General features: G+C 70.8%; 107 protein-coding genes and 1 riboswitch. Of the genes, 57 read left to right on the top strand and 50 right to left on the bottom strand.

Features of this window, described 5'->3' with window-relative positions:
• Positions 1–61: 61 nt before the first annotated feature.
• The 3 genes from MZC64_RS37290 to MZC64_RS37280 form a co-directional block, all read right to left on the bottom strand.
• The gene (locus tag MZC64_RS37290; protein WP_247764379.1) at positions 62–1,165 is read right to left on the bottom strand and encodes a 3-dehydroquinate synthase II; all 1,104 of its coding nucleotides are present in this window, start codon (positions 1,163–1,165) and stop codon (positions 62–64) included.
• Between the two features lie 36 nt (positions 1,166–1,201).
• Positions 1,202–2,005, bottom strand: a complete 804-nt coding sequence (locus tag MZC64_RS37285) for a 2-amino-3,7-dideoxy-D-threo-hept-6-ulosonate synthase (RefSeq protein WP_308301112.1) — start codon at positions 2,003–2,005, stop codon at positions 1,202–1,204.
• 99 nt (positions 2,006–2,104) lie between these two features.
• Positions 2,105–3,349, bottom strand: coding sequence for an aspartate kinase (locus tag MZC64_RS37280; protein WP_282106497.1), 1,245 nt, complete (start codon positions 3,347–3,349; stop codon positions 2,105–2,107).
• 228 nt (positions 3,350–3,577) lie between these two features.
• Between MZC64_RS37280 and MZC64_RS37275 the strand changes: the two genes are divergently transcribed.
• The 3 genes from MZC64_RS37275 to MZC64_RS37265 are packed head-to-tail and all read left to right on the top strand — an operon-like array spanning position 3,578 to position 7,542.
• Positions 3,578–5,590, top strand: a complete 2,013-nt coding sequence (locus tag MZC64_RS37275; RefSeq protein WP_247764377.1) for an FAD/NAD(P)-binding domain-containing protein — start codon at positions 3,578–3,580, stop codon at positions 5,588–5,590.
• A complete protein-coding gene (locus MZC64_RS37270) occupies positions 5,587–6,954 on the top strand; it encodes an adenylosuccinate lyase family protein (RefSeq protein WP_247764376.1) in 1,368 nt (455 codons plus the stop codon). Before MZC64_RS37275 ends, MZC64_RS37270 begins: the two co-directional genes overlap by 4 nt.
• A gap of 15 nt (positions 6,955–6,969) precedes the next feature.
• A complete protein-coding gene (locus MZC64_RS37265; protein WP_247764375.1) occupies positions 6,970–7,542 on the top strand; it encodes a ferredoxin in 573 nt (190 codons plus the stop codon).
• Between the two features lie 48 nt (positions 7,543–7,590).
• Here the strand turns inward: MZC64_RS37265 and MZC64_RS37260 are convergent, their stop codons facing one another.
• Entirely contained in the window at positions 7,591–9,210 is a 1,620-nt protein-coding gene (locus tag MZC64_RS37260) for an FAD-binding oxidoreductase (RefSeq protein ID WP_247764374.1), read from the bottom strand.
• Positions 9,211–9,662: 452 nt separating this feature from the next.
• Here MZC64_RS37260 and MZC64_RS37255 point away from each other — a divergent pair, with 452 nt between their 5' ends.
• Positions 9,663–11,300: an alpha/beta hydrolase gene (locus MZC64_RS37255; protein WP_247764373.1), complete on the top strand. Its 1,638-nt coding sequence runs from the start codon at positions 9,663–9,665 to the stop codon at positions 11,298–11,300.
• A 4-nt stretch (positions 11,301–11,304) separates the two neighbouring features.
• On the opposite strand, the gene MZC64_RS37250 is transcribed toward MZC64_RS37255, so the two are convergent.
• Together MZC64_RS37250 and MZC64_RS37245 are read right to left on the bottom strand one after the other, a co-directional pair.
• Positions 11,305–11,694: a lipocalin-like domain-containing protein gene (locus MZC64_RS37250; protein WP_247764372.1), complete on the bottom strand. Its 390-nt coding sequence runs from the start codon at positions 11,692–11,694 to the stop codon at positions 11,305–11,307.
• A gap of 172 nt (positions 11,695–11,866) precedes the next feature.
• Positions 11,867–12,232, bottom strand: coding sequence for a helix-turn-helix transcriptional regulator (locus tag MZC64_RS37245; protein ID WP_247764371.1), 366 nt, complete (start codon positions 12,230–12,232; stop codon positions 11,867–11,869).
• A 264-nt stretch (positions 12,233–12,496) separates the two neighbouring features.
• On the opposite strand from MZC64_RS37245, the gene MZC64_RS37240 reads away from it, so the two are divergent.
• Positions 12,497–13,771 carry a sodium:proton exchanger gene (locus MZC64_RS37240; protein WP_247764370.1) on the top strand — a complete coding sequence of 425 codons (1,275 nt, stop codon included), beginning with the start codon at positions 12,497–12,499 and terminating at the stop codon, positions 13,769–13,771.
• On the opposite strand, the gene MZC64_RS37235 is transcribed toward MZC64_RS37240, so the two are convergent.
• From MZC64_RS37235 to MZC64_RS37215, 3 genes are all read right to left on the bottom strand, one after another.
• Entirely contained in the window at positions 13,711–14,031 is a 321-nt protein-coding gene (locus tag MZC64_RS37235; RefSeq protein ID WP_247764369.1) for a hypothetical protein, read from the bottom strand. The two genes, MZC64_RS37240 and MZC64_RS37235, sit on opposite strands and share 61 nt — an antisense overlap.
• A gap of 37 nt (positions 14,032–14,068) precedes the next feature.
• Complete coding sequence (locus tag MZC64_RS48305) at positions 14,069–16,891, bottom strand: LuxR family transcriptional regulator (RefSeq protein ID WP_282106496.1); 2,823 nt, start codon at positions 16,889–16,891, stop codon at positions 14,069–14,071.
• 72 nt (positions 16,892–16,963) lie between these two features.
• Positions 16,964–17,671 (bottom strand): carbonic anhydrase family protein, encoded by a 708-nt coding sequence (locus MZC64_RS37215; protein WP_247764368.1) that lies wholly within the window; start codon positions 17,669–17,671, stop codon positions 16,964–16,966.
• Between the two features lie 286 nt (positions 17,672–17,957).
• Between MZC64_RS37215 and MZC64_RS37210 the strand changes: the two genes are divergently transcribed.
• Entirely contained in the window at positions 17,958–18,800 is an 843-nt protein-coding gene (locus MZC64_RS37210) for a cyclopropane-fatty-acyl-phospholipid synthase family protein (protein WP_247764367.1), read from the top strand.
• Between the two features lie 16 nt (positions 18,801–18,816).
• On the top strand, positions 18,817–19,755 hold the full coding sequence (locus MZC64_RS48965; protein WP_247764366.1) for an OsmC family protein: 939 nt from the start codon (positions 18,817–18,819) through the stop codon (positions 19,753–19,755).
• 3 nt (positions 19,756–19,758) lie between these two features.
• Here the strand turns inward: MZC64_RS48965 and MZC64_RS37200 are convergent, their stop codons facing one another.
• The 3 genes from MZC64_RS37200 to MZC64_RS37190 form a co-directional block, all read right to left on the bottom strand.
• Positions 19,759–19,995, bottom strand: coding sequence for a DUF2630 family protein (locus MZC64_RS37200; protein ID WP_247764365.1), 237 nt, complete (start codon positions 19,993–19,995; stop codon positions 19,759–19,761).
• Positions 19,996–20,069: 74 nt separating this feature from the next.
• Entirely contained in the window at positions 20,070–20,672 is a 603-nt protein-coding gene (locus MZC64_RS37195) for a chorismate mutase (protein ID WP_247764364.1), read from the bottom strand.
• Positions 20,673–20,712: 40 nt separating this feature from the next.
• A complete protein-coding gene (locus tag MZC64_RS37190; RefSeq protein ID WP_247764363.1) occupies positions 20,713–21,465 on the bottom strand; it encodes an SDR family NAD(P)-dependent oxidoreductase in 753 nt (250 codons plus the stop codon).
• Between the two features lie 52 nt (positions 21,466–21,517).
• On the opposite strand from MZC64_RS37190, the gene MZC64_RS37185 reads away from it, so the two are divergent.
• Positions 21,518–21,865, top strand: a complete 348-nt coding sequence (locus tag MZC64_RS37185) for a helix-turn-helix transcriptional regulator (RefSeq protein WP_247764362.1) — start codon at positions 21,518–21,520, stop codon at positions 21,863–21,865.
• Between the two features lie 60 nt (positions 21,866–21,925).
• Positions 21,926–23,317 (top strand): sulfatase-like hydrolase/transferase, encoded by a 1,392-nt coding sequence (locus MZC64_RS37180; RefSeq protein WP_247764361.1) that lies wholly within the window; start codon positions 21,926–21,928, stop codon positions 23,315–23,317.
• Between the two features lie 135 nt (positions 23,318–23,452).
• Here the strand turns inward: MZC64_RS37180 and MZC64_RS37175 are convergent, their stop codons facing one another.
• Complete coding sequence (locus MZC64_RS37175) at positions 23,453–24,424, bottom strand: GlxA family transcriptional regulator (protein ID WP_247764360.1); 972 nt, start codon at positions 24,422–24,424, stop codon at positions 23,453–23,455.
• 159 nt (positions 24,425–24,583) lie between these two features.
• On the opposite strand from MZC64_RS37175, the gene MZC64_RS37170 reads away from it, so the two are divergent.
• From MZC64_RS37170 to MZC64_RS37160, 3 genes are all read left to right on the top strand, one after another.
• Positions 24,584–25,204, top strand: coding sequence for a DJ-1/PfpI family protein (locus tag MZC64_RS37170; RefSeq protein ID WP_247764503.1), 621 nt, complete (start codon positions 24,584–24,586; stop codon positions 25,202–25,204).
• 172 nt (positions 25,205–25,376) lie between these two features.
• The gene (locus MZC64_RS37165; RefSeq protein WP_247764359.1) at positions 25,377–25,862 is read left to right on the top strand and encodes a PAS domain-containing protein; all 486 of its coding nucleotides are present in this window, start codon (positions 25,377–25,379) and stop codon (positions 25,860–25,862) included.
• Positions 25,863–25,884: 22 nt separating this feature from the next.
• Positions 25,885–26,544, top strand: a complete 660-nt coding sequence (locus MZC64_RS37160; protein WP_247764358.1) for an RES family NAD+ phosphorylase — start codon at positions 25,885–25,887, stop codon at positions 26,542–26,544.
• A gap of 1 nt (position 26,545) precedes the next feature.
• Here the strand turns inward: MZC64_RS37160 and MZC64_RS37155 are convergent, their stop codons facing one another.
• From MZC64_RS37155 to MZC64_RS37145, 3 genes are read right to left on the bottom strand one after another with little or no spacing between them, the layout of a single operon-like run.
• The gene (locus tag MZC64_RS37155) at positions 26,546–26,749 is read right to left on the bottom strand and encodes a hypothetical protein (RefSeq protein WP_247764357.1); all 204 of its coding nucleotides are present in this window, start codon (positions 26,747–26,749) and stop codon (positions 26,546–26,548) included.
• Complete coding sequence (locus tag MZC64_RS37150; RefSeq protein WP_247764356.1) at positions 26,746–27,381, bottom strand: TetR family transcriptional regulator; 636 nt, start codon at positions 27,379–27,381, stop codon at positions 26,746–26,748. Before MZC64_RS37150 ends, MZC64_RS37155 begins: the two co-directional genes overlap by 4 nt.
• 41 nt (positions 27,382–27,422) lie before the next feature.
• Positions 27,423–28,061, bottom strand: a complete 639-nt coding sequence (locus tag MZC64_RS37145) for a TetR/AcrR family transcriptional regulator (protein ID WP_247764355.1) — start codon at positions 28,059–28,061, stop codon at positions 27,423–27,425.
• Between the two features lie 105 nt (positions 28,062–28,166).
• Here MZC64_RS37145 and MZC64_RS37140 point away from each other — a divergent pair, with 105 nt between their 5' ends.
• The 7 genes from MZC64_RS37140 to MZC64_RS37110 all read left to right on the top strand — a co-directional run bounded on the left by MZC64_RS37140 (position 28,167) and on the right by MZC64_RS37110 (position 36,949).
• A complete protein-coding gene (locus tag MZC64_RS37140; RefSeq protein WP_247764354.1) occupies positions 28,167–29,207 on the top strand; it encodes a medium chain dehydrogenase/reductase family protein in 1,041 nt (346 codons plus the stop codon).
• Between the two features lie 5 nt (positions 29,208–29,212).
• Entirely contained in the window at positions 29,213–29,878 is a 666-nt protein-coding gene (locus MZC64_RS37135) for a TetR/AcrR family transcriptional regulator (protein WP_247764353.1), read from the top strand.
• Positions 29,875–30,480 carry an ABC transporter permease gene (locus tag MZC64_RS37130; protein ID WP_247764352.1) on the top strand — a complete coding sequence of 202 codons (606 nt, stop codon included), beginning with the start codon at positions 29,875–29,877 and terminating at the stop codon, positions 30,478–30,480. Before MZC64_RS37135 ends, MZC64_RS37130 begins: the two co-directional genes overlap by 4 nt.
• A 35-nt stretch (positions 30,481–30,515) precedes the next feature.
• Positions 30,516–30,944, top strand: coding sequence for a Dabb family protein (locus MZC64_RS37125; RefSeq protein WP_247764351.1), 429 nt, complete (start codon positions 30,516–30,518; stop codon positions 30,942–30,944).
• 110 nt (positions 30,945–31,054) lie between these two features.
• On the top strand, positions 31,055–34,177 hold the full coding sequence (locus MZC64_RS37120) for a GH92 family glycosyl hydrolase (protein ID WP_247764350.1): 3,123 nt from the start codon (positions 31,055–31,057) through the stop codon (positions 34,175–34,177).
• A gap of 225 nt (positions 34,178–34,402) precedes the next feature.
• Positions 34,403–35,389, top strand: a complete 987-nt coding sequence (locus tag MZC64_RS37115; protein ID WP_247764349.1) for a helix-turn-helix transcriptional regulator — start codon at positions 34,403–34,405, stop codon at positions 35,387–35,389.
• Positions 35,390–35,440: 51 nt separating this feature from the next.
• Positions 35,441–36,949, top strand: coding sequence for a phospholipid carrier-dependent glycosyltransferase (locus MZC64_RS37110; protein ID WP_247764348.1), 1,509 nt, complete (start codon positions 35,441–35,443; stop codon positions 36,947–36,949).
• Between the two features lie 4 nt (positions 36,950–36,953).
• On the opposite strand, the gene MZC64_RS37105 is transcribed toward MZC64_RS37110, so the two are convergent.
• Positions 36,954–37,379, bottom strand: coding sequence for a GyrI-like domain-containing protein (locus MZC64_RS37105; protein ID WP_247764347.1), 426 nt, complete (start codon positions 37,377–37,379; stop codon positions 36,954–36,956).
• A 183-nt stretch (positions 37,380–37,562) separates the two neighbouring features.
• Between MZC64_RS37105 and MZC64_RS37100 the strand changes: the two genes are divergently transcribed.
• Positions 37,563–38,042, top strand: a complete 480-nt coding sequence (locus MZC64_RS37100; protein WP_247764346.1) for an isochorismatase family protein — start codon at positions 37,563–37,565, stop codon at positions 38,040–38,042.
• On the opposite strand, the gene MZC64_RS37095 is transcribed toward MZC64_RS37100, so the two are convergent.
• Positions 37,981–39,267 carry a cytosine permease gene (locus MZC64_RS37095; RefSeq protein ID WP_247764345.1) on the bottom strand — a complete coding sequence of 429 codons (1,287 nt, stop codon included), beginning with the start codon at positions 39,265–39,267 and terminating at the stop codon, positions 37,981–37,983. The two genes, MZC64_RS37100 and MZC64_RS37095, sit on opposite strands and share 62 nt — an antisense overlap.
• A gap of 75 nt (positions 39,268–39,342) precedes the next feature.
• The gene (locus tag MZC64_RS37090; protein ID WP_247764344.1) at positions 39,343–42,348 is read right to left on the bottom strand and encodes a tetratricopeptide repeat protein; all 3,006 of its coding nucleotides are present in this window, start codon (positions 42,346–42,348) and stop codon (positions 39,343–39,345) included.
• Positions 42,349–43,102: 754 nt separating this feature from the next.
• Here MZC64_RS37090 and MZC64_RS37085 point away from each other — a divergent pair.
• Positions 43,103–44,716: a recombinase family protein gene (locus MZC64_RS37085; protein ID WP_247764343.1), complete on the top strand. Its 1,614-nt coding sequence runs from the start codon at positions 43,103–43,105 to the stop codon at positions 44,714–44,716.
• A gap of 84 nt (positions 44,717–44,800) precedes the next feature.
• On the opposite strand, the gene MZC64_RS37080 is transcribed toward MZC64_RS37085, so the two are convergent.
• Together MZC64_RS37080 and MZC64_RS37075 are read right to left on the bottom strand one after the other, a co-directional pair.
• Positions 44,801–45,256 (bottom strand): helix-turn-helix transcriptional regulator, encoded by a 456-nt coding sequence (locus MZC64_RS37080; RefSeq protein WP_247764342.1) that lies wholly within the window; start codon positions 45,254–45,256, stop codon positions 44,801–44,803.
• A gap of 827 nt (positions 45,257–46,083) precedes the next feature.
• Positions 46,084–46,497: a hypothetical protein gene (locus MZC64_RS37075; RefSeq protein ID WP_247764341.1), complete on the bottom strand. Its 414-nt coding sequence runs from the start codon at positions 46,495–46,497 to the stop codon at positions 46,084–46,086.
• Between the two features lie 751 nt (positions 46,498–47,248).
• Between MZC64_RS37075 and MZC64_RS37070 the strand changes: the two genes are divergently transcribed.
• Positions 47,249–48,436, top strand: a complete 1,188-nt coding sequence (locus tag MZC64_RS37070) for a helix-turn-helix transcriptional regulator (RefSeq protein WP_247764340.1) — start codon at positions 47,249–47,251, stop codon at positions 48,434–48,436.
• Here MZC64_RS37070 and cutA read toward each other — a convergent pair.
• The 3 genes from cutA to MZC64_RS37055 form a co-directional block, all read right to left on the bottom strand.
• Positions 48,433–48,780 (bottom strand): divalent-cation tolerance protein CutA, encoded by a 348-nt coding sequence (cutA, locus tag MZC64_RS37065; RefSeq protein ID WP_247764339.1) that lies wholly within the window; start codon positions 48,778–48,780, stop codon positions 48,433–48,435. The two genes, MZC64_RS37070 and cutA, sit on opposite strands and share 4 nt — an antisense overlap.
• A 430-nt stretch (positions 48,781–49,210) precedes the next feature.
• Entirely contained in the window at positions 49,211–49,819 is a 609-nt protein-coding gene (locus tag MZC64_RS37060) for a hypothetical protein (RefSeq protein WP_247764338.1), read from the bottom strand.
• A gap of 81 nt (positions 49,820–49,900) precedes the next feature.
• Positions 49,901–50,530 (bottom strand): GTP cyclohydrolase II, encoded by a 630-nt coding sequence (locus MZC64_RS37055; protein WP_247764337.1) that lies wholly within the window; start codon positions 50,528–50,530, stop codon positions 49,901–49,903.
• An 88-nt stretch (positions 50,531–50,618) separates the two neighbouring features.
• On the opposite strand from MZC64_RS37055, the gene MZC64_RS37050 reads away from it, so the two are divergent.
• Genes MZC64_RS37050 through MZC64_RS37035 form a run of 4 tightly spaced genes read left to right on the top strand, consistent with a single transcriptional unit; the run spans position 50,619 to position 53,801 of the window.
• The gene (locus MZC64_RS37050; protein WP_247764502.1) at positions 50,619–51,017 is read left to right on the top strand and encodes a 6-carboxytetrahydropterin synthase; all 399 of its coding nucleotides are present in this window, start codon (positions 50,619–50,621) and stop codon (positions 51,015–51,017) included.
• Positions 51,014–52,063 carry a glycosyltransferase family 4 protein gene (locus MZC64_RS37045; protein ID WP_247764336.1) on the top strand — a complete coding sequence of 350 codons (1,050 nt, stop codon included), beginning with the start codon at positions 51,014–51,016 and terminating at the stop codon, positions 52,061–52,063. The genes MZC64_RS37050 and MZC64_RS37045 overlap by 4 nt, the downstream gene beginning before the upstream one ends.
• A complete protein-coding gene (locus tag MZC64_RS37040) occupies positions 52,060–52,848 on the top strand; it encodes a class I SAM-dependent methyltransferase (RefSeq protein ID WP_247764335.1) in 789 nt (262 codons plus the stop codon). Before MZC64_RS37045 ends, MZC64_RS37040 begins: the two co-directional genes overlap by 4 nt.
• On the top strand, positions 52,848–53,801 hold the full coding sequence (locus tag MZC64_RS37035) for a lysylphosphatidylglycerol synthase transmembrane domain-containing protein (protein ID WP_247764334.1): 954 nt from the start codon (positions 52,848–52,850) through the stop codon (positions 53,799–53,801). Before MZC64_RS37040 ends, MZC64_RS37035 begins: the two co-directional genes overlap by 1 nt.
• Here MZC64_RS37035 and MZC64_RS37030 read toward each other — a convergent pair.
• On the bottom strand, positions 53,724–54,413 hold the full coding sequence (locus MZC64_RS37030; protein WP_247764333.1) for a creatininase family protein: 690 nt from the start codon (positions 54,411–54,413) through the stop codon (positions 53,724–53,726). The genes MZC64_RS37035 and MZC64_RS37030 overlap by 78 nt on opposite strands.
• Entirely contained in the window at positions 54,400–55,374 is a 975-nt protein-coding gene (locus MZC64_RS37025) for a zinc-binding alcohol dehydrogenase (protein ID WP_374205835.1), read from the bottom strand. The genes MZC64_RS37030 and MZC64_RS37025 overlap by 14 nt, the downstream gene beginning before the upstream one ends.
• A gap of 40 nt (positions 55,375–55,414) precedes the next feature.
• Here MZC64_RS37025 and MZC64_RS37020 point away from each other — a divergent pair, with 40 nt between their 5' ends.
• Together MZC64_RS37020 and MZC64_RS37015 are read left to right on the top strand one after the other, a co-directional pair.
• Positions 55,415–56,134: a CDP-alcohol phosphatidyltransferase family protein gene (locus tag MZC64_RS37020; RefSeq protein ID WP_247764332.1), complete on the top strand. Its 720-nt coding sequence runs from the start codon at positions 55,415–55,417 to the stop codon at positions 56,132–56,134.
• A complete protein-coding gene (locus MZC64_RS37015) occupies positions 56,127–56,564 on the top strand; it encodes a DoxX family protein (protein ID WP_247764331.1) in 438 nt (145 codons plus the stop codon). The genes MZC64_RS37020 and MZC64_RS37015 overlap by 8 nt, the downstream gene beginning before the upstream one ends.
• Here MZC64_RS37015 and MZC64_RS37010 read toward each other — a convergent pair.
• Positions 56,503–57,186, bottom strand: coding sequence for a dihydrofolate reductase family protein (locus MZC64_RS37010; protein WP_247764330.1), 684 nt, complete (start codon positions 57,184–57,186; stop codon positions 56,503–56,505). The two genes, MZC64_RS37015 and MZC64_RS37010, sit on opposite strands and share 62 nt — an antisense overlap.
• Positions 57,187–57,265: 79 nt before the next feature.
• Between MZC64_RS37010 and MZC64_RS37005 the strand changes: the two genes are divergently transcribed.
• The 3 genes from MZC64_RS37005 (at position 57,266) to MZC64_RS36995 (ending at position 60,226) form a co-directional block, all read left to right on the top strand.
• A complete protein-coding gene (locus MZC64_RS37005) occupies positions 57,266–58,870 on the top strand; it encodes a sulfatase (RefSeq protein WP_247764329.1) in 1,605 nt (534 codons plus the stop codon).
• A gap of 70 nt (positions 58,871–58,940) precedes the next feature.
• Positions 58,941–59,321 (top strand): VOC family protein, encoded by a 381-nt coding sequence (locus MZC64_RS37000; RefSeq protein WP_247764328.1) that lies wholly within the window; start codon positions 58,941–58,943, stop codon positions 59,319–59,321.
• A gap of 41 nt (positions 59,322–59,362) precedes the next feature.
• Positions 59,363–60,226 carry an oxidoreductase gene (locus MZC64_RS36995; protein ID WP_247764327.1) on the top strand — a complete coding sequence of 288 codons (864 nt, stop codon included), beginning with the start codon at positions 59,363–59,365 and terminating at the stop codon, positions 60,224–60,226.
• 7 nt (positions 60,227–60,233) lie between these two features.
• On the opposite strand, the gene MZC64_RS36990 is transcribed toward MZC64_RS36995, so the two are convergent.
• Positions 60,234–61,115, bottom strand: a complete 882-nt coding sequence (locus tag MZC64_RS36990) for a LysR family transcriptional regulator (protein ID WP_247764326.1) — start codon at positions 61,113–61,115, stop codon at positions 60,234–60,236.
• Between the two features lie 115 nt (positions 61,116–61,230).
• On the opposite strand from MZC64_RS36990, the gene MZC64_RS36985 reads away from it, so the two are divergent.
• Positions 61,231–61,431, top strand: a complete 201-nt coding sequence (locus MZC64_RS36985) for a hypothetical protein (protein ID WP_247764325.1) — start codon at positions 61,231–61,233, stop codon at positions 61,429–61,431.
• Positions 61,432–61,550: 119 nt separating this feature from the next.
• Here MZC64_RS36985 and MZC64_RS36980 read toward each other — a convergent pair whose 3' ends face one another.
• A complete protein-coding gene (locus MZC64_RS36980; protein WP_247764324.1) occupies positions 61,551–62,399 on the bottom strand; it encodes an alpha/beta fold hydrolase in 849 nt (282 codons plus the stop codon).
• A gap of 173 nt (positions 62,400–62,572) precedes the next feature.
• On the opposite strand from MZC64_RS36980, the gene MZC64_RS36975 reads away from it, so the two are divergent.
• Both MZC64_RS36975 and MZC64_RS49200 read left to right on the top strand, forming a co-directional pair.
• Positions 62,573–63,280, top strand: a complete 708-nt coding sequence (locus MZC64_RS36975; protein ID WP_247764323.1) for a ParB/RepB/Spo0J family partition protein — start codon at positions 62,573–62,575, stop codon at positions 63,278–63,280.
• Between the two features lie 105 nt (positions 63,281–63,385).
• Positions 63,386–63,949, top strand: a complete 564-nt coding sequence (locus tag MZC64_RS49200) for a transposase (RefSeq protein WP_374205832.1) — start codon at positions 63,386–63,388, stop codon at positions 63,947–63,949.
• A gap of 62 nt (positions 63,950–64,011) precedes the next feature.
• On the opposite strand, the gene MZC64_RS36965 is transcribed toward MZC64_RS49200, so the two are convergent.
• Together MZC64_RS36965 and MZC64_RS36960 are read right to left on the bottom strand one after the other, a co-directional pair.
• Positions 64,012–64,860, bottom strand: a complete 849-nt coding sequence (locus MZC64_RS36965) for a helix-turn-helix domain-containing protein (protein ID WP_247764322.1) — start codon at positions 64,858–64,860, stop codon at positions 64,012–64,014.
• Positions 64,861–64,907: 47 nt separating this feature from the next.
• Positions 64,908–65,765, bottom strand: a complete 858-nt coding sequence (locus MZC64_RS36960; protein WP_247764321.1) for a helix-turn-helix transcriptional regulator — start codon at positions 65,763–65,765, stop codon at positions 64,908–64,910.
• A 103-nt stretch (positions 65,766–65,868) separates the two neighbouring features.
• On the opposite strand from MZC64_RS36960, the gene MZC64_RS36955 reads away from it, so the two are divergent.
• The 3 genes from MZC64_RS36955 (at position 65,869) to MZC64_RS36945 (ending at position 68,176) form a co-directional block, all read left to right on the top strand.
• Positions 65,869–66,699 carry an AraC family transcriptional regulator gene (locus tag MZC64_RS36955; RefSeq protein WP_247764320.1) on the top strand — a complete coding sequence of 277 codons (831 nt, stop codon included), beginning with the start codon at positions 65,869–65,871 and terminating at the stop codon, positions 66,697–66,699.
• Positions 66,700–66,842: 143 nt separating this feature from the next.
• Positions 66,843–67,799 (top strand): ParB N-terminal domain-containing protein, encoded by a 957-nt coding sequence (locus MZC64_RS36950; protein WP_247764319.1) that lies wholly within the window; start codon positions 66,843–66,845, stop codon positions 67,797–67,799.
• Positions 67,799–68,176: a DUF742 domain-containing protein gene (locus tag MZC64_RS36945; RefSeq protein ID WP_247764318.1), complete on the top strand. Its 378-nt coding sequence runs from the start codon at positions 67,799–67,801 to the stop codon at positions 68,174–68,176. The genes MZC64_RS36950 and MZC64_RS36945 overlap by 1 nt, the downstream gene beginning before the upstream one ends.
• Here MZC64_RS36945 and MZC64_RS36940 read toward each other — a convergent pair.
• The 3 genes from MZC64_RS36940 to MZC64_RS36930 are packed head-to-tail and all read right to left on the bottom strand — an operon-like array spanning position 68,171 to position 71,151.
• On the bottom strand, positions 68,171–68,530 hold the full coding sequence (locus MZC64_RS36940) for a hypothetical protein (RefSeq protein ID WP_247764317.1): 360 nt from the start codon (positions 68,528–68,530) through the stop codon (positions 68,171–68,173). The two genes, MZC64_RS36945 and MZC64_RS36940, sit on opposite strands and share 6 nt — an antisense overlap.
• A gap of 48 nt (positions 68,531–68,578) precedes the next feature.
• Complete coding sequence (locus MZC64_RS36935; RefSeq protein ID WP_247764316.1) at positions 68,579–69,373, bottom strand: FHA domain-containing protein; 795 nt, start codon at positions 69,371–69,373, stop codon at positions 68,579–68,581.
• Complete coding sequence (locus MZC64_RS36930; protein ID WP_247764315.1) at positions 69,370–71,151, bottom strand: serine/threonine-protein kinase; 1,782 nt, start codon at positions 71,149–71,151, stop codon at positions 69,370–69,372. Before MZC64_RS36930 ends, MZC64_RS36935 begins: the two co-directional genes overlap by 4 nt.
• A 94-nt stretch (positions 71,152–71,245) precedes the next feature.
• On the opposite strand from MZC64_RS36930, the gene MZC64_RS36925 reads away from it, so the two are divergent.
• The 4 genes from MZC64_RS36925 (at position 71,246) to MZC64_RS36910 (ending at position 74,966) form a co-directional block, all read left to right on the top strand.
• Positions 71,246–72,094: a YwqG family protein gene (locus MZC64_RS36925; protein WP_247764314.1), complete on the top strand. Its 849-nt coding sequence runs from the start codon at positions 71,246–71,248 to the stop codon at positions 72,092–72,094.
• A gap of 123 nt (positions 72,095–72,217) precedes the next feature.
• Positions 72,218–73,186, top strand: coding sequence for a ParB/RepB/Spo0J family partition protein (locus MZC64_RS36920; protein WP_247764313.1), 969 nt, complete (start codon positions 72,218–72,220; stop codon positions 73,184–73,186).
• Complete coding sequence (locus MZC64_RS36915; RefSeq protein ID WP_247764312.1) at positions 73,183–74,226, top strand: hypothetical protein; 1,044 nt, start codon at positions 73,183–73,185, stop codon at positions 74,224–74,226. The genes MZC64_RS36920 and MZC64_RS36915 overlap by 4 nt, the downstream gene beginning before the upstream one ends.
• Positions 74,227–74,336: 110 nt before the next feature.
• The gene (locus tag MZC64_RS36910; RefSeq protein WP_247764311.1) at positions 74,337–74,966 is read left to right on the top strand and encodes a QsdR family transcriptional regulator; all 630 of its coding nucleotides are present in this window, start codon (positions 74,337–74,339) and stop codon (positions 74,964–74,966) included.
• A 43-nt stretch (positions 74,967–75,009) separates the two neighbouring features.
• Here MZC64_RS36910 and MZC64_RS36905 read toward each other — a convergent pair whose 3' ends face one another.
• Positions 75,010–76,218, bottom strand: a complete 1,209-nt coding sequence (locus MZC64_RS36905) for a S1 family peptidase (protein WP_247764310.1) — start codon at positions 76,216–76,218, stop codon at positions 75,010–75,012.
• Positions 76,219–76,443: 225 nt separating this feature from the next.
• Complete coding sequence (locus tag MZC64_RS36900; RefSeq protein WP_247764309.1) at positions 76,444–77,274, bottom strand: MBL fold metallo-hydrolase; 831 nt, start codon at positions 77,272–77,274, stop codon at positions 76,444–76,446.
• Between the two features lie 11 nt (positions 77,275–77,285).
• Positions 77,286–77,353, bottom strand: a riboswitch (guanidine-III (ykkC-III) riboswitch).
• Positions 77,354–77,515: 162 nt separating this feature from the next.
• Here MZC64_RS36900 and MZC64_RS36895 point away from each other — a divergent pair.
• From MZC64_RS36895 to MZC64_RS36885, 3 genes are read left to right on the top strand one after another with little or no spacing between them, the layout of a single operon-like run.
• Positions 77,516–77,947: a hypothetical protein gene (locus MZC64_RS36895; RefSeq protein WP_247764308.1), complete on the top strand. Its 432-nt coding sequence runs from the start codon at positions 77,516–77,518 to the stop codon at positions 77,945–77,947.
• Positions 77,944–78,546, top strand: a complete 603-nt coding sequence (locus MZC64_RS36890; protein WP_247764307.1) for a DUF3558 domain-containing protein — start codon at positions 77,944–77,946, stop codon at positions 78,544–78,546. The genes MZC64_RS36895 and MZC64_RS36890 overlap by 4 nt, the downstream gene beginning before the upstream one ends.
• A 1-nt stretch (position 78,547) precedes the next feature.
• Entirely contained in the window at positions 78,548–79,777 is a 1,230-nt protein-coding gene (locus MZC64_RS36885; RefSeq protein WP_247764306.1) for a hypothetical protein, read from the top strand.
• Between the two features lie 63 nt (positions 79,778–79,840).
• On the opposite strand, the gene MZC64_RS36880 is transcribed toward MZC64_RS36885, so the two are convergent.
• Complete coding sequence (locus MZC64_RS36880; RefSeq protein WP_247764305.1) at positions 79,841–82,822, bottom strand: right-handed parallel beta-helix repeat-containing protein; 2,982 nt, start codon at positions 82,820–82,822, stop codon at positions 79,841–79,843.
• 218 nt (positions 82,823–83,040) lie between these two features.
• Between MZC64_RS36880 and MZC64_RS36875 the strand changes: the two genes are divergently transcribed.
• Positions 83,041–84,228 carry an ROK family transcriptional regulator gene (locus tag MZC64_RS36875; RefSeq protein WP_247764304.1) on the top strand — a complete coding sequence of 396 codons (1,188 nt, stop codon included), beginning with the start codon at positions 83,041–83,043 and terminating at the stop codon, positions 84,226–84,228.
• An 18-nt stretch (positions 84,229–84,246) separates the two neighbouring features.
• Positions 84,247–84,792: a G/U mismatch-specific DNA glycosylase gene (mug, locus tag MZC64_RS36870; protein ID WP_247764303.1), complete on the top strand. Its 546-nt coding sequence runs from the start codon at positions 84,247–84,249 to the stop codon at positions 84,790–84,792.
• A gap of 12 nt (positions 84,793–84,804) precedes the next feature.
• Here the strand turns inward: mug and MZC64_RS36865 are convergent, their stop codons facing one another.
• Both MZC64_RS36865 and MZC64_RS36860 read right to left on the bottom strand, forming a co-directional pair.
• Positions 84,805–87,303, bottom strand: a complete 2,499-nt coding sequence (locus MZC64_RS36865) for an ABC transporter permease (RefSeq protein ID WP_247764302.1) — start codon at positions 87,301–87,303, stop codon at positions 84,805–84,807.
• Positions 87,303–88,049 (bottom strand): ABC transporter ATP-binding protein, encoded by a 747-nt coding sequence (locus tag MZC64_RS36860; protein ID WP_247764301.1) that lies wholly within the window; start codon positions 88,047–88,049, stop codon positions 87,303–87,305. The genes MZC64_RS36865 and MZC64_RS36860 overlap by 1 nt, the downstream gene beginning before the upstream one ends.
• Positions 88,050–88,141: 92 nt before the next feature.
• On the opposite strand from MZC64_RS36860, the gene MZC64_RS36855 reads away from it, so the two are divergent.
• From MZC64_RS36855 to MZC64_RS36845, 3 genes are all read left to right on the top strand, one after another.
• Positions 88,142–88,816: a response regulator transcription factor gene (locus tag MZC64_RS36855; RefSeq protein ID WP_247764300.1), complete on the top strand. Its 675-nt coding sequence runs from the start codon at positions 88,142–88,144 to the stop codon at positions 88,814–88,816.
• Positions 88,809–90,299, top strand: a complete 1,491-nt coding sequence (locus MZC64_RS36850; RefSeq protein WP_247764299.1) for a cell wall metabolism sensor histidine kinase WalK — start codon at positions 88,809–88,811, stop codon at positions 90,297–90,299. The genes MZC64_RS36855 and MZC64_RS36850 overlap by 8 nt, the downstream gene beginning before the upstream one ends.
• Before the next feature lie 98 nt (positions 90,300–90,397).
• Entirely contained in the window at positions 90,398–92,161 is a 1,764-nt protein-coding gene (locus MZC64_RS36845) for a S8 family serine peptidase (RefSeq protein WP_247764298.1), read from the top strand.
• A 173-nt stretch (positions 92,162–92,334) separates the two neighbouring features.
• Here the strand turns inward: MZC64_RS36845 and MZC64_RS36840 are convergent, their stop codons facing one another.
• The 8 genes from MZC64_RS36840 to MZC64_RS36805 all read right to left on the bottom strand — a co-directional run bounded on the left by MZC64_RS36840 (position 92,335) and on the right by MZC64_RS36805 (position 103,294).
• Positions 92,335–94,926 (bottom strand): LuxR family transcriptional regulator, encoded by a 2,592-nt coding sequence (locus MZC64_RS36840; protein ID WP_247764297.1) that lies wholly within the window; start codon positions 94,924–94,926, stop codon positions 92,335–92,337.
• A 13-nt stretch (positions 94,927–94,939) separates the two neighbouring features.
• Complete coding sequence (locus tag MZC64_RS36835) at positions 94,940–97,693, bottom strand: discoidin domain-containing protein (protein WP_247764296.1); 2,754 nt, start codon at positions 97,691–97,693, stop codon at positions 94,940–94,942.
• Between the two features lie 135 nt (positions 97,694–97,828).
• Entirely contained in the window at positions 97,829–98,272 is a 444-nt protein-coding gene (locus MZC64_RS36830) for a DUF4383 domain-containing protein (protein WP_247764295.1), read from the bottom strand.
• A gap of 36 nt (positions 98,273–98,308) precedes the next feature.
• Entirely contained in the window at positions 98,309–99,703 is a 1,395-nt protein-coding gene (locus tag MZC64_RS36825) for a nitrilase-related carbon-nitrogen hydrolase (protein ID WP_247764294.1), read from the bottom strand.
• 4 nt (positions 99,704–99,707) lie between these two features.
• Positions 99,708–100,289: a TetR/AcrR family transcriptional regulator gene (locus MZC64_RS36820; RefSeq protein WP_247764293.1), complete on the bottom strand. Its 582-nt coding sequence runs from the start codon at positions 100,287–100,289 to the stop codon at positions 99,708–99,710.
• A 22-nt stretch (positions 100,290–100,311) separates the two neighbouring features.
• A complete protein-coding gene (locus MZC64_RS36815; protein ID WP_247764292.1) occupies positions 100,312–101,751 on the bottom strand; it encodes a DHA2 family efflux MFS transporter permease subunit in 1,440 nt (479 codons plus the stop codon).
• Entirely contained in the window at positions 101,748–101,921 is a 174-nt protein-coding gene (locus tag MZC64_RS36810) for a hypothetical protein (protein WP_247764291.1), read from the bottom strand. Before MZC64_RS36810 ends, MZC64_RS36815 begins: the two co-directional genes overlap by 4 nt.
• On the bottom strand, positions 101,918–103,294 hold the full coding sequence (locus MZC64_RS36805; protein ID WP_247764290.1) for an amidase: 1,377 nt from the start codon (positions 103,292–103,294) through the stop codon (positions 101,918–101,920). Before MZC64_RS36805 ends, MZC64_RS36810 begins: the two co-directional genes overlap by 4 nt.
• Before the next feature lie 69 nt (positions 103,295–103,363).
• Between MZC64_RS36805 and MZC64_RS36800 the strand changes: the two genes are divergently transcribed.
• The gene (locus tag MZC64_RS36800; RefSeq protein WP_247764289.1) at positions 103,364–103,756 is read left to right on the top strand and encodes a MerR family transcriptional regulator; all 393 of its coding nucleotides are present in this window, start codon (positions 103,364–103,366) and stop codon (positions 103,754–103,756) included.
• A gap of 159 nt (positions 103,757–103,915) precedes the next feature.
• Here the strand turns inward: MZC64_RS36800 and MZC64_RS36795 are convergent, their stop codons facing one another.
• The 3 genes from MZC64_RS36795 to MZC64_RS36785 are packed head-to-tail and all read right to left on the bottom strand — an operon-like array spanning position 103,916 to position 106,559.
• On the bottom strand, positions 103,916–104,521 hold the full coding sequence (locus MZC64_RS36795) for a response regulator transcription factor (RefSeq protein WP_247764288.1): 606 nt from the start codon (positions 104,519–104,521) through the stop codon (positions 103,916–103,918).
• A complete protein-coding gene (locus MZC64_RS36790) occupies positions 104,518–105,609 on the bottom strand; it encodes a sensor histidine kinase (RefSeq protein ID WP_247764287.1) in 1,092 nt (363 codons plus the stop codon). Before MZC64_RS36790 ends, MZC64_RS36795 begins: the two co-directional genes overlap by 4 nt.
• Positions 105,606–106,559: a hypothetical protein gene (locus MZC64_RS36785; protein ID WP_247764286.1), complete on the bottom strand. Its 954-nt coding sequence runs from the start codon at positions 106,557–106,559 to the stop codon at positions 105,606–105,608. Before MZC64_RS36785 ends, MZC64_RS36790 begins: the two co-directional genes overlap by 4 nt.
• 141 nt (positions 106,560–106,700) lie before the next feature.
• Between MZC64_RS36785 and MZC64_RS36780 the strand changes: the two genes are divergently transcribed.
• The 7 genes from MZC64_RS36780 to MZC64_RS36750 all read left to right on the top strand — a co-directional run bounded on the left by MZC64_RS36780 (position 106,701) and on the right by MZC64_RS36750 (position 113,013).
• Positions 106,701–107,132, top strand: a complete 432-nt coding sequence (locus MZC64_RS36780) for an SRPBCC family protein (RefSeq protein WP_247764285.1) — start codon at positions 106,701–106,703, stop codon at positions 107,130–107,132.
• Positions 107,133–107,255: 123 nt separating this feature from the next.
• The gene (locus MZC64_RS36775; RefSeq protein WP_247764284.1) at positions 107,256–108,140 is read left to right on the top strand and encodes a siderophore-interacting protein; all 885 of its coding nucleotides are present in this window, start codon (positions 107,256–107,258) and stop codon (positions 108,138–108,140) included.
• The gene (locus tag MZC64_RS36770) at positions 108,140–109,132 is read left to right on the top strand and encodes an ABC transporter substrate-binding protein (protein ID WP_247764283.1); all 993 of its coding nucleotides are present in this window, start codon (positions 108,140–108,142) and stop codon (positions 109,130–109,132) included. The genes MZC64_RS36775 and MZC64_RS36770 overlap by 1 nt, the downstream gene beginning before the upstream one ends.
• A complete protein-coding gene (locus MZC64_RS36765; RefSeq protein ID WP_247764282.1) occupies positions 109,129–110,124 on the top strand; it encodes an iron ABC transporter permease in 996 nt (331 codons plus the stop codon). Before MZC64_RS36770 ends, MZC64_RS36765 begins: the two co-directional genes overlap by 4 nt.
• A gap of 44 nt (positions 110,125–110,168) precedes the next feature.
• Positions 110,169–111,146 carry an iron chelate uptake ABC transporter family permease subunit gene (locus tag MZC64_RS36760; RefSeq protein WP_247764500.1) on the top strand — a complete coding sequence of 326 codons (978 nt, stop codon included), beginning with the start codon at positions 110,169–110,171 and terminating at the stop codon, positions 111,144–111,146.
• Positions 111,143–111,919 (top strand): ABC transporter ATP-binding protein, encoded by a 777-nt coding sequence (locus tag MZC64_RS36755; RefSeq protein ID WP_247764281.1) that lies wholly within the window; start codon positions 111,143–111,145, stop codon positions 111,917–111,919. The genes MZC64_RS36760 and MZC64_RS36755 overlap by 4 nt, the downstream gene beginning before the upstream one ends.
• 158 nt (positions 111,920–112,077) lie before the next feature.
• The gene (locus MZC64_RS36750) at positions 112,078–113,013 is read left to right on the top strand and encodes a hypothetical protein (protein ID WP_247764280.1); all 936 of its coding nucleotides are present in this window, start codon (positions 112,078–112,080) and stop codon (positions 113,011–113,013) included.
• The last annotated feature ends 105 nt before the right edge of the window (positions 113,014–113,118 follow it).

Below are 113,118 nucleotides of genomic sequence, written 5' to 3'. Positions count from 1 at the left end.
CCAGACCCGAAAACCGGCCCCGCGATCGGGTGATCGCGAGGCCGGTTTTCGTTGTGCCGCTTTACTTCTCCAGGCAGAACTCGTTGATCGGGTAACCCACGTGCCGGTCCTGGGTGGGCAGGTAGCCCAGCACCGTGTCGCCGGGCCGCAGCTCGGTGCTGTTGAGCACCACGCCGCCGGGGCCGAGCACCCGCACGTGCCAGTCGTCCTGCAGGATCAGGTTCACCGTCTGGCCGTTGGGCGCCACCGCGTCGATGGAGATCAGCGGCCGGGTCTCGATCTTCACCCGGCCCACGGTGACCAACCTGGTCTGCCCCTTGATGTCCACCGCCATCACCTTGCTGCCCGCCTTCAGCTCGCTCAGGTAGTTGGTGCGGCTGTTGGCGGAGAGGGTGTAGGAGTGGATGGCGCCCGCGTTGACCCGGAACGGGCGGGTGGGCATGTACGGCAGCGGGTGGGTCTCGCTGACACACAGGATCATGCCCTTGGAGTGCGAGCCGACCAGGATGCCCTCGTCCTCGCGGAAATAGGTGCAGGTGTCCACACAGGCCCGTTCGCCCATGCCGATGTGCGCGGTGGCGGTCACGGTCAGCTCGACCAGGTCCAGCTCCGCGGTCTCGGTCACCGCGGCCTGCTTGAGCGCCGTGGCGTCGCCGACCCGCCGCGGCGCCATCAGCACCCCGTCCGAACCCAGTTCCAGCACGCCGAAGATGATCTCGGCTTCCTCGACGTCCTGGGCGATGGTGATGATGCTGCCGGTGGACTTGGCCGCCGCCGCGATCACGATCTCCAGCGGGATCTTGGTGGGGTCGCGGAAAAGCAGCACCGCCCAGCGGTCGTTGCGGGCCGCCTGGCAGGCGTCCTCCAGGGTGGGCGCGTCGATGATCTCCACGAACCGGCCGAACTCGACCTCGGGGTGGCGCAGCGCCAGTTCGGCGGGCTCACCGTGGGCCACCGGGTCGACGATGACCACATCGGCGCCGCCGAAGTCCTCCGGCAGCGGGCGGCCCTGCGGGAACAGGACCTTCTTCACCGTGGGGGGCAGGGTTTCCAGGTCCTCCGGGGTGGCGGCCACGATCCCGTCCACGCGCTGGTGGATGGCCTCCTCCAGGATCGCCGACCTCGCGTCGTCCGTCGCACGGACATCCAGCCAGCAGAGCTTCATGGTCTTGCTCCTCCAAGGGGTGGGGCGGGTGGATGGTCAGACCCGGCTGGGGACGAGCGCGCGCTCGTCCGCACCGGCGTGCACGAGTTCGGCGATCCGCCGGGCCCGTTTGCCCGGATCGGGCGCCTGGAAGATGTTGCGGCCCATGGCCAGGCCGGTCACGCCCGCGCTCAGCAGAGTGTCCACATAGGACACAACGGCGTCGGTGCTGTCGAGTTGCGGGCCGCCGGCCACGATCAGCGGGATCGGGCAGCCGCGCACCACATCGGCCATCTCGGCCCGGGAACCGACATAGGGCACCTTGGCGATGTCCGCGCCCAGGTCCGCCGCGAGCGAGGCCGCGTGCGCGACCAGCGCCGGGTCCTTCGGGTTGGTCACCCTGGGGCCGCGCGGGTACATCATCGCCAGCAGCGGCACGTTCCACCGGTCACAGGCATCGGCGACCAGGCCGAGGTCGGCGACCTGGCGGCGTTCGTCGGCCGAGCCGATGTTGACGTGCACGCTCACCGCGTCCGCGCCCAGCCGGAGCACATCCTCCACAGTGGACACCAGGTACTTCGCGTCCGGGTCCGGCGCGTGCATGGTGCTGGCGGAGAGATGCACGATCAGCGAGGTGCCGGTGAACACCCCGGCGTCCACGTGCCGCAGGCTGCCCTTGTGCAGCACCACGCCGTCGACCCCGTTGGCGGCCAGCTCACCGATCAGCCAGCTGAGGTCGTTGCCGACGATCGGGCCGTCGGAGACCGTGTGATCCAGCGGCACCACGAACAGCCGCTCGTCACTGTGGTGGAACAACCTGCGGAAGCGCATCTGGGCGCCGAACGATCGGTTCGTAGACACCGGTGTCCCTTCTGGTCAAAACGCCGCCGACTTGGCCCAACCGGTACGTCTGCTTTGGCCAACTTGGCGTACGACTTGGGCCAACTCGTCGGGGTGGGGTTAGGCGGGCATGGACTCGGCGTCGTCCCGGTCCAGCTCGAACTCGCGGTGCAGGGTGGTGACCGCCTCGGTGAGCCGGTCGACCGGGATGATCACCGAGCTGCGCAGCTGGGTGGTCGCGCCCCAGCTCGGGGTGATGCCGGCGGCGGAGAGGGCCAGCAGCATCCGCACGGTGTACTCGGGGCGGTTGAGCAGGCCGGTGCCCACCAGCGACAGTTTGCCGACCTGCTCGTCCAGTTCGGTGACGCAGCCCAGGTCGGCGGCCAGCTGGGCCAGCAGGTGCTGGGCCACCGGCAGGTCCCGGCGGTGCAGCGCGAAGCCCAGGCGCGGCTCGCTCTCGCCAGGGCCGGACCAGGACACCAGGTCCACCGGGACCGACTTCTGCGCCAGCGCGTCGAAGACCACGGTGGCCAGGCCGGGGGCGGAGCGGGTGGCGCGGACCTGGGCCCACACCACCTCCCGGTCGTGGGTGACCGCGGTGACAAAACCCTGTGACTCCATGACCTGTTGACAGCTCCGTCCGAGAATCGTGGTGCCCGCCGACTGGGTGTACGAACTGCGCACCTGGAGATCCATGCCGTGCACCGCGGCCAGTTCCACCGCCCGGGAATGCAGCACCTGCGCGCCGGCGAAGGCCATTTCGGTCATCACCCCGGCGTCGACGTGGCTGAGCACCCTGGCGCCCGGCACGATGCGCGGATCAGCGGTGTAAACGCCGTCCACATCGGTGTAGATCTCACAGCTCGCCGCGGTCAGCGCGGCCGCCAGCGCCACCGCCGTGGTGTCCGAACCGCCCCGGCCCAGGGTGATGATGTCGCCGTGCGTGTCCATGCCCTGGAAGCCGGACACCACAACGACATTGCCATCGGCCAGCTGCCGCAGCACCCGGCTGGTGTCGATGGCCGCGATGACCCCGGCGCCGTGCCTGCCGTCGGCCAGGATCCCGGCCTGCGGCCCGGTCAGGGACACCGCGGGCACGCCGATCTCGTGCAGGGCCATGGCCAGCAGCGCCGCGGACTGGTTCTCCCCGGTGGCCAGGAGCTGGTCGCTCTCCCGCGCCGAGGGCGCCGGATTCAGTTCCAGGGCCTGCCGGATCAGCTCGTCGGTGGTGTCCCCGCGGGCGGAGACCACCACCACCGTAGGCCGGCCCGCGCGGTGCGTGTGCCGCACGATGCGTGCCACCCGGCGGATCATCTCGGGCGTCGCGACCGACGTCCCACCGTATTTCTGAACCGCTATGGTCATTGCACCCCTCGCACCGGAGAAATTCGGCCAGGCGGTCTGTGAATCCTTTTCTACACAGCGGAAGACGGCCGTGGATCCCGAGAACACGTGATGTTCCCAGGGCTGCCTCGGCGAGTGGGTGAAGCCGCCGCAGTATCCCGCGAAGGCGTGATGACATCCGGGCCCGGCGCCGAGCACTCTTCTTTTCAGTCTGTCAGCGTCACGCGCGATCCACACCCAGGGAGAGTGATGTCGTCGGTGGCTCCATTGTGGACAACGATCTGCGTCATCGGCGCGGGCCCGCGCGGCATCTCGGTCCTTGAGCGGATCTGTGCGAACGCGGCCCGGCGCGGCGACCGGCGGGTGCTGGTGCATCTGGTCGATCCGCACCTCGGCGACGGCGGGCAGGTGTGGCGCACCGGTCAGCCCAGCGAACTCCTGATGAACACGATCGCCTCCCAGGTGACCATGTTCACCGACGACACGGTGGACTGCGCCGGTCCGGTCGCGCCCGGCCCCAGTCTGTACGAGTGGGCGAAATTCCTGCCCCTGATGGATTCCATCGACGTCTACCCGGCGCACGTGCGCAAGGAGGCGGGGGAGCTGGGGCCGGATTCCTATCCCTCGCGCGCCTTCTACGGCCACTACCTGAGCTGGGTGCTGCGCCGGGTGGTGCGCACCGCGCCGCGGCACGTCAGCGTGCGACTGCACCGGGGCACCGCGATCGCCTTGGACAGCAGGCCAGAGGGCGGTCAGTGCGTGACCCTGGCCGACGGCTCGGTACTGTCCGAAATGGACACTGTGGTGCTCGCGCAGGGCCATGTGGGCATGCCGCACGGGGAGGACGAGGCGCGGCTGGCCGCCTTCGCCGCCGAGCACGGCCTGGGCTACCAGCCGCCGATCAACCCGGCCGACGCCCCACTGGAGCGGATCAAGGCCGGGGAACCGGTGGCACTGCGCGGGATGGGGCTGAACTTCTTCGACTACACCGCGCTGCTCACCGTGGTCCGCGGCGGCCGGTTCGTGCGCGAGCACGGTCGCCTGGTCTACCACCCCTCGGGCCGGGAACCCTTGCTGTACGCGGGATCCCGGCGCGGCGTGCCCTACCACGCGCGCGGGGAGAATCAGAAGGGCGCTTCCGGGCGGCACGAGCCGTTCTTCCTGACCCAGCCGGTGATCGACGGGCTGCGGCTGCGGATGGACCGCGGGATGGGCGTGGAGTTCCGGCGCGATGTGTGGCCGATGGTCTCCCGCGAGGTGGAGGCGGTCTACTACCACGCGCTGCTCACCGAACGCGGCGACCCGTTCGCCGCCGAGGACTTCCTGCGTGAGTACCTGGCCCGTGATGTGCACGATCCGGCGCTGGAAGTGTTGCGGCGACACGGGATCAGCCCGGCCGAACACTGGGACTGGGACCTGATCGCCCGCCCGTTCGGGGACCGCCGCTTCGCCGACCGCGTCGAGTTCCGCGCCTGGCTGCTGGAGTATCTGCGCCGCGACTTCGCGGAAGCCTTGCGCGGCAACGTGCGCGGCCCACTGAAGGCGGCCATGGACGTGCTGCGCGACCTGCGCAACGAGATCCGCCTGGTGGTCGACCACAGCGGGATCAGCGGCCGTTCCTATCGCGAGGAACTCCAGGCCTGGTACACCCCGCTCAACGCCTACCTGTCCATCGGCCCGCCGGCCAGCCGGATCGAGGAGCTGATCGCGCTCATCGAGGCCGGGGTGCTGCACGTGCTCGGCCCCGGCATGCGCGTCGAGGAGGACCCGGCAGGCAAGGGTTTCCTGGTGCGCGCCAGTGCGATCCCCGGTTCGGACGTGCTGGTCACCACCCTGGTGGAGGCCCGGCTGCCCGAGGTGGACGTGCGCCGCAGCACCGATCCGCTGCTCCGGCACCTGTGGCGGACCGGCCAGTGCGGCCCGTACCGCATCCCGGACGGCGCGGGCGGCCACTACGAGACCGGCGGCCTGGCCATCACCCGCCGCCCCTATCACCTGGTGGACGCGACCGGCCGCCCGAACCCGCGCCGGTTCGCCTTCGGCGTGCCCACCGAGGCAGTGCACTGGGTGACCGCCGCGGGCATCCGTCCGGGGGTCAACTCGGTGATTCTGAGTGACGCGGACGCGATCGCGCGGGCATGCCTGGCGGTCAGCCGCCCGGGTCTGGGAAGCTCGCGGACGTACCTGAACCAGCACATTCCGCTGGCCTGGCTGCCCACCAGCGCGCGCCAGCGGAGCCGGACCGCACGGGGGACCGTTTGACCAGCCACGCCACCGATTCCGGCCTGCTCGCCCCGGTCTGGGCGGGCACCGGCGCCGCCGAGGCCACCTCGGATCACGCCTGGGTGCAGGCCATGCTCGACGTCGAGGTCGCGCTGGCCCGCGCCCAGGCCAAGCTCGGCATCATCCCCGCTGAGGCGGCCGAGCGGATCGCCGAAGCCGCCGACGCCGACCGGATCGACCTGGTCCACCTGGCCGAGGCATCCCGCGGCGCGGCCAACCCGGTGGTGGTCTTCGTCCAGCTGTTCACCGCGCTGGTCGAGCCGGCCGCGGCCGAGTACGTGCACCGGGGCAGCACCAGCCAGGACATCCTGGACTCGGCCACCATGCTGCTCGCGGCCAGGGCCTTCCGGCGGGTCGAGGCCGACCTGACCCGCGCCGCCACCGCGCTGGCCGGGCTGGCCCGCGAGTTCCGGGACACCCCGATGGCCGGGCGCACCCTGACCCAGCACGCGGTGCCGATCACCTTCGGGCTCAAGGCCGCGGGCTGGCTCACCCTGGTCCTGGACGCCAGGGACCGGGTCCGCCACCTCCTCGCCCAGGGGCTGCCCGCCCAGCTCGGCGGCGCCGCGGGCACCCTGTCCGCCTACGCCGAGTACGCCACCGCCGCCACCGGGCACCCGCACACCCTGGACCTGCTGACCGGGTTCAGCGCACAACTCGGCCTGCCCGAACCAGTCCTGCCCTGGCACGCCGTGCGCACCCCGATCGCCGATCTCGGCGCTACCGCCGCCTTCGTCACCGGCGCCCTCGGCAAGATCGCCCTCGACATCCAGGGCATGTCCCGCACCGAGGTCGGCGAGGTCGCCGAACCCAGCGCCGAGGGCCGCGGCCAGTCCTCCGCCATGCCGCAGAAGCGAAACCCCGTCCTGGCCACCCTGATCCTGGCCGCCGCCAAGCAAACCCCGGCCCTGGCGAGCATCCTGGCCCAGTGCCTGATCTCCGAGGACGAACGCGCCGCCGGCGCCTGGCACGCCGAATGGCAACCACTCCGGGAAGTCCTGCGCCTGGCCATCGGCGCGGCGCACACCGCGGCGGAACTCGTTGGCGGACTTGAGGTTTTCCCGGACCGGCTACGCGCCAACCTGGAGTTGTCCGGGGGCACGATCGTTTCCGAGCGACTCAACGTGGCGCTGGCCCCGGTGCTGGGCAAGGCCCTGGCGAAGAAACTGCTGGCCCGGATCTCACTGGAGTCGGCGGCCACCGGGATCCCGTTCGGCGAGCTGCTGGCGGCCGCACCGGAACTGGTCGGCAAACTGGAGGATGTGGCGGAGTTGCTGGATCCGGCGCGGTATCTGGGCGCGGCGGGGGACCTGGTGGACCGGGCACTGGCCAGGGCCGACTGAGGCTACCGTGGTGACATGTACTGGGATCCGCTGCCGACCGTAGCGGCCTCGGCGAACCAGCCGGTGCCCGAGCTGGACGGGGCGCTGCTGCCACCACCGGAGCACTACCTGCTGGGCAAGTGGGCGCAGCGGGACTGGCGCAACGCGCCAGGCCCGTTCTACGGCGCGGAAACCGACTCCTGCTGGACCGGCCGACTGGCCGCGCCCGACCACGTCGTCTACGAGGACGAGCAGTTCGGCGAGGTGGTCTTCCGGCAGCCGCGGGACGCCCAGGAAACCCACCGCCTGCTCAGCGCGGCCTGGCAGGACCCGTTCCGCGGCTACGCCGGCGACGGCGACGAACACTGGACCCTGGAACTGATCCGCGAGTGGTGGGCGGACCGGGCCCGGCTCGCGGCGTGGATCGAGGACCTCCAGCAGCGGTGGTCGGTCAACGGGAACGAGGACGAGCAGGAGGCCGCGGCCGGGCTGCGCGCCTACGCGGATTACCTCACCCACGGTCTTGCGGACCACCTGCGCGAGTACGCCTTCTGGCTTGAAAACCGGCGATCAGCGCTACCCACGGACCCACTTCCCGACCTCGCCTAGCCACCGGTTCCCGGCGTGGCAACACAATCGCCACGCCGGGCACAGGGGTCAGCGGGTGCCGGGCAGCCGGATCGACTGCGCGTGCCGGAACACGTTGCGCGGATCCCACTTCGCCTTCACCTGCTGCAGCCGCCGGTAGCTGCCCTTGAAGTACAGCTCGGTCCACGGCACCGTCGACCGGTTCCAGGCCGGGTCGCTGATGTCGATGTCGGCGTAGTTGATGAAGCAGCCGTCGGTGACCTCGTTGAGCACCGGCACCCCACCGGTGTCGGCGTAGACCTGCTGGTAGAACTCCTGGTGCCACTGGAGATTCCGCTTGTCGTCGGCGGCCTCGCCCCAGGCGGTGCCCCACAGCAGCTTCAGCACCGAGTCCCGGTGCGGTTCCGCGGTGGCCTCGGCGGGCACCGTGTTGATCTTGCCGCCGTAGGAGGCGATGGAGACCGCGAAACCGAGGTGGGTGTAGGTGGTCGCGGTCAGCGCCTTGTACATCGCGGCGATCTGCGGGTCGGTGAAACCCTTGCGGTGGTAGCTGGACTTGTACTTGTACCGCTCGGTCGGGGTGTGCACCCACAGGCCCTGCCAGCCGGTGGACTGCAACCAGGGCAGCTTCCGCTTGTCGGTGACCTGTGCGGTGACCCCGACACCCTCGCCGATCGCGGCCACGAACGCGTCCAGCAACCGCTCGGAATCCGGTGCGGTGGCGTCCATCTGCACGATGAGGTGGTTCGGCGCGGTCACTTTGGTGCTCAGTTCGAGGCGGGCGAACAGCTTGGCGTACGGGCTGTTCACCGCGCTGTTGCGTTCGTGCCACTGGCCGAAGTTGCGCAGCAGCCGGGTGAAGCGCGGTTCGGTCAGGTTGTCCCACGGCCATTCCACCCGGTGCAGCCACACCTCGGCCGGCGGCGCGGGCAGCAGCTTGGTCGGATCGCTGCCGGTGGCGCTGGGATCGCGGAACCAGAACCGCGTCACCACGCCGAAACTGCCGCCGCCGCCACCGGTGTGCGCCCACCACAGCTCGCGGTTGGGGTCGTTGGCCTCCCTGGTCGCGATCACCGCCTTGGCCACGCCGGTCTGGTCCACCACCACGACCTCGACCGCCTGCACGTAGTCCACGATCAGGCCGTGCTGGCGGCCGAGCTGGCCGTAACCGCCGCCGGTGACGTGTCCGCCGACACCCACGGTGTGGCAGGACCCGCCGGGCAGGGTGACCCCCCAGCGGCGCAACAGGGTGCCGTAGACATCGCCCAGCAGCGCGCCCGCCTCGACCTCGAAGGCGCCGCGCGCGGTGTCGAAGCGCACCGCGTCCATGCAGCTCATGTCGATGATGACCTGGACCTCGGGGTGGTCGACGAAACCCTCGTAGCAGTGTCCGCCGGAGCGCACCGAGAGCCGCTTGCCGGTGCGCACCGCCTCGCCGACGGCGTTCACCACCTCGGTGGTGGTCACCGGCAGCCGCACCATCTCGGGGTTGGACACCCAGCGCATGTTCTGCCCGCGGGAGAGCGCCGCGTGCCGGTGATCGCCACGCGGCACGGTGAGCGCATTGGCCGGCCGGGCCGGGCCCTCGTCCGCGCCCGCGATCGTGGCGGCGAACGGCGGCACGACCAAGGCGGTGCCCCCCAGTACCGCCGCCCTGCTGAGCAGGGTCCGACGGGATAACCCGTTCATCAGGTGAACCTCCAGGAGTCAGACGACGGCCCGGGACACGCAGCACCCCGCCGCGGCCCACCCCGGGAACGGCTCCAGGATGTGGCGGGAATCCACCGCGGACACCACGTGATCGCGTGATCTTCTCGGGATTCACCGGCAGAAGTGTTGACCGGGCGGCAGATCTGGCTTCGTCACAGGAGATTCTGGCGCCGACGTGTAGTTGACCGTACTCGTACTGTTACCAGCCCGCAACGGTTTCCGTTGCCCCAAGGGGCAGCGCTGTCCACAGTGGACAATGATGGCGGGCACGCTGGATGAGCGGGTGATGACCCAGGGTGGTGATCGGCCGAGCCGGTCGATCATCCGATGGGCGGCGGTCCGGTTGGCTGATGGCAGGTTGCGGACAGCGCGCGCCGGTGGGCGGCGGGCTGTGTCAGCGTGGTCGGGGACAGCGAGGGGGGTGCGGGGGCATGGCGGTGCCGGAACCGGAGGCGGGTTTTGGGCTGTGGCCGAGGGTTCGGGCGATCACCGGCTGGCCGGAGTCCAATGAGGACACTCTGGAACAGCTCTCGGCGGGCTGGCAGCGCGGCGCGAGCGCGTTCGAGAGTGCGGGTGGGCACGACCTGACCGCGGTGCGCCAGTCCTGGGGCGACCGCGCCGGGGGCGCGTTCCTGACCAGGGCGGGCAAGACCCTGGCCACGGCCACCGAACAGGGGACAGGCATGGCCGCGCTGAGCCGTCAGGTCACCGCTTTCGGCGCCGAGGTGGCCGGGGTGAAGAACAGCATCCGGAGCACCATCGGGAGCAACGATCCGGTGTACGGGCTGATCGGCGCATTGCTGCCACCGCCGTTCGGCGGCGCGGCGCAGGCCGTGTTCGCCCAGCAGACCGCGGAGATCGTCAACGCCACCATCGCCGGCGCGGCCGCCAGGGTGTCCGGGCAGGGCGGTCCCGCGGCGGCGTTCCAGTCCACCGGCAACGACGCCAAGCCGGGCATCGATCCGAAGCAGAACGCCGAGTGGTGGCGGAAGCTCTCACCCGAGGAGCAGCTCCGGCTGATCAGGGAGCAGCCGGAGCTGATCGCCGGACTGGACGGCTTGCCCACCGCGGCCCGTGACGATGCCAACCGCCTGCTGCTGGAGCGGACCCCGGAGGACCTGCGTGCCCAGGCCCGGCGGCTGCGCGAGGAGGCCACCCGGCTGGACGGCGGGATCGTCCCGCAGTCCGGCGAGGGCATCGGCGGGGCCGATCCGGTCAACCGGGCCGGTCTGCTGGCCGAGGCCGACCGACTCGACCAGCGCGCCAAACACCTGGAGGAGCTGTCCGGCCGCCTGGGCCCGAACACCCCCTACGACCCGAAGAATCCCACCGCGGGGGACCAGAGGTACTTCCTGCTGGGCTTCGACAACACCGACGACGGCCGGGCGATCGTCTCCCGCGGCAACCCGGACACCGCGACCGACGTCGCCACCCTGGTGCCCGGCATCAGCCACAACATCAGCACCCTGGCCACCCCGTCCGCACCGGGCGAGCAAACGATCATCGATCGGCTCGACGTGCTGCACAAGTCCGCCACCGACGCGGGCTCCCGCTCCACCGCGGTGATCGGCTGGCTGGGCTACGACTCACCGGACGGCGCCGACGCGCCCAACACCGCCGCCAGCCACGCCGCCGACGCGGCAAAGGACGACCTGGCCGGTTTCCAGCAGGGGCTGCGCGAGAGCCACGTCGGCCCGCGCTCGCACAACACGGTCATCGGGCACAGCTACGGCGCGCTGGTCGCCGGCATCGCGACCAGGGACCGGGTGCTGGACGTGGACGATTTCGTCTCGGTCGGCAGCCTGGGCAACGGCACGCACGAGGCGAGCCAGCACCAGGTCGGCAACGTCTGGGTGGCCGAGGACAGCACCGACTGGATCGCCGACACCGGCCTCTACGTCCGCGACCCCGACGAAGCCGGTTACCGGGGCAGGCGGCTGCAGATCGACTCGCCACCGGAGGTGCGCTTCCGCACCGACCCGCACAGCCGCGTCTTCGAGGCGACCCCCGGCAACGTCGGCCTGGGCAACCTCGGCCGCGTCATCGCCGGGCAGCCGCCGGTGGGCTGAGGCGTCAGGCCCGCAGCCAGCACAGCGCGGCCACCCGCGCGCGCCCGTCCACCACGTACTCCGGCGTGCTCAACGTCAGCCGGTCGCCCTCGAACTTCAGCCCGCGCCGCTGCTCCGCCCCGGTCAGGTCCGGGTGCGAGCTGATCTCCAGCTTGTGCACCACCTGGTCCCCGGCCAGCGTGTACGTGCCGGTGTAACCGAAGTAGTAGTCCACGCCGTGGGTCTGGCCGTCGGTGCGGGCCAGGTGCACCGACATGTGCCCGCGCGCGGTGTAGAGCAGCCGGCCGTTGGGGTTGGGCCCGAACGGATCGCTCAGTGTCGCGCCGGTCGCCACGTCCAGCTCGCGGTACCAGTCCAGCCGCCACCGCCCGACCAGGGACGCCTCGGTAGTCATGCCCCAGAACCTAAAGACTCGCCGCCGTGTTGGCCGAACTGGTACCACTTGGGCCAACTGGTACGCCCACTTGGGCCAACTCGGCGTACCAGTTGGGCCAACTCGCCGTCCACAACGGCCAAGACGGCGTCCGCAATGGCCAACACGCCGTACGAGAACGGCCGACACGGTGCTAGCGGGGCGGGTCCGGGGCCAGGGATCCGTCCGGGGCGATGTGGTCGAAGATCTGCTGGATCAGGGTGATCACGTGCGGGTCGTCCACCGTGTAGAGCTGGCGGCGGCCGTCGCGGTGCGCGGAGATGACCCCGGCCAGGCGCAGTTTGGTCAGGTGCTGGGAGGCGGTGGCGATGCCGATGCCGACCCGGCGGGCCAGCGTGCCGACGTCGTAGGGGCCGTGCGTGATCAGCCAGACCAGGTGCAGGCGGACCGGGCTGGACAGCAGGGCGAAGGTGTCGGCGCCGGCGCGCAGCTGCGCGGGGGTCGGCTCGGTGGCCTGGCCCGGGGGCGGCGGCTCGGTGGGTGCGGGCTGTGTCGGCATGGCAGGCCCATTCTTCCGCTACTGATCCCCGGTCGGCAGCCCGGCACGACAGTTCGATAGTTGCGAAGATGTCGAAATGATGAGAGGCTGGGCGCACTCCGAAGGGGAGTAGCCCGCAACTCCGTGCGTCGACATGCTGGGGACCTCGTGTCCTCCGGCGCCGGGACCGGCCCAGCCGGTGGGCGAGACCTTCGGCCAAGCAGTCATGCCTGGCCGAGCCTCCCTGGAGCCCCGGTCTGGCCGTCGCCGTCCGGAAGGAACCCCGTGTCCAGCAAGCTGGTCCGGCCGCTCGCCGTCTGCGTGGCCCTCACCCTGCCCGCGCTGACCGTCCGCTTCGGCGGCCTGCAGCTGCCACCGCTCGCCGCCCTGCTGCTCTTCGGCGCCGCCGTGGTGGCCGCCTCCTTCCTGCTGGCCTGGGCCGCCGAGGCCGCGCAGGCCGACATCTCCGGCGGACTGGCCATCGCCATCCTGGCCGTGATCGCGGTGCTGCCCGAGTACGCCGTGGACCTGTACTTCGCCTACAGCGCGGGCACCGACCCGAGCCAGGTCGCCTACGCCGCGGCGAACATGACCGGCTCCAACCGCCTGCTGCTCGGCCTGGGCTGGTCGCTGGTGGTGCTGCTGGCCTTGTTCGTGGCCCGCCGCCGCACCGGCCGCTCAATGCGCGAGCTGGTGCTCGGCTCGGGCTACCGGGTCGAACTGGGTTTCCTGGCCATCGCCGCGGTGGTGGCCTTCGTGATCCCGGCGACCGGCCAGATCTCGCTGCTGCTCGGCTGCGCCCTGCTCGGCCTGTTCGGGTTCTACCTGTGGAAGGTGTCCCAGTCGGAGGCGAGCGAACCGCACCTGGTGGGCCCGGCCGCGCGCATCGGCGCGCTGCCCCGGCGGGCCCGGCGGAGCCTGGTGATCGGGCTGTTCGTTTTCGCCGCGGTGGTGGTGCTGGCCAGCGCCGAACCCTTCGCGCACGGCCTGATCGCCACCGGTCGGCAGCTCGGCGTGGACGAATTCCTGCTGGTGCAGTGGCTGGCCCCGCTGGCCTCGGAATCGCCGGAGTTCATCGTGGCCATCCTGTTCGCCTTGCGCGGCCACGGCGAGGCCGCCATCGGCACCCTCATCTCCAGCAAGGTCAACCAGTGGACCCTGCTGGTGGGCAGCCTGCCGGTGGCCTACCTGCTCGGTGGCGGCGGCGCGGGCGGGTTGCAACTGGACGCCCGCCAGATCGAGGAGTTCCTGCTCACCGCCACCCAGACCCTGCTCGGCGTCACCGCCCTGCTCGCCCTGCGCTTCCCCCGCTGGGCCGCCTGGACACTGCTCGGGTTGTTCGCGGTGCAGTTCGCGTTGCCGGGGCAGGCCGCGCGGTACGTGCTGTGCGGGGTGTATCTGGCGCTGGCGGTGGTGGCGTTGATCCGCAACCGGGCACATCTGCTGCCCACGCTGGCCGCGCCGTTCCGGCGGCAGGTGGCCGAGCAGCCTGACCCGGCTCAGGCGCGGACGTCGCCCACCGGCATGCTCGCCGCCGACACCGCGTCCGCCCCGAGGTAGTCCTCCGCGCACCGCATCCCCACCTGCGCGTCCGCCAGCATCGCCGGCCCGACCTGGTCCGCGGCGAGGCGGGCCGCCTCGCCGGGGGCGGTGTAGACCGAGCGGAACGCCTGGCCGAGCAAGTCGCCGCCGATGCCGGATTCGGCGCCGGCGATGGCCGACTTGTCGGCCTGCCAGCCCTGGTCGAGGTCGGAACCGCGGCGGGACAGCGAGCGCATCTCGGTGTCCACTCCGCCGGGTCGCTGGTGCGCGAAGCTCATGCCGCCAGGATGCGGGGATTCCGGTGCGGGTGGGAGGTCATGGCCGGAAGCTGTCGCGGGCGAGCAGGGCGGCCAGGGCGGTGCGGGAGCTGAGGCCGAGTTTCTGGAAGATCCGGCTGAGGTGGGTTTCCACGGTGCGTTCGCTGACCACCAGCAGGGTGGCCACGGCGCGGTTGCTGTGGCCCTGGGCGACCAGGGCGGCGATCTCGGTTTCGCGGGGGGTGAGGCCGAGGGGGGAGTCCTTGGTGGTGCGCGGGACGCGGCGGCCGAGGCGGCGTTGGTGGCGGAGCACGATCTCGGTGTGCCGGGTGGCGCCGCAGTCGGCGAAGACGGCAGCCGCCTTGTCCATTGTGGACAGTGCTTGGTCGCGGTCGCCGAGGGTGGCGTGCAGTTGGCCGCACAGCAGGGTGGCTCTGGCTGATTGCACGGGGAAGCCCGCGGTGGCGAAGGCCCTGGCGGCCTGTTCGGCGAGGGTGCGGGCGTGGGCCGGGTTGGGGGTGCGGGACTCGGCGTAGGCTCTGGCCAGGGTGGCGGCGGCGGTGCTCCACGGGAATTGGTGCTGTACCAGGGATTCCGTTCGACTCGCCCAGTCCGCGGCTTCGGCTGGGCGGTCGGCGTCGGTGGCGATGTGGGTGAGTTCCAGGTAGGTCAGCACCCGGGCCCGGTGCAGGGTGCCGGGGAGGTCGGGGCCGCCCAGCCGCTCGATCGTCTCGGCCAGGGGCGCCTCCAGGCCGAGGCGGGCGCGGACGAGGTCGCGGAGCAGAGCCAGGTGGGGGGCCAGGGGATGCCAGTTCGCGCAGGACAGGGCGGCGACCTCGCGGCCGGCTCGTTCGACCGCGTCCAGGTCAAGGCAGTACAAGGCGACGGCTGCCCGCGCGCACAACACGTTGACCAGCAACGGTTCGATGCCGGTCAGGCGGGCGGCGTCGAGGGCCTCCTCGGCCTGGGCAGTGGCCTCGGCCATGCGGCCGGCGTGGGCCAGCACGGTGGCGGTGGTGCCGAGCACCTCGCCGCCGAAAGTGAGGTGGCCCAGGCGTTCGGACATCCGGCGGACCTGGCCGAGCCTGCGCAACGTGTCACCAAGGCGCAGGTGGCAGATGGCCTCGACCAGCGGGGTGATGTGGGTGAAACCCAGGTGGGCCAGGTGTTCTTGCTCGTCCAGGCACTCGTAGACGGCCACCGCCTCGTCCATCGCCGCGACTGCTTCCGGGACCCGGCCGAGTTCCGGGTAGGACCAGGCGATCATGGCCAAGGCTATGCAGCGCAACGCTTCCGGCAGAGTCAGGCGCAGTGCGGCGGTGGCGGCTTCGGCGGCTTCGGTGAAGCGGGCGTCCAGGACGTGGGACAGGGCCAGGTGCAGCCACAGGGTCGCGGTGTCGGCGTCCGCGCGGGGGTAGTCCCTGGCCAGTTCCTCGCGCAGCAGGCGGCGGCCTTCCTCGGGGTGGGACAGCAGCCGACTGGTGGTGGCGCACAGCACCACGGCCTGGTGACGCAGGTGTGGCTGACCGGTGGGGGCGGCATCCAGTTGCCCGCGCAGGATGTCCCAGCATTCCCGGTAGTCCCCGCGCAGCATCAGCGCGTGCGCGAGTTCCAGGCGCAGGTCCCGGCCCAGGTCGTCGGCGGGGGTGGGGTGGCCGTGCAGGGCGACGCGCAGCCAGCTCACCGCGGTGGCGGGGGCCTGGGCCAGGGCCAGCCGGGCGGCCGCGCGCAGCAGGTCGACCGCGGTGGTGTCGCCGACCGCGGCGGAGCGGGCGATGTGCGGGGCGATGGTGGTCAGCGCGGCCCCGCGGTCGGTCAGCAGCGCGGCGGCGCGGCCGTGCGCGGCGGCCCGCCAGAGCGGGGTGGCGGAGTGGTAGACGGCGTTGCGCAGCAACGGATGGCGGAAGGTGACGCGTTGGCCGGCGCCGGTGCCGCGGAGCAGGTCGGCCTCGAACAGCTCCTCGGCGGCGGCGTGCGTGTCCGGCAGGCTCAGGCCGGCCGCCGCGGCCACCAGCTCCGGATCGACCTGGTCGCCGATCACCGCGGCGGCCTGGGCGACCAGGCGGGCGGCGGGGGAGAGTCGGGCGAACTCGCCGCGCAGCAACGCGGCCACTCCCGGCGGGACCTCCGCGCCCTGCTCGGCCGGTGCGGCCAGTTCGCCGCCGTGCGCCAGGACCTGGAGGTAGAGCGGGTTGCCGCCGGCGAGGTCGTAGAGCCGCCTGCGCTCGGGGTGGGCGGGCAGCAGCTGCTGGGCCGCGGCGAAGTCCAGCGGCGGCAGCTCGATCCGGTGCCGGGTGGCGTAGGCCGGACCGGCGAGCACCGCGGCGAGTTTGTCCGGCAGCTGCCGGGGTCGGTGCGCGAGCAGCAGCAGCAACCTGCACGCGGGCGGGCGGCGCAGCAGGTGGGCGAGCAGTTCGGCGGTGGACTCGTCCGCCCAGTGCAGGTCGTCCAGGGCCAGTACCAGCCCGGCCGGTCCGGCCAGCGCGTCCAGCGCGGCGGCCACCGCGCGGTGCAGCAGGTACCGCTCGGCGGCCTGCGGCGGCGGAGCGGGCGGCACCCGTTCGGCCAGGCCGGGGAAGGCGGTGGTCAGCCAGCGCAGGTGGCCGGGGCCCAGTGCCGCGGCCCGCTGGTCGGACAGCGCGGCCAGGTGGTGGTCCAGGGCGTCCAGGAAGACCCCGAAGGGCAGATCGCGCTCGAACTCCCCGGCCCGGCCGGCCAGCACGGTCAGTCCGCGCCCGGCCGCGCGCTCGCCGATCTCGTGCAGCAGCCGGGATTTGCCGATGCCCGGCTCGCCCACGATTTCCACCGGGGTCGGTCCGGCAGGCAGCGCGTCCAGCAGCGAATCGAGCTGGGCCAGTTCACGCTGACGGCCGACGAACATCCGGTCAGTGGAGCACAGAGTGAGCCCGGCGGGGGGTTGAACCCGCCGGGCTCACCTGGTTGACGGAACCGGTCAGATCAGGCCGACCTCGGTGAAGTGACGGCCGTTGAGCGGCTGCACGGCCCGCGAGTTGCCGTGGCTGAACAGGCCCTGGAACCGGGACAGGGTGGCCTGGCTGACGGTCTTCTCCCCGGCCAGGTACCACTGCACGCCCTCGGTGAAGGGGTGGGTGGTCAGCGAACCCTGGTAGTGCAGGGTGTGCTTGTTGTGCGGCAGCAGGCTGTTGAGGTTGACGCTCGGAATGTGCACCGACTGACCGCATTCGGGCGCGAGCTTGGCCAGCACGGTGTCCACCACGGAATGCTCGCCCGCCCGCAGCGGAACGCCGACCACCAGCAGTTTGCCGGCCGCGCTGCGGTGCACCAGGTGCATTTCCAGCGGGTACTGCCGGCCGGCGAAGCGATGCTCAGCCGGGGTGTGGAAATGGAACTGATCCAGGTCATAACGGACACCGGCCGCGGTGACGAAACCGGAACCGGGCTTGACCTTGGCTTCCTCGGTTTCCTCGTGGTCGCGGACCTGGCAGCCGTCCGGCTTGGTGTCGTCCTTGCGCTTGTACTCCAGCTCTAACTCGGAGTGACCATAGGTCACGTCCAGTTTCGGGTGCGTCGGGTCGATCTGGATCGCTTCCGGCACCACGTTGACCGGGCTCTGCGCCGGCAACTTGGACTGGGCGACCGGGCTGACCACGATGGCGGCGACGGCTACCAGTGGCAGCACGACAGAAAGTGATCGCTTGAGGGTCACGAAGGGGCCTTTCGGGATGAAAAGCTAATGGCAGGGATGAATCGGATGAACGTCTCCAGTCAAGACCCAGAGCCCGGTATCCGGCATCGTTCATTTGAATACTTCGAAATGATCCGCATCACCGCAAAGGGCCTTTTGGTCTATCGCGTTATAACCCGAACGGCCTAATCAATCGGGACTGGTTCAGAATGGTGAAGTCCAGGCCGGGCTTGACCGGGTGGAAGTCGGTCCGGTACTCAGGTTCACCTGGGAGGTGGCCATGGTGATCCGGGGTGCCAGTGGGGTTACGGCCGAGACGGTGGGCGCGTACTACGACCAGATCACCGAGTTCGTCACCGGTGACCTGGGCGGCAGTCTGCACATCGGGTACTGGAAGGACCTGCCACCTGGCAGTTCGGTGCGCGACGCGTCCCGGCGGATGACCGCGCTGATGATCGAGAAGCTCGCGGTGCGGCCCGGTCAGCGGGTGCTGGACATCGGCTGCGGCACCGGCCGTCCCGCGGTGGACCTGGCCCAGACCGCCGGGGTCGAGGTGGTCGGGGTCAACGTGAGCAGGCTGCAACTGGACCGGGCCGGGCAGCTCGCCGCCGAGGAGGGGCTGGCCGATCGGGTGCGGTTCCAGTTCGCCGACGCGATGGACCTGCCGTTCGCGCCGGGTTCCTTCGACGGGGTGTGGCTGTTCGAGTCGCTGTTCCACATGCCCGACCAGCGCCAGGTGCTGCGCCAGATCGCCGAGGTGCTGCGGCCCGGTGGCAGGCTGGTGATCGCGGACCTGGTCCAGCTGGTGCCGCTGACCGACGAGCAGAACGCGGTGCTCCAGTCCTGCTGGACCTCGGGCAACGTGGCCGCGATCCACCCGGTGGAGAACTATCCGGCGCTGCTGGCCGAGTGCGGGCTGACCTTCGCCGAGCTGACCGACATCTCCGAGGAGTCGCTGCGGCAGACCTTCCGCGCGCTGCAGGAGGAGAACGCGGACTGGTTCGAGGGCATGGACCCCGAGGACCTGCCGGTGGACTACGGCGCGGACGTGGACAACGGCATGGCCCGGCTCGCGGTGACCCCGGAGATCGGCTACGCCATCGTGGTGGCCACCAAGGCCTGAACACTAAGGTCATCGCGTGACCACGCAGACCGGCCTGCCGCACGCTCACGCCCTGTTCGCGCACAACCTGCCCGCTCCGGCGGCGGCCGCGATCAGCCGGGCCCTGGCCGCCACCGGTCTAGCCGTGCACCAGGTGGAGGCCAGCGCGGCCGCCGCGGACGAGCTGATCCGGCTGGCCGAACACCTGCCGGGACCGCTGCTGCTGCTCGGGCACGGGATCGGCGGCACGGCCGTGCTGCTGGCCGCCCCGCACCTGCCCGCCACCGCCGCGATCGCCACCCTGGCCGCGATCGCGCCGGGGGAGCTGCCCGCGAAACTGGGCGCGCCACTGCTGATCCTGCACTCGCCGACCGACAACGCGGTGGGCGTCGACCACGCCCGCCGGATCTTCCAGGCCGCCCGGCACCCCAAGTCCTTTCTCGCCCTCGACGGCGCCGACCACGAGCTGAGCACCCCCGGCGACGCCGGCTACGCGGGCACGCTGATCGCCACCTGGGCGGCCCGGCACCTGCCCGAGCCCGCCGCCGAACCCGAGGGCCACGTGCTGGTCACCGAGAACGGCACCGGGTCGTACGGCCAGACCATCTCCGTCGGCCGCCACCTGATCGCCGCCGACGAACCGCGCCCGCTGGGCGAGGACAGCGGCCTGTCCCCGTACGACCTGCTGCTGGCCGGGCTGGGCGCGTGCACCTCGATGACGCTGCGGATGTACGCCGAGCGCAAGGGCTGGCCGCTGGAGCGGGTCAGCGTGGCGCTGCGGCATTCCCGGGTGCACGCCAGGGACTGCGCGGACTGCGAGACCAAGGACGGCAGGCTGGACCGGATCGAGCGGTCCATCCGGATCACCGGTCAGCTGGACGCGGCGCAGCGGGCGCGGCTGATGGAGATCGCGGACCGCTGCCCGGTGCACCGTACCCTGCACTCGGAGATCATCATCGACACGGCGGCGTACTGAGCGCTACTGCAGGTAGCCCTGCACCTCACCGGCGGTCCGGGTGGTCGCATCCGCCGGGTCCTGGCCGAACTCCGCCGCCGCCCGCCGCTGCCGCAGCAGGTCCCAGCACTGGTCGAGCTGCTGTTCCAGGGACTTCAGCCGGGTGCGGTCGGCCTCGGTCAGGCCGGTTCCGTGCGCGCGCAACGCGCGCTCCTCGGCGACCAGCTCGTCGATGGTGCCGAGAATGTCCTTGTCCGCCATGGTCAGCTCCTCTCCCGCGCACTCACGGCCGAGCGTAGTCCGGTGTGGACCGCGGCGCCCGGACCGCGGGCAGGTCAGCAGATGGATCCGACGCCGGTGTCCAGGGCCTGCCGGTGCAGCCGGTCCAGCCGGTGCTGGGCCGCGCCGACGTGCTGAGCGACCAGAAGTCTTACCTGGCAACCGATTCCCGGCTTGCGGATGTCCTTTGTGGACACCAGCTCGGCCAGCATCCTGGTGGCCAACTCGTCCAGGCGCTGGCGGATCAGGTTGAGGTCGGGGCGGGTAGTCGGTGCCTGGTCCGGGTGCCGGGTCCAGTGGTCGAACAGGCCGCGCTGCACGATCTTGTTGGCGGTGATCTGGTCCCGGAAGAAGCGGACCGTGGCCTCGGGATCCAGCCCCAGCGGACCCGCCTGCGCCCGCACCCCGTCCAGGACCTGCTGCTCGCGCACCGGGTCGTCGATTGGTTTGCCGGTGCCGAACTTGGACGCGGCCACCAGATCGCCGACCAGCAGGCGCTGGATGACCAGGTCGGTGAGCGGGCCGAGGCGGCGGAGTTCCTGGGTTTCGACCGTGCTGGTCACCGGTGGCGCGGTGCTCACAGCCAGGGCGGCCGGGCCGCCGATGGTGAGCGCGCCCAGCATGACCGTGGCGGACAGGGCGAAGCGGCGCAGGAACATCGACAACCTCCGGATCAGGACCCGCCGTCCAGCCTAGACCTCAGGTCAGTTCCAGCCCGCCGTCCACGGTGAGCACCTGCCCGGTGACCCAGGTGACCGCCGGATCGCCCAGGTGCAGCAACCAAAGCGCGACCTCCGCCGGGGTGCCGCGGCGGCCCAGTGGGACCCGGGCGGCCTCGTCCTGCTTGATCTGCTCGACCACCTCGGCGGGCAGTCCGGACACAGCCAGGGCCTCGGATTCGGTCGGGCCCGGCGCGACCGCGTTGACCCGCACCCGCTCGGCGGCCAGTTCCAGGGCCCAGCTGCGGGTGAGTTGTTCCAGGGCGGCCTTGCTGGCGGCGTAGAGCGAGCCGCCCTCGCCCATCGGGCGGTGGCCGTACAGGCTGGAGACGTTGAGGATCGAGCCCTGGGTGGCGCGCAGGTGCGGCAGCGCGGCGGCGGCGAGCAGGACGGGCGCGGTCACGTTGAGCGCGAACTGGTCGTTGACCGTCTTGGCGGTGATCTCGGCCAGCGGCGCCGGGGTGAACCCGCCCGCATTGTTGACCAGCACGTCCAGGCGTCCCCAGCGCTCGATCGCGGCCCGCACCACCGTGGCAGGCGCGTCCTCGGCGCGGATGTCCGCGGCCAGCACCGCGATGCCGGGATGCGCCCGCGCGGTCTCATCGAGGGCCTCCTGCCTGCGCCCGACACCCAGCACGTGTGCCCCGGCCTGGGCGAACGCGATCGCCGCGGCCCGGCCGATGCCCGAGCCCGCGCCGGTGACCAGCACGACCCGATCGGTGAAGTCAGCCATGATCTTCCTTTGTTCGACGTTCATAGAACATCGAACAAGTTATCATGGTCCGGTGAAGGACGTCCGGCACCCAGACACCGAGGAGCTGACCCTGATCGGGGTCATGTCCGCGCTCAGCGACCCGATCCGGGTCGGCCTGGTGCGGGTGCTCGGCGACGGCGCGGAACGCGGCTGGGGCGAACTGCGTGCCCCGGTGGCCAAATCCACGCTCAGTCACCACCTGCGGGTGCTGCGCGACGCGGGCCTCACCTGGACCCGGCAGGAGGGCACCCGCTGCTTCGTCAACCTGCGCCGCGAGGACCTGGAATCCCGGTTTCCCGGACTGCTGGACGCGGTGCTGGACGCGGCCGAGGGCGACGATGTGGGCCGGCAGGTCGAACTGAGACCGGAATCGCAGTAACCCGGGTCACATCGTGGGACGGACTGCCGTTCGCGGAAACCGGTCCCTAGCGTCGGATCCGTGACGCGGGAACCGGGAAACCTCAGCAGGCGACAGCTCGGCGGCTTGGTCGGTGCGGGTGCGCTGACCGCGCTCACTCCCGGCGCGGCCGCGGCCGCCGAAGAGCCGTTCCGGCCGCTGGGCAACGGAAAACCACCACGCCCCAACCTGTTGGTCATCCTCGCCGACGACCTCGGCTGGGCCGACCTGTCCAGCTACGGCGCCCCGGAGATCCGCACCCCGAACCTGGACCGGCTCGCTGCTTCGGGGATCCGGTTCACCCAGTCCTACTCGGCCTCCTCGGTCTGCTCGCCCACCCGGATCGGCCTGTACACCGGCCGCTACCCGGGTCGGCTGCGCGGCGGGCTCAAGGAGCCGATCGACGCGCCCAACGAGGTCGACGGCATCCCGATCGGGCACCCGACGCTGGCCAGTCTGGTGAAGGCCGCCGGCTACGACACCGCGCTGATCGGCAAGTGGCACTGCGGTTATCTGCCCTGGTTCAGCCCGACCAGGCTGGGCTGGGACGAGTTCTTTGGCAACTTCAGCGGCGGCCTGGACTACTTCTCCAAGCTGTCCTACCTGGGTGCGCACGACCTGTTCGAGAACGAGGTCGAGTACCACGATCTGCGCTACTACACCCACATCGTCACCGAGCGGGCCACCGAGTTCCTGGGCCGGGAACACCGGAAACCCTGGCTGCTCAACCTGAACTACACCACCCCGCACTGGCCGTGGGAAGGCCCGGGGGACAAGGAGATCAGCGACGAACTCACCGCCAGGATCAAGGCGGGGGAGAAGGGCGTGCTGCAACATCGCGACGGCGGATCCCTTGCCACCTACCGGGACATGGTCGAGGACCTGGACCGCGCGATCGGCCAGGTGCTCAACGCCTTGCGCCGCAACGGTCAGCTGCACAACACGCTGGTGTTCTTCGCCAGTGACAACGGCGGCGAGCGTTTCTCCAACACCTGGCCGTTTTCCGGGGCCAAGGGCCAGGTCGCCGAGGGCGGGCTGCGGGTACCCACCCTGCTGAGTTGGCCGGGACAACTCCGCCCGCGGCAGGTCGAGCACAGCCCGGTGCTCACCATGGACTGGACCGCGACCTTCCTCGAACTCGCCCGCGCCACCCCGTCCCCGGCACATCCCCTGGACGGGGTCAGCCTGGCCGGGCACCTGTTCCGTGGCACACCGGTGCCGCGGCGGGATCTGTTCTGGCGGATGAAAGGCCAGCGCGCGTTGCGCCGCGGCGACCTGAAATACGTCCGCAACGGCACCGCGGAAAGCCTGTTCGACCTCGCCGCCGACGTCCGGGAACAGGCGAACCTGGCGAAGAAACGACCCGCCGACCTGGCCGCGTTGCGAACGGCCTGGGAAGGAATCGACGCCACCCTGGTCCCATACGCGCCCTAGGCAGGTCACCGGAGGTGCAGTCCGTCTCCGCCGTCGAGTTGGCCCAAGTCGTACGCATAGTTGGCCCAACTGGGCGTACCACTTTGGCCAACTCGACGGCGGGTGGGTTTACGGACCGGGCTTCTGGCTTGTGGGTCAGCGGCGGACGGGGGCGGTGGGGGTGGAGCGGAAGGTGCGGCGGTGTCGTTGTGGGCTGGTGCCGGTCTGGCTGACGAAGTGCGCGCGCAGGGTTTCCGCCGATCCGAACCCGACCTGACCGGCCACCACCGGCACCGGCAGGTCGGTGTCCTCCAGCAGCACCCGGGCCCTGGCCACCCGCTGCGCGGTCAGCCAGTCCATCACCGTCGTGCCGGTTTCCTGGTGGAATCGCCTGGTCAGGGTGCGCACGCTGACCTTGGCCTGGCGGGCGATGGAGGTCAGCGTGTGCTCGCCGTCCAGGTGCGCCAGCAGCCAGTGCCGCAAGCCGCTGAGCGGGCCCGCGGCCACCACCACCGGCCTGCGCGCGAACTGTTCCTGGCCGCCGTCCCGGTGCGGCGGGCTGACCAGCAGCCGGGCCAGCGCGTTGGCCGCGGTCTGGCCGACGTCCTGGGCGATGAGGTACAGGCACAGGTCGGTGGCGGCGAGCACGCCTGCGGAGCTGAGCACCGCGCCGTCGTCGATGTAGAGGTGCCGCTCCTGTACGTCGACCAGCGGGAACCGGTGCCGCAGCAGGTCGGCGAAGAGCCAGTGCGTGGTGACCCGGCGGTGGTCCAGCAGTCCGGCCTGGGCCAGGGTGAACGCGCCCGAGCAGAGCGAGACCAGCCGCGCCCCGCGCCCGGCCGCGGCGACCAGCGCGGCCAGTACCTCCGGGGCCACCGGGCTCAGCGGGTCGGCGACGCCCGGCACCACGATGGTGTCCGCGTGTGCCAGCGCGTCCAGGGGTTCGGTGCCGGTGGTGGTCAGCCAGTCGCCGGAGCGGATCCGCGGCTGCGGCCCGCACAGGGTGAGCCGGTACGGGTTGCGCACCCGAGGGTCCTCCTCGGTGAAGTACTCCGGCCACGGCCCGAACACCTCGACCGGCACCGCGACTTCCAGCGCGATCACCTCGGGCAGGGTCAGAATCGCCACCTGGTGTCCGGCAGTTCCGTTGTGGCCCATGGCAAAAACCTTATCCTGCCAGCGATTCTCGTTTCACCGCACCGATCAGTGGCCGGATCCCTGGACTTGTTGACCCGTTCACCCACCCTCGGCGACCGCGGGTGAATTTAGCTTTTCCGGGTGACGCTAATGCTGAAACCGGGCGCGGACGCGATCCGCGTCGACCTCGCCCTCTTCGACGGACTCGACGTGCTGGACGTGGCGGGCCCCGCGGAAGCCCTGCACCACGCCCAGGCCCTCGGGGTGCCGCTGGACATCGCCAGGGTCACCCTGACCGAGCAGGACTTCGTCACCTGTGGTGACGGCACCCGCTGGATCGCCGACGGCCTGCACCGCCCGGACGCCGACGTGCTGATCATCCCCGGCGGCGGTGGGGTGGAACAGGAATCCGCCTCCGGGCGCTGGTTCCCGGCCATCCGCAAGCTCGCCGAGAACGACGGCACCCTGGTCTCGGTTTGCACCGGCGCGCAGCTGCTGGTCGCCGCCGGCGTGGTCGGCGACCGCCGGATCACCTCGCACCGGATCGCGCACGAGCAGCTGACCGGTCTCGGCGTGACCCTGGTCGACGAGCGGGTGGTCGACGACGGCGACCTGATCTCCTCCGCGGGCATCACCGCCGGGATCGACCTCGGGCTGTGGCTGGTGGAACGGATCGCCGGCCGGGACCGGGCCGATGAGATCGCCGAGTTCATGGAGTACCCGGACCGGTTCCGCCCCCGGCAGCTCACCCGCCAGGACAGCTCGGCCTGACCCGCCGTCGGACCCGGCCGGGCGGCAACCGGCCGGGTCCGATGATCCGGCCATCCCGGTGAACTCCCCGCGCGAACCGACCGGCGCGCCATCCGGTGCGGCATGCTGGAACTGGTTGCAGATTGGACAATCTCCGCCGCCGCGAACCAGCGTTGCTGGAAAGGACACCAAGATGGACCTGATCGACAAGATCACCCGCGGTGAACTGGACGGCCTGAAGTTCCAGGGCGCCCTGGAGTCCGGCAAATTGGCCCCCGAGGGCCTGCTCGCGGACCAGAAAGCCATTGACGACATCCCGGTCGGCATCTACGTGCTGGAAACCGACGGCACCCTGATCACCTGCAACCAGGCCGCCATCGCGGCCTGGGGCCGCACGCCGGAGCTGGGCACCTCGGAGAAGTACTGCGGCGCGTTCCGGCTGCGTTACCCCTCCGGCGAGGTCATGCCGCACAACCAGGCCCCGCCCGCCGTGGTCACCAACAACGGCGGCACCGTGCGCGATGCCGACGTGATCTGCGAACAGCCCGACGGCACCCGGTTGCTGGCGCTGGTCAACGTCTTCCCGATCCGCGATGAGTCGGACACGGTGGTCGGCGCGGTCAACATCTTCCGGCACAACACCGACAAGAAGGTCCCCGGCCTGGTGGCCGAGGCCTGATCTTGCGAGACTGGGCAGCACGATGACGCGCCTCCCCGCACCACCGGCGCCCACCGTGCTGGCCCAGTCGATCGAGCCCGCGGACCTGATCGCGGTCGGCTCCTCGACCCGGCTGGTGCGGATCTTCGCCGCGGGCGGGCGGCATCCCCAGCGCTGGAACGGTTTCCGCACCGTCGGCCCACTGCCGCACGCCTACTTCGACCCGCACCCTCCCGCCGAGGACGGCTCGCTCACCAGGGACAACGACCAGGGCGTGCTGTACTTCTCGCTGTCCACCCGCACCTCGGTGGCCGAGGTCTTCCAGGACACCGCCACCGTGGACCGGCACGCCAACGCCCGCCACCTGGTCATCCTGCGTCCGCGCCGCCCGCTGCGCCTGCTCGACCTGACCAGCCGCTGGCCGGTCAAGGTCGGCGCCTCCGCCGCGATCTGGTCCGACAGCACCAACCGCACCCAGGCCTGGGCCCGCGCCATCCGCGAAGCCGACCCGGACCTGGACGGCCTCTGGTACCAGTCGGCGGTCGACTCGGGCGCGCCCGCGATCTGCCTGTGGGACCCACCGGCGGCCTCGGCCCTGCCGCGCAAGCCGGATGTGCTGCTGCCACTGGAACATACCGGCCTGGAACTGTCCCTGGGCCGGGCCTGCGCCGACCTCGGCTACACCCTCGCCGCCGCGTCCTGACTCAGGCCTCGAACCCCAGCGCCCGCATGTACACCGCGAACGGCTCCCGGGCCGGGATCACCCTGGCCGCCTCGAATTCCAGCACGTCCATGGTGCGCACACCGGTGCGGTTGGCCAGCTCCGCGGCGGACACCCCCTGCAGGTCGCGGGCCTCGCGGAGCACCTTGGCCAGATCCTCGGCGTCTTCTTGCGGGGTGAAGGTCATCGCTGCTCCTTGGTTCGTCGCCGCGGCGCCGCCACGGCGTGTTCGCACAGGGTCACCAGTTCACGGGTGTAGCCGGTCAGGTCCGCCGCCGGCTGGGTCAGCAGGTGTTGCAGCGCGCCGGAGAGCAGCTGCCGGATGATCACCGCGACGGTCCGCGGGTCGAACTCGCGGAACTCGCCCGCGCGCTGCCCGCGGAGGAGCACCTCCTCCAGCCCGGCCAGTTCGGCGGCGTTGCGGGGTTCGGCCCAGCGGCTCAGTGCCTCGGGGTGGCCCTGCAGGATCCGCACCAGTGCCAGCAGGTGGCCGCGGTGGGTGTCGTAGAAGGCAAGGCTGCCTTCGAGATAGCCGCGCAGGGCCGACCAGGCGGAGGTGGCGTCCGCGCTGTTCGGACGCACCACCTCGCCGCCGGTGCGGTAGACCTCGGCCACCACCTGGCCGATCAGGTCGTCCTTGTTCGCGAAGTGGTAGGAGATCAGGCCAGGGCTGCTCAGCCCGGCCCGGCGGGCGATCTGGGCGAAGGATGCCTTGGCGTAACCCAGTTCGGCGATGGTCTCGATCGCGGCGGCGACGATCTGCTTCCGGCGTGCGGCCTCGGTGAAGCTCAGGTCGGCCGACCCCGGTTTAGGTTGCACAACCTAATCCTAGGTCACTCATCAAATGCGGGCTGATCCGGCTACGTGCGCAGGTGCGCCAGCGCGGTGATCATGCGCTCGGCGAGGTCGGCCGGCCACGGGAAGACCACGGTGACCGCCCGCTGGTGCGCGAGTCCGTGCAGTCCCAGCCACAGCGCGACCGAATCGGCGAACGGGTCGGTGCTGGTGGCCAGATCCGCCGCGACGCAGTCGGCCAGTGCCTCGGCGAGCAGGCCCAGGCTGGCCTGGCCGAGCGCGGTCATATCGCTCTCGGTCAGCACGCTGTTGTCCAGATCGGGCATCCACAGCCCGCCGAACATGGTGCGGTACCGCCCAGGGTGCAGCTGGGCGAACCCCAGGTAGGTCATACAGACGGCGAACAGTCGGGCCCTGGGTTCATCGACGGCGTCCCTGGCCACCCGCAGCTGTTCCGCCAGTTCGTCGAAGGCCTGCTGCACCACGGCCAGCATGATGCTCGGCTGGTCCGGGAAGTGGCGGTAGATCGACGGGGCGGCGATGCCGACCTGGCGGGCCACCGCGCGCAGGGTCACCGCGCTCTCGTCGCCGGTCTCGTCCAGCAGCGCGACCGCCGCGGTCACGATCTCCTCGCGCAGGCGGGCGCCCTCGCCGCGGCGGTTGCGGGCACGGGCGGGCCTGGGTGCGTCCCTGTCGTCGTCCATGGCTGTGAGCTTACAAGAAAAACTTACAGGTGTTAGCTCTTGCGCTCACTAAGTGAACGTGCGTAGCCTTACGGTCGTAAGTTCAAGCGCCGAAGGAGAGCCCAGATGAGCACCAACACCGTCACCACCAGCGCCACCGAGGTCGTGCTGCCCGCCAAGGTCGAGGTCGACGGCCTCCAGGTGCGCGTCCGGGACCTGCCCGCACCGGCCGCTGGCCAGGTCGTGCTGCGGATGGACGCCACCGGGGTGTCCTTCGCCGAACAGCAGATGCGCCGGGGCAAGTACTACGACCAGCCCGCGTTCCCCTTCGTGCCCGGCTACGACGTGGTCGGCACGGTCACCGCGGTCGGACCGCGGGTGGACGCCAAGCTGATCGGCCGCCGCTTCGCCGCGGTGACCAAGATCGGCGGCTGGGCCAGCTCGCTGGTACTGGAGGCCGCCGACCTGGTGCCGGTGCCGGACGGGGTCGACCCGGCCGAGGCGGAAACCCTGGTGGTCAACGGGATCACCGCCTGGCAGATGCTGCACCGCACCGCCGGGGTGGCCAGGGGCGGGACCATCGTGGTGCTGGGCGCCAACGGCGGCGTCGGATCCACCCTGGTGCAGCTGGCCCGGCACGCCGGGATCAAGGTGATCGGCACCGCCGCCGCCCGGCACCACGACTCGGTGCGCGAACTGGGCGCCATCCCGGTCGACTACCGCGACCCCGACCTGTACCGGCAGATCCGCGAGATCGCGCCGCAGGGCGTGGACGCGGTGTTCGACCACGTCGGCGGCGCCGGACTGCACGAGTCCTGGGGGCTGCTGCGCCGCGGCGGCACCCTGGTCTCCTACGGCACCGCGGCCACCAAGGACGAGGACGGCAACTCGCGGCTGCCGGTGCTGAAGTCCTTCGGGCGCCTGCTGCTGTGGCACCTGCTGCCCAACGGCAAGAGCGCGAAGTTCTACAACTTCTGGGCGGGCAAGCGCAGCCTGGCCACCTTCCGCGCCCGGCTGGCCGAGGACCTCACCCAGGTGCTGCGACTGCTGGACGAGGGCGTGCTCACCGCGCAGATCGCGGCGAAGTTCCCGCTGGCCGACGCCGGTGCGGCAATGGCTCTCGCGGAATCGCGTACCGTGCTGGGCAAAGTCGTCATCGTCGGATAGCGGCCATGCCCATCGCCGGCGGCGAACCGCGTTGCCACGCCAGGAATCGCCGCGGTGAGGGCGCCCTGCTCCGCACCGAGATCCTGGCCGCGGCCACCGCACTGATCGAGGCCGGTGGCGACGAACGCGCGGTCACCCTGCGGGCCGTGGCCCGGCGCGCCGGCATCGCCGCCCCGTCGATCTACCCCCACTTCCCCGACCAGCCCACCCTGATGCTCGCGGTGGTGCGCCAGGCCTTCGCCGAGCTGGCCTGCGGCCTCTGGAGCGCCACCGAGCAGGCGGGCGAGGATCCCCGGCACCGGCTGCGCGCGGTCTGCGCGGCCTACCTGGGCTTCGCCCGCGACCACCCCGAGCGCTACCGCCTGATGTTCGACGGCGCCTGGAAACCGGTGGTCGGCCGCGGCGGCCTCACCACCGACCTGCTGACCGCCCTCGGCGCGGAAGCCCTGGGCATCCTGACCCGCATCCTGCGGGACTGCGTCACCGCGGGCCACTGCACCAGCCAGGCCCCGGAAACCGACGCGGTCGCGCTGTGGCTGGGCCTGCACGGCCTGGCCCACCAGCGGGCCGTGCGCACCCCCTTCCCCTGGCCCGCCGACATCACCCAGCGCATCGCCATTCCCTTGTCCCACCTCTGTTCTCTCCCCACTCCGGAAAGGCCCCAGCCATGACCACCGCCACCCGCCCCGCCCCGATGATCGCCCGCGGCACCGCCCGCCCCGGCGAGATCGACAGCCGCCCCGTCTACGTCGGCTTCGGCCTCGCCTACCTCCTCGGCCACGGCGCCGCGGCCCTGAGCCGGGGCGAAACCCCGCTGCTCGCGCTGCCCGGCTGGCTGCCGATGACCCTGCTGCTCGGCGGATTCCTGGTGGGCACCGTGCTGGCCATCGCCGCCGCCCTGCGTGCCCAGAAGAGTCTGAGCGGCCGGGAGTTGTTGTCGCACAAGCTGATCGGCGGGGCCTGGGTGGTCGGCATGGGCGGCCTGTTCCTGCTCATCTCCGGCCTGCACACGCTGCCGGACATGCCGAACGTGCAGTCGCTGCTCTGGCCGGCCGGCGCCGGTTTTGTGGTCGGCCTGCTGTACCTGGGCGAGGGCGCGGTGCGCGGCAACCCGCTGCACTACGTGCTGGGCGCCTACCTCGCGCTGCTCTCCGCGGGCTCGCTCTTCCTCGGCACCCCCGCCCTGTTCTGGGCCCTGGCCATCGCCGGTGCTGGCGGCTTCCTGGTCGCCACCGTCCTGGAACACCGCCGCCTGGCCACCGCCACCCGCTGAATCCCGTAAACCCACTGCGACACAAGGAGAATTCGATGATCTACCACGGCAACCGGTTCAAGCTGAAGGCCGGCGTCACCCCGGAACAGATCGAGGAAGCCCTGGAACTCATGCACACCCAGGGCCGGGAGATCCCCGTGGTCAAGTCCTACATCGTCGGCCGCGAGTTCGGCAGCGGCGGCTTCGACTGGGGCGCGGTGTTCGCCCTGGAGGATCTGGACGCCTACTGGGACTACCTGACCCACCCGGCGCACACCAGGACCGAACGCGAGGGCATGCGCCTGCTGGAACGGTTCGAGGCATACGACATCACCGACGAGGACGACCCGGACTTCGCCGCCAAGGTCGCCGCGTTGCAGCAGCGCCACCGCGAGACCGACCCGGTGCTCAAGGAACTGCTGGCGGAACTGCCCGTCAACACCGGTGTCAGCGCCGTCCCGGTGACCGGGTCAGGCGCGGCGTAGCCCTCGCTGATCTTGATGTCCGGAACCAGTCAGAACCGCCGCCGACTCGTTGACACGACCTGATCCCGGGCGGAAAGCTCCGATCTGTCGACTGGTGCTGGGAGGTCCACGTGCGTGCCAACAGACTGGTGATCATGGCTGCGGCGCTGGTGTTCGGGGCCCCGGTGGTGGCGGCCGCCGAACCCGCGCCGCCACCACTGGTCGCCGATCCGACCGCCTACGTGGACCCGTTCATCGGCACCGGACTGGCCAACGCGGCGGCGGGGGAGATCAACAATTTCCCCGGGCCCTCGGTGCCGTTCGGGATGACGCAGTTCTCGCCGGACACCCTCGGCTCCTACGCGGGCTACCAGTACCACAACGACAAGATCCGAGGTTTCAGTCTCACGCACGCCAGCGTGGGATGCAGTGCCTTCGGCGATGTGCCGATCCTGCCGGTGACCGGGGAGATCGGCGCGAAGCCCTGGGAGCGGGTGGAGAAGTACCAGCACAGCAGTGAGCAGGCCGAACCCGGCTACTACGCGGTGACCCTGGAGGACTCCAAGGTCCGGGCCGAACTGACCGCCACCACCCGCACCGGGCTGGCCACCTTCAGCTTCCCGGCCGGTGGGCACGTGCTGATCAAGGGCGGGGCGAGCCTGTCCGGGAACTCCGCCGCGCAGGTGACCATCGAGAACGACACCACGGTCACCGGGTCGGCGAGCACCGGCAGGTTCTGCGGGAAGTCGAACAAGTACACCGTGCACTACGCGATCACCTTCGACCAGCCGTTCACCGCCAAGGGAACCTGGGACGGGAACACCGTCACCCCGGGCAGCGCGAGTGTCGGCTCGCCGCGTGCGGGGGCGTACCTGAGCTTCCCGGGCACCCAGGTCAAGGCCAAGGTGGCGTTGTCCTTCGTCGGGGTGGACGGGGCGAAACTCAACCTGGCGCAGGAGATCCCGCATTGGGACGCGGGCCAGGTCCGGCGGGAGACCCGGGAGAAGTGGCGGACGGAACTCAGCAAGATCCGGGTGGCCGGTACGAACACCGGTGAGCTGAAGACCTTCTACACCGCGCTCTACCACTCCCTCATGCACCCCAACACGTTCAACGACGTGGACGGCCGCTACATCGGCTTCGACGACCGCATCCACACCCTGCCCGCCGGGCGCACCCAGTACGCCAATTTCTCCGACTGGGACACCTATCGCAGCCTCGCCCCGCTGCACGCCCTGCTCTGGCCGCGTCAGGCCAGTGACATGGCCCAGTCGCTGGTCAACGACGCGGTACAGGGCGGGTGGTGGCCGCGCTGGCCGCTGGCCAATGACTACACCGCGCAGATGACCGGGGACAGCTCGGTGCCGCTGATCGCGAACCTGCATGCTTACGGGGCAAGGGATTTCGACCTGCCGACCGCGTTGCGCTACCTGATCAAGGGCGCCACCACGGTGGACACCACACCGGGGGCCTACCAGGAGCGGCCGGGGATCGGGGAGTACGTCAAACGCGGGTACCTGCCCAACACCGAGGTGGCCCGCGGTGATCACAACCGGGTGGGTGCCTCGATCACCCTGGAGTGGTCGGTGGACGATTTCGCCATCGCCCAGCTGGCCAAGGCGGCCGGCGATCGTAAGACCGCGGCGGAGTACGCGCGGCGCGGGCAGAACTGGCAGAACCTGTTCAACCCGGCCACCAGGCACATCCAGCCACGCGGTGGCGACGGGCGGTTCCCGGACGGTCCGGCCTTCATCCCACCCACCGGCGGGTTCGGCCAGGACGGGTTCGACGAGGGCAACGCGGTGCAGTACACCTGGATGGTGCCGCACAACCCAGCCGGACTGATCACCGCGATGGGCGGCCGGGACGCGGCGGCGGCGCGGCTGGACACCTTCACCACCAAGCTCAACGCCGGTCCGTTGCAGCCCTACATGTGGGCGGGCAACGAGCCCGCGTTCGGGATTCCCTGGCTGTACAACCACACCGGGCGGCCCTGGCGTACCCAGCAGGTGGTGCGGCAGATCATGACCACCCTGTTCAGCCCGACCCCGGACGGCGAACCCGGCAACGACGACCTCGGCGCCCAGTCCTCCTGGTACGTCTGGGCCGCGCTGGGCATCTACCCGGCCACCCCAGGCACCTCCGACCTTGCCGTGCACAGTCCGCTGTTCCCACGCGCCGTGCTCGACCTGCCCGGCCGGGACCTGGACATCCGCGCCCCCAAGGCATCCAGCACCGCGATGTACGTGCGGGACCTGGACCTCAACGGCCGCGAGCACGAACGCACCGGCCTGCCCAGGGACCTCATCAGCACCGGTGGGCGGCTCGACTTCGACCTGTCCACCACCCCGGACAAGCAGTGGGCCAGCGAGCGCGACCAGGTGCCACCGTCCTATCGCGACGGTGAGCACGACTTCCTGGCCAGTACCGGCAACCTGATCACCGTGCGACCCGGTGGCACCGGCGAGTTCACCGTGGACGCGCGCAGGCTGTCCGGGGACGATCGCACGCTGAGCGTGGCCACCAGCCCGCCCGCCGGACTGACTGTCGCTGGGCCGCAACGGTTCCGGCTCGACGACGGCCAGGCCCGCTACCAGGTCAGCGCGAATGCGCCAGAGGGCTACTACGACATCCCGGTGACCATCACCGGCGCGCACCGCACGGTCAGCAGCACGGTCACCGTGCTGGTCGCGGCCGAGGGCAGCCTGGTCACCCGCTACGGCAACACCGGGATCGCCGACGACAACGACAAATCCCAGGCCAACCTGGACGGCGGCGGCAACAGTTACTCCCGGCAGGCCCTCGCGGCGGCCGGACTCACCGGCGGCAAGCAGGTCGAGGTCGCCGGCACGAAGTTCACCTGGCCCGCCGCGCCCGCCGGACGTCCGGACAACGTGGCCGCCGACGGCCAGACCGTCGCACTCTCCGGCGCGCCGAAGCGGCTGGTTTTTGTTGGTGCGGCAGCGAATGGCGACCACCGGGGGACCGCGACGGTCACCTTCACCGACGGCAGCACGGCCCCCGCGGACATGTCCTTCGGTGACTGGGTGCTGCCCGGGGGCAGCGCCACCACCCCGGTGTTCGGCAACACCGTGGTCGCGCACCCCAAGTACCGCAACGTGTCCTCGGGTGGCACCGGACCGGCGTTCGTCTTCGCCACCGCGCCCTTCGACGCCCCGGCCGGCAAGACCATCGCCAGTGTCACCCTGCCCAGCGACCGGCAGCTCCACCTCTTCGCCATCGGCACCGGCTGAGCCCGGTTTCCCCTCGGTGCGCCGGTGGCCACCACGGCGAGGCGCGTGATCCTGACCGACAAGTCGATCACGCCCGACCCCGGGTATTCACCGGCGCACCGCCCCCCTCATCCACGGGTGCCGACCCTTCCTCGGCGCCGCAGGAGGACATCACATCCGCTGCACCGCCATTGCGCAATCTCTTCGAGAATCGTCAAAATATCGGCGGTCACCGGGGGAGAGGCCATGGCATCGAGCTTCGGCACCACGATCTCGCTCGCACCGCTGGAGACGCTGCCCGTCTCAGTGCTGCACCAGCCAGGCGCGTCCCTGTTCTCGCTGCTCCTGGACGCGCTGGGAGCCTCGCCCGAGCACGTTTCGGCCCGGCTGCGCGAGCAGGTGCGCAGCACGCTGCCCGCCGCGGACCTGGAAACGCTGCTGCCGTTGCGGGCACACCGGCTGGGAATCCCGGACTGCCTCATTCCGATGGCCGAGGCCGATATCCGGCAGTCATTGGAGCAGGTGGGCGATCAAAGCCCGGAGTTCGTGGCCGAACAGGCCCAGTTTTTCCTGGAACAGTTCCACGGACATATCCCGGTGGCCTGGCAACGGCTCATCGACCAGCCGCGCCCCTATGTCGCCGCTTTCGCCCGCGCCTTCGAGGCGATCTGGCAGGCATACACGCCGGTCTGGCAGCGGGTCCGGCCGGTGCTGTGGCGGGAGACCGAACGCATTGGCGCCGCCGCGGTCACCGGCGCGCTGCCGGTGGCGCTGACCGTGCTGGGCAACCACTGCTGGCGGGTGCGCGGCACCCGGCTGGAATGCACCACCGGCACCACCGCGGACACCGAGCGGGACGGCCGCCGCCTGGTGCTCATCCCGCTGGCCACCGGCCCCAAGGCGGCCTCGTTCAGCCTGGAACACCCGGACCGGATCGAACTGGCCTACGCGGTGCCCGGCCTGACCGCCGTGCTGCACGGCCAGGACCCGCCGCCCGCGGACGATCCGCTCAGCGCGCTGCTCGGCCCGGCCCGCGCCCGGATCCTGCGGCACTGCGCGCACCAGCCGGCGATGACCGAGGTCGCCACCCTGCTCGGGGTCGCCCCGGCCACCGCCACCCACCACTGCCAGGCACTGGAGGCCGCTGGCCTGATCGACCGGCAGCGCCAGGGCCGCCAGGTCCGGTTGCGCCAGACCGCCCGCGGCGAGGCGCTGGTGGATCTGTTTTCCTGAGCAAGGAACCCGATCACGGCCCTCCGGGGCGTCCCCCTACGATCGGGTGGCGTGACAGTCGCCGCCACGTCCAGTCCGGGTGCGTTCCGCGAGGCCAGCCTGCTGGGCAGGCCGATGCCGACCGACCGGCTGCGCGGCTGGGTCGTCACGATCGTGCTCACCGTTATCGGCGGGGTCATCCGGTTGCAGAACCTGGGCTACCCCACGGACAAGGGCACCCCGGTCTTCGACGAGAAGTACTACGCGTGGCAGGGCTGGCAGATGCTGCGCAACGGCTGGTACGAGGACAACCCGGGCTTCAAGTGGACGGTGCACCCGCCGCTGGGCAAACAGCTGATCGCCCTCGGCGAATGGGTTTTCGGCTACACCGGCTGGGGCTGGCGGCTCGCCGGGGCGGTGTGCGGCGCGCTGATGGTGCTGCTGATCATCCGGATCGCCCGCAGGCTGACCAGGTCCACCCTGCTCGGCGCGATCGCCGGGGTGCTGCTGATCTGCGACGGCGTGCTGCACCTGATGAGCCGCACCGCGATGCTGGACATCTTCCTGGCCTTCTTCGTGCTGGCCGCCTTCGGTTTCCTGCTGCTGGACCGGGACCAGGTCCGCGAACGCCTGGCCAGCGCGTTGCGCGAGGGTTGGGTGACCAGCTCGGATTACGGTCCGCGGCTGGGTTTCCGCTGGTACCGCTTCCTGTGCGGGGTCAGCCTCGGCCTGGCCTGCGGCACCAAGTGGAGCGGCCTGTACTGGGCGGCCGCCTTTGGTGTGCTGATGATCGTTTGGGACGCTTCGGCGCGGCGGACGGCCGGGGTGGCGCACCCGTGGTGGGGCGCGCTGCGGCGGGATCTGCTGCCCGGCCTGTGGGCGCTGCTGGTGGTGCCGGTCCTGGTGTACCTGGCCACCTGGTGGGGCTGGTTCGCCAGCGAGACCGGGTTCAGCCGGCACCTGTTCGACCACTGGCAGCTGATCTTCCCGCCCGCGCTGCGCTCGCTGTTCGGCTACTCGGCGGAAGTGCTGGAATTCCACAACGGCCTGGTCACCCAGCCGGGCCAGGCGCACCCGTGGGAGTCCAAGCCGTGGAGCTGGCCGATGGGGCTGCGCCCGATGCTCTACCACTTCGACAATTCCACCACCGGCTGCGGCGAATCCACCTGTGTCAGCGCCACCATGCTGATCGGCACGCCCGCGATGTGGTGGCTGGCCTTCCCGATGCTGGGCTGGGCGGTGTGGCGGATGATCGGCAGGCTGGACTGGCGGTACGCGGCCGTGCTGGTGGCCTACCTCGCCGGGTTGCTGCCCTGGTTCGTCAACCTGGACCGGCAGATGTACTTCTTCTACGTGACCCCGGTGTCGGCCTTCCTGGTGCTCGGCTTGGTGTTGCCGCTCGGGCACATCCTGGGCCGGGCCGGGGACGGTGAGGAACGGCGGCGCACCGGGTTGCTGGTGGTGGCGCTGTACGTGGGGCTGGTGGTGGCCAACTTCGTCTGGCTGTGGCCGATCCTCAACGGCGACTCGATCACCAACGGCCACTGGCAGGCGGAGCTGTGGTTGCCGTCCTGGCGGTGAGCGGTCAGGGCCGGATCGGCAGCCACAGCTCGATGTGGCCGTGCCTGCGGTAGAATTCCACCAGCGGCCGGGTCTCGTCCACGGGCCTGCCGGCCTTGAGTTCGGCCATGCCGTCGCCGATGTGCGGATAGGTCTGATCGGGTGCGCCGACCAGGCTGCCGCGCAGGTACCAGCCACCGGCCAGGGTGCCGGTCCGCAGGCCGAGCTGGTCCGGGTGGTCCTCGGGTTTGATCGGGGTGCACACGGTGTAGGTGCCCGCCCGCTCGTCGATCCGCGCGTACATCTTGCGCCCGCGCAGGCCGACCAGGCGCTCGAAGGCGGGCCAGAGTTGTTGGATGGCGGGCAATTCGTCCGCGGCGGTCTGTTCCATGACGGCGAGGTCCTCGCGGTGGACGCGAGTGGGCGGCGCGTGCAGTACCGAGGCGGTCATGGTTCGAGTGAACCACCGGGCACCGACAATGACTCGCCGGCGTGATCCGCACCCCTGTACCACTTGGGCCAACTGGTACGCCCACTTGAGCCAAACCGGCGTACCAGTTGGGCCAACTCGCCGTCCATAACGGCCAACACGGGGGTTTGCCTAGGGACCACGATCAACTCCGCTACCGCGCTCGTGCTCGTTGACCTCCAGCGGCGGATCATCGCGTTGCCGACCACCCCGCACACCGGTGCGGCCGTGCTGGCCAACGCGATCCGGCTGCGGGACGCCTTCCGGGCCGCGGGCGCGCCGATCGTGCTGGTGCGGGCGCACCGGCCGAATGTCGAACAGCCGGAGGGCAGTGAGCTGGATCCGGGCCTGGATCCGGCGGCGGGGGAGAAGCTGATCACCAAGCACACCATCGGCGCGTTCTACGGCACCGACCTGGACGCGCACCTGCGTGGACTGGGGGTGACGACGCTGGTGTTCGGCGGGATCGCCACCGAGTTCGGGGTGGAGTCGACGTTGCGGGCCGCGGCCGATCACGGCTACGAGACGGTGGCGGTCTCCGACGCGATGACCGGATTGTCCGCGCTGGCACACGAATCCGCGCTCACCGTGGTGTTTCCTCGACTCGGCGAGGTCCGGACCACCGCGGAGATCGTCGGCGACTGAACCAGCCGGCCAGCACGGTCAGCCCGAACGCGGACAGCAACGCGTTGAGCGCCGGAATGCCCCACGGCACCAGCAAACCGATCGCGGCGGTGGCCAGCCAGATCAGCAGCGCGCCGGGCAGCCAGGCCGGGGCGTGCCGGGGCAGGTTGTCGCTGGGGCGGCTGTGTTCGAGCAGCGGGCGCCAGCGGCGCACCAGGTAGTACTCGGCGGTGGCGATGCCCACCACCGGCGGCAGCACCCCGGCCAGCACGGCCAGCAGACCCTCCACTGTGGACAGTAGGCCGGTGGCGGAGGCGATGGCGCCGAGCAGGCCCATGCCCAGGGTGAGCAGGCGCGGGCTGGGGCGGCGGCCGAACAGGGTGTCCAGGGCGTTGGCCAGGCTGAGGGTGCCGACGTAGAGGTTGAGGTTCTGGATGTTGGCGGTGGCGGTGATCAGCACCGCGATGCCGAGGAAGCCGGAGCCGGCGGTGACGATGGTGACCACATCGGTGGTGTGGAAGGCCAGGGCCAGGGCGATGCCGCACAGGCCGATCAGCAGCTGGCCGAGCACGGTGCCGAACAGGGTCAGCCGCACCACGTCGGCGCGGTCGCGGGTGAAGCGGGTGATGTCGGGGGCCACCACGATGCCGATGATCCACACCCCGACCACCGCGGTCACCCCGGCCGGCACCGACAGGGCGCCGGTGGGTTCGGCCAGCGGGCGGTCCCAGAGCTGGGTGAGGGCCAGATATCCGGCCAGGGCAAGGAAAGCGGGTGCGGTGACCGCGGCGGTGCGGGCCATCACGGTGAAGCCGAACATCACGATCACGGTGATCGCCGCGCCGGTGGCCAGTGCCCAGATCCACCGCGGGCCGCCGACGATGGTGTGGAAGCCTTGCGCCACAACGGTGTTGAGCACCCCGAACCAGCCGGTGACGCAGCAGGCGAGCACCAGGCCGAGAATGGCCGAGCCGTACCGGCCGAGTCCGGTCCAGCGGGTGAGCACGGTGGTGGCCAGGCCCTCGCGCATGCCCATGATGCCCATCGCGAGCAGCGCCGCGGTCTGGATCGCCAGGCCCAGCACGAGAACGCCTGCCGCGGGCCAGAAACCCAGTGACAGCCCCAATAACGCGCCGAGCATGAGCAGTCCGATGTTGCCTGCCTGGCCGAAGGACTGCACGGCCACCGTCCGCCAACCGTGCCGCGCCGCGGGCGGAACCCGGCGCAGGGTGTAGTCATCGGCCACGTGCCGAAGTATGGGTGCGCCCGGCGTGCACCGGCGGGCCAACTGAAATTTCCCGTCCTGGCAGTGAAATCCCGGCTACTCGGCGCGTTCGACGTCCAGTTTGGCCAGTTCGCCGCGGATGTCGTCGGCCTCGCGCATGCCCAGTTCGGTGAACAGGTCCAGGGCCCGCTGCCAGTGTTCGCGGGCTTCGCGGTGCCGGCCAAGGCCGTGCTGGGTGCGGGCCAGACTGCGGTTGGCCACGGCCTGCTGGAACTGGTCGCCGACCTCGCCTGCCAGGGCCTCGGCCCGCTGGGTGTAGTCCAGGGCCAGCTCGAACATCCCGGTGCAGCGGGCGGTCTCACCGAGGCCGACCAGGGCTTCGGATTCGTGGCCTGGACTGCCGATGGCCCTGGCCAGGGTGAGGGCCTGCTGGTAGTGCTCGCCGGCGGCGCTGAGGTCGCCGGTGTCCAGGCAGACGTCGCCGAGCTGGCGCAGCGCGTAGCCGTGCAGGCCGCGGTCGCCGGTGTCCTTGGCCACCGACAGCGCCCGGTCCAGTTCGGCCAGCGCCTGGTCGTAGCGGCCCAGGCCGCGGTAGGCGGCGCCGAGGCCGATCCGGGCGCCGATGTCGACCTGCCGGTCGCCGGTGCTCTCGGCCAGCGCGACCGCCCGGCGCAGGTGTTCCACTGCCTGCTCGGCCCGGCCGACGCAGGGGTAGGTGTGGCCGAGGCCGGTGAGCACGTGTCCCTGCAGGCTGAGGTCGGCGGCCTGTTCGGCCAGGGCGAGGGCCCGCTGGAAGTGCACCAGGGCCTGTTCGTGGCGGCCGAGGCGGCGGTGGGTGAAGCCGAGTCCGGCCTGCGCGTAGCCCTGCACCCCGGCCAGTCCGGCGGTTTCGGCGAGTTCCAGGCCGCGCTGGAGGTGGGTGAGCGCGAGGGGATAGCGGCCCTGCCACCAGTAGACGTAGCCCAGCCGGTACTGCGCCTGGCCTTCCAGACCGCCGTCGCCCGCGGAGTGGGCCAGGTCGATCACCTTGCGGTGCAGGATCTGGCCGTCGTCGTAGTAGCCGCGGAAGTTGAGGTAGTGCTGGAGTGCGGCGGAGAGGAAGGCGGCGTGCTCGGGCAGGCCGTGGGTGGCGGTGGTGATCAGGTTGGCCCGTTCGTGTTCCAGCCAGCCCGCTGCCTGCATCCGGTTGGTCAGTTCCGGTGCGGCCAGGGTGGCGGCCGGCAGGTCGGGGCGGAGGTGTTTGTCCACCGGGACCAGGGCGTTCATCGCGGTGGCGGTGGTGTGCCGGTAGTACTCGCACAGCCTGCCCAGCGCGGCCTGCCGCTCCTCCTCGGTCTCGCCGCAGCCGAGGAGTTGCCGGGCGTGCGCGCGGCAGAGGTCGTGGAAGCGGTAGCGGCCGGCGACCTGCTGCTGGAGCAGGTGCACGTCGAGGAGGTCTTCCAGGCCGGTTTCGGCGGTGAATTCCTCGTCCTCGGTGAGCGCGGCGGCGGCGTAGGAGTCGAAGTCCGCGCCGGGGTGCAGGCCGAGCAGCCGGAACAGCCGCTGCTGAGCGGGGGTGAGTTGCTGGTAGGACAGTGCGAAGGCGGCCGCGACGCCGCTGTCGCCGGTGGCCAGTTCGCCGAGTCGGCGCCGTTCGTCGCGCAGCCGGGTGGCCAGGTGCTCCACCGTCCACTTCGGACGGCTGCGCAGCCGGGCCGCGGCGATCCGGATGGCCAGGGGGAGCTGGCCGCAGAGCGCGACGACCTCGGCCACCGCGGCGGGTTCGGCGGCGGCCCGGTCCGGTCCGGCGATCCGGGCGAACAGCGCGGTGGCGTCGTTGTCGGGCAGCACGTCCAGGGACAGGATGTGCGCGGCTTCCAGGTCGGTGAGCCGGTTCCGGCTGGTGATCAGCACCAGGCATTCCGGGTTGCCCGGCAGGAGGGGCCGGACCTGGGCGGCGCTGGCCGCGTTGTCCAGCACCAGCAGTGCTTTGCGGCCGGCGAGCTGTTTGCGCCAGAGTCCGGCGCGGGCCTGGAGGTCGTGCGGGATCTTCTCGCCGGGCACGCCGACCGAGCGGAGCAGGCTGTCCAGGGCGGCGGCCGGGTCGGTGGGCTGGTGGTCCTCGGCGTGCGCGTGCAGGTCGAGGAAGAGCTGGGCGTCGGGGTAGCGGTCGGCGATCTGGTGCGCGGCCCGGATGGCGAGGGCGGTCTTGCCGACTCCCGCCATACCGTCGATGGCGGTGATCACCACCGCGCTGCTGGCCCCCGGCACCGCGGGCAGCCGGTCCAGTACCAGGTCGAGTTCGGCGTCCCGGCCGGTGAAGTCGTCGATGTCCCTGGGCAGCAGCCGCCAGTTCGCCTCCGGGGCGTCCGGGGCCGGCGCGGCCAGTGCGCTGTCCCCGGCCAGGATGCGCTGGTGCAGCGCGCGCAGTTCGGCGCCCGGCTCGATGCCCAGGCCCTCGATCAGCGCGGTGCGGATGTGGTGGAATGCCTGCAACGCCTCGGCCTGCCGCCCACCGCGGTACAGCGCGACCATGACCTGCCCGGCCAGCCGCTCGTCCAGCGGCCGCCGCTCGGCCTGGGCGGAGAGGCGGGGGAGCAGTTCGGAGTGCCTGCCCTGGCGGAGCGCGATGTCGGCGTGGTCGAGTTCGGCGGCGACCAGCTCGCGGTCCAGGGTGGCGCGCACACCGGTGAACCAGGGCGTGTCCAGGTCGGCGAATGCCTCGCCGCGCCAGAGTTCGAACGCCTGCTCGAACAGGGTGAGCTGGTCGGCGTCCTCGGTGCTGGCGCGCGCCTTGGCGAGGAGGTGGCGGAAGCGGTGCAGGTCGACGGTCTGTTCGTCCACGGCGAGCACGTAGCCGCCGGAGCGACGTTGAATGCCCACGTCACCGGCCTCGGTGAGAATGGTCCGCAACCGGGTCAGGTAGCTGCGCAACGTCCCGGCGGCGCGCTGCGGCAACCGCTCTCCCCAGACCCGGTCGATGAGCTGGTCAGTGGTCACCGCCTGATTGGCCTCGACCAGCAAAGCGGCCAGCACCCGCCGCTGCCGGGCCGGCCCCAGGTCGAGCAGGCGTCCCCCCGCCCGCGCCTCGACGCTGCCCAGCACCTGGAACTCCACCGTCACGCAGTACCCCCAGCCGTCACACCCCCGGCATACCAGGCCCGAACTGGGAGTTCAACGTTCCTTCAACGTCTTCGCGCCTAGGGTGCGAGAAAGTTGATCTGGTAGCGGGCTGTCCATTCCTGGGGGTGTGGGCAGCCCGCTCCCATGCGTCCGGCGTGTTGGCCGTTGTCGTACGCCGAGTTGGCCGTTATGGACGCCGAGTTGGCCGTTATGGACGGTGAGTTGGCTGTTGTGGGACGGGGCGGAGGGGTGAAACCCCCACGACGAGGGTTCTCGCGTGTTCTCCGTACGGCCTGGAGCATGCAGACCACACCTCGCCGAGTGGCCCCTGCAACCTGCCGCCGCCCTAGCCACTCAACGCGACCGGGGCCGCTCGGTGAGGTGTGGTTGGCTGGCGGAAGGCCGTGCGGAGAACACGCGAGCCCTCGGAGCCACACTGGGTCTTGAGTCGGCAGCCTGCCCAGCCCCGCAACCTGCTGGACCCGGCTTTTGATCTGCCCCACCCCTCCGGTGGTCTGCCCGGCCGGCGAGGCCATCCTTTTTTGATCTTAAAACCGAAGATCAAGGTCGTCCTCGCCGGACGGGCAGGAATCAAAGGATGGGGGAAGAACGAAGAGCAAGAGCAGTTCTCGGTGCGGTTGAGGTTTGAAAAGCCAGCCCCGCCGCCTGTCCCGGGCTTCGCCCGACCGCGGCGGCCTACGGCGTACAACAACGGCCAAAGCGGAACGGCATTTGGTGACCTACCGTCGAAGGCATGAGCCCTAAGAACCACGTCACCCCAGGTCAAGCACCCGACAGCCGCCCGGTCATCGACAACTACGGGCGGCTGTCCCGTGTCCCCGACACGGGCGAGTTGGAGAAGATCGCCCGCCAGCACAAGGACAACAGCCGCCGGATCGCCCAGGCAGGCTGCCAGGAAGGTCTACGCCTAGCCGACGGACTCAGCGCCTGGAACCCCCGGGTCCGCCGCAAGGACTGGGAAGTGCTCCTAGAGCGGGTCCGCACCGGCAAGTCCCAGGGTGTCTGCATCTGGCACGTGGACCGCCTCTTCCGCCGCCCCATGGACCTGGAAACCCTCATCGAGTTGGCGGACAAGGGCTTCCGCATCTTCTCCTCACACGGCGTCCGGGACTTGTCGAGCCCGGATGACCGCTACATCCTGCGCGGCGAAGTCGCCCACGCCGCCCGCTCCAGTGACGACACCTCCCGGCGCGTCAAACGCGAGAAGAAGCGCGCACGCGCCAAGGGGAAACTTAACGGCGGTGCGCGGTCCCTGGGGTGGCCTGGCCGGGTGCGCCGCGCGAAAGGTGAGACGAAGGCTCTGGTGGAAGCGGGGGCGGACCTTCCGGAAATGCCGGAGGTGGCAGCCGAGCAGGTTCAGCGCGAACGCGAAGCAATCGCCCAGGCATGCCAGGATCACGCGGACGGCGTGACCTTGACCGAAATCTATGACCGGTGGAAGCGCGACGGTATTTACTCGACTACCGGCGGAGTGCTCAGCCCGTCAGAAATCGGAAAGATACTCAACCGGGCCAGCAATGCCGGTCTGATCGAGCATGATGAAGAACTTGATCCGGAGGAAGCCAAGGAAGAGGGGGCGACTCACAAAACGGTTCTCTATCCGATGCGTAATAACGAAGAAGTGCGCATCATCAGTCCCGAGTTGTTCTTTCAGTTGCGTGCGAAGTTCACCGCCCGCCGCCGGGGACGTGCACCGGGAACAGTGTCGATCGGGTCAGGAATCCTGCGGTGCGGCCTGTGTTTCGGCGGGCTGACCTCGGCTCCCGGTAAGCCCACCAAGACCGAGAAGCGCCGCAACTACACCTGCCGCAAGGACCGGCACGGCTGCGGCGGCGTCAGCGCGTCCCAGCGGGGCGTGGACCAGCAATTGCGGGAACTGGTGCTGGAGCGGCTGTCCGATCCCCGGCACGCCGCTGCCATCAAACAAGCACGTGATGCGGCGGCTGACGAACTGGCTCAGGTGCAGGCGAAGATCACGCAGATTCAAATTATCCAGAAAGGTCTGACGGAAAGGCTGGGTCGTCTGGAAATCGACCTGGACGCGTTCGATCGGGCGAACCTGCCACTCGCCACACAGCTCCGCGCACTTGCGGAACGGGAGAAGATGCTGAATTCCGGTGCGCCGGTGGCAGTGGAGGTCATTTCGCGTGATGCTCTGGCCGAGGAATGGGAATCGGCCACGGTTCCCGAAAGACGCGAGATGCTCATTCGCGCCTTGGGGCGTGACCGGATTGCGGTGAAGAAATCAAATCACCCCAAGTCGGGGGCGGTGCGATTCTTCGACCCGAAACGGGTGCGCACCGTGCCTCCTGAAATGTCGATAGAGGAGTTTCTTGCGGAGGATTGATGCCCGAAAAAGCACAAAATACGGCCGAGAAGAAAGTGGCTTCTCGACCGAATTTTGTGTTTCTTCGGTTGTGGGCGTGGCGTGTTATGCCGCTCGTGAGCGTTGGGCGATACGGCGCAGGATCGCCCCGGTTCCGGCGATCTCGGCCGGGGTCATGGGCGGGGCGGTGGCCGCGATGACCGCCCAGTACTGGGCGTTGTCACCCGGATCGGCGGCGGTGGTGTGCAGCTCCGGCGCGGCGCAGTCCAGGGCGGCGGCCAGCCGGGCGATCTGGGCCGGGGTGGGGGTGTGGGTGCCCGCTTCGGCGGCACGCAGAGCGGCCAGACCGATGTGGGCCCGCAGGGCCAGGGTGGGCGGATCCAGGTTGCGGCGGTGACGGTAGGCGCGGAGCCGGGGCGGGCTGAACATCGGCACCTGCCCTTCGGGCAGGCCGGGCGAGGACGGCGGGGACGTGCCGGGGCTGGGACGGCCGTGGACGGCCGCGCGGCGTGGATCAGGGTGCGGGTGACGGCGGCGGCCGTCACGGCGTTCGGTGGGCATCACGGCCTCCTGCTGGCGGCGGAGGTCCCCCGGGGGTGGCGGGGAACCTGCTGATGCCTCTGAAATCCAAAGGTGACACTGTTATTGGACAGTGCGAACGCGAATTTCCTGGCTTCCGCAGGAGACGACAGCCGGCCGCGGGCACCTGGCCCTCGCCGGCCGACTTCACAAAACACCCCTGGAGGGCATCGAGTCTGGCGCAGCATAGGTAGCCCTGTAATAGCCGCTGAGCAGCCAGAACAGCTCTCACAGGGGTTACCGCTCTAACAGGTAACTCGATCGGACCCTCGATCAGTATGTCGCTGGGTATGTCGACTGGCGTTCAGTCGTTCCCACTGACCCAGTCCCGGCGCAGTGGGAACCGGTGACACCACGTGCATGCGTGTGTGAGTCAGGGATACCAGCGGATCCCCTCACGGCTGCCCCCGCAGGATCCACAGTGGACAGTGGTGCGACCGTGCCGGACATGCCCTGTGTAAGTGTGGCGTAATCAGCGTGCAATAGCTGCCTAGCTGGCACCTAGTACCCGGCTAGTACCTACACGTAGAGCCCATCTATATAATCCGAACCTACGCTAGCCATTCGTACCGTTCAATACTAACGGAGAGCACTCGGGCGGGGGAAGGAAATATTGCAGTCGCCGCTTACAGTCCAGGCATGCTGCCGCGTCGGGGCGCGAGCCCTTATCGACTTTGGTAGTGCAGCGGTACAGGTAGCATCCAGTGAGAATCTGACTTCCTCGCTTGTCGGAGCCGAACACGATGACCCGATGAGACCTCCCGTCATACTCGCTGCCCCGGAGGCTGACGAGTTGCCCGGTCGGGTATTCACTTGTCCCCACCGTTGTCACCTCGCACCGGCTGGGCCAGGGACTGCCGAAACAGCCAGAGCGCCTTGTAGTGGTCAGTGCCGCAAGCTTCGTTAGCCATCCGGGCCACAGTGATGCGAAAAGTCTTGTCGCGGTAGGCCACGGGCAGGCAGTCCCAGTGTTCTTCCGGAACTGCGAGCACGCATTCATGGCACATGACCGAGGTGGCCTCGACTGTGACCATTTCGACGCATGCGCGAGCGAGGTTTCTGGAGCAGCAGAGCGCGACGCGTTCCGGGAGAAGACCGCCCCTTTGCGAGTGGTAAATCTCCTTTGGAATCGTGGCCACGTGCACGATCGGCATGCCAACTGGCGTCTCGGCGGACACCACTACGCCGACATGGACAACGGGATCAGAAGCCTGAATGTTCATGCCGCTCGCCGCTCATTCTGATCCCGATCCCACTCGGCGGCGCTCATTCTCGCCCCTTGCGATTTCCGGAGATGAACCTGACCGGGAGATAGGGATCAAAGTCCTCGGGCTGCAAGAACAGACGACGCCGCAAAAATCTGGCACACCGATGAAGCAAGGACTGTCGGGCGTGGCGTCCAGTCGCGGTGGAGGTGACCACATTGCGCAAGGTCCGCACAGCATTGCATTCCGCGCACAGCACGCCGGGAGGTGTGATCATGGCTGCCGCATGGAAAGAATGGCCGCAGAGCCCCACAAAGTCGCCGTGTTCTCCGGCCAGTCCGTCAGCTAGTGCAGTGGCGGTCACGAAATGCGCAACACCCCGAGCGCACGTCAGCTCCGTGGCTCTTCGGATTTCTGACCTTTGCTGGACCTCGGACTCTCCCATAGGAGTCGCCTCCCCGGCGCGATCTACGCGCCCTCTATACGAAGCGAGAGCACATACGCAGTCTGGAGATGGCGGACCGCACCCATCCCTGCCTATCCTCGATGTCTGGAACAAGTTCTCTACTGGGTTCCGGATCAAGGGTCTTCGCTGCGGCTACACTCTCTGTCTGTCATGAATTCGTGCTACAACTTTCTACAGAGAGGAAACCCGAGGTAACAGTGCGGAAATGGCGCACTGTTGGTGCGTTCGTGGTGCTTGCATGGGGTAGACTGTGGACATATGCGTCAGCACGTCAGATGAACAAAGCGCCAGGAGGTCACCCAAATGGATGTACGACGCGCGAAGTTCATCAGGGCGCGCAAGGCTGCCGGGTTCACGCAGGAAGCACTGGCTGTGGCAATGAAGGTGGATCGTGCCACCGTGCGCCGCTGGGAGTCTGGAGAAGCCGAGCCCCTAGCCTATCGGAGACCCAGGCTAGCTAGTCTATTGAAAGTTTCCCTGACTGTTTTGGAAGCACTGCTTCTCGAAGATGATAGGGATGCCGACGTGGACAGGCGTGAGTTTATGGGAATGGCGGGCGGCGTAGTGTTGAACATGGCCACGCCGATGTGGCCCCCGCCTTCACTCAGGGCCGAAGAGCGCGATTGTCGTCACTTGCTTGACCGGACTGCTCGCATGCGTCGCTTGGACAACTATCTAGGTGGCCGCGATACCTACAATCTCTACGCGACCGAACTGGCTTCAACAGTTGATTACGTGCGTAGTGCTAGCTGCACTCCAGCCGTTCATGCAAAACTTGTCGAAGTCATTGCCGAACAAGCTCAACTTGCCGGATGGGCAGCGTTTGACGCCGGAATGCACATAGAGGCAAAGCGGCACTATGATGACAGTTTGCGCGCCGCGAAGCAGGTAGAGAATGGGGCACTTGCGGGCAACGCTCTTGCCTTTCTTGCTTATCAAGAAATTAGCATCTCCAAGCCTAATGTCGAACTTTCGGAGGCTTCGTTCTCGGCCGCAAAAGGGGACGCCACCCCGAGAGTGAAGGCTCTATTGCTTGAGCGAAAAGCATGGACACATGCCTCAGCTGGTGACTTTCAAGCCACCGAAGAATCACTCGAAAAAGCCAAGGCATCCTTGCATCATCAAGACAGTCGCCCGGAACCAGATTGGGTTTTCTGGGTAGACGAGAACGAGATCGACATCATGGCCGGAAGGTGCTGGGCTGAGCTGCGGAAGCCTTTGAGGGCAGTCTCTGTCTTGGAGAATGCCCTAGGGCGCGTTGACGACACGCATGCTCGCGACAAGGCTCTGTACATGACATCGCTAGCTGATGCACTTATTGATGCTCAGGAAATCGAGCGCGCGGTTTCTGTGGTGCAGAAATCTATGACTTTGGCACAAGGTGTCGGTTCTGTTCGTCCCATGAATCGAATCAACAAGACGTTGCAGAAGCTCCGAATCTACAAGGATTCGGGTCCTGTGGTTCAACTCTTTGAGAAGCTGCGCACTTAACCTTGATGGCCGATTGTTCGATCCAGCCAATCAAAGTAGCGGTCGGTGCCCTTCGTGATCTCAACGGCCGTAATCTCAGGATTTTCCCAAGGGTGCTCAGAAAGCAGATGCCGCTGGAGTGCTTCATAGGTTGCCAAGGTAGTCTTGAACTCAACCTTCCATTCCTGGCTCTCTCCTAGTTCATTGAGATGCCAAAATACGGAAGTAACAGGCCCAACTACTTGAGCACTAGCCGCCAATCGTGCAGCGACCGCAGATCGAGCCAGACTCGCTGCTGTGTCTGCGGAGTCGGCGACAGTCGTTACTTGAAGATAGCCAGACATACTTTCCAGCATACCGGCCATGATCACAGCGAAGGCTACGCACGGACCCGCACTGATCCACGTCCGCTGCATGCGGACGGCACGTTGCTGCTGGCTGCCCGAGGCATGAGGCATGAGGCATGAGGCAGGTAGGATTGAGAACGACCCGCGTGTTCTGAATCGGCAACCGCCTCAGAACCTCCACGGGACCTGCCATGACTTGCCGTCGGTGCCCTACCCCCTCCGCCGCAGCGCGGCGGGCCCAGGATGCCCACTACTGTGCCGTTGCCGCCCTACCCCGTCAGCCCCCTGTTAGAGCCACGTCAGCGGCGCTTTGGGCGCTGCTCCGACGTGTCGTCGCAGGTAACGATATGGGTGCCAAAAGCGGTTCCGCCAACGTGGTGTACGACAACGGCCAACACGCGCGGAGGGGTGAAACCCGCACCCGGAGTGTTGGCCGTTGTGGGTGGGGCTAGTCGGCTGCGGTTGGGTTGGTCCAGACGCGGGTTGTGGCTGCCAGGGCCGCTGACTGGTATGGCGGGTTGGGGATGCCTTCGACGAGCACCTCCAGGGGCCAGGTTTCGCGTAGGACGAGCCATAGCTGCGAGGACAGGCCGACGTAGGCGTGGAGTGGGTCCGTGGCGGGGGTTGCTCGCAGTAGGTAAACCCACGTGCCCGGACCCCGGACGCCGGGCAAGGGCTCTCGCCAGGTGCGGCCCAGCTCGACGGCGTGGTGCTGGGCTGCTTCGGCGGCGAGCAGGGTGTCGGCCAGGGCTGGGTCGGGGGCCGCGGCGGGGGCGGTGGGGGTGAAGCGGTGACGCGGGGCGGGGATGGTCGCCAGGGCGGGGACGGCTGCCAGGTCTGGGCTGTCCGGGTCGGGGAGGGCGGAGCGGATCAGGTCGCGCTCCTCCTCGGTGATGCCGACCTCGTGGTAGGCCAGGGTGAGCAACAGGGTCGCGTCGGCGAGGTCGGGTTCGCCGGCGTGGTGGTGCGTGCGGATGGCGTCCAGGGTGTCGTCGGACAGGCGGCCCGCCAGGCGCGCGCACACCTCCAGCACTCTCGCGTAAGTCAGCACGTCCACGCGGTCCAGGATCGCAGGTGTGGCGGGTGGACCTGGGATGAGCTGCGGCGTTTCCCCGGGTGTCCCCCAGTGGGGGACATCTCAGTGGGATTCACTGAAGACCTCCACCTGCGGGAGGTCGTGGCCGAGGCGGTCGCGTTTGGCGGTGAGGTAGCCGATGTTGTGCGGATTGGCGGGCATGACCAGGGGGACTCGGGCTACCACGGGGATGCCGTGGGCTTCCAGGGCCTCGAACTTGTCCGGGTTGTTGGACAGCAGGCGGACCGAGCGGACCCGGAGGTGGCGGAGGACCTTGGCGGCGGGGCCGTAGTCCCTGGTGTCGATGGGCAGGCCGAGTTCGGTCGCCGAGTCCACTGTGTCCAGTCCGAGTTCGTCCTGGAGCACGTGCGTGCGGACCTTGGCGACCAGGCCGATGCCCCGGCCCTCGTGGCCGCGCAGGTAGACCAGCACGCCGCTGCCCTCACGCACGATGGCGTCCAGGGCGCTGTTGAGCTGTTCGCCGCATTCGCAGCGCATGGCGCCCAGGATGTCGCCGGTCAGGCACTCCGAGTGCATGCGCACCAGCACGTTCTCCCGGTCCCGCGCGTGGCCGTAGACCAGGGCCATGTGCTCGTGGCCGTCCGCCCAGAACGCGATGGCCCGGAACGTGCCCCTGCGCGTGACCAGGTCGGACTCCGCGACGTCGGTATCGCTGAAGGCTTCCGTGTACATCCGGCCTCTCCTCACCCCAGTCCGGCCTGACGTTGTTCTACGCTCGGCCGGAGGTTGCACCGTTACCCGTTCTCCGCTGGAGGTCACCCTGTTCAGCATTACCGTCCGTGATCACGTCATGGTCGCGCACAGTTTCCGAGGCGAGGTCTTCGGTCCGGCGCAACGCCTGCACGGAGCTACGTTCGTGGTCGACGCCCGGTTCAGCCGGAGCGAGCTTGATTCGGACAACATCGTCGTCGACATCGGACTGGCCACCCAGAAGCTCGGCGAGGTGCTGGCCGGTTTCAACTACCGGAACCTGGACGACGTACCCGAATTCGCCGGGATCAACACCTCGACCGAGTTCCTGGCCAAGCACATCGCCGACCTGCTCGCCGAGGCCGTGCACGCCGGCGCGCTGGGCGAGGGCGCCCGCGGGCTGGCCAAGATCGAGGTCACCCTGCACGAGTCGCATGTGGCCTGGGCGAGTTACGAACGTCCGCTGTGACCGTCTGGTTCGTGCTGCCCGGCGACGTCGACGACCGCGCCGCCCCCAGCGGCGGCAACGTCTACGACCGCCGGGTCAGCCAGGCCCTGTCCGCCGCGGGCGCGGGGATGCGCGAGATCCGGGTGCCCGGGGCCTGGCCACAGCCTGACCTGGCGGCCCGGCACGGACTGGCCGCCGCGCTGGCGGCCTGCCCGGACGGCTCGGTGGTGCTCTTCGACGGGCTGGTCGCCTGTGGAGTGCCCGAGTTGCTGCGGCCCGAGGCGGCGCGGCTGAACCTGGTGGTGCTGGTGCACCTGCCGCTGGCAGACGAAACCGGCCTGGACCCGGCCCTGGCGGCCGCCCTGGACGTGGCCGAGCGGGACAGCCTGCACCTGGCCCGCGCCGTGGTGGCCACCAGCGCCTGGGCGGCCTGGCGGCTGGTGCAGCGGCACGGCCTGGACCCGGACCGGGTGCACACCGTGCCGCCCGGGGTGGATCCGGCGCCGATCGCCCCCGGCACCGACGGTCGCTCCCAGCTGCTGTGCGTGGCCTCGCTGACCCCGCGCAAGGGCCATGACCTGCTCGTCCAGGCCCTCGCCGAGGTCGGCGACCTGCCCTGGCAGTGCGCCTGCGTCGGACCACTGCGCGACCCCGGCCAGTTGCGCCTGGTCCGGGACCTGATCGAGCGGCACGGGCTGGGCGAGCGGATCCGGCTGCTCGGCCCGCGCACCGGCATGCCCCTGGAACGCCAGTACGCCGCCGCCGACCTGCTCGTGCTGCCCTCCCGGGCCGAGACCTACGGCATGGTCGTCACCGAGGCCCTCTCCCGCGGCATCCCGGTGCTGGCCACCTCGGGCAGCGGCGTGCCCGAGGCCCTCGGCGACGGCGGACTGCTGGTGCCACCCGGGGACGTGACCGCGCTGGCCGCCGCGTTGCGCCGCTGGCTCACCGACGAAGACCTGCGGCGTGACCTGCGGGTTTCCGCCCGCCGCCGGCGCGGCGTGCTGTCCACCTGGGACGAAGCGGCCCGGGAACTGGCGCAGGTGCTGGCTACTGTGCGCGCATGACCTACGCCCCGGAATGGCTGGCCCTGCGGGAACCGGCCGACGCGCACGCCCGCGCCACCGAACTCCTGGACCCGCTGCGCGCGGCGCTGCCCGCCCGGACCCCGCTGGTCATCCGGGACCTGGGCTGTGGCACCGGATCGCAGTGCCGCTGGCTGTCCGGCCGCCTGGACGGTCCGCAGCACTGGATCCTGCACGACTACGACCCGAGGCTGCTCGCCCTCGCCGAGGCCAACCTGACCAGCGCGAACCGCACCGTGGAAACCCGGCTGGGCGACCTGGCCGACCTGCGCGCCGCCGACCTGGCCGGGGCCGATCTGGTGACCGCCTCCGCGCTCCTCGACCTGTTCACCGTCGAGGAGGTGAACGGATTGGCCGCGGCCATCGTAGAAGCCGGTGTGCCAGCCTTGCTCACCCTCTCCATCGCCGGGCGGATCGTGCTCGATCCGGCCGATCCACTCGACGCCAGGTTCGAGTCGGCCTTCAACGACCACCAGCGCCGCACCACGCACGGCCGGGCGTTGCTCGGTCCGGACGCGCCCGCGGCGACCACCGCAGCCTTTGAGCGGCTCGGCTACCGGGTGCACACCGGGCCCAGCACCTGGCTGCTCGGCCCGGAACTGCCCGAGCTGAGCAACGAATGGCTGCACGGCTGGGTGGGCGCGGCCGTCGAACAGGAACCGGAGCTGGCCGCGGTGGCTCCCGGGTACCTGCGGCGCAGGCTCACCGAGGGCTTCCGGGCCGAGGTCCACCACGTTGACCAGCTAGCGCTGCCGGGGGCGGACTGATGCGCGCGCTGTGGCCGTGGCTGCGGCTGCTCGCCGGGCTGGGCATCCTGGTCGCGCTGGGCTGGCGGCTGGGCACCGGCGCGTTCCTGGACGGGCTGCGCTCGATCACGCTCACCTCGGTGCTGGCCGCGCTGGCCATCGGGCTGCTGACCACCCTGGCCAGCGCGGGCCGCTGGCAGCTGGTGGCCCGCGGACTCGGGCTGCCGCTGACCCTGGGCAAGGCGGTTGCCGACTACTACCGGGGGCTGCTGCTCAACGCGGTGCTGCCCGCCGGGGTGCTCGGCGATGTGCACCGGGCGGTCAGCCACGGCCGCGAGTCCGGTGATCTGGGCCGCGGCGTGCGGGCGGTGGTGTTCGAGCGGTTCGCCGGGCAGGTGGTGCTGATCGCCGTCGGGCTCGCTGTGCTGCTCACCGGGACCATGCCCGCCCTCGACCTGGTGCCCAGTCCCGGCGTGCTCGGCCTGGTGCTGGCCGGGGCCGCGGTGGCGCTCGTGCTGGTGCTGCGCCGGGTGCCCGCGGTGCGCCGGGAACTGGCCGCCACGCTGACTGACGCCCGGCAGCTACTGGCGAGCGGCAGTCTGCTGAAGGTGGCGGTGCTGTCCGCGGTCGCACTCGGCGGGCACGTGCTGTTGTTCGTGGTGGCGGCCAGGGCCGCCGGGGCCACCGCCTCGCTGGGGGTGCTGGCGCCGGTGTTCGTGCTGGCGTTGCTGGTGATGGCGTTGCCGGTCAACGTGGGTGGGTTCGGGCCGAGGGAGGCGTTCCTGGCGGTGGCCTTCGGCGCGGCCGGACTGGGCGCGGCGCAGGGTCTGACCACCGGCGTGGTGTACGGGGTGCTGGCCCTGATCGCCGCGCTGCCCGGTGCGCTGGTGCTGTGGTCACCGGCCAAGCACCGCGAGGGTGTGCGCGAACGAGTCGACCAGCCCCGCCAGCAGCTCGGCGCCCTTGCCAGCTGAGGCCAGCGAGGGCCGGCCGACCACGCCGGATTCGGTGTAGGCGGCCAGGCCGAGCGTCAGCAGGTGCGGACGTTCGTCGGCGAGATGGTCACTGGTCTCCCAGCCCGGCCGCAGCACTTCCGGGTTGGTGTGCAACAGGATCGAGGTCTCCAGCTCGCCCGCGTGCATGTCGCTGCGGGCGGAAGTCTCGACACCGGCCTGATTCCGGGCGGTGGTCCAGTCCGCGGAACCGGGGAACAGCGCCATTCCCGTTGCCTCCTGGACGATGTTGGACAGCACGTAGTTGCCGCCGTGCGCGTTGACCAGCACCAGATTCGGCACGCCGGAGCGGCGCAGCGACTCGGCGATGTCGGTGACCACCGCGTACAGCGTGCGGGCGCTGATGCTCACCGTGCCCGGCCAGGCCGCGTGCTCGTGCGAGCAGGAGATGGTGATCGGCGGCAGCAGCCGCACCGGGTAGGCGGCGGCGATCTCCCGCGCGATGGCGCAGGCGATCAGCGTGTCGGTGCTCAGCGGCAGGTGCGGGCCGTGTTGTTCGTGGCTGCCAACGGGAAGCAGCGCCACGGTCGCGCCGCGCTCGCGAGTGTCCACTGTGGTCTCAGTCGGCAGCATGGTAGGCAATCCGGTGGCAGAGCGCGGGAATCGAGCCGTCGGCCAGCCCGGCCAGCACCTCGGGCAGCTGCTCGAACGGGCTCTCGCCGGTGATCAGCGCGTCGAACACCGGGTCGGCGAGCAGGTCAAGGGACAGCGCCAGCCGCTGGGCGTAACTACGGTCCGGACGGGCCACGGTGCCGACCTGACTGGCCCGGATCCGCAGCCGCCGGGAGTGGAAGTTCTCGCCCAGCGCCAGGCTGATCCGCCGATCGCCGTACCAGCTCAGCTCGATGACCTCGCCCGCCGGCGCGAGCAGATCGAGGGCGAGCGCGAGCCCGGCCTCGGCCGCGCTGGCGTGGAAAACCCGGTCACAGTCCCGCTGCGCGGTCTCCGGACTGGCGAAGCCGACGCCGAGCGCCGCGGCGATGGCCGCGCGGCTGGGGTCGGTGTCCACGAGTTCCACCCGCACCCCAGGAAACCGGGCCAGCAGCGCGGCCACCGAGCAGCCGATCATGCCGCCGCCGACCACCGCGATCCGGTCGCCGAGCAGTGGCGGGGCGTCCCAGAGCGCGTTCACCGCGGTCTCCACGGTTCCGGCCAGCACCGCCCGAGCGGCCGGGACAGCCTCCGGCACCGGGGTGACCGCGGTGGCCGGGACCACGTAGTGCGTCTGATGTGGATAGAGGCAGAACACCGTGCGCCCCAGCAGTTCCGGCGTCCCCGCCTCGACCACGCCCACGTTGAGGTAGCCGTACTTCACCGGCCAGGGGAACTCGCCCTCCTGGAACGGCGCGCGCATCACCGCGTGCTGGTTCGGCGGCACCCCGCCCCGCAGCACCAAGGTCTCGGTGCCGCGGCTGACACCTGAGTACAGCGTGCGTACGAGAACCTCGCCGTCCGCCCGATCGGGTACAGAGATCGGACGCAGGTCACATTTTCCGTTCGCGATGACCCAAAGTGCCCTTGCTGAACGTTTCACCTATGGAACCTCCGGGAACGCGGACGACGGTGAGGGACCGATGACCACACTTCAGCACACCACGACGCCCGCCGTCTCCGAGCAGGCGGCCTGGGCCAGCGTCCAAGTCCTGGTGCTCGCCCTGATCGGCGGTCTGGTCGGCATCGGTCCGGTGGGCTGGTTCACCGGATTTGCCTACGCCATCGGCACCTTCGTCCTGGTGAGCCACGCGCTGCGGCGGGCCGGGACCGCGCTGGGACCAGCCGATCGGGTCACCCTGGCCAGGGGCACGCTGGTCGGCGTGGTCACCGCGCTGGTGGCCGAGCGGACCGAGCAGACCGCGTTGCTGGTCGCGCTGGCCGCGATCGCGCTGGCACTGGACTGTGTGGACGGACAGGTGGCCCGCCGCACCGGCACCAGCTCGCCGTTCGGGGCCAGGTTCGACATGGAGGTCGACGCCTTCCTGATCCTGGTGCTCAGCGTGCACGTGGCCCTGGACCTGGGCCCGTGGGTGCTGGTGATCGGCGCGGCCCGCTACCTGTTCGTGGCCGCCTCCTGGGGGCTGGCCTGGTTGCGCGGCGCGCTGCCGCACAGCTTCGCCCGCAAGGCCGTCGCGGCGGCCCAGGGCGTCATCCTCGTCGCCGCCACCGCCGAGGTCATCCCGTTCACGGTGGTGCTGGTCGGCCTCGCGCTGGTCACGCTGCTGTGGTCCTTTGGTCGCGATATCGCCTGGCTGTGGCGACACGCGCCCGTTTCGGTGGAAGGATCCCGCCATGGCTGAACCGGCATCCGTCGTCCGGGTCATCGGCACCGTCGCACTCTGGGTGCTGCGGGTGCTGCTGGCCGCCTACTTCCTCTACAGCGCCTACCTGTTGTTCGGACCGGGTCTGGCCGGCAAGTTCGACAAGATCGGCCTCGGTCAGTGGCTGCGCTACCTCACCGCCGTGCTGGAGGCCGCGGGCGCGATCGGCCTGCTGATCCCGCGCCTGGGCGGTCTGGCCGCACTCGGCCTGGTCGGCGTGATGGCCGGCGCGGTGGCCACCGAGGTGTTCCTGCTCAACGACCTCGGCGGCGCACAGTTGCCTGCGATGCTGCTCGCGGCGGCCGCGGTGATCGCGATCTTCCGGCGGCAGGACATCACCGGCGCGCTCAGCCTGGCCCGGACGACTTTGGCAGGTAACGCAGCACCGCGACGTCCCCAAGCCGGCTGACCTCGGCCAGGTGGAACCGCCGCGCGGGACCACCCGGGAACTCGGCCGGGTTCACGAACCGCGGCGCGGCGGCCTGACCGATGAGCATGGGGGCGATCGCCATCCGGACCTCATCGGCCAGGCCCTGGGCCAGGAACGCGGTGTGGATGCTGCCGCCGCCCTCGACCATGAGCCGCCCGATCCCGCGCGCGCCAAGGTCGTCCAGCAAGCCGCCGAGGTCGACACTGCCCCCGAGGGCGATGATCTCGGCCAGTCCGCCCACTCGCGCGGTGGCGACCGGCAGTCCGGAATCCGTTGTATAGACTAGCTTCTGACCCCCGCAGTGCCAGAACTTCAGCTCCGGGTCGAGGTCGCCGCCGCCGGTCACGGTGACCTTCACCGGATACTCCGGCAGTCCGGCGGCGATCCGGGTGGCCCGCCGGTCGGCGCAGTTGACCAGCAGCCGGGGGTTGTCGGCCCGCACCGTGGCGGCGCCGATCAGAATGGCGTCGGACTCGGCGCGCAACTGGTCCACGCGGTCGAAGTCCGCCGCGTTGGACAGCGGAAACCGTTGCGCGCTCACGTCATCGATGTAGCCGTCAACGCTGACGGCGACGCTGAGCAACACCTGCGGACGGGTCACCAGGGACACGCTACCCGTGAACCGGCCGGGGCTCGCCCACGTCTACCCAGACAGCGCACCCGGACGGAAGGACCCGACGATGCCGGCACGGTCGACTGTGGACGGTCGGGGCACTGGCCGCCGCGTCCTGGCGCATCTGGTGACCGCACTGGCCGCGCTGCTCGTGCTGTTCGGCCTGGTGCTGCCCAACGACGTCGACCGGCTCACCCCGGCCGCCTTCCTCCGGCTCCCGGCCGAGGGCCTGCTGGTCCTTCTGCTGCTGCTTTTCCTGCCCGGCAAGGCCCGCCGGGTCACCGCGCTGCTCGGCGGTGTGGCACTCGGCCTGCTCACCGTGGTCAAATTCCTCGACCTCGGCTTCGACGCGGTGCTCTACCGCCCGTTCGACCTGCTGCTGGACTGGCCGCTGTTCGGGCCGGCCGTGGACTACCTGGAAGTCACCCTCGGCCACCCCGCCACCCTGGCCGCGATCGCGCTGGCCGGACTGCTGGTGCTGGCCGCGCTCTTCCTCACCGCCCGTGCCACCCTGCGCCTCACCGAAGCGCTCGCCCGCCGTCGCCGGCCCGCCATCCAGGCCGTCGCGGTGCTCGCCGTGCTCGCGGTCACCGCCACCCTGCCGGTGGCCACCGCCACCACCGGCGCGGTGGTGTACGAGCACGCCCGCCGGGTTCAGGCCGGCCTGCACGACCAGGATGCCTTCGCCGCGGCCGCCGCGGTCGACCCGTTCCGGGACACCCCCGGCCCCGAACTGCTCACCGCCCTGCGCGGCAAGGACGTGGTGCTCGCCTTCGTGGAGAGCTACGGCCGGGACGCCCTCGACCAGGCCGGGGTCGGCGCGGTGCTGGACAACGGAACCAGGGAACTCGGCGCGGCCGGATTCGCCGCGCGCAGCGGATTCCTCACCTCGCCGACCGCGGGCGGCGGCAGCTGGCTGGCCCAGGCCACCCTGCTGTCCGGACTGTGGATCGACAACGAACAGCGCTACCGCACCCTGGTCGCCAGCGAACGGCTCACCCTCAACGGCGCCTTCCGCCGGGCCAGCTGGAGTTCGGTCGGCGTGGTCCCCGGGATCACCCGGGCCTGGCCCGAAGGCGCCTTCTTCGACTACCAGCGCATCCACGCCGCCGCCGACCTCGGCTACCGCGGCCCGCGCTTCGGCTACGCCACCACCCCCGACCAGTTCACCCTGGCCGCCTTCCAGCGCGCCGAACGCGCACCCGCCAACCGGCCGCCGGTGATGGCCACCATTCCCCTGGTCACCAGCCACGCGCCCTGGACACCCACGCCCGAACTGCTGGACTGGAACGGCCTCGGCGACGGCTCGGTCTACACCGCCCCGCCCGGCGCCCAGGACCGCAGTCCGGCCCAGGTCCGCGCCGACTACGGGCACGCCATCGAGTACTCGCTCCGCTCGCTGATCTCCTACCTGCGCACGCACGGCGACCCGAACCTGGTGCTGGTCTTCCTCGGCGACCACCAGCCCGCCCAGTTGCTCACCGGCGCCAACAACACCCGCGACGTGCCGATCACCATCGTGGCCAAGGACCCCGCCGTGTTCGAGCGCACCGCGGGCTGGGGCTGGACCGAGGGCCTCAAACCCGCGCCCGGCGCGCCGGTGTGGCCGATGGACGCCTTCCGGGACCGTTTCCTCACCGCCTTCGGCCCCACCGCCGACGTCCGCCGCTGACGGTTGGCGGCTCCGCCCCGCTGCGGTTACCGTCCCTGTCGATCACGTCCGGGCTGGGGAAGGACACGACATGGCCTCCGTGCTGCGCAACGTCAACTTCGACTGTGCCGACCTCTTCGCGCTGGCCGGGTTCTGGAGCCAGGTCACCGGGAATCCGGTGCGGTCGGAGGACGGGCCGGACGAAACGGAGGTCTGGGTGTCCATGCCCGAGGGTCCGGACCTGTATTTTCAGCAGGTCGCCGAGCCCAAGACGATCAAGAACCGGGTGCACGTGTGCCTGGAGCCACTCATCCCGCGGGATGAGGAAGTCGAGCGGTTGCTGGGCATCGGCGCGACCATGGTCACCGATATGCGGGAACCCGACGGCACCGGCTGGGCAGTGCTGGCCGATCCGGAGGGCAACGAGTTCTGCGTGCTGCGCAGTGCGGCCGAACGCGCGGTCACCGCGTAGCGGCACAGCCACCTCGTAGCAGCATGATGGAGAGGAAAAGCATGTCCCAGGCGATTTCCGGCGGTCACCTCACCCTGGCGGAGGACCTGACGCTGAGCCGCCTCGGCTACGGCGCGATGCAGCTGGCCGGTCCCGGTGTGTGGGGGCCGCCGAGCGACCCCGCCGAGGCCGTCGCGGTGCTGCGCGAGGCGGTGCGGCTGGGCGTCACGCACATCGACACCAGCGACTTCTACGGCCCGCACACGGTCAACCAGGTCATCCGCGAGGCCCTGCACCCGTACCCGGAGACGCTGCGGATCGTGACCAAGGTCGGTGCCCGGCGCGGCGCGGACAAGTCCTGGATCATGAATCGGGAACCGGCCGACCTGGTCGCGCAGGTGCACGACAACCTGCGCAACCTGGGCGTGGACGTGCTCGACGTGGTCAACCTGCGGGTGGGCGCCTCGGCCGGACCGGTGCCTGGCTCGATCGCCGAACCCTTCACCGCGGTCGCGCAACTCCAGGAGAAGGGCCTGATCCGGCACCTCGGCGTGAGCAGCGTGACCCCGGAACAGCTGGAGGAGGCGCGCGCGATCGCGCCGGTGGTGTGCGTGCAGAACCAGTACAACATCGCGCACCGGGTGGACGATCCGCTCGTCGACCGGTGCGCCGAACTGGGTATCGCCTACGTGCCGTTCTTCCCGCTCGGCGGCTTCTCCCCGTTGCAGTCCCAGGTGCTCGACCAGGTGGCCGCGCGGGTGGGCGCGAGCGCGCGGCAGGTGGCGCTGGCCTGGCTGCTGCGCCGCTCGCCCGCGATCCTGCTGATCCCGGGCACCTCCTCGGTGGCGCACCTGCGGGAGAACCTGGCCGCCGGGGAGATCGAACTGTCCGATGTGGACTACGCCGAGCTGTCCGCGATCGGCTGAGCCCGGATCAGCGTCGCCTGGGCCGGTTCGCTGTGCGGGTCAACGCGTCCACATAGGACTCGGCGAGCGGGCCCAGCGGCGCCCTGGCGTAGGCGACCAGCTCCCGCAGCTCCGGTTCGGCCAGCGGGCGCACGGTCGCGCGCAGGCCCGGCGGCACCACGTTGTCCGGCACCAGCGCCGGTCCCAGCCCGGCCGCGGCCAGCCGGGCGGCGGCCTCCACCTGGGCGGTGTGCACCGCCGCGGCCGGGCAGAAGCCGGCGCGGGCGCACACCGCGGTGACCACCTCGGACAGGCCGTGGTCGGCGGCGAAGAGCACCCAGCGCCGCTCGGCCAGCCAGGACACGTCGATCCGCGTTTCCGCGGCCAGGGGATCGTGCGGCGGCAGCACGATCACGAACTCCTCCACCGAGATGTCCACCATGATCGGGAACTCCCGCCGCGGCCGCGGCCCGAACGCGAGATCACCGACCCCACCGGCCACATCCTGCTCGAGCAGCTCGGCGTGCCGGTACTCGATCAGGCGCAGACTCGCCGCGGGCCGGCGCCGGTGCCAGGCCTCGATCGAGGGCGGCAGCACCCCCACCGCCATGGACCCCACGGTGGCCACCTCCAGCTCACCGGCCAGCCCGTCCCGCACGTTGCGGGCCGCCTTGCCCGCCCGCCCGGCCGCCAGCACCGCGGTGCTCGCCTCCGCCAGGAAGGCCCGGCCGGCCGGGGTCAGCCGCACCCCGCGCGGCAGCCGCTCCAGCAGCGGCGCGCCGACCTCCTGCTCCAGCGCGGTGATCTGGCTGGACAGCGAGGGCTGGGCGACCAGCAGGCTGGCCGCGGCCGCGGTGATCGACCCCTCGGCGACCACTGCCAGGAAGTACTCCAGCTGACGCAGGCGCACGGGACCACTCCAGAGGCATAGGCGTTGTCTATGGGAAATATACGGATTTTGGACTTGGACAGATACCAGTGCGCCGGACCAGGCTGGGGGACACGGCACCCTCGGAGGTGGAACAGTGCGGAAGTTCGTGAACCGGCGCACGGTGCTGCGGGGCGGGGCAGCCCTGGGTGGCGCGGCACTGGGCGGGGCCGTGCTCGGCGGCGCGCTCGGACCCGCCGCCTCGGCCGCCCCCGCCGCCGCGGGCGCCGAGCGGTTCTGGCCGGGCGGGGCCCGGCTGGCGATCTCCTCGCCTATGCCCGCCGCCACCCCGGGGTGAAGTTCCCGCGCAAGGACGAGATCGCCAGCTGGGCACTGTCCACACCGGATATCACCCCCGAGGTGAACCGACGGCCCGCTCCGGTGAGCGGGCTGCCCGGCCGCAGTTCCTGAGGGCCTTCAGGAGCTGCGGCCGGTGATCATCCGCTGGATCTCCGCCGCGATCAGTTCGGCGTCGGTGAGCGGCACCAGGTGCCCGGATTTCGGGGCCAGCACATGCCGTCCGTCGGTGGAGACCAGTGCCCGCCGCCGGTGTGATTCGGTGGCGGCGGCCCGGGTGCCGCGCGGCATGCCGGGGGAGTCCAGCGCGCCGGAGATCGTGGTGACCGGGATGCCATGCAGGACAGGCGGATCGTCCCGCAGGGCCACCAGGTCCGTGGGCACCGAGGCCAGTTCGGCGGCCCGGGTCCGCACCACCGCCATGGTGAAGCCTTCCCGCCGGATGTCCGCCCGGGGCACCGGCGGGAGGGCGGCGGTGGGTCGGCGGTAAGCCAGGCCGAGCAGCCGGAATCGGACCAGCCACTTGGTCAGCGCCTGGCCGATCCGCTCGGCCTTGCGCACCTGCTCGGTGAACAACAGCTCGCACAGCTCGTCGGTGGCGTCCACCAGCACCACTCCGGCGATCCGGGCCGGTTCGGCCGCCGCGGCCAGCCGCACGATCGGCCCGCCCCAGCTGTGCCCGACCAGCACGAACGGCCCCTGGCCCAGGTGATCCAGCAGTCCGCCGAGATCCGCCGCCAGCTGCGCGGCGTGCCGTGGGCCGGAGCTGGCCGGGCTGCGGCCCAGTCCGGAGCGGTCGTAGCAGACCGAGTCGGCGAAGGCGGCCACCGCGGGCTGTACCAGGCCCCAGAACGAGCGGGAGGCGGCCAGCCCCGACTCGAAGACCACGGTCGGGGCCCCCGATCCGGCCGGGCCGGCCACCCGCTCGTAGTACAGCTCCCGGCCGTCCGGCAACCGCGCGATGCTCATCCTGCCCCCAGGAAGTTAGGTGACCCTTACTTGGGTGGACTGTAGCAGTGCCAGGGCGAAGCGGGTCCGCGCCGGACAATTTGGCTCAGGTGCGCCACGGCGGAGAGCATGACCGTCGTGTCACCAGGGTGCTCCGTGCGGCGATCCGATCAGCGACAGGAGCGTGAGCCCCGATGGCGCAGCCCACCGACGGCAGACGGCGGAGCAAGGGGGTGAGCACCGCGCCGGTGCTGGTGGACATCGCGCTGCTGCGCACCACCGGCTCCCCGCGCCGCTCCGGCGAGCATCCCGGCCATTCCCGGCTGCTGGCCGAATTCCGTTCGCTGCCACCGATTCTGGTGCACCGGCAGACGATGACGGTGATCGACGGCGTGCACCGGCTGCACGCGGCCGTGCGCAACGGGGACACCCGGATCAGGGTGCAGTTCTTCGACGGCGATGAGGAGACCGCGTTCCTGTTGGGGGTCAAGGCGAACTCCGGCCTCGGGCTGCCGCTGGACCTGGCCGAGCGCACGCACGCGGTCCAGCGCATCCTGCACCTGTGTCCACAGTGGACCAGCAAGGCCATCGCCAGCGCGGTCGGCCTGGCCCCGGAAACGGTGGCCCGGCTGCGCGCCGGGGCCGCCCCGACGGCGCGGTCCGAGGCCGCTGCGGCCGACCTGGCCGCCGATCACCTCGCGCTGCGCGAAGACGCCGAGCTGGCGGCCACCGCCCAGGGCCGGGTGCTGGTGCGCTGGCTCGGTTTTGGCGCGGCCTTCGCCCGGAACTGGCCCGCCCTGCTGGCCGGCGTGCCCGCGCGCAGCACCCGGCTGGTCGCCCGGATGGCCAGGGCGTGCGCGGACTCGTTGCGCTGCTTCGCCGAGGAACTGGACCGGCGCTGAGCCGTCCAACCGCAGACCGGCCCCGGCTGGACACGATTTCCTTGCCGCCCAAGCCATCCCTGGCCATGCTGTGCCGCGGTCACGGCCCAGGGAGCGGATGGTCTGATGCGCGGACTCGGCGAGCAGCTCAACACGGTGCGGAAGTCGGCGGGCCCCTGCCCGCGCTGCGGCCTGAGGGAATCCTTCACCGTGCACACGCACGCGGTGGTGTGGCAGTGCGGCCTGGTGCGCTGGCTGCCGCCGTTGAAGAGCCCGCACGAGGAACTCACCGGCGCCTGCCTGCTCACCAGGGAACACCGGCTCGGCGTCACCATGCTGAGCCGCTCCAAGGTGATCCACACCCTGGTGCCGGACGAGCTGTGGCAGCAGATCCAGCCGCGCCTGCCCGAACGCCCGCTGCGCCGGGACCGCAATCCCGGCCGCATCCCCATCGACGACCGGGCGGTGCTGGCCGGGATCGTCTACGTGCTCAGCCTGCGGATCCCCTGGAAGGCACTGCCGAACGAGGCCGTCGGCTGCTCCGGAGTCACCTGCTGGCGCCGGCTGCGCGAGTGGAAACGGGCCGGCGTATGGCCGGAGGTCCGCGAACTGGTCGACCACCGCCTCCGAGTCCTGGCCGCCCGAGACCTCCGCATCGCGATCAGCCCCTCCCCACCGATCCGCCGTTGAGTTGGCCCAAGTGGTACGCCCACTTGGGCAAACCAGGCGTACGACTTGGGCCAACTCGGCGTTCAGGCGGGGCAGCCGTGTGGCTGGGTGTCGTGTTCGCGCAGGATGCGGGACAGGCGGGCGGCGCTTTCGTCGCGGTGGTCCGGGGTGTAGATGGTCATGGTCAGGTCCGGGCCGTCGAAGCCGCGCAGGGTGGCCACCCGGAAGGAGACCGGGCCGGCCTGCGGATGCGCCACCCGCCAGTGGTGCGCGTGCGCGGCCCCGGGATCCGGTTCGGCCCACCAGGCGGCGAAATCCGGGCTCGCCGCGCGCAGTTCGGTCACCAGCGCGGTGGCCACCGGATCGTGCCCGCGGGCCCGCGCCTCGGCCCGGAACACCCGGACCATGTACCGGGCGATCTCCCGCCAGTCCGGCAGGTACCGCTGAGCGCCCCGGTCCAGCAGCAGCACCCGGAGCAGGTTGCCAGCGGGCTCGGGCAGCGAGTGGAAACCGAACACCGCGCCCGCGGACCGGTTGTAGGACTTCAGGTCCCAGGTGTAGTCGGCGACAAAAGCCGGTGCGGGCAAGGCTTCCAGGAAGGCCAGGGTGGCCGGGGAGAGCAGTTCGGCGCCACGCACCGCGGCCCCGTCCGTGCCCCGGCCCAGCCGCAGCAGGTAGGCCCGTTCGGCGTCGCTGAGCAGCAACGCCTTGGCCAGCGCCAGCAGCGCCCTGGCCGAGGCGGTCACCGGGCGGCCCTGTTCCAGCCAGGCATACCAGACCGCGCTCACCCCGGCCGCGGCCGCGACCTCCTCCCGGCGCAGCCCCGGCGTGCGCCGCCGGCCCGGTCCGCCCGCGGACTGCTCCGGGGTCAGCCGGTCCCGGGCACCGCGCAACAGCCTGCCCAGGTCCTTGCGTATCTGCTCGGATCGCACCGCGGCCTCCCGCCTTCGGCCTGTCGAAGGCGGGAAAGTACTGCGGGCTAACCGGTCCTGTCGACATCCACCGCCGGTTTGCCGCTCAGCGCCCGCTCCAGCCGCGGTCCGCTGACCCCGTCCGGCACCGGGGCGAACAGGTGCAGCATGAGCTGCGGGCTGTCAAAACCGCGCAGCACCACGGTCCGGAAGGCGATCGCCCCCGCCCAGGTGTTGAGCACCCGCACCGCGTCCTCTCGCGCCTGCGGCAGCTCCTCGTTCTCCCACCAGCCGTTCACCTCCGGACTCACCGCGCGCAGCCGGGCCACCAGGTCGCGCACCGCGGGCTCCTCCGCCCGCAGCGAGCTGGCCAGCCGCAGCCGCCACACCATGGCCCGGCTGACCTCCGGCCAGTCCGCGACGTAGCTGCGCGCGGCCGGGCGGGTGAGCATCAGCTCCAGCAGGTTGGTCGAGTCACCCGGCAGCTCGCCGAAGCCGAATAGCGTTGCCGCGGGCCGGTTGTAGGCCTGCAACACCCACACGTCGTCCACCAGGTAGGCCGGGATGGCGAGTGCGTCCAGGAAGGCCAGCGTGCCGGGCGAGGCCAGATCCCGGCCCGCCGACAGCGGCGCCTCCTCGCCCCGGCCGAGCCGGAACAGGTAGGCCCGTTCCAGATCGCTCAGCGCCAGCACGGTGGCGATCGCGTCCAGCACCCTGGCCGAGGCGGTGATCGACCGGCCCTGCTCCAGCCAGGTGTACCAGGTGGTGCTCACTCCGGCCGCCCGCGCGACCTCCTCCCGGCGCAACCCCGGCGTGCGCCGTCGCCGGCCGCCGGGCCGGTCCGCGATGGGCGGCTGGATCCGGCCACGCGCCCGGCGGAGCAGTTCGCCGAGTTCTCGCCTGCGCTGGCCGGACAACGAGGTCATCAGAAGGTCGCTCCATCATCCGTTCGGGTGTGGACGGTCAGCTTGCGGCGCATTTCCGCGGTGGGGTTAGCAATACGAAAGCCGTTTCTTGTACTTTTCTGGCATGGTCGGCACGCAACTCGCTCCTGGCAAGTCCTATGCCGCCGCCGTGGTCGAACTCGGCGGCGCCGGGCGCACCCGGATGAACAGGGAGGACGAGCACGGCCACGACCTGGTGCACGTCTTCGGCGGGATTGGCCAGGTGCGTTCCGGCGACACCATTTCCCGGCTGGAACAGGGCGATGTGCTGTTCCTGCGCGCCGGGGTCCGGCACACCCTGGCCGCGGCCGACGGCCAGGTGTTGTCGCTGGTGCTGGTCTCCTTCCCGGACCCCACCTGGCGGGCCTTCGCCGACCTGGCCGGGCTGGAGGCCGGGCGCTGGGTGCTGGACGGGCCGCCGCCGCAGGTCAACCTGCGTTACGGCGACGGCACCGTGCCCGCCGCGTTCCGCCGGGTACTGGCCGGGCAGGCCGAACTGGCGCGGCCGATGGACCTGGTGCGACTGTGGGTGGAGGCGCTGCCGCCGCTGGAACGCGCGTTGCGCAGCCGGGCCTTCCACCCGGTGCCGGACTGGCTCACCCAGGCGTGCGTGCTGTTCAGCTCGGAGGAGCACCTGCGCGCCGGGGTGCCCGGCCTGCTCGCGCTGGCCTCGGTCAGCGCCGGGCATCTGACCAGGTCGATGCACAAGCACTACCAGTGCACGCCGAGTGAGTTCGTGGACCAGCGGCGGCTGGCCTACGCCGCGATGCTGCTCTCCAGCACCCGGCTGCCGGTGGGCGCGGTGGCCAAGCGGTGCGGGTTCAACAGCCAGTCCTACTTCGCCCGCCGGTTCCGCGAACGGCACGGCTGCAGCGCCACCGAGTTCCGCCAGTCCCCGGTGCAGAGTGGTAGTTAATGTACCGTGATATGGCTGTTGACTTGGCTCCGTGCATACCGAGAACATGTATTCGGTCGCGCAATTCAAGGCGCCCGGCATATCGGAATTCTTGAATCCGGTTGCCGCGAATTCTTCTTTCTCGGTCGGAGTGTGGATGCGGCATGGACAACAGTGCGGTAGCGACCTGGACGCCGGACCTGGTTCCGGTCACCGTCGCGGTTTCCCAGCTGGATCTGGCCGGTTCGCCCCGGGTTTCCGGGGAGAACCCGGAACACGTCAAGGTGCTCGCCGGAATGGCGGGTCTGCCGCCGATCCTGGTGCACCGGCCCTCGATGCGGGTGATCGACGGCGCGCACCGGTTGCGGGCGGCGATGCTCAACGGCGAACGCACCATCGAGGTGCGTTATTTCGACGGTGACGACCGGGCCGCGTTCGTGCTGGGGGTGCGGGCGAATGTGGCGCACGGCCTGCCGTTGAGCCTGGCCGAACGCAAGGCCGCGGCAGTGCGGATCATGGGCCTGTATCCGGACTGGTCGGACCGCGCGGTGGCCACCTCGGCCGGACTGGCCGCCAAGACGGTGGCCAAACTGCGCAAGGTCTGGCAGCCCGGACCCGCCGCGCCCCCGATCCGGGTCGGCCTGGACGGCCGGGCCCGCCCGGTGGACGCCGCCGCGGGCCGGCGCAAGGCCGCCGCGTTGATCGGGGTGCGGCCGGATGCCTCGCTGCGCGAGATCGCCGGACTGGCCGGGGTGTCCCCGCAGACGGTCAGCGATGTGCGGGAGCGGCTGCGCGCCGGCCGGCCTCCGGTGCCGGGGGCCACGCGACCGCGGCGTGGGTACCAGCGCGACGACGGTCCGCACGACCCGGTCGCGGCGTTGCGCGAGATCCGCCGGGACCCGAGCCTGCGCTTCACCGAGAACGGGCGGCAGCTGCTGCGCTGGGTGGAGGCCAACCTGGCCGCCCCGGCGGGCTGGTCCGGGCTGCTGGAGAGCGTGCCCGCGTACTGGGCACCGGTGCTTTCCGCGATGGCCAGGGACTGCTCGGCGGCGTTGCGCCAGTTCGCCGAGGAGCTGGAGCAGCTGGACCGGCCTGCCGCGGTGCCCGCGCGGCGGTCCTGATGACCGCGGTCGAACCGGCGGTGCTGCTCGCCGAGCCCGATCCGGTTCCGCTGATCCGCCCCTACACCCGCACCGGCGGGCGCACCGGTGTGGACTGCGAGCTGCTGCTGGAATCCTTGCTGTGCGCGGACAATTCGGCCCGGCGCAGACGCTGGCTGCTGCCGCCCGAGTACGAGGTGATCATGGAGCTGTGCCGGCTGCCGCGGTCGGTGGCCGAGGTGGCCGCCCGCACCGGGTTGCCGCTGGGGGTGACCAGGGTGCTGCTGGCCGACATGCTCGACCTGGGCCTGCTGCTGAGCTGTCCCAGCCGGGAGTTCGCCGAGACACCCTCGCTGGAGTTCATGGCCAGGGTGCTGCGCGGCCTGCACGCGCTATGACCGGCTCAGCAGGCCGCGGATCTCCGGCGGGGCCGGGAAACTGGCCTGCTCCGCGCCGCCGGTGGCGGTCAGCACGGCGAGCGCGGCGCGCAGCGTGGGCAGGTGCCCGGCGGTGAAGCACCAGCTCACCTCGCGCGGGTCGAACACGTCCCAGCCCGGCTCCGGCAGCATCGTGCGATAGGCCGCCGCGTGCGCCGGATCCTCCAGCAGCACCACCACATCGGCCCGCGCGGGGGAGTGCCGCACCGCGCCCATCCCGTGCCGGGACAGCTGGTAGAACCGCCAGCCCCGGCCGCGCAACAGCTCCAGCAGGACCTGCCGTTCCGCCTCATCCTGATCGCGGTGGACACGCATGATTCCGACGCTAGAAGCGCGAATCGGGACGGGTCCCGCAGTGCGGTGCTACCCCTCGTACAGCCGGTCCAGATCCGGTGGGACCAGGGTGGTGGAGACCATGAGTTCGCGGAAGAGGTTGTCGTTGAGGCTGTTGCCCACCGGCTCGCCCACCTCGTCCCTGGTCAGTCCGGGCACCCCGGCCCTGGACAACCGGCCGCGCACGCCGAGCAGCAGGTGCTCGACCCGCTTGAAGGTCCAGCCCTCGTCCGGGCGCAGCCGGTCCAGGCAGGCGGCGGCCTCGCGGCGGGACAATGGTTGCGCGCCTGCCTCGTGCCGCAGATAGCGCTGACCCAGCGCGGTCAGCGCGAGCCGTTCGGCCGTGGTGAGCCGCCAGGTGCGCGGCGGGGTGGTGGCCTCGTCCCGGCTGGCGCCGCGGCGCTGCCCGTCCCGCCCGGCCACGTACAGCTCCAGGAGGTGTTCCCGGCCGCCGGAACCGCGGATGAACAGCGGGGTGTAGCCCTCGGTCAGCGGCACCGGTTCCTCCTCGGCGAACAGCAGCCGGGACTCGGGCAGCCGGATCGGCCGCCTGCCCGCGTTGCCCACCCACCACTGCTCGTCCCGGTGCACCAGCCAGCCGTGGTGGCGGCTGATGTGCCGGTCGTCCTCGCCGATGCACACGTGCACCTCGGGCCGGTTGCGGCCGAACAGGATGGTGCGGCCTTCCCGCGGCGGCACCGCCAGCCCGCCGGAGGTGACCAGGGCGTACATGGTGCCCGGCGCCGAGGGCGGCACGCCGAAGGCCAGGCTGTCGTGACTGGCGGGCAATCGCTTGTCCGGCAAGGCTTTCCCGGCGCGGGTCATGTCGAGGGCAGACTGGCGAGGGCGGTGTGCGCGAGGTCGGTGGCCTGCGCGCACAGCCGCTGGTGCCCGGTGCGGCCGAGCAGGGCGATGCCGAGGATCTCGCTGGCCTGCTGGCCGTGCTGGTCCGGGTAGGTCCGGTGGCTGATCCGGGCCAGGCAGCTCTCCGGGCCCCAGCCGTCCGGGCGCAGGAAGAACCGCCGGTCGCCGACCTGGTGCGGCACCCCGTCCTCGCCGGGGCTGGGCGGCTGGTCCCGGTCGAAGATGAGCAGCACCGTGACCGGGTCGGTGGTGCTGCGCCAACGGCATTCCCAGCCGCCGAAGCCGCGCATCCCCTTGCCGGGGTCGATGCCGGGCACCCGGCGCAGCGCGTCGGCCGGCAGCAGCGCGCAGGCGTCGAGGCGGGCCAGCGAGGCCGGGTCCGGCGGGGTGCCGCGGCGGGCCAGCGGGGCGCGGTCGAGGATTTCGGCGGTCCTGGTGGCGGCGACGTCGGCGATGGCGCACAGGTCGGCGCGTTCGCCCCGGTCGTGCCTGGCGTTGATGGTGACCGTGGTGGCCTCGGGCAATTGCAGGGCCCGGCGGCACTGGTCGCCGCCGCCCTGCTCGCGCACGATCCGCACCCGGCCGACCTGCTGCACCTGCCCGTCCGCCTTGAGCGCGGGGCGCAGTTCGTACTTGACGTCGACCACGCCGGCGCTGCCGTGGCGCACGATCACATCGCAGCGGTTGAAACTGCCGTAGTCGGTGTCCACCTCGGTCGCGCCGAACCTGGCCAGCGCCACCGCGTCGGTCAGCGCACAGGGATCCGCGCTGTGCTCGTCCCCGATCACCGCGGCGGCCGCGGGCGCGGCGGGTGGCGGCGAGGCGGCCATCAGCACCGGCAGACCGCTGATCAGCACCACCACCCCGGCCACCGCGCCGATCCGCGCGCCCAGTCGGCGCCGAACCGGCAGCGCCGCACCAGGTTCCCGGTCCGCGGCCACCGCGGCCAGCATCCGCCGGGCCTGTCCCGCGTCCGGCCGGTCCGCCGGATCCCGTTGCAGCAGCGCGGACAGTACCGGCTGCAGCGGCCCGGCCCGGTTCGCCGGTGGCACCGCTCCGGCCGCCGCGCGCCGCAACACCGCCAGTGGATTGTCCCCGGCGTTCCCGAACGGCGAACATCCCTGCACCGCCGCGAACAGCGTGGCGCCCAAGGAGAACAGGTCCGCGGCGGCCGTGGCCTGCTCGCCGTTGGCCACCTCCGGCGCCAGGTAGGCCGGGGTGCCCGCGACCAGCGCCGCCTGCGAGAGGGTCGCATCCCCGTTCACCGCACGGGAAATCCCGAAATCGGTCAGCCGCGCCGGGCCGTCCGCGGGCACCAGCACGTTGCCCGGCTTGACATCCCGGTGCACCACGCCGAACGCGTGCACCGTCGCCAGCGCCGCCGCGAGCTGCGCGCCCAGCGCGGCCACCCGGTGCGGCGGCAACGGACCGTCCCGCTCGATCAGCTCGCCGAGATCCGGCCCGGCCACGTATTCCATGACCAGCCAAGGCTGCGCGCCCTCGTCCACGACATCCAGGAACCGCACGATGCCGGGGTGCTTCAGCCCGGCCACGATCCCGGCCTCACCACGCAGTCGCCGCCGCCCGCGCGCACCGTCCACATCGGACACACGAGCCCGCTTCACCGCGACCGGTCCGCCGTGCTGCTCGTCCACGGCCAGCCACACCACGCCCATGCCACCGGAGCCGATCGGCTCGGTCAGCCGGTACCGGCCCGTGATCAGGTCTCCAGCGTCCAACCAGGCCTCCACGTCACCAGTGGTGCGGCCAATCGCCGCAGTGACCGTACTGCAATCGGACCGGGTTGTCAGACCCCCGTGCCAGTCTTTTCCGGTGACCAGCCCACAGGAACTTCGAACCGCGCTCGCCGAGCTGGCCCGCGAACGAGTCGGTGACGACCTCGGCGACCGGCTCGTCGAACTCAGCCGCCCGTCGATCCGGCTGCTGCACGCGGAATCCGGCATCGGCCGCTCCCGGCTCGGCGGCGACCCGGTGCTGCCGCCGGGCACGGACTGGCCCGCGGTGCGCGGCGAACCGCTGAGCCTGGTGGCCGTGCTCGACCTGGCCGAGGTGGCCGAGTTCGCCCAGGTGGACTGGCTGCCGAAAACCGGGCTGCTGAACTTCTTCTACGACCTCGTCGGGGTGTGGGCCTACACCCCGGACGCGGCGGACAGCTTCCACGTCGCCTACCTGCCCGACGGCGGCGTGCCGGTCTCGGCGCCCGTAGGGGCAACGGTTTTCCCGGCTCGGCCGGTGCGCTTCGCCCACCTGCTCACCCTGCCGTCCCAGGACGATGAGGTGCTCGAACTGTCCAAGGCAGAGGCCAGGCGGCTGGGGAAGCTGAGCCAGGAGTGGGCGCGCCGTACGGCCCGGCTGGGCGGCTGGTCTGCGGAGGCCCCGAACCACCAGATCAACGGCTGGCCGGACCTGATCCAGGGCCCGGTCTGGCTGGAGGCGTACTACGACTCCCAGGGCCTGGAGTGGGCGCGGACGCCCGAGGGGCGGGCCGAGCACGAGTGCCTGGCGCGGGCGCAGTGCTGGCGATTGCTGCTCCAGCTGGACTCCGACGACGCGATGGACTGGATGTGGGGCGATGTCGGGACGCTGTACTACAACATTCCCGACCAGTCCGCCCGCGCCGGCGAGTTCGGCCGGACCTGGCTGATCATGCAGTGCAGCTGAGGCCGTTCGACCACGCGCACCGCGCGCTCGAACACCCGCCGTCAAGACGAGACTCATTCATGTCTCTTCTTACGATCCTGATGATTATTGACTCGTAAATGAGACACCGGATATAGACGTCTCATGGAACTGGGGCAGCAGGAGCGGGCACAGCGCTCGGCATCGTGGCCGGAGCTGGGGCTCGTCGATCTACCGGTGCGGCTGGTGGCGGTGTCCGCGCTGCAGGCCGAGTCGATGTCACCGCGGCAGGCCGGCGAGAACATCGAGCACGTCCGCCTGCTGGCCGACAGCACCGCCGAGCTGCCGCCGATCCTGGTGCACCGCAGCTCGATGCGGGTGATCGACGGCATGCACCGGCTGCTCGCCGCGGTGGCACGCGGCCGCGGCGAGGTCGAGGTCTGCTTCTTCGACGGGCCGGAGCGGGACGCCTTCGTGCTCGCGGTCCGGGCCAACATCGCGCACGGCCTGCCGCTGTCCGCGGCCGACCGCAGTGCCGCCGCCGGCCGGATCCTGCGCAGCCACCCGGAATGGTCGGACCGGCTGATCGCCAAGGTCGCCGGGCTGTCCCCGGGCACGGTGGCCGGCATCCGGCAGCGCGACGACCGGGCGGGTGCGCCGCTGGCCCGGATCGGCCGGGACGGCCGGGCCCGGCCGATGAACAGCGCCGACGGCAGGCGCAAGGCCGGGGAGTTGTTCGCCGAGCGGCCGACCGCCTCGCTGCGCGAGGTCGCCAAGGCGGCCGGGGTGGCCGTGTCCACCGCGCAGGACGTGCGCCGCCGGGTGCGCGCGGGCGAGGACCCGGTGCCGGCCGGGTTGCGCGCCCGCACCCGGCCCGCGCCGCCGCCCGCACGGTCCACAGTGGACCGGGAGAACGTGCTGCAGGCCCTGCGCGCGGACCCCTCGCTGCGGTTCAACCAGTCCGGCAAACTGCTGCTGCGCTGGCTGGACGCGGCGCCGGTGCCCGGCCTGACCCTGGACCAGGTGGTGGCCGGCGTCCCGGACTACCGGCGCGGCGATGTGGCCGAACTGGCCATGGCCGCTGCCCGCGCCTGGCAGGAACTGGCGATCCGGTTACGCCGGAACGCCCGGTGACCGAACTGGCCGTGGTCCGCGACCTGCTCCGGCGGCACTGGCCGGCGCACTGGGACCGGACCGCGCCGGAACGGCTGCCGGACTGGGCGGACACCACCCGGCACTGTGTCTGGCGGGTGCCCGGCCACGGCCGCGCCTACCTGCTCACCCTGCGCCGCCACCAGGACGATCCGTGGGCCGAGGCTCGCTACGCGCTGCGCCGCCGGGTGCTGGCCGACTGCCAGCGCCAGGGCCTGCCGGTGCTGCTGCCGATCCCCACCGCCGCGGGCGCGCCTGCCGGCTGGCAGGCCGGGTTCGCCGGTGAGCTGACCCCGATGGCCAAGGGTGTGGTGCCCAACCAGTTCGCCCCGCCGCAGGTGGCCGCGATGACCACGGCCGCCCTGGACCTGCGCGACTGCCTGGACCAGCTGCCCGCCGTGCTGCGCCGCGGCCTGGCCGCGATCACCGCCCCGGCCCCGGCCGGTGACTGGGCCGCGGCCGTGGACCAGGCCCAGCGGCTGCTGCCCGCAGCCCGGCGCCGGGCCGACATCTGGGGCTGGACCGCCACCGCCGTGCTGCGCGGCGTGCTGGCCGCCGTGCCCGCGCTGTGCACCCTGGACCAGCGCGGCCCGGTGTCCGCCGCGGTGGTGCACGGCGCCCCGCACGATGACAACGTGCTGCTCTCCGGCGGCCGCGAACCCCAGGCCCTGGCCGTGCTCGGCTTCGACGAGCTGCACGTGGGCGACCGGCTGCACGACCTGGCGGTCATCGCCGACACCGCGGCCAGGGTCCGGGTCGGCGAGACCGCCCGCAGACAGGCGCTGGCCCGGTTCCTGGACCAGGCGTTCCGGCGCGGCCTGCTGCCCGACGGCGAGGAGCGCTTCCTGATGCCGGTGCTGCTGGCCAGGACCGTGCCCGCCGCGGTCGAGCTGATGGCCAAGCTGCTGCGGGACGGCCGCGGCGCCCCCGAACTGGCCGACCGCTTGGATCGCCTGGACCCGATGTGCAAGGTCAACGTGCACCACCTGCTCACCGGCGCCGAGGTCCGCTCCTGCTGCTGAACACCGGCTGTCCAACTGCGGGCCGGACCCGGTCGAGCAGTTGGCCGGTGTCCCACAATGAGGCAGATTCCCGATGTGTGTCGTGCTGAGATAAAAGATAAGATGTCCACATGTCGGCCAAGCCCAGCAGCAGGCCCGTTGTCCAGGAAACCCCGCTCAGCCGGGCGTTGTCCGGCTGCGGACCCACCGCCAAGGCAACCCCGGTCGACGCGTTCAAGGTGGCCCGGACCTGGTTCCTGGAAGGCCGCCGGGTGGACATGCAGCAGCTCGCCGAGACCCTGGGCGTCAGCCGGGCCACGCTGTACCGCTGGTGCGGCAACCGGGAACAGCTGCTGGGCGAGGTGATCTGGGCGCTCACCGAGGAACAGCTCAACCGGACCAAGAGCAAGGTGGCCGGCAGCGGCCTTGGCTACGTCACCGAGGTGATCGGCACCTGCATCGCCAAGTTCCGCACCTCCAAGAACCTGCGGCGGCTGCTCTCCGACGATCCCGCGTACGCGCTGCGGCTGATGACCTCCAAGCACGGCATCGTGCAGGGCCGCATGATCGACTGGTGCGCGGAACTGTTGTCCGGCCTCAATTTGCGCCCCGACCTGGACCTGCCGGACCTGTCCTATGTGATCGTGCGGATCTGCGAGTCCTTCGTGTGGAGCGACCTGATCACCGGCGCCGAGCCGGAGACGGAGAAGGCCGTGGTGATCATCGAACTGCTGCTGGGCGCGGCGCAGGTCGCGGAGTGACTGACGGGGACCGGCCCGCGCGCCGGTCCCCGTCAGGTTTTCCCTACTGGGTCTGGAGATCCAGCCCGTAGGCGGTCAGGATCTCGCCGATCGGCTGGAAGTAGGCGATGTTCGGCTCACCCACCTTCTCCCCGCACTCGGCCTTGTCCTTCTCGTCGATCCGCCCGTCCCCGTTGGTGTCCTTGGTGCGGTAACCCATGCCACCACTGGTGACGCCCTGCGCGACCGTCCCGGACAGCCACGCGCCGCCACTGTCCCCGCCCTCGGTGCACACGCTGGCCTGGGTCATCTCCTCCACCCGGGTGCCGCCGGCGTAGTTGACCGTGACGTCAAGGGATTCCACCTCGCCGCAGGTCCATCCGGTGGTGCGGCCGGACTTGCAGATCACCCCGCCCACCGCGGTGGCCCCGTGCCCGGTGACCCGGACCGCCCGGCCGTTGTACTGGCTGACCGCGGCCTGCGGCGTCCAGTCCGCGTCCAGCGAGGAGTAGGCGTAGTCGTTGACCGGGAAGCTGTGGTCCCGCACGGTGCCGAGGTAGGTCCCGTTGCGCCGGAACTCCCCGTCGGCGATGCCGTCCGCGCAGTGCCCGGCGGTGATCATGACCGGGTTGTCGTCCCGGTCGGTGGCGTTGAACCCGACCGAGCAGACGTAGCCGCGCCCGCCGACGGTGAACTGGATCTCCTGTCCGCCATAGAGATTGGCCTGCGCGCTCGCCTGTCCCGCGGTCCGCTTGACCCGCGCGCCCTCGATCGCGCCGACCCGCGCGGCCAGCCCGTCCAGCGCCGCCCCGGCCGGAATGGTGGCCACCATCGCGTTGCCCGCGACATCGGTGTGACTGCTGCTGCCCGGCACCCCGGTCAGCAGCCGCCGCACCGCGTCTTTGGCCCCGGCCAGCTTCGCCGCCCCGTTGGCCACCCGCTTCGCCTTGGCCCCGGCCGATTCCGCCGTCCGCGCCGCCGCGTCATCGGTCACCGCCACCACCACGCGCCCGGCCTCCAGGTAGGCCCCGGCGGCCCGCCCACCCAGTTCCGCGGTGAGCTGATTCGCCTTGCGGGACAACGTGTCCTGGTCCGCGATCCGCCGCACCGCCGCGTCCCGGTCCAGTCCACCCGCGACCAGGTGGTCCACGGCCGCGGCCTCCGCCGCGCTCAGCTCCGGACTGGCGACGGCGCTGGGTCCGACCAGCATCGCGGTGGCCGCGACGGTGACCGCGACCCCGGCACGCAGGGTGCGCCAGGTTCGATCCGACATGACTCCTCCTCGACTGCCCAGCGCACTCGCCAAGGGGTGAGCCCTCGTCACCCCGCAGGGGATGGCGTGCCGCTGTGTTGTGCAGTGCGGAGTCTGCGTTTCCTTGCGGCCACAAGGAATGACCCGGTTTTCAGATGGCGTTCAGTTCACGCCACTCTGTTCAAACAAGTTCAGACCACACAGTGGCCCGCACCCGTCCGGCCCAGGTCGGCAGGCTGAGTCAGGTCATGCTGACCGGTGGTAGACAACAAAGCTGGGAAAGGCGTGCACACCCGGCCGGTCCCCGATCTCCCGGATCGCGGACTGGATCTCGCGCAGCTGGGCCACGGTCAGCTCCAGCGGCGGCTCGTCCGGCTGGTAGGTGGTCCGGATCGGATAGTCCACTCCGGACTCCCGGGTCATCTCGATGTGACAGCCCAGCACATGCGAGACCGGCCGCCGCCCGGCGAAGTCCACCAGCCGGTCGATGGTCGCGCCGAAGGCCGCCCAGTCCTGGACGTACAACCGCCCCGGGTAGACGGTGTCCCCGGTGAGCAGGAACCCGGTCCACGGATCGAAGTAGGTCACCGCCGCCTCGTGGTGCCCCGGACTGGCAATGCATTCCAGCACCCGCCCACCCAGATCGAGCGCGGCCATCCCGTGCTCGTCGAACCCGAAGAACGTCCGCACACTCGCCAGTCCCGCGTCCACCACCGTGGTATCGGCCCGCCCGGCGAACTGCCCATCCCCGGCGACATGATCCCCATGCCCGTGCGAATGCAGGACCAGCAACCGGTAACCCACCCGCGGATTCCGCGCCAGCCACTGTTCGATCAGTCCGTCCACGGTCTGTCGCAACGGAAAGAACTCGGCCGATTCGGTGGCCCCGGTGTCCACCAGTACCGCGGTGTGTTCCCCGAACAGCAGGAACAGGAACGGCGCCTCGTAATTGATCGCCATGTTCTGCCGCAGAATCACCGAGTTGTTGTCATACCAGTAGACCTGGAGGTCCGGATCGGTGTTGTGCTTCGCCGACTCCGAACCATGGATCCAGCGCACGTTCAAGGGAAGGGCCACCACGACTCCAGGGTGCGTCGTCTTGGCGGTCCGGGTACGGCGCACATCTCGTCCGGGGAAGGCACGAACGAGCCCCCGAACAGCAACATACACGCTGCACCAACGCTACTCCGTTCGGGCGAACCTCCGATTAGGTGGAGCCAATGGCTTGTTGCCATCGTCCATGGTTACGATGCGAATAAGTTGGCGATAAGCCACGTGCGGCTGGGGGGCCCGTGCTGTTCGAGGGGGAGTACCACCAATGGCTGATCCGGATGAGCACCTGCTCACACCTACTCAGCGCAAGATGCTGGAAGAGCAGAAACGCGCCAATCCGAACCCGGTGCCGGTTGACGTACAGGGGTCGTTGAGCCAGGTAGGCCGCTACCGGATCGATCCAGCGCACGCGGGGAAGGCCCTGGCCAAGCTCCAGGAGGCGCTGGACGAGGTCCGAAGGATCGGCAGGGACGCCCGGCGACTTCAGAAACTCGATCCGCCGTACAACGATCCCTACAGCAAGGCGGCCGTGAAAGCGATCATTCAGCGGGCCAGCGACGAGCAGGGCTGCCACGGCAAGGCCAACAAAGACCTGGAGAACACGCTCCAGACCATGATCGACAACATCAAAGCTATGGTGCGCGAGCACGAGAACACCGAGGGTAAGAACAAGGGCATCGGAGGACACCGCTCGTGACCCGCACAGTCCAGCTCGCCGCGATCATCTCACTGAGCACGCTGGCGCTGGCCGGCTGCGGAGGTGGTGCTCCCGACCCAACCCAGACGACCAGCGCGGCGACCAGCACCAGCAAGCAGAGCCTGGCCCCGCCGATCAATAGCCCGGTCTCCGCCGACGCGTTCAAGACCCGGCCCTGTGACCTGCTCACACCCGCGCAGCGTGAGACGGTAGGGGCGACCCGGGCGCCAGAAACCGAAGACTCTGTACTCGGGCCGGCGTGCACCTGGCACGCCAAGGACGTAACCGAGGATGTCGAGGTCGCAGCGACCTTGTACACCAAGCCCGAGGCCGTCAAGTGGGAGCGGTTCTTCGAGCTGAAGGACCAGAACCCGTTCTTCGAGCCCGCTGGCGAGCTGGCCGGCACTCCGGCTGTGCACACCCACGATGAGAAGAAGGCCGAACGAGGGGGCTGCACCACCCAACTAGGCCTGAACAAGGACCTCATGATGGACGTTTCGGTGAACCTCCCGCCGAGGTCTCCGGACTACAAGACGCCGTGCAAGGTCTCCGATCGGATGGCGACCTTCGTGATCCAAAACCTGCGTGCGGGGGGCTGACATGGGTGAGCACATCCGGATGATCGGGTTCAGCAAGGACGGCAGCCTGCCACGCTCGCAAGCCTTCGACGGCCGCACCATCTACGACTACTTCAACCAAGGCGTCAAAGGCACCGGCCCCACCACCGAGGCCAACAAAGACTCCTGGAACAAGCTCGGCACACGCTACGACGCCGTGGCCCAGCTGATCACCGACGCCATGTCGGTGGGCCGGATTGCCTTCGAGGGCAAAGCCGCCGACGCCATGCAGAACAAGATCGCCCCCGTCGTGGCCATCGCCACCCAGGCCAAAGGCGTCTGCGACAGCGTCGCCCTCCAGGTGGCGGCGCAGGGAGATCACGCCCGGCGGGCGCAGCAGGCGATGGAACAGGTGCCGGATGTGCCCGACAAGCCGTGGCTGAACGATTTCAACCCGATGGACACCGACTACGACAAAGCGAAGCGGGCCGAGGGTGAGGCGTTCAAGCGTAACCAGGAACGCTTCGAGTCCTACCGCGGCAACACCCAGGGCACCGTGGACGCCCTGCCCCAATACCAGTTCCAGCCCCAACCCGAACTGACCCTGGACACCGGCAACGGCAACCCCGGCGAAGTCGACCCCGGCCGCCGCGACCCAGGCCGAATCGACCCACCACGCGGACTACCAGGACAACCCGGCCGCGTGGACCCACCCGGCGGCGGCCCCACCGGCGGAGGCGGGGGCAGCACCGGCAACGACCAAGTACGCAACGACTGGAACATCCCAGCACCACCCCCAGTCGGCGGACCCCCACTGCCACAACCCATTCCCGGACCCGGACCGCTCCCCGGACCGAGCCCGCTACCGATTCCCGTGCCACCGCCCGGGATTCTCCCGCCCGGCGGACAGCCGCCCGGTGGCGGGAGCGGCGGTGGCCGGGCCGGCGCCGGTGGTGGCGGCGGGTTCGGGCCGCGGGGGAGTGGCGGTGCGGGTGGTTCCGGCGCTGGCCGGGGATTCGGGCCCGGTGGGTCCGCGGGCATCGGCGCTGACCCGCACGGCGCAGCTGGTCGTGGTGGACCCGGCGGCGCCGGCACGCGGGGCGCGGCGGGCACCCCCGGTGGGCCGATGGGCGGGGGCGCAGGCAGCCGGGGCGAGGAGGACAAGGAGCACCAGCGGCCGGAGTACCTGATCGAGACCGAGGACATCTTCGGGGACACGCTCACCGTGCCGCCGCCGGTGATCGGGGAGAGCGACGGGCCTTACGGCGGCTGAGCAAACCACGGCGCGGGGCCGGAACCAGCACTGGGTTCCGGCCCCGCGCCGTGGGCAGGGGTGTTACGGGGTGACCTTGATGTTGGTCAGGCCGGTGGTGGCGCCGGTGACCGTGTTCGAGGCGTGCACGACGTTCGGGTTGGCCGAGCACTTGGACACCGACGGGATGTAGATGGCGTACTTGCCCACCCCGCCGAGGTCGGACTTGTTGCCGCGCCAGGTGTTGCCGCAGCCGTTCGGGAAGGACGGGCTGCTGGACGGGTTGTGCGTTTCGTAGCCGTTGGCGAAGACGCCGGGCTTGGCGAAGGTGCCGGTGTTGTTCTCGATCAGGTAACCGGTGCCCTTCACATCGATCCAGGAGTCCGCGGAGTTCTGGCCCTTGATGCCGGTGCCGTTGAACTTGTTGCCGCGGATCACTCCGGCGCTGGTGCCCTCCTTGACGTCGATGTGCTCGGCCGCCACCTCGGGCCCGATCTCGTTGTCCAGCACGCTGACCCGGTCCGAGCGGTCCGCGCCACCGGTGTTGCCGTGGCACTTCCAGTTCGAGCCGGCCGAGCCGATGTAGACGCCCTCGCCGTAGCTGGGCTGCACCAGGCCGGCGTGGGTGATCCTGGAGTTCTTGATCACGCCGTCGGCCGAGGAGCGCCGGAAGTGCACTGCTTCCTCGTCCACGTGGTGCACGTAGACCTTGTCCAGGGTGACGTGGTGGGAGTTGTCCAGGATGATGCCCTTCTTGGCGTCCTTGACCGTGAAGCCGGTCAGGTTCCAGTAGGGCGCGTTGTGCAGCCACAGGCCGTAGCCGGAGTCCCAGCCCGCCGTCGGGACGGGGCAGGACGGCGCGGTGCCGGAGGGGCCGTCGTTGATCAGCACCGCGGTGGCCGGGCCGGTCAGGGTGATCCGGGCGGCGGCGGTGCCCGCCTTCTGGGTCACGAACGAACCGCGGTACTCACCGGCGGCCAGCTTGATCGTGTCGCCCGGTTTGGCGTTGGCCAGCGCGGTTTTGAGCTGTTCCGCGGTGGAGACGTCCACCAGGGTTCCCTGCGCCGCCTCGGCGCCGAACACCGTGCTGCGGCCCGGGTTCTTCAGGAACAGAGAGCCGGAGGAGTCAGTGCGGGAGGCGTTGACCCCGTTGTTGGACTTGGTGAAGTCCACCGTCTCCTTGCTCGCCCAGTCCGGGATGGTGGTGCTGCCGACGCTGAGGTGCTTGAACTTGCTGGCGTCCGCGGCGTCGCTGCCGAACTGGTAGATCCGCTGCCGATCGCCGTAGTAGGGCTGGAAGGCCCCGCCCTTGACGGTCTGCTTGCTCATCTCGTTGTTATAGAAGACGTTCTGCGGACCGCTGGAGCCCGACCACTTGGCCGCCTTGGGGCCGGCCGCCCACCAGATCGGGTACCAGGTGGAGTCATCCGGCGCGCCGCCGCCCTCTTCCCCGCAGTTGCTCTTGCAGTTCTTGGAGGCGTGCTCGAACGGCACGGTCACCTTGTTGTTCTCGAACAGGTTGCGGCGTTCCCAGCCGCCGTGCACGTTGAGGTCGGAGTCGAAGTCGTTGCCCACGACCACGTTGTTGGAAGCCGACCACTGGAAGGTGAAGTGCCGCAGGTTGCGGGTGGTGTTGTAGGCATACAGCGAATCCCACACCCGGGAGCCGCGGAAGTAGCCGTTGCCGCCCTTGCCCTTGTTCCAGGAACCGTCCAAATAGGACTCTTGCACCTGGATGTTCTTGGCGCTCTCGGTGACGATCGGGTGCGAGCCGGTCATCTCCGCGCCCACCCGGCGGATCCAGGTGTTGGCCGCCCACTTGAGCACGATGCCGTGCATCTCGTACTCGGGCGCCACGTTGCCGTAGTTCTGGGTGGCGTCGGCCTTGGTCACGTTGTAGGTGCCGCCGCCGTGCTTGGGCATGCCATTGAGTTCCTGGGTGATGGTCAGGTCCTCGATGCCCACGCCCTGCACCACCTTGAGCGGGGTGACCCGGCTCGGGTAGGTGGTGCCGCCGATGGCTGCTGAGCCGTCGGCGGTGGAGTTCAACGGCAGGTCGTACTCCAGGGGCTTGTCGATGGTGAGGTCCTTGGTACTGGAGTTCACCGCCGTGATCTGGAAGATCTGTTGCCGCATATGCAGGTTCAGGTACTGCGCGGTGTTGGTCACGGTCTGCTGCTGGTAGAACTTGATCGTGTTGGCCGCGCCCACCCACAGGTAGCCGCCGACTTTGAACTTGCTGATGTCGGCGTTCTTGGCCAGCTTGATCTGGTTCGCGCCCAGGGCCGAACCCTCGCGCAGCGGAATCCCGGAGGCCCAGTGCTGGTTGATGCTGCCCTCGAAGATGTCCTTGCGGTTGGCCGGAGCCGACTTGTGATCGGCGGCGTACTTGGGTGAGACCTCACGGGTCTGCACCCGGAGCAGGCCGCGGCCGGGCCACATCCAGCCGCCCTTGCCCGCGCCGTGCACCATGCCGTCCTCGTCCCAGTCGCTGCCGTCCTCGGTCAGCGCGTCGTAACGAGTGTTCGCGTCCGGGCGGAAGACCAGCGTGGTCTTGCCCCGGCCCGCGCCCTTGAGCAGCAGGTAGTCCGCGTCCACGCCGAGTTGCCGGGTGACCGTGAGCCGGCCCTCCGGCAGCGTGATCGAGGACAGTTTGGTGTAGCCGGCCTGGGGTGAGCACCTGGTCCGGATGTCGTCGATGGCCTTCTGCAGACCGGTGGTGGCATCACTGCCGTCGGTTTTGACGCCGTACTGGGTGGACAGTTCGCTCGCGGTGATCTGACACGCCGGGTCCGGGTTGATCTCGCCGGGTCCGGGCAGTGCGGCCCCGCCGCGGTAGCCGGCCTTGCTCCAGTCGGGCAGACCGGAGATCGGGGCCCGGCGGTTGGCGCTGGTCAGATCGGGCAGTGCGGCCTGGACGCCGGATTCGTCCGCGGCACCGGCCGAGGGCGGGGTGACCAGGGCGGACAGGCCGCTGAACGCGAGCGCGGCCGCGGTGAGCGCGGCCGTGCGGCGGCGTCGCCGTGCGGAGTGACCCGCGGGCGACAGCCTGGTGAGACGCAACATTGTTGCTCCTGACAGATCTCGTTTCGACGGGGCAGGGCGTCGTTGGCGGCGAGACGTTCAGGCGACAGTTCAGGTGAAAGCGGTAGGAATAGTAAGGAAACTATCCTAACTCCACGAGAACGCACAGGGCAAGGGGTCGTGCAAACCATTGCGCTTGACCGATTAACGCAGTTCTCCGTACTGTTCAGTAAGTAAGGGTTCTTTACTCCGGAGGTGTCATGAGCAGTCCTGTCCGGGGTACGCCGAGCCTGATGCGGGCGATCAACGACCGCGCCACCCTGCGCGCGCTGCTGGAATCCGGTTCGCTGACCCGGCCGCAGATCGTCGCGCTGACCGGGCTGTCCAAGCCCACCGCCTCCCAGTTGCTGGCCCGGCTGCAGGAGATCGGCCTCGTCATCAGCGACGGCGTCCGTAGCGGCCGCACCGGCCGTAGCGCGGAGGCGTACCGGATCAACCCGGCCGCGGCCCAGGTGGCCGCGATGGACGTGACCCCGGAGCGGGTCGAGGTCCAGATCGCCGACCTGACCGGCACCGTCATCGGCGCGGCCACCCTGCCCGCGACCGGACCCACGCCGGACCCGGTCACCCGGCTGCGCGCCGCGCTGGCCGCCGCCGACCCGCCGGGCGAGCTGGACCGCCTGGTCATCGGCGTGCAGGGCGCGGTCAATCCGGCCACCGGGCGCCTCGATTACGCCACCGACGAGGACATGCCGGGCTGGCAGATCCCCGACCTGGCCCCGAGTCTGAGTCAGGCGCTCGGCGTGCCGGTGGTGGTGGAGAACGACGTCAACCTGGTCGCGCTGGCCGAACAGGCGCACGGCGCCGCCGCGGGCAGTCCGGATTTTGTGCTGCTGTGGGCCGATGAGGGCCTGGGTGCGGCGCTGATGCTCGGCGGCCGGCTGCATCGCGGGGCCACCGGCGGCTCCGGCGAGGTCGGCTACCTGCCCGCGCCCGGCGCGCCCACCGCCCGTGAGGTGGGCCGGTTCGGCCACCACGGATATCAGGCGCTGGCCGGTGGTCCCGCGATCCAGAAGTTGCTGGCCGGGCACGGGATCAGCGCACCGGACTTTCGGCAGGCGGTGGCGAATGCGGCCCGGCAGGCGGTGGCGGGCGATGCGGCGGCGACGACCGGGTTGCGGGAGGTCGCCGAGCGGTTGGCGGTGGGGCTGGCCGAGATCACCGCGGTGCTGGACCCCGGGCTGATCGTGCTGGCCGGTGGGCTGGCGCTGGCCGGCGGGGAAGTGTTGCGGGAACTGGTGGAGCTGGAGCTGCACGCGCTGACCATCCCGCGACCGCCGCTGCGACTGTCCACTGTGGAGGGAAACCCGGTGCTCGCCGGCGCGCTGGACCTCGGGCTGGGTCAGGTGCGGGACGAGTTGTTCGGTGCGGCCATCCCGGCGGGCTGACGGGTAAAGTCCTTCGGCGTGGCCACCCCGACCGCGGCCGAGCTAGCCGCCGCGACCACCAGGACCCTGCCCGATGTGATCGCGCCGGGCCTGGCGGTGTTGTTCTGCGGCATCAATCCCGGCCTGTACTCCGGCGCCACCGGCCATCACTTCGCCCGGCCGGGCAACCGGTTCTGGCCCACCCTGCACCGCGCCGGCTTCACCCCGCGGCAACTGCATCCGAGTGAGCAGCTGGAACTACTGGAGTACGGGCTGGGCATCACCAACGTGGTCGCCCGCACCACCGCCCGCGCGGACGAGCTGACCAAGGACGAGCTGCTGGCCGGGGCGCTGGCACTGACCGAGCGGGCGCAGCGGTACGCGCCGAAGTTTGTTGCGGTGGCCGGGATTTCGGCCTACCGGGGCGGGTTTGGCAGGCCCAAGGCGGTGATGGGGCCGCAGCCGGAGCTGATCGGCGGCTCGCGGTTGTGGGTGCTGCCCAATCCGAGTGGGCTGAACGCGCATTACCAGGCCGCGGACCTGGCCGCCGCGTTCGCCGAACTGCGGGCGGCGGCCAGGTCGTGAGCGGGATGGCGGTCAGGACGGGGCCATTCCGGCGGTGAGCGAGACCCGGGCCGCCCGCCGGGCCGGGATCAGCGCGGCCAGCGGGGCCGCCAGCAGGGCGGCCGCGAGCAGTACCGCGAGCCGGTCCCAGGGCAGGGTGAACAGCACCGGCTGGGCCTCGGTGCCGGCCACCCTGGTGAGCAGCCAGGCGGGAGCCAGGCCGAGCAGCAGGCCGGTGGCCGCGCCGAACAGGGCGACGAACACCGACTCCACCGCGAGCGAACCGGCCAGACCGGCCCGGCTCAGGCCGAGGGCACGCAGCAGCGCGGATTCCCTGGTGCGTTCCAGCACGGACAGCGAGAGCGTGTTGGCGATCCCGGCGAAGGCGATCAGCACCGAGAGCGCGGTCAGCGCCCACAACAGGTCCAGGGTGCGGCGCAGGGGTGCGGCGAGTTGTTCCTTGAGTTCGCCGACATCGCTCAGCCGGGCCAGCGGAGCGGTGGTCATGGCCTGGTCCAGGGCCGGGCGGACCTGGCCGGGGCTGGTTCCCGGGGTGAGGGCGAGCAGCAGGCTGTCCTCGTGGCTGGTGTCATCCAGGGCGACCGTGGACTGCTGGGTGAGGTCGACCAGGGCCAGGCCGAGGTCCGCGCCAGGGATCCGGACGCCGTCGTAGACGCCGATTACCTTGAGCTGCACCGGTTTCGCGCGTGGGCCGGCCTGCACGGTGTCCCCGACGGCGAGGCCGGTCTCCTTGGCGAGCTGGGCGCTGATGGCCAGTTCGCCGGGGTCGAGCCGGTCTACCCGGCCGGACAGCGCGGCGGGGCGCAGCAGGGTGCCGAGGGCGTTGCCGCGCACCGCGGTCATCGAGTACACGCCGTGGCTGCCGAGGTTGCCGTTGAACGAACGGCGAGGTGCGACGGCGGCGACCCCGGGCGCCGCGGCGAGGGTGTTCGCCAGGTCGGCGGGCAGCGGTCGCAGGGACAGGACCGAGGTGATGACGAAATCCGCGCCGAGTTGCCGGTCCAGGCCGCGGGACTGGCCTGCCTGCACGCCCGCGGTGACGGTGGTGACCAGGGAAACCACGGCGAGACCGAGGGTGAGCGCGGCGGCGCTGGCCGCGGTGCGCTTGGGGTTGCGATCGGCGTTGAGCGCGGCCAGCTTCGCGGACTGACCCAGTAGCGGTGTGGTGAGCGCACCCAGCGCGCGCACCACCGGACCGGCCAGCAGTGGGCCCGCCGTCATCGCCGCGCTCAGCAGGGCGACCGTGGCGATGACGGTTAGCGTGGCGCCGGTTTCGACCTCGGCACCCAGGGCCAGGGCGCCCGTGCCGAGGCCGAGCAGGAGCAGGATGATCGCGAGCACGGCGCGTGGGCGTCCGGCGCGGGCCGACCTGCCTTCGACCTGGGTGCGCAGGGCGGCCACCGGGGGAATGCGGGTGGCGGTCCAGGCTGGGAAGGCCGAGGCGAGCACGGTGACCAGCACGCCGATGGCCAGGGCGGCCAGGATCGTGCGCGGGCTGAGCGGCAGGTAGACGCCGGACTCGGGGCCGCCGGTGAGCGCCTGGAGGGCCGCGGCCACGCCGAGTCCGCCGAACAGGCCCAGCACCGAGGCGATCAGGCCCACCACTGAAGCCTCGGCCAGCACGCTGGTGAACACCTGGCGGCGACCGGCGCCGACACAGCGCAGCAGGGCCAGTTCGCGGGCGCGCTGGGCGAGCAGGATGGTGAAGGAGTTGGCGATCACCAGTGCGGCCACCACCATGGCCAGCGCGGCGAAGGCGGTGAAGAAGCCGGTCAGCCGGGCCGAATCCGAGGCAGCCTGGCTCAGCAGCTTCCCGGCGGCTTCCTTGCCGGTCACCACGTTGATGCCCCGGCCACCCACAGACTTTTTCAACTCGGCGACCAGTGCCGCCGGACTCACTCCCGCCGTGCGCACCATGATCTCGCCGTAGCCGCTGGGCGGGCCGAGTTCACGCAGGCCCTCGGGTGCGAGGACAAGCTGGGGCGCGCCGATTCCGGCGTCGGTGGGTCTGCGGAAGGTGCCGACCAGGGTGAAGGTGTGCGGGCCGCCGTTCTGGTCGACCACGGTGATCGGCTGGCCGAGCCGGAAGTCCGCCGCCGTGCCACTGGCCATGGCGATTTCGTTGGCGGCACTGGGAAAACGGCCCTCGGCCAGGTCGAACGGGCGCAGGCGTTCGTCGGCGGGCAGGGCCATCGCGCCCGCGTCCTGGAGGCGACCGGTGGCATCGCGTAGCGGTGCGCTGGCGAAGGCCCGGCCTTCCGCCGCGGCCACGCCGGGAGTCGTGCGCACCTTGGCCAGCAGGGCGTCGTCGAGTTCGGCGTTGCCGGCGCTGGTGATGGTGGCGTCCGCGCCCCGCAGGTGCACGGCTACCGCGTCACGCAGTCCGGCGGAGACCGCGTCGGACAGCACCAGTGAACCGGCGACGAAGGCCACGCCGAGTGCGATGGCCACCGCGGAGAGCAGCAGCCGGGCCGGGCGGGCCTTGAGTCCGGAAAGGACGGTGCGCAGCATCACGCCCCCAGTCCGGCCAGCGCGGCCAGCACGGTGTCCGCGGTCGGGCAGGGCAGGTGCCGGGCGACCCGGCCGTCGGCCAGCAGCACCCCGTGATCGGCGTGCGCCGCGGCGACCGGGTCGTGCGTGACCATGACCACGGTCTGGCCGAGTTCCCGCACCGACATCCGCAGGAAGCCCAGCACCTCCGCGCCCGAGCGGGAGTCCAGGCTGCCGGTGGGCTCGTCGGCGAAGATCACCTCCGGGCGGCCGGCCAGGGCACGGGCGATGGCCACCCGCTGTTGCTGACCGCCGGACAGCTCACCCGGTTTGTGCCGCAGCCGGTCCCGCAGGCCGAGCGCGGTGATCACCGTGTCCACCCAGGACCGATCCGGAGTGCGTCCGGCCAGGCGCAGGCCGAGCAGGATGTTGTCCTCGGCGCTCAGCGTGGGCAGCAGGTTGAAGGACTGGAAGACGAACCCGATCCGGTCCCGCCGCACCCTGGTCAGCTCGGCGTCGGAGAGGCCGTTGAGCAAGATCTGTCCAATCCGGACCTGGCCGGAGTCCACTGTGTCCAGTCCGGCCAGGCAGTGCAGCAGGGTGGACTTGCCGGAGCCGGAGGGGCCCATGATCGCGGTGAACCGGCGGGCCGGGAGGTCGAGAGAGACGTGATCCAGGGCCCGTACCGCGGTCTCGCCACGCCCATAGGTCTTGACCACGTCCGCCACGCCCACGGCGACCTGGCCGCCTGCTGTGTTCCGGTGCATGCCGGGAGCATGGCCGGATCGGCCTGAGCGGTTGCTGAACCAACCTGAAGATCACTTCAGGAAGTGGTCGGCGGATCTGGGAGGATCGAGGAGTGCGGGTGCTGGTGGTGGAGGACGAGCGGCGGCTGGCCGAGTCGCTGCAGTGGGGGCTGGAGGCGGACGGCTACGCGGTGGACCTCGCCTACGACGGCCTGGAGGGCCTCGAACTCGCCCAGCTGCACCCCTACCAGGTGATCGTGCTGGACATCATGCTGCCCAAGCTCAACGGCTACCGGGTGTGCGCGGCACTGCGCGAACGCGGGGTGCGCACGCCGATCCTGATGCTCACCGCCAAGAACGGCGAGTACGACGAGGCCGAGGCCCTCGACACCGGCGCGGATGACTTCCTGAGCAAGCCGTTCTCCTACGTGGTGCTCACCGCCCGGCTGCGCGCGCTCACCCGCCGGGGCGCCGCGGGCGCGGCCGGGCTGCTCACCTTCGGCGATCTGGTGCTCGACCCCGGCAAGCGCACCTGCCGCCGGGCCGGGCAGCCGGTGACGTTGACTACCAAGGAGTTCGCGGTGCTGGAATGCCTGTTGCGGCACAACGGACAGGTGGCCGCCAAACCCGAGATCCTGGCCCAGGTGTGGGATCTGGCGTACCAGGGCGATCCGAATATCGTCGAGGTGTACGTGAGCGCGTTGCGGCGCAAGCTGGACACGCCGTTCGGACGGCGCACCATCGCCACTGTGCGCGGCATCGGCTACCGGCTGGTGGCCGATGACTAGATCACTGAAGTGGTGGCCGGTGTCGGTGCGGCGTGGCACCGCGCTGGCCGCGGCGTTGCTGAGCCTGCTGGTGTTCGGCCTGGGCTGGCTGGGTATCCGCGAGTTCGTGCGCGTGCAGCTCACCGCGCACGACCACAGCGCCACCCGCGCCGAGCTGTACCGGATCGCCGAGGCTTACCGGGTGGCCGCGCTCGGCAGCGGCCGGGCCGCGCTGGCCACTGCGATCCACAGCGGCGACGCCCTGTTCGAGGTGGTCACCGACACCGGCGAGACCGTGGTGCGCGCCGACACCCTGCGCCGACTGGACCCCGCCTGGAAACCCCTGCCGCCCGCCCCCGCCAACGTCGGACCGGACTGGATCGGCACCAGCACCGCCACCCTGCGCCCCGGCAGCCATCCGCACTGGCGCGAGTATCGCGAGTACACCGTACTGTCCACAGTGGTCGAGAACATCCCGGCCGGCCTGGTGCAGCCACCCGGTCGCGAAGGGTCCACTGTGGACGCTGGACTGGAGCCGACCACCTCGGCCACCCGGTACCGGCTCACCCTGCACCTGTTCGTGTTGCCCTGGGACACCCTCCGCACCCTGAAACTCTTCGACAACGCCCTGTTCGTCTTCACCCCCTTGGCCGTGCTGCTTTCCGCCCTGGCCGCCTGGTTCGCCGCCGGACGCGCGTTGCGCCCGGTGGAGGCGATCCGCCGGGAACTCGCCGAGGTGAGCGAACGGCAGCTGGACCGGCGGGTGCCGGTGCCCGGGTCCGGGGACGAGATCGCCCGGCTGGCCGGGACCACGAACGAGACCCTGGACCGGTTGCAGCGGGCGCACCTGCGGCAGCAGCGGTTCGTCGCCGACGCCAGCCACGAACTGCGCAGCCCACTGGCCGGGTTGCGCACCGGCCTGGAGGTCGCGCTGACCCACCCGGACCGGGCGGACTGGCCCGCGGTCGCGCACCGGTCCCTCCTCGAAGTCCAGCGCCTGCAACGCATCACCGCGGACCTGCTGCAACTGGCCGTCGACCCGGCGCCCGCACCGTCCACTGTGGTCGATCTCGCGGACGTGGTGGCCGAACAGGTCGCCGAACGCGCCGTCAGTCCCGGCGGACCACAAGTAGTGTCCACAGTGGACGATCCGGCACTGGTGCGCGGTGAGCTGGTACAGCTGGAACGGCTGCTGCGCAACCTGCTGGACAACGCGGTCCGGCACGCGCACAGCACTGTCACCGTTCACTTGAGCCAGTCGGCGACCGAGGTCGTGCTGGAAGTGCTCGACGACGGCCCCGGCATCCCCGCGGCCGACCGGGAACGCGTCTTCGACCGGTTCGCCCGCCTGGACGACGCCCGGGCCAGGGACGCGGGCGGCTCCGGCCTGGGCCTCACCCTGGCCAGGGACATCGCCCGCAGGCACGGCGGCACACTGGTGGTGGCCGACAGCGACAGCGGCGCGCGCCTGGTCGTCCGGCTGCCGGTGCGCGGGATTGGGTAGCGCTACCCACGGTTTCCGGCATTGTTGGCGGCGTTGATCCGGCCGCAGGGTGGTGCTCCCGCGGTGTTGGCCGCGGGTCCCTGCACTAGGAGGATCCCGTGCGGATCAGATCAGCACTGCTCGTGGCGCTGGGGGTGGTGGCGCTGGGCGTCACCGTCCCGGTCGCCGAGGCGGCCGGGCCACCGGCGGACCACCTCGTCACCCTGACCGAGGGCAGCACCGACCCGGCCGCGCTGGCGGCCCAGCACAGCACGCGGGTCGGGCACGTGTACCGGCATGCCCTCACCGGTTTCGCCGCTTCCCTGACGCCCCAGGCGGTCGCGGCGCTGCGGCGCGATCCGCGGGTGCGCTCGGTGGAACCGGACCAGGTGGTGCGCACCACCGCGCAGACCACGCCCACCGGGGTGGAGCGGGCCTTCGCCACCAAGAACCCGAACCTGAAGATCAACGGCGTCAGCGACTACAGCGCGGACGTGGATGTCGCGGTGATCGACACCGGGGTGGACGGCAAGCATCCCGACCTGACCGTGGTCGCCCGCGCCAACTGCGTGAACAGCAGCAGCTGCACCGATAACGCGGGTAGCGACGGCCACGGCCACGGCACCCACGTGGCTGGCACCATCGGCGCCAAGGACGACGGGACCGGGGTCACCGGCATCGCGCCCGGGGCGCGGATCTGGTCGGCCAAGGTGCTCGACGACAGCGGCAGCGGCCAGCTCTCCGGCGTGGTCGCCGGGGTGGACTGGGTGGCCGCGCACGCCGAGGAGATCGAGGTGGCCAACATGAGCCTCGGCTGCGAGAACTGCACCAACGACGCGCTCACCCAGGCGATCTCGGCCGCGGTGAACAAGGGCGTGGTGTTCGCGGTGGCCGCCGGCAACAACCACAAGGACGCCAAGACCTTCTTCCCGGCCAACCACCCCGAGGTGATCACCGTTTCGGCGCTGGCCGACTTCAACGGCCAGCGCGGTGGCGGCGCGGCCTCGACCTGCCGGGCCGACCAGGACGACACCCTGGCCGACTTCAGCAATTTCGGCGCCACCGTGGAGATCGCCGCACCCGGCACCTGCATCCTGTCCACCCATCTCAACGGCGGCTACCAGACCTTGAGCGGCACCTCGATGGCCGCGCCGCACGTGGCCGGGGCAGCGGGTCTGCTCACCGCCAACGGCAACCGGGCCACCGACCGGGACGGGGTGCGCGCGGTCCGGCACCGCCTGATCGACACCGCGAACACCGACTGGACCGACGATTCCGGTGACAACGTCAAGGAACCACTCCTGGACGTCAGCTCGGCCCAGGACTACCCGGCCGGTCCCACCGACCCGGGCAGGCCCACCGCCGCCTTCACCGCGAGCTGCTCCACCAGCAACACCACCTGCTCCTTCGACGGAAGTTCCACAAAGGACAGTGACGGCACCATCACGAACTATTCCTGGGAGTTCGGCGACGGCGGCACCGCCACCGGCAAGACAACCTCGCACAACTACGCCAAGTCCGGGTACTACAGCGTCCGGCTCACCGTGACCGACAACGACGGCAAGACGCACAGCACCCGCCGCCTGGTCAAGGCAGGCGACCTGCCGCCGAGCGCCGCCTTCACCAGCCGCTGCAACCGGGGGAGCTGTTCCTTCGACGGCAGTGCCTCCAGCGATGAGGAGGGCCCGGTCTCCGGCCACGCCTGGAAGTTCGGCGACGGCACCACCGGCACCGGCCCGACCGCCTCGCACAGTTATCCCAACGTCGCCGCGAACTACACCGTGACCCTGACCGTCACCGACAGCCGCAACCAGACCGGCTCGACCAGCCGGACCGTCCGCTGCCACAAGCACATCACCGTCCCACTGTGCTTCGCCAGCTGATCAGCTGAACGCGGTGCGGCCGGGCCGATCCCGGCCGCACCGCCCAGCACCCGTCCGGCAGCCCGATCCGTACCACTTGGGCCAACTGGTACGCCCGCTTGGGCAAAATCGGCGTACCAGTTGGCCCAACTCGCCGTCCATAACGGCCAACACGGTGGCGGGTGGGTGGTTGGTTAGGTGGGTAGGGTGATCTTGTTGCGGGTGGGGACGCTGAGTTTGCGGAGCAGGCTGGCTACGTGGCGTTCGACTGTGCGTGGGGAGAGGAACAGCAGGGCGGCGATTTCGCGGTTGGTGCGACCGGTGGTGATCAGCCGGGCCACCTCTCGTTCGCGCGGGGACAGGGCGCCGCCGTAGCCGCGTCGTCCCGGTCCGCCGCCGGGGGCGCCGAAGTGCTCGCGGTGCAGGCGTGCGCAGCGGGCCAGGTCCCAGCTCGCGCCGAGTGTGCTGAACAACCGCGCCGCCTCCGCCGCGCGTTGCCCGGCCTGGGTTCGCGCGCCGAGGGCGAACAGGCGGCGGGCCAGTGCTTCCAGGGCCCTGGCCTGTTCGTAGGGGCGGGGGAGGGCGGCGAATCGGGCGGCGGCAGCGGTCAGCAGGTTGACCGCGTCTCCGGTGCCCAGGAGCCCCTGTCCGTGGCAGAGCACCGCTTCGCCGAGTGGGCAGTCCCGGCCGTCGATCCCGGCCGCGAACTCGGCCAGCAACTCCCGCGCGGCACCGTGTTCGGCCTGTCCTAGCAACGCTTCCACGCCCGCGTCCACCAGTTCGGCCGCCCACACCCACACGCCCTTGCCGCGCACCAGAGCGAGCGCGGCGTCCAGGTCCGCGGGTTGGCCCTGGGCGGTGGCCAGCCGGATCCTGGTGGCGGCCGCCGCGAACACCGCCGAACCGCACCAGCCGGGCCCGTCCAGGAGATCCTCGGCCGCCGCCCAGTCACCGGCGGCGAGGGCGAGCCGGGCCAGGACCAGGCGGGATTCGGCGGCCGAGCGCGGATTGTGCGGTCCGGCGTCCAGGTGTGCGCGTACCCGCTCGGCCAGGCCGGACCAGTCACCGGTGACCAGGGCCAGGCGCAGCCGGTTGGTCTCGGCCACCTGTGCCAGGTACGGGGCCGTGCTGACCTCGGCCGCGGCCAGGAAATCGGCCGCGGATCTGTGGTGGCCCAAGGTGATCGCGGCGTCGGTGAAGTTCAGCCGACCGCGGTGCAGTTCCAGACGTGGTCCGGCGGTGGGCAGTGCGTTCCAGGCCCGGGGATCGCCGAGTTGCAGCAACGCGGTCGCCCGGTTGACCTCGATCGCCGTACGCAGCCCCGGATCGGCGTGGGGCGGCCCGACCCGGTCCAGTTCGGCCAGCCAGCGCAGGTGTTCGGCCACCGGGGCCGCGCCCAGGTGCGGCAGGGCCAGTGCGGACATCGCCCTGGCCGCCAGCGCGGGCCGCCGCCGCAGTTCGCCGACCGCGCGCACCATCTGGGTCCGGCCCGCGTCGGCGTCCCCGGCCTGGTTGGCCAGCAACAGGCCCAGGTGCAGCCGCAGTTCGCCGTGCACACCGGAGGGCAGCGACTCGTCGGCGACCAGCTCCCGCAGCACGGTCACCGTGTCCTGGTCCGACCAGCTGCCCACGGTCAGCCTGCCCAGCCGACCGGCCAGGGTTGCCCGGACCCGGCGCGGCAGGCCGGCCTCGCCGAGCAGTTCGCGCAACGGCCCCACCGCCGTGGCGGGTGCACCGGTGCGGGTCGCGCGTTCGGCGTGCCGGGCCGCCGCGAGCAGGTCACCGGCCGCGCGGCAGTGGTGGATCCGCTCCACGCCGTCGAGCACCCGCGCGATGGCCCGGTGCGCCGATCGCCGCCGCGCCAGGGACATCGTCGCCGCGACCGCGAGTCCCAGCAACGGCGGCCGGAACTCGAAGGCCCCGTCCACCCGGACCACGAGCAGTCCCGCGTCCACCGCCCGGTCCAGCGCGGCCGCGGCCCGCTCCTGGTCCACCTCGCACACCCGCGCCGGGACCGCCACGCTGATCGGCTCCCGCAACAAGGCCGCCGTCTGCACGATCGCCCGGTCGGCCCCGGACAGCTTGTGCAGGCGGGCAGTGGCCAGTTCCAGCACGCTCCTGGGCAGCCCCGTGCGGACCAGCGTCCCCGCCGGATCCTGGTCGCCCGGGTGGGTCCGGTCCAGTATTTCGTTGAGCAGCAACGGGATTCCGCCGGTCAGCCGGTGCAGCCCGGCCACCCAGTGTGCCGGGGCGCTGCCGTGCCGTGCGCGGGCCAGCCCGGCGACTTCGGCCGGGGTCAGCGCGGCCAGTTCGACCCGGTGACCCGGCGCCCACCGCGCCTGGGGCGGTGCGGTGACCAGCAGGCCGACCCCCGGCGGCAACCGGGTCGCGGCACACCGCAACACCTGCCGGGAGCACCGGTCGGCCTGGTCGAGATCATCCAGCACGAGCAGCGCGGAACCCGCGTCGGCGAGCAGTTCCCGCAGTGCCAGGCAGATCCGGTACTCCGAGCGGTCCCGCCGGGACACCGCCGCGAGCACCGCGTGGCCCAGCACCGGATCGCACCCGGCCTCGACCAGGCCGCGCACCACCTCCCGCAGCAGCACGTACGGTTCCGCGGGCAGTCCGCGGCAGCCGATGAGCACCCGCACCCTGGCCCGTGAGGCAGTGCGGACCTGGGCGGCGAGCCAGGACTTGCCCAGGCCAGCCGCCCCGTCTACCAGCACCACGGCGGGCGGGTGCGCGAGCAGCTCGCCCACCCGCCCTGCCAGTGCCTGTCTGTCCACTGTGGACTATTCCTCAGCGCTTCAGTCGCCACGCGCCGATCTCGGCCGCACTGGTCCAGGCGCCGCCGTTGATCTCACTGAGCGCTCGCAACTTCAGGTAGCGCCCGGTTTTCGCCGGGAAGTTGACCACCTTCTCGCTCTTGTCCGGCGCGAAGGTCCCGGTCGTCACCGCCTGGCCCCAGTCGGTGCCGTCAGCGCTCACGTAGACCTCGTAGCCCTTGATGCCGCCGTTGACCCCGCTGTCCTGCCGGGGCAGGTACGACAGCCCGGTGACCGGGTGGGACGCGCCCATGTCGAGCTGGATCTCGTGCGGCAGCGCCGATCCCGTGCCCGACCAGGCCGTGTGCCACTTGGTGCCGGGGTTGCCGTCGATGGCGTTGGCCGCCGCGCCGTTCTCGTTGGCGGTCTCCTGGCTGTCCACCTGCTTGACCTTCCAGCCGGTCTTGGCGATCGGCTCATCGGCCCGGGTCGGGATCGCCTTCGGCACCGGCAGAGTCACGCCCTCAGCGGTGACGGTGAACTCGGACCCGGTGGACTGGGCGCCGGTGCGCACGTGCAGCACGCCGTCACCGAAGAACCACCCACTCGCCGCCGCGTCGTAGTCCGCGCGCTTGGCGTGCCCGGTCAACCTGGTGCCGCCCAACGAAACCTGGCCCGGCGCGCTCGCCACGTGCACCGCCAGCTCGTAACCCCGGCTGCCCGGTTTGCCCGCGTAGTCGCCGGCCGAAGCGCCCACCCGCACCGTGACATCGCCGCGGCCACTGGTCGGCGCGGAGACCCGCACCGGCTGCTTGGCGTACTCGCCGCGCTGGAATTTCCGGGTCACCCCGTCGTCCTCGTACAGCTCGAACGCGGAGTTCCCGTTGGGGTAGACGTCGAAGGTGATCGGGGTCTTCGGCTTCTCCCGGTGATGGTTGACCTGCGGCCACATCGGCACGATCGCGCCGCCCTTGACGAACAACGGCAACCGGTCCAACGGCGCCTGATAGCCGTCGAAGGTGCCCGGACCCTGGTACACCGTGCCGGTCCAGTAGTCGGTCCAGGTGCCCGCGGGCAGGTAGATGCCGTCCCTGGTGCTGCTCGCCGAGGTCACCGGCGCGACCAGGAAGGCGTCCCCGGCCAGGAACTGCTGACTGGTCTGGTTGCCCCTGGCGATCGGATCGTTCGGGTATTCCAGCACCATCGCCCTGGTGGTCGGCACCCCGGTCTCGTGCGCCACCCGCGACATCGAGTAGAAGTACGGCGTCAGCTGCATCTTCAGCTTGAGGTACTTCCGGTTGATCTCCTGGTGCGCCGCGTCGAACCGCCAGGGCTGCTTGTCCTGGTAGGCCGCGGTCGGGTTTTTCGCGCCCCAGCCGGACATGCTCATCAGCACCGGGGTGAACGCCTTCCACTGCAGATCGCGCGCGTAGGTGTCCGGGCTGCCCGCGAAGATGCCGTCCACATCGCCCGCGGCGTAGTTCAGCGCGGACAGGCCGGCGCCGGTGATCGCCGGGACGTGCCAGCGCATGTTGTCCCAGTCGCCCTCGGTGTCCCCGGTCCAGACCACCGCGTTGCGCTGGGTGCCCGCCCAGCCGTCCACCGTCCAGACGAACCGCCGCGCGTCGCTGTTGTCCTCGATGCCGGAGACCGCCTGCTGCACGCCCTCGAACGCCTTCTGGTACCCGCCGCCGATCCAGGCCACATCGGTCTTGATCATCCGGGAGCCCGCGGTCACCTCGTCCTTGACGTTCTTCAGCCCCGTCGAGGTCCACAGTCCGGTGTAGAAACCCTTGTCGTGCAGGGACTTCACCGTGTCCGGCAGACCGGTGTAGCCGCAGCCGTAACCGTCGTTGGGCAGGAACCAGCCCGCCGGCATGTCCGCAGCCCGCGTCTGATCGGCGTACTTGAGCACGTCCGGGGTCTTCTGGTGGTCCACCCGGTTGTGATCACCCTGGTACTCCGGGTTGCTCGCGTTCCAGCAGTCCGCGTGCCCCATCTCCAGGCCGTAAATCGGTGCCAGGAAAGGCTTCCCGGTCACATCGGTGTACCGGTCGAGCACGTCCTTGAGTCCGGCTCCGGCGAAGTACACCGCGTCGAACCGGCCCTCCTCATGGGTGGTCTGCACCGGCGCGGTGAAGGAGTACGTGCCCGGCGTCCAGGTGTTGCGCACCACGCCATAACCGTTGGTGGACAGGTAGAACGGGGCTGGGCTGGCGTTGTTGTTCTCGTTCCACTTGTTGTCCACCCGCACCGGCACCGTCTTGTCCCGCAACGCCCACGCGCCCAGCCGCAACCCGGTGCCGTAGAACTGCTCGTCCGCGCCCCGGTTCAACCGCTGCCGAGCGGCGCCCGAGGACCAGGTCAGCCCGGCCGACTCCTGCCACACCAGGGTCGTGTTGTCCTTGCGGTACAGGGCGAACCGCAGCGGCTGCTTGTAGGCGCGCAGCACCACCGCGTCGGTCTCGATCTTGTAGTACTCGCTGGTCTCGGTGACCGTGGTGCTCACCGGGCCGAAGTCGGTGGCGGTCAGGATGGCCCGCCCGGCCGGATCGCTGAAGGTGCCACCGGGGCCGAGCCAGATCCGGAACACGTCCGGCTGCAGGAAACCCACCCGGACGCGGTCGGCGCCCGCGCTCACCGTGACGGTGGCGCCCTGCTGGCTGATCCCGGTGATGTTGCCGAGCGTGCGCTCGGCCGGTTGGGCCTGGGCGGGTTGCCCGATGCCCAGTAAAGCGAGGAGGGAGACGACGCCGATCAGGCGCCGCAGAGGTCGGGATAATCGCATGCCGTACTCCCTGGCGGGGATGAAGTGTGCGCGAACATGCTTCAAAGTGCCGCCGACGGTACATTTTCGCGCAACCTTGAGGAAAGACGCTACCGAGGGGTACGGGGAACCGGCTTTTCAGTTCAAGTTCGGTGATTAGCCGAGTTCGCGGACTGCCCGGCCGCCAAAACCGAAGCCCAGCGTGCCCAGACCCAGGGCCAGCAGCAGGTGCAGCCAGTCGTCGGCCTCGTTGAGCGGCAGGAAGTTCGCCGGGCTGTGATCGCTGACCACCAGCCCGTAGAACCACAGCATCAGGAGCAGCAGCCCGCCGCCGATCAGGTACAGCGCCGCGCCGCGGGTGCTGCGGGCCAGGACCAGCGCGGCCAGGCCGAAGGCCAGGTGCACCAGGTTGTGCAGCACCGAGACGGCGAAGACCCCCAGCAGCAGGGCGCCGGAGTGGCGACCGGCGAAGGCGAGCGCCTCGATGTTGGTGGTCAGGCCGGGGATGAATCCGGCAATGCCGACAATCAGGAACAGCAGGCCCGTCAGCTGTGCGGCGGTCTGGACCGGGGTGCGCGGAACCGTTGTGGCGGCGGACATCGGGGCTCCCTGGCGGCTGCGGAACGTAGCTCCGGACTACCCGTGGCCCGCCCCGGTAAACGCCGCGGCGCGCCGTGGCCAGAGCAGGCCGCCGAGACCCAGGGCGAGGCTGAGCCAGGCGAGCCAGTCGCCGAAGCGGGTGAACGGGGTCGCGCCCGGCCCGGTCGGCAGGTCCGCGACCACCGTGGCGAAGGGGGCCGGGCCGTCGGTGCGGGCCTCGGCCAGCACCCGGCCGTATCCGTCGGCGACCAGCAGCCGACCGGTGCGGGCCGACCACACCGTGGCCTGCCCGTGTTCCACCCCGCGCAGCAGCATCATCCGGCTGTGCTGCCAGCCGTTGTCCACCTCGTCGGCGGCCGGGACCAGCAGCAGTCCGGTGCCCGCCGCGGCGTAGTCCGCGGTGGGCACGGCCAGGTTGACGTCCGCGCAGATCTCGATGCCGGCCCCCACCCGGATGAGTAGTTCGTGGCCGCGCACGCTGACCTGGTCGTGGTGCTTGAGGTAGGACACCGGCTCGCCGCCGCCGGCCGGGAACAGCAGGGCGTGGTTGTACTTGACCGCCCCGTCCCGGCGCGCGAATCCCACCACGATGTCCAGCGCCCGGTCCGCGGCGAGCCTGCGCATCGGCTCGACCAGCGCGAGGGGCCGCGGTTCGGGCGCGCCGAAGGACGCCTCGGGCAACACCACCGCCCGCACCCCCGCGGGCAGCGCGGCGATCCGCTCCGCGTAGGCGGCCACCAGGTCCCGGCCGGCCGGGGTGGCCAGGTCCGGCGCCCAGTGCCGCTGGTTCGTCGAGATCGCGGCCACCCGCTGCGCCGGACCGGCGGGCTCGGCCAGTCGGAGCGCACCCGCACCCAGCGCCACCGCGACCAGGACCGCCGCCACCACCCCGACGCGCACCCCGGCGGCCCGGCGCACACCCGGTGCGAATGCCGCCGCGATCGCCGACGGCACCAGCAGCACCAGGAACTCCACGCCCCACAGCCCGGTCAGCGCGGCGGTCTGCAGTACCAGGGGCACATCGCCGAAGTGGTTGGCCAGGGTGCCCATCAACCCCATCGGATTGACCACCGACACCAGGTACACCGCGCCGGTCCACAGCGCGGGCGCGGTCAGCGCGGCCAGTAACGGACGGCCCCGCGTCACCTGCCGGTGGAAGCCCCAGACCGCGAGCGCGAACACCAGCGCCGTGCCCAGGTTGAAGATCAGGCCCACCGGCCACAGCGGGGTGTCGTGCGAGCGCAGCTGGAACGCCCAGCTGTTCGCGGTGCCCGCCAGGTAGGCGAGGAACCCGGCCCCGGCGGCGACCCCGGCCGGCACCCGGGAAGCCAGTAGCAGCACCGGTAACGGGGCCAGCCAGGTCAGGGCCGGGATCGGGGACATGCCGGTGCCGAAGTACAACAGCACCGCGGAAACTGCCGTCGCCAGCACGCGGTCACACCCGGACGCCATCGAGCACCCTCTCGATCGTGCGCCGGCACAGCGCGCGGAAGTCCTTGGGAGACAGCGCGATCCGGCCGCCGTGGTAGAGCTGCACCAGGCCCATGACGGGGGTGGTGATGGCCAGGGTGACCTCCAGCGGATCACCGGGCAGCAGCACGCCGTCCCGGATGCCCTGGGTCACCACCTCGAACACGGGCGCGAAGGTCGGCGACTCACCCGACCGGAAGTCCGCCGGGAACCGCCGCACCCCCTCCCGCGGCTCGGTGATCACGAAGGTGTACAGGTGTGGCTTGCCCAGCGCGAAATCCAGGAAGTCCGCGAGCAACCCGTCTACCCGCTGCTGGAAGGTCCGATTCGGGCGCCGCCGTCCCCAGGTCGCGACGACCTCGGCGACGGCGGTGTCGACCACCTTGCGCAGCAACGCCTCCCGGTTCGGGAAGTGCCGGTAGCTGGCCATCGTGGTCACCTCGGCGGCGGCGGCCACCCGCCGCATGGTCACCGCCTGCGCGCCCTCGGCCAGCAGGATCGACAGCGCTGCTTCGGCGATCCGGTCCGCCGTCCCCCTCGCGGTCATGTGTACAGCGTACACGTGCCCGTCAGGTCAGGGGAGCACTTCCGGCGCGCGCGGTGCGGTTGCGTTGCGGCGTGGTGGATTCGCCGCGGGGGAGGGCGAACGCGGCCACCAGTGCCGCGGCGACCAGGAAGGCCGCCGACAGCAGGAAGGCCGCCGAATAACCCGCGGCCAGGGCGGTGGGACTGCTCGCGCCGCCCTGGTTCGCGGTGATCGTCGCGGCCAGGGTGCTCAGCACCGCGAGGCCGATCGCGCCACTGGTCTGGCGGACCGTGTTCAGCACGCCGGCGGCCAGGCCGTTCTGGTGTGCGGGCAGGCCGGTGGTGGCGGCCACCGTGATCGGGGTGAACGCGGCCGCGCTGCCCAGTCCCAGCACCAGGCCGGGCAGCGCGACGGCGAGCAGGTACGGCTGGTCCACCCCCAGGAGGACCGCCGTACCGCCAAATCCGGCCGCACCCACCAGGCAACAGAGCACGGTGGCCCGGCGCGCGCCGTGGCGTACGGTGAGCGCGCCCGCGGCCCGTGCGCCCACGCACATCGCCACCCCGATCGGCAGGTAGCCGAGCCCCGCGGCCATCGGGGAGTAGCCGGAAACATATTGCAGATAAAGGGAAAGCAGGATCGGGCTGGCGAAGAAACCCAGTCCCAGCAGGAACATCACCGCGTTCGCCGCGGCCACCGCGCCCAGCCGGAACACGCCGAGCGGCACCAGTGGATCGGCCGCCCAGCGGGCCTGGTGCACCAGGAACACCGCCAGCACAAAGATTCCGCCGACCAGCGGGACCAGCACGGACGGACTGCCCAGTCCATTGTGGGCAGTGCTCATCACCGCGTACACCACGCCCACCAGTCCGGCGGTGGCGAGCACCGCGCCCACCACATCCAGCCGCACCGGGCCAGCAGCGCGGTCTCGCGGTGGCAATACCCGCACGGCCAGCGCCATCGCGGCCACCCCGATCGGCACGGTCACGAAGAACACCCAGCGCCAGCTCAGCCCGTCGGTGAGCAGCCCGCCGAGCACCGGACCACTTGCCGCGCCGATGGCGCCGACCGCGCTCCAGGTGGCCAAGGCCCTGGCACGGGCGGCCGGTTCGGTGAACGTGGTCGTCAGCAGGGACAGCGTGACCGGCATCAGCAGCGCGCCGCCAAGCCCCTGCACCGCCCTGGCGGCCAGCAGCAATCCCGGCCCGGTGGCCAGGCCGCCGATCGTGCGGGCCACGGTGAACAGGCCGAGGCCGAGCAGCAGGATCCGGCGCGGCCCGAACGCGTCCGCGCAGCGCCCGCCCAGCAATAGGAATCCGGCGAAGGCCAGGGTGTAGGCATTGACCACCCAGGGCAGCGATTCCGGGGTGAATCCCAGTGCAGTACGGATTTCCGGCAGTGCCACGGACAGGATGGTGGCGTCCATGATCACGATGAACGAACCGGCGCAGGCGAGTAGCAGCACCAGGCTGGATGTCCTCATTGGACGGTGCCCTCGCAGTCGTGTTCGGGAACCGGTATCGCGTACAGGGCGTCCATCGCGGCCCGGCGGCCGGGATAGCCCGCGATCAGCCCGTCCAGTTCGGCGCCCTGGGCGGGCAGCCCGGCCGCGGCCAGCAGTGTGCGCACCACGGCGCCAGGGTCCTCGTTCATGCCGCATCCTCCACAGTGGACAGTTGCCGATGCCAGCCGGTGTGTTCCTGGAAGGCCGCGCCGACCCGGATGAGCAACTCCTCGCCGAAGTCGGGTCCGGCGAGTTGCAGGGACAGCGGCAGATCCTCGGCGGTGCGGCCCATGGGCAGCGCCAGCACCGGGTTACGCACGCTGTTCCAGTACGGCGTGTGCACCAGCCCGAACAGCCCGTCGTTGTCCTGGTGCCCGGCCGGGGTGGTCAGCGCGGACAGCGGCGGCGCGCCGGTGGAGGCGGTCGGGCAGGCGAGCACGTCGACCTCGTCGAACAACGCGGCCACAGCCGCCCGCCCGGCCTGGCGAACCCGTTCCGCCCGCACGTAATCCGCGCCCGAGACCAGCGCGCCGTTGGCCAGCAGGCCGCGGGCGGCCACGGTGTAGTCCGCCCACCGCGTGCTGAGACGGTCCCGGTGGTAGGCCAGGCCCTCGCACTCGGCCGTGACCAGCGTCGCGGTGATCAGTTCCGGCCAGAGCGGCAGCCGCACCTCGGTCAGCTCCGCGCCCAGCCCGGCCAGCACGTCCAGGGCCGCGTCGAAGGCCGGGGCCACCGCGGGATCGCCATGGGCCGGGAAGTGGTGTTCGCGCACCACGCCGATCCGCAGCCCGGTCAGGTCGTCGTCGAGGCGTGGCGGGGTGAACGAGGTCAGCGCGGCGAGCACCGCGGCGCAGTCCAGCGCGCCGTGCGCCAGTGGGCCGACCCGATCCAGACTGGGCCCCAGCGGCACGCAACCCGCGGCGGGCACCCGGCCGTAGGTGGGAATCAGCCCGGTGACCCCGCAGAACGCGGCAGGCATCCGGATGCTGCCCGCGGTGTCCGAACCGATCCCGGCCAGGAACATCCCGGCCGCCACCCCGCTGGCCGAACCCGAACTCGACCCACCCGGCCAGCGCGCCGGATCCCGTGGATGCCGCGGCACCGGGAACGGCTTGCCCGCATCCGGCAGGCCGATGCCGAACTCCATCAACGTGGTCTTGCCGGTGAGCACCGCGCCCGCGGCCCGCAGCCGCGCTACCACCGGCGCGTCCCGGCCGCCGTGGAACTCGGGATCGGACACCAGGCTCTGCGCCGTGGTGGGCGCCCCGGCCAGTGCGATCGAGTCCTTCACTCCGACCGGGATCCCGTGCAGCGGTCCGCGATCCAGCCCGGCCGCGAGTTCCCGGTCCGCCCGCGCCGCCGCTTCCCGGGCCTGGTCATCGAGCCTGGTCAGGTACACGCCGAGCCGGGCGTCCAGGCGGTCGGCGGTGGCCAGCGCGGACTCGGTCAGCGCCACACTGGTGATCTCCCCGGCCCGCAACGCGGCGGCCGCGGCCAGTAGCGATCTCGGCTGGTCGATCATCGGCAACCCCTCCCCGATTAGGTGAGGCTTACCTTGCAAGCTCAACCCGGGTTGAGGTCAACTGTGCTGGTGGACACGCTCTGCTCGATCCGGACCACCGCCGCCCACTTCGGCCTGCCGGTCTCCACGCTGCACTACTGGGAGCGCCGCGGCCTGATCACCCCGCACCGCCGCGGTGGCCGCCGTTACTACGACACCGACCAGCTCTACCGGATCGCGGCCATCCGGCACTGGCGCGACCTCGGCCGGTTCAGCCTGGAGGAGATCGGCGTGCTGCTGGCCGGACGCACCGCCACACACGACTGGCTGGACACGGTCAGCGCGCGGATCGCGTTGGTGGACAAGGAGATCCAGCAACTGGAACGCACCGGCGCCTACCTGCGGCACCTGCTCAGCTGCCGGCAGGACGTGCCAGAGCGGTGCGCGACCTTCCGCGCAGACCAGGAGATCCCGTCGCCCTAGCCCGGTCCGGTCCGTACCGCGCCGGCGTGTTGGCCGTTGTCGTACCCAGTCTTGGCCGAACTGGTACCACTTGGGCCAACTGGTACGCCCACTTGGGCCAACTCGGCGTACCAGTTGGGCCAACTCGCCGTCCGGAACGGCCAACACGGTGAGGGCGGGTTAGAGCCAGCCGGCGTCGCGGGCGATGCGGATTGCGTCGATGCGGTTGCGGGCGCCGACCTTGCTGATCGCGTTGGAGAGGTAGTTGCGCACGGTGGCGGGGGACAGGGCCAGGGCGCGGCCGATCTCCTCGGTGGAGTCGCCGCTGACCGCGGTGGCCAGCACCTCGGTCTCCCTGGCGGTCAGCGGGCTGGCCCCGGTTTCCAGCGCGGTGGCGACCAGGTCCGGGTCCAGCACCCGTTCGCCCCGGTGTACCCGGCGGATGCCCTCGGTCAGGGTCTGCGCGGGCGCGTCCTTGACGATGAATCCGCGCACGCCGGCGTTGAGGGCGCGCAACAGGTTTCCGGGCTGGCTGAGGCCGGTGAGGATCAGCGTGCGGCAGGCAGGCAGTTCGCGGTGCAGTTGTTCGGCGGCGCTGAGCCCGTCCAGGCTGGGCAGGTCGATGTCGAGCACTGCCACGTCCGGTGTGGATTCCCTTGCCGCGGCGAGGATTCCGTCACCGCGGTCCAGCTGGGCCACCACCGTGAAGTCGGCCTCCAGGGACAGCAGCGCGGCCAGTGCGCCCCGGATGAGGTGCATGTCCTCGGCGATCAGGATCCGGATCACGGGGCCTCCACGGGTAGTTCGAGCACCAGCCGGAACTCTCCGTCCCGGCAGTGCGTGTGCAGCTGCCCGCCGTGCGCGCGGGCACGCTGGCGCAGGCCGGGCAAGCCGTTGCCGTCCGAGCCGGGGGAGTCCGCGCCGTCGTTGACGATCTCCAGGCGACCCGGCCGCAGCGTGATCGTGGCCGTGCCGGCCGCGCTGTGCCGCACCAGGTTGGTCACCGCCTCGCGCAGCGTCCAGGCCAGCACCTCCTCGTGCGCGGCCGGCGCTTCGATGTCGGTGCGCAGCCGGATTCCCGCCGCCTGCACCAGGGATTGGGCCGCGGCCAGCTCCGCGGCGAAGGTCGGCGAGTGCTCGCCCCGGCTGATCTCGCGCAGGCTGCCCAGCGCGGAACCGGCCACCGCCGCCATCCCGGCCACCTCGGCGCGCGCGGCCGGGGGATCGACGATGAGCAGGCGCAGCGCCAGGTCGCCCTTGAGTGAGAACGCGGACAGGCTCTGCCCCAACAGATCGTGCAGATCGCGGGAGATGCGCAGGCGTTCCCGGTTGACCGCCAGCTCGGCCAGCTCGCGGCGGTTGGCCTCCAGCTCGGCCATGATGCGCACCACGCGGGCGCCGCCGTAGAGCGCCAGCGGGAAACCGATCCCGGTGGCCAGTCCCTGGAATCCCTGCACCAGGGCGATGGGCTGCCCGGCGGTCAGCCCGTAGTACACCCACCAGCCGAGGCCGCTCAGCGCGACCAGTGCGAACCAGGCCAGCGCGGCCCGCCTGCGCAGCACCATCAGCGCGGAGGCGGCCACCGCCTGGTTCACGTTCAGCCCCCAGGTCCAGGTGAACCACAGCTGCGGCACGACCACCAGCACCACCAGCAACGCGAAGGTCCACTTCCCGTGCCCGGGGCGTTCGCCGCGCATCACGGCCAGGCTGTGCCGCAGTTGCAGGGCCAGGATCGCCGCGCCGAAGAGCAGTCCGGTGCCACCGCCCTGCGGGGGTTCGTGCCGGGCGCCGAAGGTGACGAACAGCGGGCCGACTGCGAGCAGGAACACGTGCATCGCGATCACCAGCACCCGCAGGTAGCGGACCGGGATCATCCGGTCACCGACAGCGAACCGTTGGCGCGCACGGTGATCACGCATTCGGTGAGGTCCGGCCTGGCCAGTCGGGCGGCCAGTTCCGCGCGTAGCCGGGCCAGCTCCGCCTCCTCCGGCTCGGGCAGCGGACCCGCGGGCAGCTCCAGCCGGGCCGGGATGCCCGCCGCGGCCAGCAACGCGACCGCGGTGTCCAGCTCCGCGCGCAACGGCCCGCGCCGGTACCGGCTGACCAGCCGCCGGGCCTGGGCCAGGGACTGCCGGGACACCGCGGCCAGCTCGCGCACCCGCACCGCCGCACCCGGACTGTCCGTGCCGACCAGCCGGGCGGCCGCCGTCGCGCCCTCGGCCAGCCTGGCCAGCGGCGCGCCCAGTGTCGCGGTGATCTCCGCGCCCGCCCTGGCCCGTTCGGCGAGCACGGCCTCGGCCGCCAGTTCGGCCCGGCTGTCTCGCAGCCGGACCACCGCGACCAGCAACCAGATCAGCACCGCCGCGCTGAGCCCGATCATCGGGCCGCCGATACCGAAGAACAGCACGTGGCCCGGGTGCCCCATTGCCAGTGGCAGCAACACCAGCGACACCGCGAGCAGCGCGGCGGACACCAGGGACCACGGCGGCCGGAGCTGAACCAGTACCAAAGTGATCAGCAGGTAGTAGGAGGCCAGCCAGTCCACCCCGACCACCGGGGTCGCGCCGAGCACGACCAGGGTGACGAAGCCCAGCAACAGTCCCGTATGCCGGGGTCGCCGTCCGCCGGTGGCGGCCTGCAGCAGCACGCAGGCCGGGGGCAGGAACAGCAGGGTGGCCACCGCGGCCGCGCCGGTGCGGCCCGGCACGGCGGGCGTCAACTCGAAGCGCACCAACGAGAGCAGCGGGATCTGGGCCAGGAACACGACCAGCCCGATCCGGGCGGCGGGCAGCCAGCGCGGTGGCCTGTCGGGGAAATCCGGCACTCGTGCACGGTAGACGAACGGCGGGGCGCACAGCCGCCGATCGTGCTCGCCGGAACCCGCCGGTGACCAGATGCGGATGTCACCAGCCGCCGGTGATTTCGCGCTCTGCCGCGATCGGTCCGGAGTGGACAGGCTCTGGCCATGACCGAGACCACCGCACAGGAAACCCGTATCGAGATCAACCGTGTGCTGCCCGGGACCCGGGAGCGCATCTACCAGGCGTGGACCGAGGTCGAGCTGTTCGTCCAGTGGTACGGCACCGACCCGGCTCGTACCACCCTGGACGCCCGGCCCGGCGGCAAGTGGCGTGGCGTGCTCGTGTACGAGGGCCAGGAGATGACCTTCTCCGGCGAGTTCGTCGAGCTGGTCGCGCCCAGCCGGGTCGCGCTCACCCTTACCGACCGGTCGGACGGTAGCGGTCCGCACGCGCTGATCACGGTGGTGCTGACCGAGGCCGAAGGCGGCACGAACGTGCAGTTCACGCAGGTCGGGCCGCTGCCTGAGGAGTACCTGGAGGCCACCACCCAGGGCTGGCACTCCTACCTGGACGAGCTGGCGAAGGTGACCGGCTGAGTCGACCGGGGTGGCGGGCTGACCAGGTCAACCCGCCACCCCAGCTTGCACTCGTTAGGCGAGGCTAACCTATGCTGCGAACGTCGCGGCGCTGGTCGCCGCCTGGGGACGCGAGGAGTGCGAGTGGGACGTGAGGACCACCGGCACCGACATCTGGACCGGATCGCCGAGGTCCGGGCCGGGTCGAGTGCCGAGAAAGTGCCGTATCCGATCGGGATCCGGGAGACCGAGGTGCTTGGCGCCCGGATGATCGGTTCGGGCCTGCTCCGGTTGACCCTGGGTGGTCCCGGCACGCTCGGTTTCCAGGCGCACGCGCCGGACGAGCACATCAAGCTGATCTTCCCGGACGCCGAGGGCGTGCTGCGGCTGCCCGAACCGAACGGGCTGATGCTGCGCTGGCCGCGGCCCGCGCCGGTCTCCCGCGAGTACACCGTGCGCAGGTACGACCCGGCCACCGGCGAGATCGACCTCGACATCGCCCTGCACCCCGGCGGGCTCGGCTCGGACTGGGCGCTGGCCGTGCGACCGGGGGAGCGGGTGCACGTCGCGGGCCCGCCCGGCGGGCGGATCGTGCCGCACAACTACGACCGCTACCTGCTGGCCGGGGACCTCACCGCGCTGCCCGCCATCGCCAGATGGCTGGAAGAACTGCCGCGCACGGCGGCGGGCTGGGCCTTCATCGAGGTCGCCGACGCGACCGAGCAGATCGAACTGGCCGCGCCCGAACGGTTCGAGGTGCACTGGCTGCACCGGGGCGAACGGCCCGCGGGCACCGGTGGCCTGCTGGCCGACGCGGTGCGCGCGGTGCGCTGGCCCGCGGGGGAGCGGGTGCACGTCTGGATCGCCGGCGAGGCCGGGCAGATCAAGCCACTGCGCGGCTGGGTCCGCGAACTGGGGCTGGCCAAGGGTGATCACGACATCACCGGCTACTGGAAGTACGGCGTCGCCGACTTCGACGAAGAACACGAACACGAGCACACCGCCGCCGCTGGAAATGAGGACCGCTGATGTCCACCCGCCGATCCGCCCGCTTGTTAGGCGCAGTGCTGGTCTCCCTCGCCCTCGCCGCCACCGGCTGCGGCGCGGGTGAGGCCAAGGACAACGCGGTCGAGACCCGGGTGGTCAAGGCCGACAACGGGGACATCACCATCCCGGCCAAGCCCAAGCGGGTGATCGCCACCGGCTACGCGGTGCCGGTGCTGATCGAGTCCGGCGCGCCGCTGGTCGGCGTGTCCTCCTGGACGCGTGGCCTGCCGCTGATGTCGGCCAAGGACCGGGCCAGCTACGACGGCCTGAAGAAGGTCGCCGGGGAACAGGCCAAGGAGACCAACTACGAGGCCATCGCCAACGCCCAGCCCGATCTCATCGTGATCGGCGTGCCCGCGCCGGTGCTCGGTGACATCGACCTGGCCCGGCTCAAGACCGTCGCGCCGGTGGTGGCCATCGGCCCGACCGTGCCCTCGGCCTGGAAGGAACTCTCCCGCCGCCAGGCCGACGCGGCCGGCGCGCTGACCGGGTTCGACGCCGCGCAGACCAAGTACCAGGCCAGGGCGACCGAACTCGGCGCCAAGTACAAGGACGTGCTGCCCAAGCTCAAGCTCGGCCACCTCGGCGCGTACGGCGAGGTCGCCAAGGGCCAGTTCCAGCACGAGTTCAACGGTTCCTGGGGCACCAACATCGCCCAGGACATCGGCGCGAACTACTACGGCCAGGTCAAGAAGAAGGGCGGCGGCTCCAAAGACGTCAGCGAAGCCTCCTCCATCGAGGAGCTGACCACCGCCTACGCCGAGGCCGACGCGATCAGCTACTCGGTCAAGCCGGACGGTTCGGTGCCGCCGCCGGTGCAGTACGTGCTGGATTCGGGGCTGTGGAAGAACCTGCCCGCGGTCAAGGCGGGCCGGGTCTACCCGTTCCGGCTCACCGAGGCCGCCACCTACACCTCGGCCCTGCAGACCCTGGACGCGATCGACGCCGCGTTCACACCACTGCTGGCCAAGTGAGCGCTCGGCGACTCCCGGCCCGGCAGCTGACCCTGCTGCTCGGCGCGCTGGCGCTGCTCGCCGTGGTCGCGGTGCTCAGCCTCGGCGTCGGCGCCAACCCGGTCGCCCCGGCCGAGGTGGTGCGCGCGCTGGTGTCCTACAACGGATCCAGCGCACACCTGATCGTCTGGGACATCCGGGTGCCGCGCGCGGTGCTGGCCGTCGGGGTCGGCGCCGCGCTGGCCACCGCGGGCGCGGTGATCCAGACCCTGTCCCGCAATCCCTTGGCCGAGCCCGGAATTCTCGGGGTCACCGCCGGCGCCGGGTTCGCGATCACCGCGGGCTCGGCGTTCGGCCTGGCCGCCACCCAGAGTGGACAGCTCGGACTGGCCGTGCTCGGCTCGGCGCTGGCCGCGCTGCTGGTCTACGCGGTCGGCCGCCAGTCGCCGCTGCGCCTGGTGCTCACCGGGGTGGCGCTGAGCGCGGTGCTCACCGGCGTCTCGCTCGGCCTGCGGCTGATGGTGCCGGAAGTCCTTGACCAGTACCGATTCTGGTCGGTCGGCTCCCTGGCCGGCCGGGAGCAGGCGCCGCTGACCCTGCCGCTGGTGGTGATCGCGCTCGCGCTGGGCGGGACGCTGCTGGTGAGCCGGTCGCTCAACGCGGTCGCGCTCGGCGAGACGGTGGCGCACGCGCTGGGCGTGCACGTGGCCAGGGTCCGGCTGATCTCGCTGGTGCTGATCACCGTGCTGGTCGGCGCGGCGACCGCGGTGGCCGGGCCGATCATCTTCGTCGGCCTGATGGTGCCGCACCTGGCCCGGCGGCTGGCCGACGGCTCGGTTCCCTGGCTGCTCGCGCACACCATGGTGCTCGGGCCGGTGCTGCTGCTGATCGCGGACACGCTGTCCCGGGTGCTGCTGGTCACCGGCGAGGTGCCAGTGGCGATCGTGACCGCGTTCCTGGGCGGCCCGGTGCTGATCTGGGCGGTCCGGCGGTACGGGACGGAGTCGTTGTGAACGGCCTGCTGAGCGTGTCCCTACCGAACGGTCGGTCGGTACGCATGGAGCGCCGGACCCTGGTGGTCGCGCTGGCGCTGACCGGGTTGATGCTCGGTCTCGGCCTGCTCGGGTTGTGCCTCGGCGCGTCCTGGTCCACCCCGGCGGAGGTCTTCGCCGCCCTCGGCGGCAGCGGTGATTCCGTTGTGGTGATCCGGGATTGGCGGCTGCCCAGGGTGCTGGCCGCGCTGGTCTTCGGCGCCGCGCTCGGCCTGGCCGGCGCGATCTTCCAGAACCTCACCCGCAACCCGATGGGCAGCCCGGACGTGCTCGGCCTGGACAGCGGCGCCTACACCGGCGCGCTGTTCGCGATCACCGTGCTGGCCGGCACCGCCGCCGAACGAGCGGTCGGTTCGGTGGTCGGCGGCCTGATCGTGGCCACGCTGATCTACCTGCTGGCCAGTCGCGGCGGCCTGTCCGGGATGCGGCTGGTGGTGATCGGGGTCGCGGTGAACGCGATGGCGGTCGCGCTGAACTCCTGGATCGTGCTGCGCGCCGAACTGGAGGTGGCCATCGCCGCGGTCGGCTGGCACGCCGGTTCGCTCAACGGCATCGGCTGGCCGCAGGTGGTGCTGCCGTTCGCGATCATCGGTGTGCTGCTGGCCCTGCTGTTCACCCAGTCCCACGCCGTGCAGCAGCACGCGCTGGGCGCGGACCTCGCGGCCACCACCGGCGTCGGCGTGTCCCGGCTGCACCTGCTGATGGTGCTGATCGGCGTCGGCTGCACCGCGACGGTGACCGCGGTGGCCGGTCCGATCGTGTTCATCGCGCTGGCCGCCCCGCAGATCGGGCGCAGGCTGGCCAAGGCGCCCGGCGTGCCACTGCTGCCCGCCGCGCTGACCGGCGCGGTGCTGTTGCTGACCGCCGACCTGCTCGCCCAGCTGCTGCTGGCGCCGGTCGCACTGCCGGTCGGCGTGCTCAGCAGCGCGATCGGCGGCTGTTACTTGATCTGGCTGCTCACCAGGGAGGTGAGGCGCGCGTGACCGCACGCCTGAACGCACGGGAACTGACCCTGCGCTACGGGGAGCGGGTGGTCTCCACCCGGCTGGACCTGGACATCCCCGACGGCGCGTTCACCGCCATCGTCGGCCCCAACGCCTGCGGCAAGTCCACTCTGCTGCGCGCCTTCGTCCGGCTGCTCCGCCCCGCCGAGGGCGGCGTGCACCTGGACGGGCGCCCGGTGACCGGCTACCCGCCCAAGGCACTGGCCCGCTCCCTGGGCTTCCTGCCGCAGGACCCGGTGACCCCGGAGAACATCAAGGTCCGCCAGCTGGTCGGCCGCGGCCGTTTCCCGCACCAGTCCCTGCTCGCCACCTGGTCCACAGTGGACGATCAGGCGGTGGCCGAGGCGATGGATGCCGCGGGCGTGGCCGATCTGGCCGAGCGCGGCGTGCACGAGCTGTCCGGCGGCCAGCGTCAGCGGGCCTGGGTGGCCATGGTGCTCGCCCAGCAGACCCCCTGGCTGCTGCTGGACGAGCCAACGTCGTTTTTGGACATCACGCACCAGTACCAGCTGCTCCGGTTGCTGGCCCGGCTGCGCGATGAGGGCCGCACCATCGTCGCGGTGCTGCACGACATCAACCAGGCCTGCCGCTACGCCGACCACCTGGTGGCGATGAAGGACGGCCGGGTCATCGCCGAGGGCCCCGCCGCCGAGATCGTGGACAGCGCCCTGATCAAGGAGGTCTTCGACCTGCCCAGCATCGTGGTCCCGGACCCGGTGACCGGCACGCCGATGGTGGTGCCCACGCTGTGATCGGCCGGCGGCGGCCCCCACCGTGGGGGTCCCCCGCCGAACCCCCAGGCGCGGACTTGGGGGTTCGCCCCTCATGCCTCTGGGGGGTCCCGCCGAACATGCTTCTCCTACCAGCAAGGAACGCCGCGAGGGGCGGCACAACCTAAGGGGTAGGAACCATGAATCGCAGGACCGGACACCTGATTCTCGCCGCGGCCGCCACCGCCATCACCGCCGCCGCTCTCCCCGGCACCGCGTCCGCGGACATCGCTCCGCCGCCGGTCTGCGTGAAGTCCACCGACGTCACCGGCCCCGCCTTCGACGTCAAGCAGTGCAACGTCAGCGACGTCGACCAGTTCCGCGCCGGCCTGGAGAACAACGGCAACGCCTACTGCGGCCCGGCCAGCCTCTACAACGTCCTGCACTACTTCGCCAAGGACCGCAATGCCCCGGTCGGCTGGCTGACCACCGACCTGCGCAACGTCGACCCCAAGAACCCCGCGCAGTACAACCTGGTCACCAATTCCATCGGCCGGATCGGCGTGGACGCCAAGTACGACGGCGGCACCAAGATGGGCAACCTGCGCACCGCCTTCGACATCGCCACCGGCAAGGCCCGCAACGCGGGCTGGGCCACCGGCACCGGCAACATCAGCTCGCACACCAGCCAGGACTTCAGCGGCGACCTGGCCAAGCGGCTCAACGCCGGTTCGGTCCAGCTGGTCTACGGCCGTTACAAGGCCGGCCCCACCACCGGCAGCCTGGAGCGCAACGGCGGGCACATCGTCACCGTGGTCGCGGCCAAGGGCGACTTCGGCGGCAACACCGTGCAGCTGAAGCTGGCCGACCCCGGCCGGGCCGGGGACCACGGGGACGCGGGCTACCTGGACGACCAGTCGGCCTACGAGTCGCTGGACGTGACGCTGACCAAGCGCAGCATCAACGAGTACGTGCCGGTGGAGGACGACGTGAACACCACCGAGGACGAGAGCCTGCAGCCGGGCACCTACCGCACGGTGACCAGGTGGGAGCTGACCGGGCCGCGCTACATCGGGACCACCCGGCAGATGGTGGAGACCTTCAACTGGTTCGCGATGGCTCCGCCGGTAGGCTGAGCCCGCGATGAAAGGCCCCCTCGACGACTGAACTGCTCCCCGGAAGTTGGACTGAGAATTCAGTTCCAGCTTCCGGGGAGCAGTCGTATGGACGCACGGAGTTCG

It is taken from the genome of Crossiella sp. S99.2 (assembly GCF_023094165.1).
In the GTDB taxonomy this organism is placed as follows: domain Bacteria; phylum Actinomycetota; class Actinomycetes; order Mycobacteriales; family Pseudonocardiaceae; genus Crossiella.
Note: the sequence above shows the minus strand (reverse complement) of the source record. Positions and strands in the feature narration are given on the sequence as shown.

Bases quoted from the DNA above. Each gene is read 5' to 3' on its own strand.
- MZC64_RS37290 (WP_247764379.1), bottom strand. From the start codon at position 1,165: ATGAAGCTCTGCTGGCTGGATGTCCGTGCGACGGACGACGCGAGGTCG.
- MZC64_RS37280 (WP_282106497.1), bottom strand. From the start codon at position 3,349: ATGACCATAGCGGTTCAGAAATACGGTGGGACGTCGGTCGCGACGCCC.
- MZC64_RS37275 (WP_247764377.1), top strand. From the start codon at position 3,578: ATGTCGTCGGTGGCTCCATTGTGGACAACGATCTGCGTCATCGGCGCG.
- MZC64_RS37265 (WP_247764375.1), top strand. From the start codon at position 6,970: ATGTACTGGGATCCGCTGCCGACCGTAGCGGCCTCGGCGAACCAGCCG.
- MZC64_RS37260 (WP_247764374.1), bottom strand. From the start codon at position 9,210: ATGAACGGGTTATCCCGTCGGACCCTGCTCAGCAGGGCGGCGGTACTG.
- MZC64_RS37255 (WP_247764373.1), top strand. From the start codon at position 9,663: ATGGCGGTGCCGGAACCGGAGGCGGGTTTTGGGCTGTGGCCGAGGGTT.
- MZC64_RS37250 (WP_247764372.1), bottom strand. From the start codon at position 11,694: ATGACTACCGAGGCGTCCCTGGTCGGGCGGTGGCGGCTGGACTGGTAC.
- MZC64_RS37245 (WP_247764371.1), bottom strand. From the start codon at position 12,232: ATGCCGACACAGCCCGCACCCACCGAGCCGCCGCCCCCGGGCCAGGCC.
- MZC64_RS37235 (WP_247764369.1), bottom strand. From the start codon at position 14,031: ATGAGCTTCGCGCACCAGCGACCCGGCGGAGTGGACACCGAGATGCGC.
- MZC64_RS48305 (WP_282106496.1), bottom strand. From the start codon at position 16,891: ATGTTCGTCGGCCGTCAGCGTGAACTGGCCCAGCTCGATTCGCTGCTG.
- MZC64_RS37210 (WP_247764367.1), top strand. From the start codon at position 17,958: ATGGTGATCCGGGGTGCCAGTGGGGTTACGGCCGAGACGGTGGGCGCG.
- MZC64_RS37200 (WP_247764365.1), bottom strand. From the start codon at position 19,995: ATGGCGGACAAGGACATTCTCGGCACCATCGACGAGCTGGTCGCCGAG.
- MZC64_RS37195 (WP_247764364.1), bottom strand. From the start codon at position 20,672: ATGTTCCTGCGCCGCTTCGCCCTGTCCGCCACGGTCATGCTGGGCGCG.
- MZC64_RS37190 (WP_247764363.1), bottom strand. From the start codon at position 21,465: ATGGCTGACTTCACCGATCGGGTCGTGCTGGTCACCGGCGCGGGCTCG.
- MZC64_RS37170 (WP_247764503.1), top strand. From the start codon at position 24,584: ATGCTGAAACCGGGCGCGGACGCGATCCGCGTCGACCTCGCCCTCTTC.
- MZC64_RS37165 (WP_247764359.1), top strand. From the start codon at position 25,377: ATGGACCTGATCGACAAGATCACCCGCGGTGAACTGGACGGCCTGAAG.
- MZC64_RS37160 (WP_247764358.1), top strand. From the start codon at position 25,885: ATGACGCGCCTCCCCGCACCACCGGCGCCCACCGTGCTGGCCCAGTCG.
- MZC64_RS37155 (WP_247764357.1), bottom strand. From the start codon at position 26,749: ATGACCTTCACCCCGCAAGAAGACGCCGAGGATCTGGCCAAGGTGCTC.
- MZC64_RS37145 (WP_247764355.1), bottom strand. From the start codon at position 28,061: ATGGACGACGACAGGGACGCACCCAGGCCCGCCCGTGCCCGCAACCGC.
- MZC64_RS37140 (WP_247764354.1), top strand. From the start codon at position 28,167: ATGAGCACCAACACCGTCACCACCAGCGCCACCGAGGTCGTGCTGCCC.
- MZC64_RS37135 (WP_247764353.1), top strand. From the start codon at position 29,213: ATGCCCATCGCCGGCGGCGAACCGCGTTGCCACGCCAGGAATCGCCGC.
- MZC64_RS37130 (WP_247764352.1), top strand. From the start codon at position 29,875: ATGACCACCGCCACCCGCCCCGCCCCGATGATCGCCCGCGGCACCGCC.
- MZC64_RS37125 (WP_247764351.1), top strand. From the start codon at position 30,516: ATGATCTACCACGGCAACCGGTTCAAGCTGAAGGCCGGCGTCACCCCG.
- MZC64_RS37115 (WP_247764349.1), top strand. From the start codon at position 34,403: ATGGCATCGAGCTTCGGCACCACGATCTCGCTCGCACCGCTGGAGACG.
- MZC64_RS37105 (WP_247764347.1), bottom strand. From the start codon at position 37,379: ATGACCGCCTCGGTACTGCACGCGCCGCCCACTCGCGTCCACCGCGAG.
- MZC64_RS37085 (WP_247764343.1), top strand. From the start codon at position 43,103: ATGAGCCCTAAGAACCACGTCACCCCAGGTCAAGCACCCGACAGCCGC.
- MZC64_RS37080 (WP_247764342.1), bottom strand. From the start codon at position 45,256: ATGCCCACCGAACGCCGTGACGGCCGCCGCCGTCACCCGCACCCTGAT.
- MZC64_RS37075 (WP_247764341.1), bottom strand. From the start codon at position 46,497: ATGAACATTCAGGCTTCTGATCCCGTTGTCCATGTCGGCGTAGTGGTG.
- MZC64_RS37070 (WP_247764340.1), top strand. From the start codon at position 47,249: ATGGATGTACGACGCGCGAAGTTCATCAGGGCGCGCAAGGCTGCCGGG.
- cutA (WP_247764339.1), bottom strand. From the start codon at position 48,780: ATGGCCGGTATGCTGGAAAGTATGTCTGGCTATCTTCAAGTAACGACT.
- MZC64_RS37055 (WP_247764337.1), bottom strand. From the start codon at position 50,530: ATGTACACGGAAGCCTTCAGCGATACCGACGTCGCGGAGTCCGACCTG.
- MZC64_RS37040 (WP_247764335.1), top strand. From the start codon at position 52,060: ATGACCTACGCCCCGGAATGGCTGGCCCTGCGGGAACCGGCCGACGCG.
- MZC64_RS37035 (WP_247764334.1), top strand. From the start codon at position 52,848: ATGCGCGCGCTGTGGCCGTGGCTGCGGCTGCTCGCCGGGCTGGGCATC.
- MZC64_RS37030 (WP_247764333.1), bottom strand. From the start codon at position 54,413: ATGCTGCCGACTGAGACCACAGTGGACACTCGCGAGCGCGGCGCGACC.
- MZC64_RS37020 (WP_247764332.1), top strand. From the start codon at position 55,415: ATGACCACACTTCAGCACACCACGACGCCCGCCGTCTCCGAGCAGGCG.
- MZC64_RS37015 (WP_247764331.1), top strand. From the start codon at position 56,127: ATGGCTGAACCGGCATCCGTCGTCCGGGTCATCGGCACCGTCGCACTC.
- MZC64_RS37005 (WP_247764329.1), top strand. From the start codon at position 57,266: ATGCCGGCACGGTCGACTGTGGACGGTCGGGGCACTGGCCGCCGCGTC.
- MZC64_RS37000 (WP_247764328.1), top strand. From the start codon at position 58,941: ATGGCCTCCGTGCTGCGCAACGTCAACTTCGACTGTGCCGACCTCTTC.
- MZC64_RS36995 (WP_247764327.1), top strand. From the start codon at position 59,363: ATGTCCCAGGCGATTTCCGGCGGTCACCTCACCCTGGCGGAGGACCTG.
- MZC64_RS36980 (WP_247764324.1), bottom strand. From the start codon at position 62,399: ATGAGCATCGCGCGGTTGCCGGACGGCCGGGAGCTGTACTACGAGCGG.
- MZC64_RS36975 (WP_247764323.1), top strand. From the start codon at position 62,573: ATGGCGCAGCCCACCGACGGCAGACGGCGGAGCAAGGGGGTGAGCACC.
- MZC64_RS49200 (WP_374205832.1), top strand. From the start codon at position 63,386: ATGCGCGGACTCGGCGAGCAGCTCAACACGGTGCGGAAGTCGGCGGGC.
- MZC64_RS36960 (WP_247764321.1), bottom strand. From the start codon at position 65,765: ATGACCTCGTTGTCCGGCCAGCGCAGGCGAGAACTCGGCGAACTGCTC.
- MZC64_RS36955 (WP_247764320.1), top strand. From the start codon at position 65,869: ATGGTCGGCACGCAACTCGCTCCTGGCAAGTCCTATGCCGCCGCCGTG.
- MZC64_RS36950 (WP_247764319.1), top strand. From the start codon at position 66,843: ATGGACAACAGTGCGGTAGCGACCTGGACGCCGGACCTGGTTCCGGTC.
- MZC64_RS36945 (WP_247764318.1), top strand. From the start codon at position 67,799: ATGACCGCGGTCGAACCGGCGGTGCTGCTCGCCGAGCCCGATCCGGTT.
- MZC64_RS36940 (WP_247764317.1), bottom strand. From the start codon at position 68,530: ATGCGTGTCCACCGCGATCAGGATGAGGCGGAACGGCAGGTCCTGCTG.
- MZC64_RS36935 (WP_247764316.1), bottom strand. From the start codon at position 69,373: ATGACCCGCGCCGGGAAAGCCTTGCCGGACAAGCGATTGCCCGCCAGT.
- MZC64_RS36920 (WP_247764313.1), top strand. From the start codon at position 72,218: ATGGAACTGGGGCAGCAGGAGCGGGCACAGCGCTCGGCATCGTGGCCG.
- MZC64_RS36910 (WP_247764311.1), top strand. From the start codon at position 74,337: ATGTCGGCCAAGCCCAGCAGCAGGCCCGTTGTCCAGGAAACCCCGCTC.
- MZC64_RS36905 (WP_247764310.1), bottom strand. From the start codon at position 76,218: ATGTCGGATCGAACCTGGCGCACCCTGCGTGCCGGGGTCGCGGTCACC.
- MZC64_RS36895 (WP_247764308.1), top strand. From the start codon at position 77,516: ATGGCTGATCCGGATGAGCACCTGCTCACACCTACTCAGCGCAAGATG.
- MZC64_RS36885 (WP_247764306.1), top strand. From the start codon at position 78,548: ATGGGTGAGCACATCCGGATGATCGGGTTCAGCAAGGACGGCAGCCTG.
- MZC64_RS36880 (WP_247764305.1), bottom strand. From the start codon at position 82,822: ATGTTGCGTCTCACCAGGCTGTCGCCCGCGGGTCACTCCGCACGGCGA.
- MZC64_RS36875 (WP_247764304.1), top strand. From the start codon at position 83,041: ATGAGCAGTCCTGTCCGGGGTACGCCGAGCCTGATGCGGGCGATCAAC.
- MZC64_RS36865 (WP_247764302.1), bottom strand. From the start codon at position 87,303: ATGCTGCGCACCGTCCTTTCCGGACTCAAGGCCCGCCCGGCCCGGCTG.
- MZC64_RS36860 (WP_247764301.1), bottom strand. From the start codon at position 88,049: ATGCACCGGAACACAGCAGGCGGCCAGGTCGCCGTGGGCGTGGCGGAC.
- MZC64_RS36850 (WP_247764299.1), top strand. From the start codon at position 88,809: ATGACTAGATCACTGAAGTGGTGGCCGGTGTCGGTGCGGCGTGGCACC.
- MZC64_RS36835 (WP_247764296.1), bottom strand. From the start codon at position 97,693: ATGCGATTATCCCGACCTCTGCGGCGCCTGATCGGCGTCGTCTCCCTC.
- MZC64_RS36830 (WP_247764295.1), bottom strand. From the start codon at position 98,272: ATGTCCGCCGCCACAACGGTTCCGCGCACCCCGGTCCAGACCGCCGCA.
- MZC64_RS36820 (WP_247764293.1), bottom strand. From the start codon at position 100,289: ATGACCGCGAGGGGGACGGCGGACCGGATCGCCGAAGCAGCGCTGTCG.
- MZC64_RS36815 (WP_247764292.1), bottom strand. From the start codon at position 101,751: ATGAGGACATCCAGCCTGGTGCTGCTACTCGCCTGCGCCGGTTCGTTC.
- MZC64_RS36810 (WP_247764291.1), bottom strand. From the start codon at position 101,921: ATGAACGAGGACCCTGGCGCCGTGGTGCGCACACTGCTGGCCGCGGCC.
- MZC64_RS36805 (WP_247764290.1), bottom strand. From the start codon at position 103,294: ATGATCGACCAGCCGAGATCGCTACTGGCCGCGGCCGCCGCGTTGCGG.
- MZC64_RS36790 (WP_247764287.1), bottom strand. From the start codon at position 105,609: ATGATCCCGGTCCGCTACCTGCGGGTGCTGGTGATCGCGATGCACGTG.
- MZC64_RS36780 (WP_247764285.1), top strand. From the start codon at position 106,701: ATGACCGAGACCACCGCACAGGAAACCCGTATCGAGATCAACCGTGTG.
- MZC64_RS36770 (WP_247764283.1), top strand. From the start codon at position 108,140: ATGTCCACCCGCCGATCCGCCCGCTTGTTAGGCGCAGTGCTGGTCTCC.
- MZC64_RS36760 (WP_247764500.1), top strand. From the start codon at position 110,169: ATGGAGCGCCGGACCCTGGTGGTCGCGCTGGCGCTGACCGGGTTGATG.
- MZC64_RS36750 (WP_247764280.1), top strand. From the start codon at position 112,078: ATGAATCGCAGGACCGGACACCTGATTCTCGCCGCGGCCGCCACCGCC.